The organism is Streptomyces sp. NPDC043878, from assembly GCF_056435735.1.
The window spans coordinates 56365-169995 of the sequence record NZ_JBWKDW010000006.1 but is presented as its reverse complement, the minus strand read 5'-3'; the positions used below and the strand labels follow the sequence as shown (position 1 = coordinate 169995).

Genomic DNA, 113631 nt, shown 5'->3' with positions numbered 1-113631 from the left:
AGTGCACTGACCGGTTCAAGTCCGGTCAAGGGGGCTCGCATCTAGCCCACTCAATTTGAGTGGGCTGAATCTGTTGAGGTAGGGGGGGTGACATGCGCACCCGGTGCATTGACTGTAGGGGGTGGGCTACCCACTCCGGCCGGTGCCGCGTGCACCACAAGGCTTACGAGAGCGCACGCTCAGTACAGTCGCACAGCAAGCGCCGTGAGGCCATTGCACGTGGGGACAATGCTGCGGCTCGTCTCCGTAAGGCCGTGCGTGCCGCGATCAGGACCGTCGGCTTCGTCGAGTGCGCCACCTGTCGGGGTCACTTCCTCGGCTCTCAGGTTGACGTCGACCACATCACGCCCCTTGCGAAGGGTGGCGAAGACGTTGACGGCAACGTTCAGGTCTTGTGCAAGCGATGCCACAAGACGAAGACGCGTGCGGACTTCCCTTCGAAGACTCCGCCGTTCTGAGTCGGATGGGTGGGGAGAGCGGTTCGAAAGTTCGGACCGTAAGCCCTCAGCGATCCCGGCCCCAGCTCGGAAAACGCGCGCTGGGTGTGACGCCGGACCCCGGCCCCCCAGGACCAATACCCCTTGCAGTTACTGGGCAAGGCCGCTGCCGACCCCCGGAGAAAGGCACCCGTTAAGGGGTGGTTAAGACCCCCGAAGGTGGTGTGACGTGACCCGTAGCAAGTCCCCGGACGTGCGGACCGGTAACGCGTCCTACGCCGACGAGCCGGTTGCCCCGGTCGTGTACGAGGGTCGCGCCCCACGGGTGCCTGTTCACCTCAAGGCCACGGGCCGTGACGTGTGGCGGAACGTGTGGGCTGCCGGTTCGGGTGCCTACTCCCCCGACACCGACCGGAACATCATCCTGAGGTACGCGGAGCTTCACGACCGGCGAGCCGAGTTGCTCGACCGCGTTGAAGCCGACGGCTACCTGTCTGAGGGCTACTCCGGGCAGCCGGTTGCGCACCCGCTCTTGCGCTATGTCGAGAGCACCGAAAAGGAACTCCGCAGCATCGAGACCGTCATTGGCTTCACGCCCGAAGCGCGCATGCGCCTAGGGATCGTCGCCGCTGAGGCTCGGAAGGTTGCTGCCGGTCCCGAAGATTTCTAGTGCCCCCAGGTTTCCCCAGGGGCACTAGAGGGCTACTGCGCTGCGCGACTGTTGACCATGGTGGCGAACGTCCGCGCCTTGCCTTCCTTGCCCGCTCCGACTTCGCGGAGCATGGCGGACCCGTCGGCGCCTTCAATTGTGATGAAGAGTTTCGTCGAATCCTTCTTCAAGGCAAGCGCGAAGATGCCGGTAAGTGCGACGCGCGTTGCCGTGATGCGTCTCGCCGTTTCCCCCCTGTCAACGGTCACGGTCGCTCCCTGTACGGGCACGTCATCTTGACCCATGAACCGGAACGTAGCTCCGTCGTTGACGACTCGGATTCCGAGAAGCCCCGCCGCAACGGATAAGTCGCGTGCGCGCTTCGCGGCTTCCTTCTCTTCCTGCGTCTTCTTTCCACCAAACATTTGGTGATCCCTCCCCTTTATCGGGCGGGATTTTAGCACGCACCATTTGGGGGTGACCGGTGAGCAAAATCGACCCGGTCATTGCCCGGCACATTCCGGCGAACGCGCCCTTTCCTTCTGAGGGCTACCGCGTCGCGAAATGGATCGAAGAGTTCTGCTACTTGACCGGCTCGTTCGCCGGGCAGCGATTCAAGCTCTTGCCGTGGCAGCGGGATCTACTCGTTGACGCGTACCGGCTCGAACAGGATGCGTTCGGCCGGTGGAAGCGCAAACACCGAATGGTGGTTGTGTGCATCGCGCGCAAGAACGGCAAGAGCACGATTGCCGCTGCGGTCATGCTGTACCACCTGATCGCCGACAGGGCTGACGCTCAGCGACAGGTGATCGCTGCGGCCAATGACCGCAATCAAGCGCGCATGGTGTTCGACGCTGCGAAACAGATGGTCAAGGCTTCTCCGAAGCTGTCGGCCGTGTGCGACGTGCAGCGTGACGTGATCCGTTACAAGGACTGCACGTACCGCGTCGTGTCTGCGGACGCCGGACGGCAACAGGGACTCAACCCGTCGGCCGTGTCGCTCGACGAATACGCGTTCAGCAAGAACGCCGACCTGTTCGACGCGCTCACCCTGGGTTCTGCCGCGCGCAACCAACCCATGACGCTCGTCGTGTCGACGGCCGGACCGGACCCCGACGGGCCCTTTGCCGCGCTGTGCGAGACGGGCGAGCGAGTCAACTCCGGTGAGCTGAACGACCCGACGTTGTTCTACCGGTCATGGGGTCCGCGTCTCGGTGACACGGTCGACCACACCGACCCGGAAGTCTGGAAGCGCTGCAATCCGTCGTACGAGATCCTGAACGAAGAAGACTTCCGCGCTGCCTGTCAGCGTTCGACGGAAGCTAGCTTCCGGATCTACCGGTTGTCTCAGTTCGTGCGCGGAGCCTCTACGTGGCTGCCTCACGGCCTTTGGGACTCCCTTGCGAGGGAAGACGCCCTTGAGCCCCGGGAAGCCGTCGTACTGGGCTTCGACGGCTCTTGGAAGGGCGACAGTACGGCGCTCGTCGCGTGCCGCGTGAGCGACCTTCGCGTGTTCGTGCTCGGCCACTGGGAAGCTCCGCAGGATGACGCGCATTGGCGCGTGCCCATGGCCGACGTCCGCGAAGCCCTTCACGAAGCTCTCGCTACGTACAAGGTCGTCAATCTCGTCGCTGACCCGTACCGGTGGGAAGAGACGCTAGACAACCTTGAGGCTGAGGGTTACCCGGTCGAAGCGTTCCCGACCAACTCTCTTAAGCGCATGGTCCCGGCGACTCAGGCCGTGTACGACGCGGCTCGCGATGGCCGCATGTCCCATGACGGCAATCCGGCTCTTGCCCGGCACATCGGTAACGCGGTGCTCCGTGAGGACAAGAACGGCGCGCGCATCACGAAGGAACACGCTTCCTCCCGCCGGAAGATCGACCTTGCCATAGCCATGATTCTCGCCGTTCACGGTGCGGTCATGTGGCGTGAGGACAACGGCGCATGGACTGAGACGGCAATTCTCGCGACCTGGGAGGACAACGACGGCACGCACGTGATCGGCGGTGAAGCCGGGATGTTCGACGACTAGACAGCTCACTCAATTTGAGTGGGCTAGAAGGGGGCCCCGGTGGGTTTCTGGTCTGACCTACTCCGCCGGGGCACGAGCCCCGCCCTTGCGTCCGCCAATGAAGCGCGGGCATGGGAGCCGTACGACCCGACGCTGTACGGCAACACCGCCGCTTCGGGCGAGCGCGTGACGAGCACTCAGGCACTACAGGTGTCGGCCGTGTTCGGGTGTGTCCGGCTTCTGAGCGAGACGATTGCCACGCTGCCTATCTCGACGTACTCACGTCGTGGTGGCGCACGCCGGGAGGTCGTCTCTCCTGAGTGGCTTGAGTATCCGAACGCCGAACCCGGGGGCATGGGTCGGATCGACGTTCTGTCTCAGACGGTCCTGTCCCTCTTGCTTGAGGGCAACGCGTATCTCGCTGTCCGGTGGAACGGTCCGAACATCGTCGGTCTCGACGTGCTCGACCCGTCTCGGATCGTGCCGCACATGGTGACGATCGACGGGGTTCGCCGGAAGGTCTTCGAAGCGTTCGATATCGACGACGACGGCAATGAAGTCTTGCTTGGGTGGTTCACGCCCCGGGACGTGCTTCATATTCCCGGGATGATGCTGCCCGGCGACTTCTCCGGGGTGTCTCCGGTGGCGTACGCGCGTGAGTCCATCGGGCTCGCTCTTGCCGCTCAGAAGTACGGGGCGCACTTCTTCCGCAATGGGGCTATGCCGTCGGCAGTCGTTGAGGTTCCCGGGTCCATGTCGGAAGACGGGCTCAGGCGTGCGCGGGACGCGTGGCGCGTCGCCAACTCCGGTGTCGAGAACTCAGGCAGGGTCGCCCTTCTCACGGAAGGTGCGAAGTTCTCGAAGGTGGCCATGAGCCCCGACGAAGCACAGTTCTTGGAGACCCGGCAATTTCAGGTTCCCGAGATTGCGCGGATTTTCGGTGTGCCGCCTCACCTGATATCCGACGCGACGAACTCGACTTCGTGGGGCTCCGGTCTTGCCGAACAGAACATTGCGTTTTCCATGTTCTCTCTGCGCCCGTGGCTTGAGCGGATTGAGGCGGGCTTCACCCGGCTTCTGTTTGCGGAGACGGCCGACCGCATGAAGTTCGTCAAGTTCAACCTTGACGAGATCAAGCGCGGTGCTCCCAAAGAGCGTATGGAGCTGTACTCACTCGGCTTGCAGAACGGCATTTACAGCATTGACGAAGTGCGCCATGCCGAAGACATGGCTCCGCTGCCCGACGGTCTCGGCTCGACCTACCGCGTGCCGCTCAACCTGGGGGCTGTCGACGACGAGCCGGAGCCTGAGCCGAAGCCGGAACCCGCACCCCCGACCGACGAGCCGGTGAATCCACCGGTCGAGAACGAGCCGGACGACGAAGGGGGCACGGATGCCTGATCTTGAGCTTCGGTTCGCGGTGAGCCCGCCGGAAGAGCGGTCGGCCGACAACGGTCTGATCGTGATGCGTGGGTACGCCTACCGGTTCAACGACCTGTCTCACGACCTGGGGGGCTTCCGGGAGCGGATCATTCCCGGGGCCGGTGCTCCGTCGCTGCGGCAGAACGACGTGCTTGCCACGTTCAACCACAACGCGAACGCGTTGCTCGGCCGGACGGGTGCGGAGACGCTCCGTGTCGGCGAAGACCGTGAGGGCGGTTGGTACGAAGTCGACTTGCCCGACACCACGACCGGCCGTGACGTTGCCGTACTCCTCAAGCGCCGTGACCTTCGCGGTAGCTCGTTCACGTTCGGTGTGCTCGACGGCGGGCAGCGACGTGCCGACGAAGACGACCCCGAGACAGGGCTTCCAGTCCGGGAGATCACGGCAATGAACGTCGTCGAGCTGGGGCCGGTCGTGAATCCCGCCTACCCCACAACTCAGGCTTCGCTTCGTTCGATCGAACGGGCTTTGTCTATCGGGGAGTTCGCGCCCCCGGCTGAAGTGCGCGATTCCCAGCCTGCGGATTTCATCCCGGCTTCTCACCATGCCGCGCGTGCTTTGTTCCGCGCGCTTTCTAAGTAAGGAGCGTCATGGACGCAACGACCCTGAGCGCCAACTTCGAAGCGCGCGAGAAGGCTACGCACGAGCTTCGCACGCTGACCGACGAGTACGCGGGCAAGGACATGCCCGCTGAGGCTCGCGAGAAGGAGACGAACCTTCTCACTTCGATCGCAGACTTCGACGGCCGGATCAAGCGCGGTGTCGAGTTCCTCAAGGCCAACGACGGTGTCTCTGCTCTCATGCAGGGGCTCAAGGGGACCGGAGAGAAGCGCGACACTGACAAGCTCGCTGAGGCTGCGGCACAGCTCCGCTCTCTGGGCGGTGAGTCCGGCATGGGCAAGCGGCTGGAGTTCGCCCCGGAGCGGATCGAGCGCCGGACCGTCGACCGGCCGACGAACCCGAACCTCCTCGCCCGGACTCTGTTCGGTCAGCTTCTCGCTCAGGCTGTCGAGCGCTCGACCGTCATGCGCAACGGTGCGACGGTGCTGACGACGTCCGGGGGCGAGCCGATCGACTTCACGGTTGTCGTCGGCCGTGCGTCCGCGTCCATCGTGGGCGAGAACGGCGCGATTCCCGAGAGCGAGCCGACCACCGTTCAGCGTCCGGTGGGTGCCTACAAGTACGCGTACGCGTCCATCGTCTCTTCGGAGTTCATCGACGACCAGGCACTTGACCTTGTCGGCTTCCTGGTCGGCGACGCGGGACCGGCCATCGGTGACGGCATGGGCCGTCACTTCCTCACCGGTACTGGCACGGGGCAGCCGAAGGGCGTCATCCCGGCTTCCCAGGGTGCGACCGCGACGTACAAGGCCAACGCGAGCGACGCGACCGTGTCTGACGCACTGATCGATCTCTTCTACGAGCTTCCTTCTTCGTACCGGCAGAACGCGGCCTTCGTGGTCGCGGATCTCACGGCCGCGAAGATGCGCAAGCTCAAGGCCACGGACGGCACGTACCTGTGGCAGTCGGCCATGACCGCCGGTGCCCCGGACACCTTCAACGGCAAGGTCGTCGCGACCGACGACGGCATGCCTGCGAACAAGGTTCTCTTCGGCGACCTGAGCAAGTACCGAATCCGTCTCGCCGGTCCGCTCCGCGTCGAGCGGTCGGCCGACTACAAGTTCATGAACGATCAGATCGTGTACCGCTTCATTCAGCGCGCTGACGGTCTGCTCGTCGACGAGCGCGCGACCCGCGTTCTGACCGTCACTCCGGCCGCGTAAGTCCGGCAGGCACGGGGGCTCAGTCCACTCAAATTGAGTGGTCTGGGTCCCCTGCCCCGGGAAGGGGGTTGCATGCCTTACGCGACGATTGAGGAAGTCCGCGCGCTCGACGGGCTCGACGACTCCGCGCTTTTCTCTGACGGCACGCTCAGCGAGGCAATCGACTTCTCGGTTGAGACAGTCGAAACGTACTGCGGTCAGAAGTGGGACACGACGGAGAGCCCGACGCCGGAAACGATCCGGTGGTGTGTGCGCACGCTCGCGCGGCAATACGTGCTCGACCAGGTGTCCCGGATTCCGGATAGGGCCCTACAGCTTCAGTCCGAATTCGGGTCGATTCAGCTTGCGCAAGCCGGTGGTAACTGGCGTCCGACTTCGCTGCCGGAAGTGAACGCGAAGCTGAATCTGTACCGGGTCCGACTCCCGTTCATTTTCCTGTGAGGGGTCCGGGGTGGCGCTGATATTCGACACGAAGGTTGCCCTGTTCGACCGGCTCAAGGGGACAGTTCCCGCCGGAACGCAATGCACCTTCGCGGAACAGGGCGACAGCAACCGTCGTCGGCAAGTCTTCCTTGGCTCGACGACCGACGACGACATGCAGTCGGCAGCGTTTCGGGACGGCCCGACGAAGCCGACGAACGTGACCGGCTACGTAGAGGTACACGCGATCAATATCACTCCCGGCGACCCGGTTGCCGCTGAGCGTGGCGTGTACGAGCTTCGCGACGCGATCACTGACGCGTGTTCCCAGGTCGACAGAACGACCGTGAAGGGGCTCGTCGACCTACGCCCAGAGTCGGCCACGGTCGACACGGCGGAGACGACTGACGGGGCGTACAGCGCTCTCACAATCCGCGTCCGCGTCCGTGGGCGCGTCATGCAGTAGAAGGGGGCGCGCGCATGGCGCTTGACGCAAGCATTGGCATTGGCCGCGAAGACGCGTACGGAACTCTCTCGCCGGTGGTCGAGGGGTACGAGGGGAAAGCCGACTCTTGGAAGACTTCGCGGGAGTTCATCGAGTCCGTCGGCTTCCGTGCGGGCATGCAGACGGCACGCGCCGACCGCCGGAACATAATCAACATGGGCGGCGAAGGTGAGCTTGAGGTTGACCTACTCGACGCCGGAGCTTCCTCGCTCTTCCTCGCCGCGTTCGACAAGGTCACTGTCTCGACGGCGAACGGGATCAAAACGACCGTTGCGGAGACGAGCACCGACAGCGCGTCGCCTTCCTTCTCGGCTCAGATGGTCCGGCCGACGGTCGACGGAACGAAGGTCGGTTACCGGCACGTCGGCTGTGTCGCCACCGAGTGGGAGCTGACGGCCGAAGTCGAGAACGCCGTTGCGCTCACGGTCACGTTCGACTTCCAGGACGTGACGCATACGCAGGTTGCGGCTCAGATCATCGCGCCGACGTACCCGGCGGAGTCGTACCCGTACGACTGGACGCGTACCGCGATCACCCTGACTCGCGCCGGTGCTTCCGTTCCGATGGACGTGAGCAAGTTCAGCGTCTCGGCCGACCGGGGCATGAAGACCGACCGGCGTTTTCTCCGCGCGAATCAGTTGAAGAAGAAGCCGACGCGTAACGCGATGCCGTCGTACGAAGGTGAGCTTGAGGGTGAGTTCTCGGCTGACTCCCTGGGGCTGTACGAAGCCTTCATTGCCGGTGAGGTGTGCGGGCTCGTGCTCGACCTTGACGGGGTGCTTCCGGGTTCGGCACTGAAGATCGAGTGCCCGGCGATTCAGTTCACGGGCGAGTCGCCTGAGTCCGCCGTTGACGAAGTCACCGTTCACACCCTTCCGTTCCGTGTGCTCGACCCGGGCACGGGCGTTGCCGCGATCAAGGCCACGTACACGGAGCCGGAGCCCGACGCGGCACCGTAAGGGGGCGGCTCATGGCATCGAACAATTCGGCGTACACGGTCCGCGTCGAAGGGCTCCGTGAGCTACAGCGGAACGTTCGGCAGCTCCGGGACCGGGAGCTAGGAAAGAAGATCCGTGAGGCCAACAAGGCAGCGGGAAACGTTCTCTTGCCGCAGGCCGTACACGAGAGCCCGGACGGAAAGCGCGACGCGAAGTCGAGCAAGAAATACCGTCCGGGCAAGCTCGACAAAAGCGTCAAGGTCGTTGCTTCTCAGAAGAACGTCGTGATCAAAGCGGGCTCCGCGTCCCGTGTTCCTTACGCGGCTGCAATTCATTTCGGTTACCGGAAGCGCAACATTCACCCGAACCGATTCCTTTACCGCGCCATGGCTCGCAAGAGCCCCCAGGTTGCGGCTACTTACGAACGGCTTGTTGCCGGTGTCGTGCGCGATTACTTGGAGAGTGAATAGATGCCCGCGAAGAAGACCGCTGCCGTTGCTCCCGACGTTCTGTCCCTGAACATCGACAGCCTGACTCTCGACGAAATCGAGATCATCGAAGACCTGATTGACGCTCCGCTCGATTCCCTGAGCAAGCCAGGTCAGAAGAAGGCCCGACTCCTCAAGGCCATGGCCTACGTGATCAAGCGTCGGGACAACCCTGACTTCACCCTTGAGGACGCGGGCAAGCTCCGGATCGAGTTGAAGGGCGGCAAGGCAAACCCTCCCGTAGCCAACGCGTCGTAACGGCTGCCCGGCTCGTCGGCCACTTCCGGGGGCTGTCGTGGGGTGACGTGAAGTCTCTTGAGCTGAGGGACTTCAACGCGTTGGTCGATCAGATGGTTGCCGACTTGGAAGCGGAGAAGGCGGCGACGAAACGCGCTCAGCGCGGGGGCCGCGCCGGTCGTCCGGCCACGGGGAACGGGGAGCGTCGTACTCCCGTCATGACGTAACGCTCAGTAAATGATCATGCTTATGCCGGCACGGGGTGAACTCGTACAGAAACGGACATAGGCGGCCCCGCGGTCGCCACTGAGCGTAACAACTGCATAGGGGGTGCATCGTGGCCGACCCGATTCGGATCACGCTTCTCGGGGACGCTGACCAACTCGCGGACACCCTTGCCGACGCGGGCGACGACATAGCCGCGTTCGGTGACCAGGCGAAGACGCTTGCTCTCGCGGCCGGTGGTGCAATCGCTGTCGGCATCGGTGCGGGGCTCATGGAAGCACTGAGCCAGGAAGCCGACACAGACCTTCTCGCGGCACAGTTGGGTGCGTCCCCGGCGGAAGCTCAGAAGCTGGGCAAGGCTGCCGGTGAGGTCTACGCGGACGGTTACGGCGAGTCCGTCGCCGACGCGAACGAAGCGCTCAAGAACCTTTGGCAACAGGGGCTTGTTCCGGCCGGTGCCACTGCCGACGAAATGGCGAACATTTCGAAACAGGCAATGGACGTGTCCACGGTCCTGGGTGACGAAGTCGGCCCAACCGCTAATGCCGTCGGTCAGATGTTGAAAACCGGCATGGCGAAGAATGCCACTGAGGCATTCGACATTCTCGTTGCCGGTACTCAGAACGGCGCGAATAAAGCCGAAGACCTGTTGGACACGTTCAACGAGTACGGCACTTCATTTCGAACCCTGGGGCTCGACGGCAAGACCGCAATGGGCCTGATTTCTCAGGGCTTGCAGGGTGGCGCGCGTGATGCCGATCAGGTCGCCGACGCACTCAAGGAATTCAGTCTGGTCGCCGGGCAGGGTGGTACCGCGATCAATCAGGCCTTCGCTTCGATTGGCCTGAACGGCAGTCAGGTCACGAAGGACGTGAACGCCGGGGGCAAGGCCGCTTCGGATGCTCTCGGGTCGGTGCTCGCGAAGCTCCGCGAGATGCCTGCCGGAGCCGCGAAGGCGAACGCGGTCAAGACGCTCTTCGGTGGTCCGGGTGAAGACCTGGGGGCCGCGCTCTTCTCGCTGAACGTGGACAAGGCCACGGATGCTCTCGGCAAGGTCGACGGTGCCGCCAAGAAGGCAGGCGACACCATGCACGACAACGCGGCGAACAAGGTCAAGGTCTTCACTCGCTCGCTGCAACAGGGTGTCGTCGACTTCCTCGGAACGGCCGTCGTTCCTGCGGTCGAAGCCCTTGCCGACAAGCTCTCGGGTGTCGGCGACGCGATCACAGTGACCGCCGGTTTCATTGCTCAGCACAGCACGACGTTCGGGATCATCGCGGGCGTGATCACGGCCCTGATCCTCCCGGCCTTGATCGCATGGGGTGTGCAGCAAGTCATTACCGGCGCTCAGGTGGTTACCGGGTGGGTCACTACGGCAGCCGCTTCGGTCACGTCGGCAGCGACTCAGGTTGCCGCGTCGTGGTCGACCGTCGGGGGTTGGATCGCTGCCGCTGCCCGTGCCGTCGTCTCCGCTGCCGTGATCGTGGGTTCATGGGTCCTCATGGGTGCTCAGGCACTCATTCAGGCGGGTGTCATGGCCGCTGCCTGGCTTGTCGCTATCTGGCCGATCGCCCTTGTGATTGCCGCTGTCGTGGCTCTCGCGCTGGTCATCTGGCAGAACTGGGACACGGTTAAGAAGTACACGCTCGAAGCCTTTCAATGGGTTTGGGATTGGGTCAAGAAAATCTTCGGATGGCTCAAGGATCTCTTCCTGAACTTCACGGGTCCGGGACTCCTGATCAAGCATTGGGACACGATCGTCACGGCCACGACGAACGCTTTCAAGTGGGTTCGGGATAAGGCGAAGGCGGGAATCGACGCGGTTGTTGGGTTCGTGACGGGGCTCCCCTCACGGCTCCGATCTGCCCTGTCGTCGCTCGTGAACGCGGGCAAGTCGATCGGCGGAAGCGTGATCGACGGAATCAAGAACGGTCTCGGCAAGCTGGGGGGCTTCGCTTCCTCGCTCGCGTCGACCGTGACCCGTGCCGCGAAGGGTGCAATCAATGGCGTGATCGACCTTCTCAACTGGGCAATTCCCGACAGGTTGGGTTGGGGCAAGCTATCGATCTCCCTGCCATCGAATCCGATTCCGAAGATTCGCGCCATGGGCGGTCCGGCCCGTGGTCTCACTCGCGTCGGTGAGCGTGGGCCGGAGTGGGTGAACCTCCCGGACGGCTCGACCGTCATTCCCAATCACGCGGGCACGTCGGGAACTGGGGTCGTCGTCAACGTGCAGACGAACGCCGACCCGTTCACGATCGGGCGCGAGGTGGCGTGGGCCCTTCGTACGTCACCCGCATAACTCAGCCCCCTCAATTTGAGTGGGCTGGACGCTCAGGGAGGGGCCGGTATGGCGGAGTTGGAAGACTGGACGTGTTCGTACAACGGGCTCGTCATGGGGGAACCCGACTCCGCCATATCAATCGTTCAGGTCGACGGGCTGTTGTCGCTGCCGGAAGTCCGCTCTTCGGATCTCACCCTTGTGCAGCGTCACGGCCTGTTTGCCGGGGACGACTACATGAACGGCCGCACCGTGACTCTCACGCTTGAGGTTTACGGTTCCACGCGGTCAGAGTTCACTGAGGCTCTCAATGCGGTACAGGCTGCCTTTATCCCCGGGAACCCGGAAGCGGCTTTCACGTTCCGGTTCCCCGGGGTTGCGGCCGACCAAACGGCGTACCTCATGGCACGGCCTAGGAAGCGGTCGGCTCCGCTCGACCTGAACTTTGCCTACGGCGTGTGCAACGTCGTGGTCGAGCTGTACGCGACGAGCCCGTACATGTACGGCGACGCTGCCCGTGAGGCTGTCGTGAGGTACCTCAAGCGCGATCAGGTGCCGTCGGGCATGGTCGTGCCGACGACCGTTCCGTTCACGGTCACGGATGCCGGGACTCCCCCGGCGGACCCGGTCACATGGGTCACTGAGTGGGGCTCCATTCCGGCACGTCCGACCGTCGCCGTGACCGGCGGAGCTAGCCCGGTTCTCTGGGACGACACGACGGGGCAGCGCTTCGCGGTCGACTTCAACGGCAACTTCGTGGTCGACAGCGCCAACGAGATCGTCACCGCATGGAACGGCAACGACATTACGGGGCTCGTCCATGACGGCTCCGTGTGGCCGGAGTACGGACCCGGCACGCACCGACTGAGGCTCACGAGCCGAGACGAGTACACGGCAGCGCGGGCAGTGCTGTCCTGGGTAGATAGGTGGGTCTGAGATATGGCGGGCTTCGTTTGGTTTCAGGACGGTGTGTCGTACGGGGGAAGCGACCTTGCCAACTTCAACAGCCTGAACATGCCCCGAATGGGCTTCACTCATTTGTTCGCGGGAGCGTCTGAGTTCCTGATGAGCAGTGACCAGACGGCTCGTACGGTGACGGTCGGTTCCGGCAACGCGCTCGTCGGTCTCGCGTCCGGCAGCGCCGTTTGGGCATGGTCCCCGGGCGCGACCGTGGCCGTGCCGACGGCAAGCAACGACAACCCCCGGCGTGACCTGATCGTTGCCCGTGTCACCACGTCGGCAGTCGACGGCACGAACGGTGTCGCGGTCGAGATCATCGCGGGCACTCCGGCGGCGACCCCGGTTGCTCCGGCACGCCCCAGCAACGCCGTTGCCCTGGGATGGGTGGACGTTCCGAAGGCGACGACTACCTTCACGCTGGCTGTCACGCGCTACACGGGCCAGTACCGCGATCAGGGCATCATGTCGGCCCCGGGCACGGTGGGGATCGATTGGGCCGGACAGCTTCCGTCGGCGTCGGCCGTCCGTGTCGGCGCGACAGTGGTCGACCTGGGAACAAATCAGCGTTGGATGCGTACTGCGGGCTCGACGTGGTTCACGTCGGACCCGGGTCCGTGGCGAGCCGTGACCTTGCAGAACTACCAGACTTCGGACGCGACCAACGTGACCGTTTCCGGCACGCTGTACGTCCGCGAGTCGTCGACCATGTGGGAACTGTCCGGCCGCGTCGATTTCTCTCCGGCGAAGGCTCCGGGACAGCTCGTCGTCATCGGCACGACCCCGACGACCATCACTCGCCCGTCGGTGACAACCTACGCATCGAGCGCTCAGACCTTCTTCTCAGCGACCGGCGCAGACGCGCGCATTGCCCTCATGTCCACGGGTGCGCTCGAAATGGCGGCAGTCGGCGCGCTATCGGCCCTGTACTGCAATGTCCAGATGAGCAAGGGCCCCTTCAATACAGCGTCTTAGACCACTCAATTTGAGGGGACTGGGAGGCAAGCCACTCGCTAGAAAAAGAGGGGGTGACATGCCGAACGCTCGATATGAAGTCGCTCAGATAGTGGCCGAATCCGGCGAGGTGCTCAACGTCTTGCCGGTGACGGGAATCAGTTACGGCGAGACATTGAACGGGGCGGGTACGGCGACGGTCGGTATCCCGTTGAAGGCTGCCGACCCGGACACGCTCAGCCCCGGCGCAAGCGCACTTGCGGTACTGCGGAACGGGTTGCCCGAATGGGGCGGGATGCTGTGGACGGTCGACGCGGACCTTGACGCCGGGACGCTGACACTGAATGCGTCCGGGTGGCACTCGTACTACTCGGCGTGCTACCTGGGCGGCTTCTTCCGGCTGTCCGACGGGGGTGACGGTCGGCTTCTCGGCAGATGGCTGGGTTACGCGGGGAAGAAGGATCAGGCCCTTCTGTTGCGCGACTGGCTTGAGCGCGCGAACGACGACGGGGGCATTGGCACCGACACGTCACGGCTCAACACGACCGGCCGTATCCGCTCGCGCACGTGGGGCTTCTCCGAATTCAAGAACACGGCTGAGGCAATCAACGAGCTTGCCGACGAAGACGGGGGTTTCGACTTCCGCTATGAGACCTACTGGCGCGACGCGTCCCACATCGGAAACCGGTTCATCATGGCTCCCCGGTTGTCGTCCGCCTTTCCGGCGCTGACGCACCGTGTCTCGTGCAACGTCACCCGGGTCACGTACGACGGCAGCAGACTCGCAAGTAAGTCGTTCGCCTTCGGTGCCGACATGGGCACGGGCGTGAAGCCGTACGCCTGGAAGTCGAATGTGCTCGGCACGCCGACGCTCGTTCAGGTCGCGACCTACGCCGACTTGAAAGCGACAGGGGATCTCATCCCGAAGGCCAACGCGATTGCCGCTGTCGGCCGGTCGCCTATCGCCATTCCCACGCTGACCCTGTACCCGGGTGTTTTCGATCCGTCGGTGTTTCTGCCCGGCTCGTACGGCAGCGTCCAAATCGACTCGGGCTATGTGCGCTTGCTCGACGACTTCGTGTTGACGGAACGCCGCGTGGACGTAGACGCGAACGGAACCGAGACCGTCGCCCTTTCCCTTGCCAGTAAGGACGTGTTCGAAAATGGCGATTCAAGCTAACGCACTCCCCCCGTCGCTCATTGCGGAGCTGACCGAAGTGAAGCGTCGGCTCAATGCCCTTGAGCGGAAGCCGAAACTCGGCAGCGTGAACGAGCGGCTTCCGTTCGGAAACTTCCAGAGTCCTTCGCTTGAGGGCACCGAGGGGGCCGAATACACACACGCTCTCGGCGCGATCAATTCGACCGGGCTGAATCAGCCGGTGCTTCTCGTCTCCGTTCCGTTCAGCATTCCGTGGGGTGCGAGTGCGGCTCTCGACGTATCCGTGACGCTGTGGATTCGCGACATGGTCACGAACGGCAAGACGGCGGAACTCACGATCACGAAGGCCAACGACAACAACGGCCTCACACGGTCGATCACTTACGCGTGGCGGCACCCTCAGCCGATCGGCTTCGACGACGGACAGAACTGGAAGGGCTTCGCGATCGAGTATCACGTGAACAAGCGCGTGACCTACAACGGCGAGTCACTCACGGTCGGGATGGGGAGCCCGACGTTCATCGTCGGTGTGCCGGACGGTACGTACCTTGAGGAAGCCGACGACGGCAACCCGCGTATTGCCGGTGTGCTCACGCCGACGGACGGGGGGCCGGTGGAATGGGGCTGAGCGACCTTGCCGGGGGTGCCGAGATCGTCGGCGGAGCCGCGCTCTTTCTCATGCTCGTCTTCCGGCAGATCAAGACCGGCGCTAAGGCCGCGTGGCGCGAGGAAGCCGAAGCACAGACAGCGAAGGCCGCACGGCTTGCCGACGACGTTTCCCGGCTCATTGATGAAGTCCGGCTCTTGCGTGAAGAGAACAGTGCACTCCGTGAGGAAGTGAGGGAACTCCGCGCTGAGAACCGGGACCTTCGCGAACACATTGACCTGATGCTCGGCAATTAGGGGGCCCAATGAGCACGCCGACGGAGAGTTACCCGCTGCCGTCGAGCATTCGCACGGTGAAGGTGAAGGGGCAGTACCGGGGGCCGGACGGACGCGGCTTGCAGGGAACCGTGACCTTCACGGGTCCGGGGCTTCTCACCTTCCCGGAAGCGGATCTCTTCGTTGCCGGACCGGTGGTCGCGCGGCTCGACGAGTACGGCGCCTTCGAAGTCGTCCTTCCGGCGACGGACAACCCCGACATGAACCCGTCGGACTGGTCGTACACGGTGAAGGAGAATCTGACCGGCGTGACCGGCGCGCGGACGTACGCGCTTCTCCTTCCGGCCGACACTCCCGGCGGAGAGATCGACCTTGCTGACGTTGCTCCGGCCGACCCGACTACGCCGACGTACGTTCCCGTTCCCGGACCCCAGGGCGAGAAGGGCGACACCGGAGCGAAGGGCGACACGGGCGCGGCAGGCGCGAAGGGCGACACGGGCGCAACGGGGGCAACAGGTGCCGCCGGGGTTCCGGGCGTGGTGCAGTCGGTCAACGGTCAGTCGGCTGCCGCTGTCACGCTGACAGCCGCGAACGTGGGGGCTGTCCCCGCTGGCGACAAGGGCGTTGCGAGCGGCGTTGCGTCTCTGGGGTCCGACGGCAAGGTTCCGTCGGCACAGCTCCCGGCGACGAGCAACGCGGTTACGAGCGTCAACGCGAAGACCGGCGCGGTAGTACTCACGGCTGCCGACGTAAGCGCGCTCGCAGCGAGTGTGAGAGGTGCAGCGAACGGCGTTGCGTCGCTGGACGCTTCGTCGCTCGTTCCGGTCGCCCAACTCCCTTCGCTGTCATCGACCTACGTTGCCGTCTCAACGCGCGGAGCCGCGAGCGGAGTTGCCACGCTCGACAGCACAACCCGGCTTCCGATCGCTCAGGTTCCGACGGTGCTGCCTAAGAACTCTTGGACTCCGCAGGCTCTCGGCTTTCAGGCGTGGTCGTTTGATCCGGGCGGGGTCGCCAACCCGGCGGCGAAGTACCTGACTCCGCAGCGTCTCTATCTGACCGGCTTCAATATCACTGAGTCCACAACGGTCAGCTCCGTCGTCATGTTCGCGCGCGGCTATGGCGGCGTGACGACCAACCGGTACATGGCCGGTATCTACCGGGAAGACGGAACCCGGGTCGTCGTGTCAAGCAATGTCGCCCTCACCATGGCCGGACAGGAGACCGGCGCACTGACCGGCATGGCAACGAATCATATCGGCGCGGTACCGATCACGATCGCGTTGACCACGCTGACCCCGGGTCGCTACTGGGTTGCGTGGCTCATGACGACCGGCGGCACGGCAGATTTCGCGTTCTATCACGTGCAGAACGAAGCCCCGATTGCGACCGTCAACTTCTTCATGACGACGAGCCCGTTCGCCCGTGCGTGGTATCTCGCCACTCAGACGACGTTGCCGACGACCGTGAGCCAGACGAATACGGCCGCTCTTGCCGACCATGACATTCCGATTATGGCTCTCGCCTAGACCACTCAATTTGAGTGGTCTGAGTAGGCAGGCAAGCGACTCGCTAGACACCGAATAGAACGAGCCCCGTCCGGCATATCGGGCGGGGCTTTCCCATGCCCAAAAAGGGGAGTGCATGACTGAGATCGTGGACAAGGTCGCATCGATAGCCACGGCGGAAGTCGGGTATCACGAGGGGTATTCCAACGGCCACTGGAACAACAAGACGAAGTACGCTCCGGCCGTGCCGGGGCTTGAGTGGGCCGACTGGCAAGCGTGGTGCGCGACGTTCGTTTCTTGGGTCGCGCTCAAGGCCGGTGTCACGGAACTGTTCCCGCGTACCGCTTCATGTGCTGCGGGTGTCACATGGTTCCGGACGGCCGGTCGCTTCTCGGAGTATCCGGCGGTCGGCGCTCAGGTCTTCTTCGGCTCCGGAGGGGGCTCTCACACGGGGCTCGTCGTCGCTTTCGACGCCGACACGATCACGACCGTCGAAGGCAACACGAACGTGAACGGTTCGGCCGAAGGTGACGGGGTCTATCGCAAGACGCGGCAGCGTCGAGACGCGTACACGTACGGGTATGGCTACCCGGCTTACGTCGGGGGCTCCGTGAGCGCTGACCCGGACGCGGAGAAGTTCGGTTACAAGCACGTGTCGACCGGCAAGGCCGGAGCCGTGCCGACCGGCCCGACGACCGTGAAGACGTACGAACCCTTTCCGGGTGTCGCGTTCTTCAAGCGGGAGCCGAAGAGCCCGATCGTTACGGCCATGGGCAAGCGGCTTGTCGCGGTCGGTTGCTCCGCGTACAAGACGGGCCCCGGTCCTCAGTGGACGGACGCCGACAAGGCTTCGTATGCGAAGTGGCAGCGCAAGCGGGGCTTCACTGGCACGGACGCGGACGGCATCCCCGGTAAGGCCACGTGGGACGCGCTCAAGGTCCCGAACGTCTGAGCCGTCCGGCAGTCACTCAATCCAACGAAAGGACGGACCGCATGAAGGTCGTCGACTTCCTCAAGAAGCACCGTGTGCGCGTGGTCGCCGTAGCGGCTGCCGTCGTCGCGCTCGTCGCTCAGTACGTGGCAGACCTCCCGACCACACTCGTCATGGACGTCGTACAGGCACTGTTCGGCGCGTAACAATCTGAACAGGGTTACCGACTCGCTCGCGACCCCCGAAACACTGAAACAGCACAGCTCAAAGCCCCTCACTGGCACGTCGCCGGTGGGGGGCTTTCATGCGTTCGAGTGAAGTCAGCCCACTCAATTTGAGGGATCTGATGGACACGCACTTTCGCGTAACGCTAGTGTCGGCGACGCAACAACGACAACGACGAAGGGGCGGCCGAAGATGAGCTTCACGGTCAAGTACAACCGGACCACGAACCACATTGACGGCCTTGAGATCCGCACGACCGGCGGCGGCAACGACATGGGCGGCCACGTCTCTTACTACGCCGAGAACGCGTGCGGCTCGCTGACCCGGTACCGCTTCGCGGACGGCCCTTCGTTCGAGTCCCTTGCCGACGCGCTTGAGGCCGCTCGTACAGCCGGTGGACGCAAGCTGTGCAAGACGTGCGAGAAGGCCGCGCTCGCTGCACTTGAGGCCATGGCCGCTCAGGCTGAGGTGGAGAAGGCCGACGAGCCGGTTGAGACTGAGACGATGACGACTGATGGGGGCCGGACCATGACCGGGAAGCTCAAGCTCAAGGATGTTCGCGGAGACATTCGCGTTGGCAGCGCGACCGGTAGCAACGGAACGATCCACGCACTCAAGCCGGAGCTTGACGAAGACGGCCGGAACGTGACCTACTGCCCGACGCGCTTCAAGACCCCGGTTCGTTCCTGGGGTCCGGCCATGGATCAGAAGCCGGAACTTGAGCTGTGCGCCGCTTGCTCGAAGGTCGTGCCGACCGGCCACGTCACCGTGACCGAAGAGCCGGTTGCCGTGCCGGGGCTCGACGTCATCGTTACCCGTAAAGTGATCACGCCCGTTGAGGGCACCGACGGAGAGAAGGAAGCCATGCCCCCGAAGAAGAAGACCGCTGCCGCGAAGCCTGCCGACGTCGACGTTGACGCGCTGACGAGCGCCGTTCACGAGAAGGTCGACCAGATCAAGGCCATTGACCCGACGGAGGAAGGGGCGGCCACAAAGGCGGGAGACCTTTCCGCCGAAGCTGACGAGAAGATTCGTCAGCTCCCCAGGGGCAGGCAGGCGGCGCTACGCAAGTCCGTGAAGGAGGCACGCACAGCCATCGAGACGGCCGCCGCTGCCCCGAAGCCGAGCAATGAAGTAGCCATTCCCCGGCGTGCCGAGATCGCTGAGGACTTCAACGCCATCGAAGGTGTTCCGGCGCTCATCAAGGCCGCTGCGGCGAAGGCTCGCGAAGGTGTTGAGTTCGGTCTCAAGATGGGGTCGACGAGCGAGGCTGTCGCTCGGACGATTTTCGAGATCCGTACGAAGATCACGAACCCCGACACGGGCCTGAAAGACCTTCAGTCGGACCGGAAGACCACGAAGAACGCTTCCGGTGAGGTCTACCGGGTCGCACGTGAGGACGTGGCCGACGACGACGTGACCACGCTCGCCGCTCACGAGTCACTCGTGAAGTCGGTCGGCAACCGCATGAATGACATTCTCGTCGAGTGGGTCGCGAAGTTCGACGAGAAGGACGTCAGCGCACTCGGCATGTTCTTCCCGGACGCGGAGAAGGCCGTTCGCGAGAACCGTGCCGCTATCGCGAAGGCGGAGGAAGAAGGCACTGAGGCCCCGGCGGAGCTGACCCCCTCTCAGGCCATTCGCGCGCTGTACGACGCGGCTGGCATCCCCCTGCCGGAGAAGGGGCGCACACAGCTTGCCCGTGAAGCCGCTCAGGCGAAATCGCTCGTCGGGAAGCGCAAGGAACTTGAGACCCTCACCGAGATCACTGAGGACGAGTCGGCCGACAAGGCGGCGAAGGCGGAAGCCAAGGCGAAGGCCGACAAGCTCAAGGAAGCCGTCAAGGAACTCGAAGAAAGGTTGCCTAGCGACGTGCTCGCACAGGCCGACAAGGAGTCCCCGAAGAAGACCCGGCAAGAGCGCACCTTCGAGAAGCTGACGAAGGGCCGTGAAGTCCTCAAGGGCGCACTCACGGGTGGTTCCAAGCTGACCGACGACGAGAAGACGGATCTCGTCTCGGAGCTTGAGAAGCTGTCCGGGTGGCTCTCGACGGAGATTGCCGCTCTCAAGCCGAAGGGCTGAGTCTCAGCCCACTCAAATTGAGTGGGCTGAGTAGGCAAGCGACTCGCTAGAACAGACAGCCCCGACACTCCCCCACATGGGAAGGGTCGGGGCTTCGTCATGCTCGACCCCGCACACGTCCCTGAGCGGCCTTCTCCGGCCCTTGCAGCCCCGTCGGGTCTCCTCGTACCGGCGGGGCTTCGCCATGCCCTCACGGGGCCGTACGGCGGGGCTGAGTGTCACCGGCAATCCACTCGCTAGATCCGGACTGACAAGACCCATATCGAAGGGGGCCCTACGTGGGCACAGTCCGTACGATCTACAAGGGCGGGAGCCGGTTCTACGTCCACCCGGACCGGCGCGAGATCATCCACCCGGGCGTGACGTCCGTGATCGGGATGCTTCCGAAGCCGTTCCTACAGCGCTGGTCGGCGAACATGGCCGCTGAGTTGGCCGTTGACTCGATCGACTTCCTTGCCGACATGGCAAGCCGTGACCGGGACGGCGCGATCAAGTACGTAGCCGGTGCCGCTCACCGGTACACGAAGCACCGTGCCGACGTCGGCAGCAAGGCACACGATCTGTTCGAGCGCATGATTCGCACGGGGGCTTTCACGGCTCGCGACAGCAAGGGCGATTTCCTTGCCCACGTGCACCCGGACATGGGGCCGTACCGCGCGCACTTCGCTGAGTTCCTGGAAGCGGTCAACCCCGAACTCGTCCGCGCGGAAGACGTGGCGTGGAGCGACACGCACGGGTACGCCGGGAGCTTCGACGCGATCCTTCGCGTGTGGCTCGACGACAAGGGCAAGCCGACTCCGGACCGTTCGGGCGTGCCCGCTCTCCTCATGGTCGACTGGAAGACGAGCAAGGGCACGTATCCCGATGTTGCCTTGCAGATGGCCGCGTACGCGCGCGCTGACTTCCTGATCGACCCCGACGGCAACCCGGAGCCGACGCCGGAATTCGACGGGGCCGCTGTCCTGCACATCACGCCGGACGGGTGGGAGTTCAAGCCGGTTCGGATCGACGACGAAGTGTTTGCCGTCTTCCTGAGCCTTCGGCACATCTTCGACTGGGACCGGACCGTATCGAAGTCCGTTCTCGGCCGTGCCATCGCGAAGGCTGTCCGGCTCGTCACCGGTACGCAGCGAAGGGCGAAGTGATGCGCGCGCTCGCCGGGCAATCGACTCGCTAGCCCCGGAGTGAGACCGGGGAGGAAGCCGGAACAGTCCACGCACGGCGACATAGCCGGTAAGACGCGGTGACCCTTCCTCCCCGGTCGTTCCAATTCGCTCACAGGGGAGACGTATGGCGCTCGACATTTGGAAGACCGACCCGGACAACAAGCCCGCTCCGCGTGAGGACTACTCGGATGACACGGTCGGCCGGTTCCACTCCGGCTACATGGAGCACGACGAGAAGACCGGCAAGAGCTACCCGGCTCCGCTCGACGAGTGGCGCGTGTCGACCGGCGACATGACGGTTGCGAAGGCCGTTGCGGAACTGTTCGGGGGCTCCCCCGTCGAGAACGAGGAGAGCGCGAACGAGAACTTCATCGACGTCTACACGTCGGCGACGAAGGTTCCGGTCATCATCGAAGCCGACGGCATCGAGTCGGACATGAAGCAGTGGGTCAACGGCAAGCTCGTGCATCACTGCACCGGGACGAAGTTCCTGAGCCACCCGAGCAATGACAAGCTCGTCGGCCAGTCGTGCGGGTGCCCGGAACTGTTCGCGGAGCGGAAGCAGGCTGCCCGCGACTACATGGGGCCGAATCCTTCGATCTCTGTGACCTTCCGGCTTGCCGACGACGAGCCCCTTGGCAACTTCAAGTTCGTCACGGGTTCGTGGACGCTCGCGGCCGTTCTGCACGAAGCCGAGAACGCCCTTGAGTCGGTCGGCGAGGGTGGTCCGGTGCTCGCGTACATCGAGCTTGAGCCCGTCTCGTACGTGGCAAAGAAGGGCAAGATGAAGGGTCAGACGGTCGAGTACACGAAGCCCGTCATCAGGATCGTCAAGCCCTTCGCTGCGGCCGTTACCGACGCGGACGGCGACGAGTGAGCAAGCTCGACGCTGCGGAGTCGTACGACTGGACGTCGGCGCTTTCCGGGGCTGAGGACGGGACCGTACGGGCTCCGCTGTGGACGTTCCCGCCAGAGGCCGCGAAGGCCGTCATTCACGAGCGCCGCGTTCGGTTCGGCTTCGACGACGGCGACGACAGCAACTAGGGCGACTCAGGGCCGGACGGTTCCCAACGCGGGCACTGTCCGGCCCTTCGTTGCGTTCAGCCCCCTCAATTTGAGTGGGCTAGGAGGGGTGACCGTGGCCAACCCGAACAAGAGCAAGGGCACGAAGTGGGAGAGCGACGTTCGTGACTACCTGAATGTAGCTCTCAGGCTCGCCGTGAAGGACGCGACCGGCAAGCTCCGGCTCGTCGATATCTTCTCGCCGTTCAATGTCCGCCGTGCGGCCCAGGAAGGGGCGAAGGACGTCGGCGACGTTCACGCCGTGCCGTTCGTCCTTGAGTGCAAGGACGTGGCGCAACCGGCTGTGCCGAAGTGGCTCCGGCAGGCACGCACCGAAGCGGGACACGCGGGCTTCCCGTACGGGGTCGTCGTGCACAAGATGCGACGCGCGGGGACGCGACAGGGACGCGTTCACTTCCCGGTCGGCACGTGGACTCAGGTACGCCGGGTCCTGGGGCTGTCGACGGCCGACATGCGGAAGCGGTACGGCTTCACGCCGGTCGTGCGCGGGCTCGACACGGACCGGTGGTATCTCACGACGGACGTCGAGAACTTCGCCGACGTGCTCTTTACCGTCCGCGCAACTCGTGACGCTGAGTAAAAATTTGAGGCCTCGCCGGCGGCCGTGAACAGGGTCATAAACGGACATTGAGACTACCGCGGTAGTTACTTTCTGTGTTCACGGCCTTTGCCGGGCAATCGACGCGCTCTCGCCAGAACGACGGAGAGAGAGGAGAAGCCGACCATGGACTTCGCGCTGTTGCTTGACCGTTTTACCGACGTGCGCGAGCACGCCGACGGGGGCTATCTCGCGACGTGCCCGGCACACACGGACTCACGTCCGTCGCTGCGTATCTGGCGCGGCGAGAACGGCAAAGTTCGCTTCACGTGCCGTGCCGGGTGCGAGACGAACGACGTACGGAAATCCGCACGGCTCAACTGGGAGGACTTGTTCAACGCGACCGGCGAAGGCCGGACCGTAACGGCTGAGAAGCCCGTACTCGTCGGCACGGCTCAGACGGCCGCGCTCGCGTCGTACGTGGACGCTACGTCGGTAGCCCTGGGGACCTGGGGCGAGACATGGGCCGACGCTGCCCGCAAGTACGTCGCTCACCGCTTCGGGCTCGACGCTGACACGGCCGCTGAGTTGCTGTTGGGTGTCGACGACGGCCGTGTTCCGGGGCTTGAGTACACGGACGCTCAGGGGAAGTCGCGTAACTACCGTTCACGCCCCTTCCGTCAGTTCCCCCGGCTCACGGTCCCGCTGAACGACTTCCGGGGAATCCCCCGGGGCTTGCAGGGCCGTGACCTTACCGGCCGGTGCCCCGGACGGTGGCTGTCCCTGAGCAACCCCGACGGCATGCGTTGGGCACCGTACGGCGTTTTCAGGGGCTCCGGCGGGTACGGCGTCACTCTGGTCACGGAAGGACCCGGAGACGCTCTCACGGCCGTGTCTGTCGGCTACGACACGGTTGCCGTCCGGGGCGCGTCGCTCGTCAACAATCCTGAGCTTGTGCGGGAGCTTGCCGAAGGGCTCCGGGGCACTCAGGTGATCGTGGCCGGTGACAACGACACGGCCGGAAACGGGTTCACCGCGCGGCTTGTTGAGGGGCTGTCCGCACACGGCATTGAGGTGTACGCCCTGAGCATCCCCGAAGCCGGTTGGGATCTCACCGACTGGCGTGTGTCCGACCCGGGGTCGTTCGCCGACGTGCTTCACCGCGCCGTGAAGAACGCTCAGCCTGCCCGGTCGGCCGTCGACAGCGAGAACCACGCTGTGAGTACTGCGGTCGCCGACAGGACCGGGGCCGACTTCGTGTCCCGGGATCAGGGCATGGAAGCCGCACGCATGCTCGGGGAGCTGACGAAGCGCTACGGCGAAACGCATGCGATCAATGCCTATGCGCTCGTCGCGTGGACTGACGGCCGGATCAGGTACGCAATCGGTCTCGGATTCTTCGTATGGAACGGCCGCACCTGGGACAAGAGCGCAACGAAGGTCCGGCAGGAAGTACACAGGATGGGTGCCGCACTTGCCCTTGCCGGAGAGACGGCAGCCGCGAAGGGCTTCCTGAACACGACCGGTATCGACTCACTCATGACTGAGCTTCGCTCCGTCCCGAGCGTGCACGTCGAAGCGGACGCGTTCGACGCGAAGCCGCACCTGTTGAGCTTCCGCAACGGGGTCGTCGACCTTCGGTCCGGCAGACTCCGGAAGCACGACAAGAAGGACATGCTCACGGTCTCGCTGCCGGTCGACTACGACCCGACAGCGAAGGCTCCCCGATGGGAACAGTTCCTCAGCGAGATCTTCCCAGGCATGCCGGATCTCGTCGACTACATGCGTCGACTGACCGGCTACGGGATCACGGGTGACACATCGGAACAGTGCTTCGCGGTTCTTCACGGGAAGGGGGCGAACGGCAAGTCAGTTTTCACGGATGTTCTGACGACGGTCTTCGGGTCGATCACCACGACGACCCCGTTCGCCACGTTCGAAGACAAGGGCAGCGGCGGCATTCCGAACGACCTTGCCGCTCTCCGTGGCGCACGGCTCGTCATGGCGTCCGAAGGCGAGTCCGGCAAAGCCATGTCGGAAGCCGTCCTCAAGCGCGTCACGGGCAAGGACAAGGTCACGGCAAGGTTCCTGAGACAGGAGTTCTTCACCTTCGCGCCGACATTCCTGATCATGCTTGCCACGAATCACCGACCGAAGTTCCGGGGGCAGGATGAGGGCTTGTGGCGACGCGTGAAGCTGATTCCGTACACACGGTATTTCGCTCCGCACGAGCGTGACTACGACCTTGACCGGAAGCTACTCGCGGAGACTCCCGGGATCGTGGCGTGGGCCGTGCGTGGGGCTGTCGAGTGGTACCGGGACGGACTGAGGGACCCGGACACGATCACGTCGGCGACACGGGAGTACCGGGAGACGAGCGATGCTCTCGCCGGATTCTTCCCGGGCGTACTCATTCACGTTGAGGGCAATGTCATGCCCGGCGGAGACGCCTTCAACAGTTATCTCGACTGGTGTGAGGCGGAGAACCTTCCTCAGAAAGAGCGTTGGACGCGGCGCACATTCTTCGCGGCCATGGAAGAACGCGGGATCGCGAAGAAGAAGACAAACAAGGGTGTCGCCCTGATCGGCATTCGTCACGTGGACGAGCCGGAACAGTCGACGGACGGACCCGGGATCTTCGCTCAGTAGCTCAACAACTCGACAACCACCCGACGGGCTCAGCCCACTCAATTTGAGTGAGCTGGGCCCTTTTTCGTGAGGGGGCACATTGCAGACCTACCGTCACCGCGTTGCCGACGACGTTGTTGAGATCCGGGTTCCCCGGGACGACCGCGACCTTCGTGAGTTCATGGCGTGGGTACAGCGCGCGACGCTCCGGGGTCCGATCGCTGTGGACACGGAGACGACCGGGCTCGACATTTTCTCTACTGGCTACCGGCTCCGAACGATTCAGTTCGGAGACCGGGACACGGCGTACGTCATTCACTGGGAACGCGGGGGCCGCTTCGTCGAAGCCGCGCTCTTCGCGCTCCGCACGGTCCGCCGGGTACTGATTCACAACGCGTCGTTCGACTGGCTCGTGATCGACCGGCACGCCGGTTACCCGCTGGAAGAGCTTGCGCCGAAGACGACCGATACGAAGATCAAGCTCACGCTCGTCGACCCCCGGCAGCCCCAGGAAGGGGGCATAGGTACCGCCCTCAAGCCCGCAACGGCGTGGTACGTCGACCGCACGGCCGTCGACACTCAGGAAGACCTCACGGCGGTGTTCCGGTCCCTGGGACTGACGAAGGCGACCGGGTGGGCCTGTATCCCGCTCGATCATCCGACGTACAACCTTTACGCCGGTCTCGACGTGATCTATACGGCTCGCCTTGACCCGTTCCTCACGGACGAGCTGAGCCGGTACGGCGTGCGGGAAGCGCTCATTCAGTACGAGCACGAGATTGCCCGCATGTGCGCAATCATGCAGCGCGCCGGAATCGTGCTGGACGCTGAGTACATAGACCTTCTCCGGGTCCGGCTCCGCGAGGAAGAAGAGAAGTACGCGGCTCAGGCAGCGCGGTACGGGGTTGAGTCGGTCAACTCCGGCAAGCAAGTGTCGGAAGCACTCATTGCCATGGGTGAAGCGCTGACGGAGAAGACGGCTTCCGGCGCCCTCAAGGTCGACAAGGCCGTTCTTCTCGCACTGTCAGACCTTGACCGTGACTGGCAGCACATCGGGGCACGCACACCCAACCCACTCGCGGAAGCGGTACTCAGGGCGAAACGTGCGGGCAAGTGGTGCACGACCTACGCCGACACGTTCCTTGAGACGGTCGACGCGAACGGCCGCATTCACCCGTTCATCAATACCCTTCAAGCCCGCACCGGCCGTATGTCGATCACGCGTCCGGCTCTTCAGACGCTCCCGGCATCCGACTTCATGATTCGCCGCGCCATGCTGGCCGACGAAGGCCACGTGATGCTGTCGACGGACTTCACGGCCGTTGAGATGCGCGTTCTCGCGGGGCTCGCCGACGTGAAGCGCATGAAGGAAGCGATCCGCAACGGCGACGACCTTCACGACTTCACGGCACAGCTCGTGTACGGGCCGGAGTTCACGAAGCGGCACCGGAAGATCTGCAAAGTGATCGGTCTCGGAAAGATCTTCGGGGGCGGGCTCGACACGATCCAGAGACAGACCGGCGCGCCGACGGCGGAGGTGCGGTCAGCTCTCGCCACGTATGACCGGGTGTACCCGGAGATCAAGCGCGCGTCGGCACGGTGGCAGCGTGAGGCACGGGGCAACAACATGGTCGCGATATCGGCGACCGGCCGTCGGCTTCCGCTCGACCGGGACCGTGCGTACGCCGTGACAAATTACCGCGTCCAGTCAACGGCTCGTGACGTGCTGGGGCAAGCCATGATGAACATGGAAGCGGCCGGTCTTCTCGACGTGCTCAAGCTCCCGATCCATGACGAAGTCGTTGCGTCGGTCCCGAAGGCTGAGGCTGCCGACTATGCGCGCGAATTCGAGCGCTGCATGACCATGGATCTCTTCGGGGTCCGGATCGACGCGAAGGCGGAAATCGGGGGCCGGTCCTGGGGCTCTCTGTACGGGGCCGACTTCTAGCCCCTCAGCCCCCTCAATTTGAGTGGGCTACCGCCGCACTGTTCGGCATTCCGCACGGGAGATCACGGCAAGGTCACGGCCGTAGGTTCCCGGTCCTTCCCAGGTATGAGCGCGTGTTGCGCAATTGGCGCAGCGTGCATCCATGTCCGCTTTCACCAGTCGAATTCAGTGAACATGCAACGAAGTGCAGCCCCCAGCTAGGGCGGCACCTGGATTCGACGACGGCCTTGATCAAGCCCCGTCCGCATATCCCCGGACGGGGCTAGGTCAGTCGTTTCTCAACTTCGCCATGCCGTGGCGGAGCCATGCCCAAAACCGGGTGTGACCCCGCCATTTCGTGAGTCACGGCTCTCGGCCCCTTCCGGGCAATCGACTCGCTCCCTCCCGAGCGAGACCGACCCGGAGGGACCAAAACCTTGTCTGTCACGCTCACGATTGACACTGTCCGCGAAGCTCAGGACAGCGGCCTTACCGCTACGACGGCCGTCATCAAAGCCACTGAGAGCCGAATAACCGCCCTTGCCGACAAGGCCGCTCGTCGACTCGCTCCGGCCGGAGGCGACCGCTACCGCGACCACCGTGACGAGTTCGAACAGGTCGGCCGCGTGGCCGTATGGGAGTCGCTGAGCCGATTCAAGGGCGAGACCGTCGACAGCTTCTTTGCCTTCATGTACGCGACCGTCGAGCGGACGCTACTCGACGCCGTTCGGGACGCGCGGTACGGCAACGCCGGAGTCGACAAGGATGCGGTCAAGGTCTTCATGACCATGCTTGAGAGAGCCGACGGCGACCACGCCCTTGCCGAGAAGTTCGCGCAGTCCGTACCCCCGAAGGGACAGCGGCTCAGCGCGGACCGTGCCAACGCCGCCCGGCTCGCCTTCGAAGGCTCCCACTCGCTCGACGCTCCGCTTCCGACGGAAGACCCGACGGCTTCCGACTTCGGCACCTACGCCGACGCGCTGTCGTACGAGTTCAGCTATCGCGGTCAGTACGACGTGCCCGACGACCTGATTGAGCCCGACGACCTGAACCGTGAAGACCGGCGCGTGAAGCACGCGATCATTCACGGGATTCTCGACGTCATGGGCGACGGTCAGCGCGCCGTGATCAAGCACAGCTTCGGTATCGACGGAGCCCTGACCTTCGGGCACGGCGACAGCGGTGACGACGAAGCCCTTGCCGCCTTCCTGGGCATGGAAGTCAGGAACCTTCGTCCGGCTCGCTCCAAGGGGCTCAGGGGCTTCGCGAAGCGCTATGTGAAGGCTGTCGCACCAAACGACGAAAAGGCTGCCGACGAGCTGACCGAAGCCGCTGAGCGCAACTTGAGCGCCGGTGGCCGGAAGTGACACAGCCGCGCGGAACCGTGTGGAACCGTGCCGGACGGTACGGGCTCGCCTATTCGGTCGCCCTTGAGCTTCGGTCACGGCCATGCGATATCTGCGGCACGGAGCCGACTCCCGAGATCCCTCACGGGGTCGACCACTGCCACGACACGGGGCATGTCCGGGGCGTTCTGTGCCGCTCATGCAACTTGGCTCTCGGGCACTTCAAGGACGACCCGGAACGAGCACTCAAGGCCGCGCGATACCTCAGCAAGACGGGCACCGATTACCGGCGCGTCGACCGGCAGGCAATCGACTCGCTACCCCCGAACTGAGACCCGAACGAACAGGAGAGCGCGAGTGCCGACCTACCGACTGCCCCAGGGCGGAAACGTCCAGACGAACACGACCGACACCGGTACGGAGTTCGTGACGCGGAACGCCGACGGCGACGTGATCGCGTCCGTGACTCTTCCCTTCATCGAAGCGAAGCCGGTCGTCGACACCCTTCGCGGGCTCGACGCGCTCTCGGGCTGCCTGAATCTGGGCGCGAACGTGAAGGCAGTGATCGCACCCTGATGAGCCACCCTTCCGGACTCCCTGAGTGGCAAGTCCGCTTCGCCCTGAACATGCTTCACGCAGGACAGAGGAGAGAGACGAATATGATGCGAGTCACCAGCGAAACGAAGGCCGTTCTGACCGGGCAGAACGGACGCATCGTCGGCTTCACGAAGAGCGACGAGCCGGGGCTTGCCTCGCTCGCCGTACCGAACGACCGGGCACAGCTCAACCCGACACAGCTCCGGGAGCTTGCCGCGTGGGCGAACGAGACGGCAGCCGAGATCGAGCGGCAGCGCAGGACTCCGCTCCGGCCGGACTCGCGGACTGAGTGGCTCGCCGCTGAGAAGCTGATTCGCCGGGGCATGACGTCGTAACCGGAAGCGGGAAGCATTTTCCAGCCCACTCAATTTGAGTGGGCTGCAAGCCCCCTCAGACTTGGAGAGATCTTGCAGTATGTGGAGCCTGTCACCCTCGCCGCCGCTGCCGTGATCGCCGGAGCGCTCACGATCGCCGGATGTTCATCCGGGGATGATGGACGCGAGTGCGTCGACTACGACACCATCACGACGACCGTCGGCTTCTCCGTTCCGCGCCCCGCTCCGGCTCCGCGTCCGGCTCCCGCTCCGGCTCCGCGTCCGAACCTGAGCAAGCCCGCGACCCCGAAGAGCCCGACCGCTCCGAAAAGGCCGAGCACGCCGACCGTCCCGACACCCGGAAGCCGTCAGCACGTCGTATGCGACGAGTGGTCCGACAGCTAGTCCGCGAAGCGCGAAGAGAACCCCTCACCGAAACCGGTGGGGGGCTTTCCTGTTTCCAGACCACTCAAATTGAGTGGGCTAGCGATTCACAAGCTCACAAAGTACACAGCTCCCACATAGGAAATCGCAGGAGGCAAAGGTTCCGTGCATATTCACTCGAACAGGTGTACGGTCGATTGCGCCTGGTGAGCAAGGGGTGACCGGGTGTGACATATGGGTCATTCGTGCACTAGCCCTTGGCCTGATCATGGCCAGTCATTGACCGAATAGCGAGGGGGATTTTGTGAGCGGGGAAGGATCGCCGACCGTCGAGCTTCGCGTTGAAGTGCCATTGCCGCAGGAAGGGGGCGGGTGGGGGTGGCACACCGACGGACGCATATCGCCTGCCGGACGGGAGCCCGCGTTCAGCCGACGCGACCTCTTACGCGTGATGCTCACGTACGGCGCGATCGTCGCAACGCTCTTCACCAGCGGCGGACCGTCCGCCTACCGCGTCACGGCCTGGGAGATCCACACCCGCCGGACCGTCGGCGCATACAGCTTCCGATGGGACGCCGACCGGGGCCGGTACATGCCCGAAGGCGACCCGTTCGTGATCTGGGACAAGTTCAGCGAACGCATTGCCGCAGGACTCCAGGGCGGACACATCAAACCTGACAACGTTGCCGACTCGCCTTCACATACCCGCCCCGGCGACGAGCCCCAGGAAGCCCGCCAACGGCCCCAGGTCGAGCCCGGACCACTCCCGCAACCGAAACCCCGACGGGCCATTCAGGAACGCGCTCAGGACCGTGTCAGGGAGCGCTACAGCGAGCCGTCGGCCGACGAGCCGCGAACCCACTCCCGGTAGGCAATCGACCCGCTCACTCCCGAACGAGAGATCTCAACTCGTTCTAGGAGTAGGCAACTTGGGAACACGGAAGAGCATTCGCAACGCCCGGTGGACACTGACCGGCGGACGCTGGTTCTTGATCATCGGACTCGTCTTCTACTCGGCCATGACGACCACTCCCTTCGTCTCCCGGCACAGCGAATGGGAGTGGTCGGGGTGGGTCCTGGGGCTCATCGTCGACGTGGCTTTCATCATGGCTCTGTCGGCGGAGTCGACCCTTGCCCGGCACGGCGTGACCAGTCTCGGCCGGTGGCCGGTGGCGTTCCGCTGGACGGCCGGGCTCGCGTCGACCTTCCTGAACGTGTGGCTCAGCATCGAGCGCCGCGATTGGGTCGGCGTGGTCGTGCACGTGATCGCTCCGGCTCTCGTGATGCTGCTCGCCGAAGTCGGGCCGGTCTACATGGCTGCCCTTGCCGACGCGGAACGACGAGCCGACAAGACCGACGCGTTCGCCGACCGGTTCCGTGCGGCCATGGCCGGACCCAACGCGGTCACGGTGCTGCCCCCGCCGGAGCCCCTCACGGCCCATATGGCGTACGTGGGGCCGGAGTTGACCCGCGAGGCCCCTGAGGCGACGGACGAGCCGGAGACGGACGCTCAGCCGGTCGACGAGCCCGTTGCCGTCGAGCTGGCCGACGACGAGCCGACGGCCGACGAGCCCGTTCAGCTCCCGTTGCCGAAGGCACGGCTGACCAACGCTGAGGCTGACGCGATCATCGAGAAGGCATGGCGGCACAAGGTCACGCCGACCGAAGCCGCTGCCGCAGCAACCCGGCACCCGGCGACCGTCCGTCGGAAGTTCGCTCAGCTCGACGCGGAGTTGACCGTGTGACCCCAAAGCCCCCTGCACTGATCCATCCCGGGTCGGTGCAGGGGGCTTCCCCATGCCCACCGCGCGTTACCTAAAGTGAAACCGCGGAAGCCGCAATGTCCGTTTCACCCCTAGGATTCGGCGCCGGCTCGGCCTTATTGGTCACTCAAAGTGAAATTCGGTGAGCCGGGCAGCAAGAAGCCCCGGCTTTCCTAGCGGTCAGGAAAGTCGGGGCTTCCGAGTGTCTGGGCTACGCGTCGGCGTTGCGAGCGAAGGCCACCAGGGCGGCGAAGCCTGCATGAGTCAAGCTCAGGTGAGGACCGGTCGGGTTCTTGCTGTCACGGACCATGAACTCCCCCGTCGCCCGTGCATGATCCGGGGCCCATTCAAGGCACTGACCACCGTCACCGCTGCTGTAAGTGGACTTGACCCAACGGGGCTGGTCCTCGTTCTTCCTCATCGTGCGTGCTCCTTGATCGCTTCGCGCAGTGCGCGGAGTGACTTCTCCGGGGACAGTGCGTCAGCGCGTAGCCGCTCGTACCGGTCCGTGCCAGTCGCGACCACGGATGCTGAGTCGATCACGCGTCCCACCCCCATGGCCTCTGAGTAGAGGACCGGTGCCGAGTCGTCGTCACCGAACGTCAGAAGCGTAAAGGCTTCGGCCGCCGGGGGAGCACCCGAGTCATATGGAAGTACTTGGACTGTGATGTGAGGGCTTTCAGCTTCGGACAACAGATGTTCCAACTGTCCCCGCATGACTGCCGGACCGCCGACTTCCCGGCGAAGACACGACTCGTCCAGCACGACCCAGAGTAGGGGTGGGTCCGGCCGCTCCCATACGGTCCGGCGTTGGAGCCGGAACGCAACCTTCTCTTTGATCACCGACGCCGGGTCCCTTGGCTGAGCCGCCCGGTACAGAGCTTCCGCATACTCCGGGGTTTGGAGTAGGCCCATGACCAGGAACGACGAGAAGTCGAGAATCTGAGCGGCCTTCTCCTCAAGACGCAGATACGGCACGAACCACTCAGGGTGTCCGTGCTGCGAGATCCTGACCAGCAACCGCGCGAAGTAGCCAGAGGTGTTGAAGAACTTGTCACAGCCCTCCGCGAAGTGAAGCGACGGCAGCATCCTGCCGTTCTTCACCTTGGATACGTACGGCTCCCCGTAGCCCGTGGAGTCCGATAGCTCACGCTGGGAAGCGCCCTTGTGGGCTAGGGCTGCTTCCACCTCCCGCCCGAACCACTCAAGGCCGTTCGCGGGCTCTTCCCGCTCTTCGCTCACCTGTTCAACTCACCCGACTTTCCACATGTGTTGGCAACCCTTTCCCCCTGTTGAGCGTACGCGTCGGCGCGCCATGGTGTGAGGGCGAAGTCACACAGAGCAGCGAGAAGCGGAAGGCACGGCAACCGACCATGACCAGCACCACCACCAGGACCACCCGCACGCCGGACGACGTGGCGGAGCTGGCCGCGCTACAGCGGGACTTGGGCCCCTGGGGCTTACTCGGTTGGCGTCCGCGCGGCGGGTGGACCGACCCGCACACTGTGGACCTTCGCCGTGTGCAAGACGGACTTCGGCGGTTGATCGCATGACACCTGCCGTCGGCACAGCAGCGCGGGACACGCGGACCGACAAAGTCGGGCGCGTCATGGGGCACGTCGGCGGACGCGTCCAACTCCGGCCCGTTAAGGGTGGGCGGGAATGGGACGCCCTTCCTGCCGACGTCGAGCCTGTTGAGCTTTCCGAAGCCCTACGCCCCGCCCTTGCTGAAATCAACGCACACAGCGCGGGGGCAATCTGATGACCGCTGGAAAACTATTCCGCTTCATTCACTTCACAACCCGACAAGACCCCACGGTTACACCCGAATACTCCGCCGCGTGCGTAGCGGGTGCCGAGGAGCCTTGCGGAGCAAAGTCTGAGGGGTTCGACAACCCCACGGAAGTCGATGACTGGATGCGAAACCACATGCGGGCAACCGGGCACATGCACTTCCGGCGGACCTTTGAGGACTTCGCGGAGCTGACCGTCAGTGGAATGCCCACGGACCTTCAACCGGCTCAGGTAATGCGAGTTACGACGTGAAGGTGTGGCCAATGGTGACGGAATGCAGCGCCGCGTTAGACGTGCCGGAAGGTATGCGCGAAGCGGCTCTTGCGTTCCCTCACGCCGAAAACAGCCCTGTCATTGTTCCAGACAGGGTGACATGCGAGATCGATAAGCACCTGTACGGCGATCACGCCGCACTACTGCTCGACCTGGGACCGGATAACGGCGGTGCCGCGTGGGTTACATGGTGCACAGACGGCAGTGACGTCAAGGTACAGCGCAAAGCGTATTGCTCTTCGAAAAGTCCATCCGAAGATGACGCTTGTTGGCTGCACACCCAACACCGGGGCGGCCATTCCTGGGAGCGATACGAATAACCAAACGGGCCCTTGTAGTTGAGTCAGGCACAATACCGGCTAAGTGTCGCTTTTAGTCGAACGGTCACGTACTAGCCGGAGACTCCGGTTCGAGTCCGGGCAAGGGTACTGAACAGCCAAAGAATCACCGAGAAGAACGGCAGGCAAGCCATGCATACCGATATGGACTTTATAAAGCCACCTCGTCGCCGCATTGGGGCACTCGCCATAATCCGGAATGAGTCCGGGGCAGTACTCATGGTGCAGAAGAGCTACAAGGGCGGGTCGTTCGGTCTGCCCGGCGGTTGCGCGAACGAAAACGAGCCGCCGCACCGGGCATTCACTCGTGAAGTGCGGGAAGAAACGGGCCTGACCTTAGCTCCCGGGCGGCTTCTCGTTGTGCACTACATGGCGCGGAACGAGGAAACCGGGTCGACGGAAGGCTTGAACCTTGTTTGGGACGGCGGCACGGTTTCATCCGAATCTCAAATCACCCTGCCTGCCCCGGCACCCGGGGAGGAACCGGAGCTGACGAGCTATCGGTTTGTTCCGCTCGATGAAGTCGGCGAGTTGGCCGCTTCACATACGACGCTCCGCATTAACGCTGCCATCGCGGTATTGAGCGCTTCACACCTGCCTACCGCATATCTGGTGGACGGCTGACGGAATGGCCTGCCAAATACCGTCCGGCGGCTCGTGTAGCGGGTGCGGGGAATGCAACCCGGAGATCTTCCTTCCCGCGCAAGAGCCGTACTTCGGTCCGGGTGCCCCCGGCGGGGACCAGGACGGGCACGAGCAACCCAAGCCACACCCCCAATAGACCCCCGTTCGGCTACTTGAAGACGGCGGTAGCCGAACGGGTCAGAAAGGGTACGACGGCGCGGAGAACGCTTCTCCGTAGAACCGATGCACACGGAGGCACTGTGAAACCGAACCTCTACGAACTCCCGATCGCGGGCGCGGAGTTCACCACCTATTGCGGTGGGAACGGCGGCGACAGCGACGACGAGAGCTGTGTGAAGGGCGCGAAGATCCCCGGCACCGAAGACGGCTACGTTCTGCGCAGCACCGTCCCCGGCGGCGAGGGAAGCGACCTGAGGGCCGACCGGGGCGAACTCCGGGAACTCTTCTTCGGCATGGCTTCGGAACTCGGCCTGACCGTCACCGACGCCAAGGCGTGAGTCGACGCTGATACGACGGGCCGTCTCCGAATGCCGGGGGCGGCCCGCCCAACTCTGATCGCAGTGAGGAGATATCCCATGTCCGTGGAATTCCTATTTCCCGACGGTGCCGACGAAGTGTTGTCGAACTGGCCCACCAAGCCGAAGTTGTACGCACGAGGAAGCACCGAGTTGGACAGGGCCGTATCTCTTCAGATGTTTTATGAACTGATCGACGAGAACTGTCTAGCGCCGAAGAACATAGCTGTCGTCAAGGGCGGTCAAGCCGTCCACCCTGGCCGCTATACGACCATCAACGGCGAAGAGATTATTCCTGGGCGGCTCCGGAAACTTCTCAATGACGGCCACACGATCAGTTTCCGGAACCTACAGCAGCGCATTCCGTTCCTTGCCCGGCTCTCGCGAGATCTCCAAGAGGAGATCGGATACCCGAATCACATAAGCGGCTATCTGACTCCACCCGGGGCGCAAGGTCTTAAGCACCACTGGGACACGTTCACGGTCTTCATCGCGCAGCTCTCAGGCTCCAAGGTATGGGACCTGTTCGACCCCGTAGTTGATTCTCCCTTATTCGGCTACCCCCAATTCTCGACACCCGTCGTGGGCTTCACCGAGGAACAACGAGCCCGTTTTGCCGCTGGCCCACCAGATCATCAATTCACCTTGGTACCGGGCGATACCTTGATTGTCCCCCGGGGCACAATTCACAGCCCTCGTGCGGCCGGAGCTGAAGACAGTTTCCATCTCACCTTCGCTCTCAAAGAACGCTCGCGGCTTTGGCTCGCCGAACAACTCGTTGGACTGGTCGTCGACAGCCCCGCCTTCCGTACGGAAGTAGCCCCGCACCTTCTGACGGGGGATCTTGAGACCCAACTGAGTTCGACCAGGAACGAGCTAGTCGCCTTCCTCGACGACCTAGACCTTCGGAGTGCTGCCGACCGCATCCGGGCAGCCGTTCTACCTGAGAAGCCCTGATTCATGGACAGTTCCGGTAGCCTGCGTGGTCTGGCAGACGGCGCAGGGAGAGCGATGACGGAAACCGACGACAGTAGGCCGAAGTTTTGGCAGGACAGCACGACGCATTGGCACGCTTGCTCATGGATGGGGCACGAGAACCCCAGGGACAGTGAGCGAAACACGAACACCGGAAAGATTCCTCCCCTGGTAATCGCTCAGTGGTTGGAAAAGCGGCCCGATGCTTTCGACGGGGTTTTTGATCGTGATCCCGAAGGGCGCAAGGCCGCACTTGAATGGATGAGGGAAGGCGGAGAAGAACAAGTGCACCTCGGTGAGCACGCGTTCCCTCTCGCCGATCGACTCACGTACGTCGAAGACACGTTGCAACGCGGGTCAGACGTGGTCTGGGGCTACTACTCCCAGAAACAGCGGTACGTCTCCCGGGTACTGATTGCCTGCCCGAGACCGGGCGCGCCGTGCCCAACTCGAAGGTCCTGAGGGCCCGTTGATCGCCCCGTCCGTCCGTCGTTCCCCCGTGGCGGATGGGCGGGGTTCCGCTCCCCGAAGCGGATTGCAGTGCTAGCGTGCACATCACAACAAAACAAAGTGGCCCCATCAGGACTCAGAGTGTTGGTCGCACTCTGCTGACGGGGCCGTGACGACACCACTTAGGAGAGCTGTCGCCGTGCGCCACTCTATCGCGCGCGCCATCTTGGCGTGCCTTCGCATGTTCCTGGTCGCTGTGCTGCCCCCGAAGGGCAAGCGCCGGAAGAGCCCCACGGAGCCCGTAGCGGCTGCCGACGCGGACACGCTGACCCTTCGCGTAGTCCCGCCGCCCCTGCCTCCCCGGAGCCCGTACGCGGCCTACAACGCCGACCCGGAGCCGTTGAGGGGTGAAGACCTCCCCCTTGTGCCGCGCTACTTCCGCACCTTCGAAGCCGACCCGTACAAGCACGTCACGACGCTGCGTCGTCGAGCCGCTGAGCTTGCCGTTCTCGGTGTCGACGTGGGGCCCGACGTGATCCACGGGGTCCGACTCCCTGCCTGATCAGCGCGCTTGACCTAGCCCCGTCCGACCAGCAACCGGACGGGGCACTCTCAGACCTCCCGCTTGCATGGTTACCGCAGACACCCGCCCTCGTGGCCGGTGTTCAACGCGGCCAGCAGATGCACCACTTCGGGCCCCCGCACCTCACCCACCACCAGCCGGTCCGGCCGCATCCGCAGCGCCTGCCGCACCAGGTCCTGGAGCGTGACGAGCCCGGCGCCCTCCTGGTTGGCGGGTCTGGTCTCCAGCCGTACGACGTGGGGATGGTCGGGCCGCAGCTCCGCCGAGTCCTCGGCGAGCACGATCCGGTCGCCCGGTCCGACGAGCCCCAGCAGGGCGCTCAGCAGCGTTGTCTTGCCGCTGCCGGTGCCGCCGCTGACGAGGAAGGACAGCCGCGCCTCGACCAGCGCCCGCAGGACGCGGTCCCCGTCCGGCGGTACCGTGCCCGCGGCCACCAGTTCGCCGAGCGTGAACGCGCGGGGCCGTACGACCCGCAGCGACAGGCAGGTACAGCCGACGGCGACCGGCGGCAGCACCGCGTGCAGCCGGGTCCCGTCGGGCAGCCGGGCGTCGACCCAGGGCCGTGCGTCGTCCAGCCGGCGTCCCGCCACGGCGGCCAGACGCTGCGCGAGGCGTCGTACCGCTGCCGCGTCCGGGAAGGACACGGCCGACAGCTCCAGGCCGCCTCCCCGGTCCACCCAGACCCGCTCGGGGGCGGACACCAGCACATCCGTCACCGACGGATCGGCGAGCAGAGGTTCCAGGGGGCCGCTCCCAACCAGCTCGGACCGTAACTGGGCGGCTGCGCCGAGGACTTCGGCGTCTCCCAGCACGCGCCCCTGTTCCCGCAGCGCCTGGGCCACCCGCGCCGGCGTCGGTTCGGCCCCGCTCTCGGCCAGCCACTGCCGCACTCCGTCCAGCAGCCCGGAGGGAGCGGGGGTGGGCATGTCCCGGCCGGCCGGCGAGCGGGGCCCGGCGCCCCCCTGCCGTCCCGGCCATGCGAGCCCGGAGGCCGTACTCACGCCGCACCCGCTTCCAGCAAGGCCCGCTCCCAGAACTCCCGGCAGAACCGCGCCAGCGGGCCTCGGGCGGCCGCGCCCGGCGGCGCCTTGCCGCCGTCCGGCCGCAGCAGCGCGGACTCCACGGGCACTGCTCCGGCCAGGGGCAGTCCGAGCAGCCGGGCCACCTCCCGGTCGTCGAGCCCTGGCCCGTACGGTCCGCGCACCGCCAGCCGCAGGTCGCGCAGCACCATGCCGACGGCGGCGGCGACACGGCCGGCCGCCGCCACGGAGCGCAGTTCGGCGGGGACCACCAGGAGCCCGAGGTCGAGCTGGGCGAGGATCTCGGCGACCCCGTCGTCGACGCGGCGCGGCAGGTCGACGACGACCGTGCCACCTCGCCTGCGGGCGGCCGCGAGCACCGCTCGGACGGCCTGGGGCGGGACGGCCATGCAGTCACCGCGGTCCCAGCTGAGTACGCGAAGCGAGTGCAGCCGCGGCAGCGACTCCTCCAGAGCGCCCCCGCCTACCCTCCCGCGGGAGGCGGCGAACGCCGGCCACCGCAGTCCCTCGGCTGTTTCACCGCCGAGGAGCACGTCGAGTCCGCCGCCCAGCGGATCGGCGTCCACGAGGAGGGTGCGCAGACCCTCGCGCGCCGAGGTCACGGCGAGCGCGCAGGCCAGTGTGGAGGCTCCGGCCCCGCCCCGGCCGCCGATGACGCCGACGGTGAGCGCGGGCCGGCCCACCCCCTCGGCCACGTCGGCGATGCGGTCGACCAGCCACTGCTCCCCGTCGGGCAGCATCAGGACGTGGTCGGCGCCGATCTCGACGGCCCGCTGCCAGACCCCCGAGTCGTCCTGGTCGCGACCGACCAGCACCACCCCGCGTCTGCGCGCGGCTCCCCGCACCCGCCGTGCCGCGTCGTCGCCGACCAGGACGAGCGGCGCGGCCTCCCAGCGGCCCCTGCGCTCCGGCATTCCGTGGTGGACCTCGGGTGTGGCACCCGCCGCCGCACACAGGCGCAACAGGTCGTCGAGCAGTTCGGCGTCCTCGGTGACGATCAGCGGTGCGCCCTGCCGCCCTCCGGCGGCGGGCGGTGGATCCTTGGTGATGGTTCCGGCCACGGCCTGTGTCCCCCTTCGCTGCATCTCTCGCGCAGCCACTGCGGCCCCGCGATTACCAAGACATGTGAAGAACCGGCAAGCGGCCTCCATATGAACGGCCGATACGAACCGGCCAAACGCCTCCGACTAACCGGACCGGCCATGAAGTCGGCATCGGCGGGAAGCGCTGGAATCACGGTGCAGCGATCCGGGAAAACGTGTGGATCTTGGTCGATAACTGTGGACAACTCGGTGGCTGTGAATATCGGCTTCACCCATACCGGTGACCCCTGTGCACAACGCCGTACGACTTCCACAGCGCAGCCCGATGACTACACAGCGTGATGGATCGTGGCCGTGCGGGCGAGGCGGCCACGGCCGCCCGGCAGCGGCAGGACGGCCGCGCACAGAAAGGGAGAAACCCACCCGGACATGCGACGACCCCCGCCGGGGGGGAGAGCGGGGGTCGCCTTCACGGCCGACTCGGGGGGGGAGGAGTCGGGCCGCGTTAGCACGGTCGCGAACGATCCGTGACTTCCATGGTGTACCCGAGAGGCCTCTCAGGCAAACCAACGCGCCTACCTTACGCCGAATGGGCTGCGCCTATGCTCGGGGCGTGGAAAACCACTCCTTGCCCCGCACAGCGGCCTTCTTTGACCTGGACAAGACGGTCATTGCGAAGTCGAGCACGCTCACCTTCAGCAAGTCCTTCTACCAAGGCGGCCTGATCAACCGCAGGGCCGCCCTGCGCAGCGCGTACGCCCAGTTCGTGTTCCTCGCGGGCGGCGCCGACCACGACCAGATCGAGCGCATGCGCAAGTACCTGTCCGCGCTGTGCCGCGGCTGGAACGTCCAGCAGGTCAAGGAGATCGTCGCCGAGACACTGCACGACATCATCGACCCGATCATCTACGACGAGGCGGCCTCACTCATCGAGGAGCACCACACCGCCGGCCGCGACGTCGTGATCGTGTCCACCTCGGGCGCGGAGGTGGTCGAGCCGATCGGTGAACTGCTCGGCGCGGACCGCGTGGTGGCCACCCGCATGGTCGTGGGAGAAGACGGCTGCTTCACCGGAGAGGTGGAGTACTACGCGTACGGCCCGACGAAGGCGGAGGCGATCCGGGAACTGGCCCTGTCCGAGGGGTACGACCTGGAGCGTTGCTACGCCTACAGCGACTCGGCGACCGACCTGCCCATGCTGGGGGCGGTCGGGCACCCGCACGCCGTGAACCCCGATCGCACACTGCGCCGCGAGGCCCTCGCGCGCGGGTGGCCGATCCTCGACTTCCACCGCCCGGTGCGGCTCAAGCAGCGGTTCCCCACCTTCTCCGTACCGCCCCGCCCGGCGCTCGTCGCGGCAGCGGCGATAGGCGCCGCGGCCGCCACGGCGGGCCTCGTCTGGTATGCCAGCCGACGCCGGGCGGTGGTGGCCTGAGCGCGCCCCGGCGACACCCCCGCGACACCTGTTGAGCCTCGCCGACGTCCGGCGGCCACCTGGCGGCAGTCATACGGCAGTTGGCCTCCCCTTCATTCGGTCTGCTTTTGAACCGTTTAGTCACAAAAGCAAAGAACCGCAGCCAGGGGTTCCGCTTGCCCGGGACCAGGAGTACAAAGGGGTTAACGGCCCGCGAGACCAAGGACATCCGCGAGGATGACCTCCTTCGCATACCGGCCCCACGGACCGCGCATGAACACCGAGCACCCACGCGACGTCGACCCGTCGATTACGGGCCAGCCGCACCAGGTGACGGGCAAAGTCCCGACCTGATGGGCGACACCACGAGGACGCCTGGTAACCCGGTGAACATGCCAGCGGCGGTACGACATCTCGTACCGCCGCAACCCTTTTCGGCCCTCTGCGCGAGGGCCGATTCTTCGTCGTTACGCCGCCCCGCGCTGGAGCGCCTCGCACACCGCGGTGGACTCGCGTGCCCCCAGCTCCACCGCCCGGCCGCAGTGCCCGATCCAGGCGGCCATGCCATCGGGGGTGCCGGAGACGTATCCCTCGAGCGCCGCCAGATAGGCCGCGCGGCCCAGTTCGGCGTGTCCGACCTCGGCCGGGCAGACCGACTTGGGATCGAGACCGCTGCCGACCAGAACGATCCGCTCGGCCGCACGCGCGACCAGGCCGTTGTGGGAGGTGAAGGGGCGCAGCGCGAGAAGTTCCCCGTGCACGACCGCGGCCGTCACCAGCGCCGGCGCCGAACCGCCCGCGAGGATCAGCTCGGAGAGCCCTTCGAGGCGGCCCGACACCTCGGCCGCGCTCGGCAGCGGCAGCTCGATCAGCGGCTCGTCGACCGGCTCACCCTCCTGGCGCGGGCGACCGACCTCGTCGCCCTTGCCCGCGGCCGCGACCAGGTGAAGGCGGGCCAGCACGCGCAGCGGTGACTGGCGCCAGATGGACAGCAGTTGTCCGGCCTCGGCGCTCAGCCGGAGGGACGCGCCCACCACGCGCGCCTCGTCGTCACCGCTGAAGTCGGTACGCCGGCGCACCTCTTCCAGGGCCCAGTCCGCACCGGACAGCGCCGCTGACCCGCGGGAGCCGCGCAGGGCCGCCTCGGCGGTGATCTCGTTGCTGCGGCGCCGCATGACCCGGTGCCCGTAGACCCGGTCCACTGCCTTGCGCATGGACTCCACGGACTCGGCCACCCCGGGCAGCGAACCCAGGGCCGCGAGCGGATCGGCGGTCGCGCCTGTCGTACTCATGAGTACGACCCTACGCACCCGGGCGGCACACCCCACGATGGAGTGGTCTTCTTCACGCCCGTCCGACACATACAGCTACTGATCGACTACGCTTCGTGAACATGAAAATTGCTTTCGTCGGAAAGGGCGGCAGCGGCAAGACCACGCTGTCGTCCCTGTTCATCCGCCATCTCGCGGCCACCGGCGCCCCGGTCGTCGCGGTCGACGCCGACATCAACCAGCACCTGGGCCCCGCGCTCGGCCTGGACGAGGCCGAGGCCGCCGCCCTGCCCGCGATGGGTGAGCGGCTGCCCCTGATCAAGGACCATCTGCGCGGCTCGAACCCACGGATCTCCTCGACCGAGGAGATGATCAAGACGACTCCGCCCGGTGAGGGCTCGCGGCTGCTGCGGGTGTGCGAGGACAACCCGGTCTACGACGCCTGCGCCCGGACGGTGGAACTCGATGGCGGCGCCGTCCGTTTGATGGTCACCGGGCCGTTCACCGAGGCCGATCTGGGAGTGGCCTGCTACCACTCGAAGACCGGCGCGGTGGAGCTCTGCCTGAACCATCTCATCGACGGCCCCGGCGAGTACGTCGTCGTCGACATGACGGCAGGCTCGGATTCCTTCGCGTCCGGCATGTTCACCCGCTTCGACATGACGTTCCTCGTCGCCGAACCGACTCGTAAGGGGGTCTCCGTCTATCGCCAGTACAAGGAGTACGCCCGCGACTTCGGCGTCGTCCTGAAGGTCGTCGGCAACAAGGTGCAGGGCACGGACGACCTCGACTTCCTCCGCGCCGAAGTCGGGGACGACCTGCTCGTGACGGTGGGTCACTCGGACTGGGTGCGTGCCCTGGAGAAGGGCCGGCCGCCCCGGTTCGACCTCCTGGAGGACGCCAACCGCCGAGCCCTGCACCTGCTGCGGACGGCCGTCGACGCGACGTACGGACTGCGTGACTGGGAGCGCTACACACGGCAGATGGTGCACTTCCACCTGAGGAACGCCCGGTCCTGGGGCAACGCGCGCACCGGGGTCGACCTGGCGGCGCAGGTCGACCCGGATTTCGTGCTCGGCGAGGAAGTGTCGGCGGACGCCTGACGCGGGACAGGGCCGGACCGGGTGCGGGCGTCCAGCGGCCGGGCGCCTGACACCGGCCCGGTCCGCGACAGACGCAGGGGGCCGGGCACCGGACCGGGCCGCGACGACGCCGGGCAGGCACGCCAGGCAGCCGCACCGGGCAGGCCGGGCAGCCGCACCGGACAGGCACGCCGGGCAGGACACGCCGGGTGCCCGCCCGGTCGGGCCCGCGCCGGACGGCCCTACCGCTTGACCGCCGGCGCCCCAGGTACGCCCTTAGGGGCCGGGGCGGGGTGGTCCGCCAGGAAGGACGCCCAGCCCTGCTTCGGGGTCTCACCGACGTTGAGGGTGCCCAACTTCCGGACGACCTGCGGGTCCTGGGCGTCCAGCCAGTCGGCGAGCTGCCGGAAGGAGACGCACCGCACCTCCGCCTTGGTGCAGACCTGCTCGACGACCTCCTGGACGGCACGCATGTAGGTGCCGCCGTTCCAGGACTCGAAGTGGTTGCCGATGATCAGGGGCGCCCGGTTGCCGTCGTAGGCCCGCTCGAAGCCCTTGAGCAGGCCGTCACGCATCTGGTCGCCCCAGAACTGGTACTTGGCGGGGTCGCCCTGGGTCGTGGTGCCGGACTGGTTGACCATGAAGTTGTAGTCCATGGTGAGCTGCTCGTAGGAATGCCCGGGGAAGGGCACGAGCTGCATCGACAGGTCCCACAGGCCCTTCTTCTTCGCCGGCCAGACCTGCTGGTCGACGCCGCTGGTGTCGTAGCGGAAGCCGAGTTCGCGGGCGGCGGTCATGAAGTTCCTCTGGCCTTCGAGGCAGGGCGTCCGGCCGCCGACGAGTTCCTGGTCGTAGTCGAAGGGCAGCGGGGCCGCCTTCTTCATGCCGGTGTTGGTCTTCCAGGACTTCACGAACTGCTTCGCCTGGGAGATCTCGTCCTTCCAGTCGTCCACCGACCACTCGCCCACGCCGCCGCTCTTACCGCAGAAGTGGCCGTTGAAGTGGGTGCCGATCTCGTTGCCCTCCAGCCACGCCAGGCGCAGCTGCTTCACGGTGTCGGAGATGCCCTGCTCGTCGTTGAAGCCGATGTCCGAGCGGCCCGGGGAGTGCTGCGGCGGCCGGTACAGATCGCGCCTGGCTTCCGGCAGCATGTAGACGCCGCTGAGGAAGTAGGTCATGGTCGCGTTGTTCGCCTGGGCGACCTCGCGGAAGTGGGAGAAGAGCCGCTGGCTGTCCTCGCCGGCGCCGTCCCACGAGAAGACCACGAACTGCGGGGGCCGCTGACCGGGCTTGAGGCGCTCGGCCCTGGGCAGGTGCGGTTGCGCTCCGGTGTACGCGGTGGAGCCGTCGCCGATCAGACGCAGCACGCTCTTCGGCGCGTGGGCCGGCTTCGCTTTCTGCGGGCCGGAAGCCCCCGTCCTGGAAGCGTCGGTGCCGGTCGCGCAGCCGGCGAGCGACGCCGCACAGACCGCGGCGACCACGGCGCCCGCGGCGAACCTCTGGGTGGCGGCCATGTTCCGCCCACCTTCTTCCTTCTCTCTGGCCAACGCCGGTGAGGGCGTTCTCTGGTGCTGCCTGCCGCGGTGGGCCGACAGCGCCGCCAAGGTCGCACGGGACCGAGAAGGAATTAGTACGACAAGCCGATGAAATAACCACCTCACTCCATTGAGTGAATTACTACCCCATTTGCCCATTAAGTCTATGCCATTGCTTTACTCTGCATTACGATCCATTTACTGAGCGTCAATTCATCCCGCCGCTGCACGCCGTGACCCCACGGCCGCGACCCGACCCCCGTCACGGACGGGGGACGACCTGATCCGCGACCGCGCCGCCCCGGAGGAGACGGGAACCATGTCTGCCTGCGTCCCCACCAGCGCCACCGACCCGAGTCGGACCGAGCGCGTCCACTCACCCCACAGCCCGCCGCCGGCTCCGCCCCGGCGTTTCCGCGTCGAGGGCGCCGACCTGTCGGCGTCGATCGCCGTCTTCCTGATCGCACTCCCGCTGTCCCTCGGCATCGCCCTCGCCACCGGCGCGCCCCTCCAGGCCGGCCTCGTGGCGGCCGCCGTCGGAGGGCTCGTCGCCGGGCGGCTCGGCGGCGCCCCGCTCCAGGTCAGCGGCCCCGCCGCCGGCCTCACGGTCGTCACCGCCGACCTCATCCACCGCTACGGATGGCGTACGACGTGCGCCATCACCGTCCTCGCGGGGCTCGCCCAGATCGGCCTCGGGTGTCTGCGGGTGGCCCGTACGGCCCTCGCGGTCAGTCCCGCGATCGTGCACGGGATGCTCGCCGGCATCGGCGTCACCATCGCCGTCGCCCAGCTGCACATCGTCCTCGGCGGGACTCCGCAGAGTTCCGTCCTCGACAACCTGCGCTCGCTGCCCCGCCAGTTGGCCGACCTACAGCCCGCCGCCGTCTCGGCGAGCGTGCTGACTCTGGCCCTGCTGCTGCTCTGGCCCCGGATTCCCGGGCGAATCGGGCAGCTCCTGCGCAAGGTTCCGGCCGCGCTCGTCGCCGTCGCCGGCGCGACCCTGGCCGTCTCGCTCGCCGGGCTGACCCTGCCCAAGGTCGATCTGCCCTCCTGGAGCAGCCACGCCCTGGCCGGGCTGCCCGAGGGTCCGGCGCTCGGAGTCGCCGCCGCCGTGCTCACCACCACCCTGGTGTGCAGTGTGCAGTCACTGCTCGGCGCGGTCGCCGTGGACAAGCTGGTGACCGCGCGGCCGGGCCTGTCCGCCCGGGTCGGCCGGTCCGACCTGAACCGCGAGCTGTTCGGCCAGGGCGCCGCCAACATCGTCTCCGGCGCACTCGGCGGCCTCCCGGTGGCCGGGGTCGCCGTACGGAGTTCCGCGAACGTGAACGCGGGTGCGGTGAGCCGGAACTCCACGATGCTCCACGGCGTTCTCGTAGTAGTCGCCGCACTGCTGATGGTCCCGATCCTCGAGTTCATCCCGCTCGCATCGCTCGCCGCCCTGGTGATGGCCGTCGGCATCCAGATGGTGTCCCTGCACCACATCCGTACGGTGACCCGCCACCGAGAAGTGCTCGTCTACGTCGCCACCACACTCGGCGTGGTGCTCCTCGGCGTCCTGGAAGGCGTGACGCTGGGAATCGCCGTCGCGGTCTCCGTCGCCCTGAACCGCCTCGCCCACACCCGGATCACGCATGAGGAGAAGGAAGGAGTCCATTACGTCCACGTACGCGGTCAGTTGACGTTCCTCGCCGTGCCGCGACTCAGCCGTGCCCTGCATCTCGTGCCCCAGGGAACCCACGCTGTCGTGGAGCTGGACGGATCGTTCATGGACCACGCGGCGTACGAGGCACTGCACGACTGGCAGAACACCCACATCGCGCAGAGCGGTTCGGTCGAGCTGACCGGCCGCCGTCCCGGGACGCGGGACACCGAGCCGGCGTCCTCCCACGCTCGCGACCTCTCCCACGTCCTCGGCCTCGTTCCAGCAGAGGTGATTCCCTTGGGGGACTGCCGTTGCAGCCCCTGGACGCCCTGGCGCAACCACCGGTGCGACCTCCCGCAGCTCGCACCACCACCCGGCGACGAACGGGACACCACCGGCGCAGGCGCCGCGGACACCGAGACCGACGCAACCGTCAAGGCCGGCCGGACCAGCAACTTCGGCAGAACCGGCGACTCCGGCGGAAGCGGCCAGACCAGCGAGCCCGGCGGAGTCAGCGGGATCGGCGGTACCAGCGGCAGCGGCGGGTCCGGGACCGGCCGCGGGTCCGGCGGGGACGAACTGGCCCGAGGCATCAGCGCGTTCCACCGCAACACCGCACCCCTGGTCCGGGGCGAGCTGGCGCGGCTGGCGCGCGAGGGGCAGCAGCCGACTCAGCTGTTCCTCACCTGTGCAGACTCACGGCTGGTCACTTCGATGATCACCTCCAGCGGCCCCGGTGACCTCTTCGTCGTGCGCAACGTGGGCAACCTCGTTCCGCCGCCCGGCCAGGAGGGTGGGGACGACTCGGTGGGCGCGGCCCTCGAATACGCGGTGGACGTGCTCAAGGTGCGCTCCATCACGGTGTGCGGGCACTCCGGATGCGGGGCCATGCAGGCACTGCTGTCCTCCGAGCCGGGCGGTGCGCGGACCCCGCTGAAGCGGTGGCTGCGACACGGGCTGCCCAGCCTGGAGCGCATGGCAGACGACAGCCGGCCGTGCGCCGGACTCGCCGGGCGGGCGCCCGCCGACGCCGTCGAGCAGCTCTGTCTGACCAACGTGGTCCAGCAGTTGGAACACCTGCGCGCCCACGAATCGGTGGCCAGAGGGCTGCGGGAGGGCGAGCTGGAGCTCCACGGGATGTACTTCCACGTGGGTGAGGCACAGGCGTACCTGCTCGCCGAGGCGGACGAGGGTGAGCTGTTCGACCACGTCCGGGCGGCCGACGCGCCCGCGTGAGCGACACCTCGTCCGGTCCCGGCCCGGTCCCGGGGCCGGGGCCGGGGCCGGGTTCGGGTTCGGGTTCGGGTTCGGGCACCGTTCCCGTGGCCTCGACCCGGCCCTGGCCGGCCCTGGCCGGCCCTGGGGGCCGCCCCGGTGTGCCCCGTGGCCCGCGCCGCCGTCGGCGGCTGGAACGCGAAGGGCAGGGCGGGGCGGGGCGGAAAGGGGTGTCCGGGGCTGAACTCCGGCTGATCGGGGTCCGTGGGAACCAATGACTCCGGCCACGGGGACCACTCACCGGGGTCCGATGAGCAGAGGTCTAAACCAATCGTCGGTCGACCCTTGTCACCGGACCCCCCGGTCTGATGAGCTGTGGCCTGGGACACAACGGACACCCCGGGAAAGGCAGATGCCGTGAGCAACGAAAGCCTGGCCAACCTGCTCAACGTAGAGAGGGACGGACGCTCGTTGCTTGCATGCCTCTGACGTGCGGTTACGCGTTGGCGCGCGGTCCGAGTAGCTTCGGCTCGTCTTCCCAGACGGTTACCGGCACCGCGTATGCGGGGGTTTCCGTCCCGTCCGGCGCGGTCGACTTCGGGTATGCCCACACGCCGCGCAATACGGTCCGCAGCATGGACCGGCGCGTTTCAACGGGAGTGATGTCCCACCGGTCGACCAGGCCGCGCACAACTGGCAGGTAGTCGGCCGGCTTGGCCTCGTCCTGCTCGGTGCGCTGGTCAAGCTCCGCGAGTTCGGCTGTTACTCCCTCCTGCTCCTTCCCGAGTCGATCTCGCTCGCGGATGTACGAGTCCTCCGGGATGATGTTGCGGCTGACCAAGCTGGTCTGTCGGTCAATCTCTCGCTGGATCTCTCCGAGTCGGTCATTCAGCCGTTGGCGGGCGGTGCTCAGCCGCTCACGGGGGCTGGCGACCTGCTCGCCTCGTTGCTGCGGGATCTTTGCCGCCTCGGCCTCGATCGCGTCGGCCCAGTTGCGCAAATTGGTCCGCACGGCTTTTTCGACGACGGTGCGGAGGATGTACACCCCGTCGCATGTGCCGTTGTCTTTCATGGCCGAGCACCGGAACAGGTAACCCGGTTTCTTGATCAGTACCTTTCCGGCGCCGTAGGTGGCGCCGCCGGCGGCTGATGCAGTGCCGCCGCAGCGTCCGCAGCGCGTAATGCCAGACGTGACGTAGGCCGGCTTCCGGTTCCCGCTGGGGGCGTTGCGTGCTTTCTCGCGCTTCTCCTTGTACGCCTCCCACACGTCTTCCGGGACGATCAACTCATGGGCCCCTGGCACCCAGATGCGGTTCGGACAGTCCATGCCGCGTGAGCGGTTGCTGTCCGGGTCTTTGGGCGGACAGTCGCAGCCGTCAGGGTGGTACCGAATCCATCCGGCCGCAAAGCCACTGTCCATGTAGCGGGTGAGGCCGGATTGCAGCCACGGCTTACCGCGGGTGCCCTGGTAGCCGTTGCGGCCGAGCCATTGCGTAACCGACCCCATCGACTCGCCCTCGGCAACACGCTCGTACAACTTGGTGACAATCAGGCCGATATCGTCGGGCTCGTACCACTCTCGGTGAATCACGCCGGCGTCTTCGTCGAGTTGGCGCCGATGCCAGACGTACCCCCACCGCTTCCCGCCCGTGGCGGGCAGGCCGGCGGCGCGACGGTGCTCGCGGGTCTCTGCCCACTGCTCGCCGATCCGATCCGATTCGTACTCGGCGAACTTGAAGGCCATGCCCATTTGCAGTCGGCCGAACGCAGTTCGGGTATCGGCTGCCTCGGTGGCCGAGACGAGCCGGCCGCCGACGGCTTCGAGTTTGGCCAGATACACCGCATTGGCGTGGCGTGAACGGCCGAACCGTGAGTACCGCCAGACGGCGATGCCGCGGGCGACTCGGTCCTCGACGTCCTTGATCGCGGTACTGATTTTGCGCTTCATCTTCCGGCCGGACACGTCGAGGTCTTCAACCCAGTCGATGATTTCGGCGTTGTTGCGCTCGGCCCATGCGCTGATGGATGAGCGCTGAATCTCGGGGCTGATCTTCTCCTCGTAGTAGGTGGATACGCGTATGTAACCCACGAAGGGCTCACGCTTTGTGCCGATGCGTAAGCCCTTCGCGTGGTCGAGCGTCTGCGTCACGTATTGGACTCCCGGTTCAGGCGCCGCGCTTGCGCTCCGTCGAGCGGGACAACTTTCGCGGCCGGCGGTTCGGTCGCGAGTCGAACATCGTGGGCAACGATGTCGCGTACGAGGGCGGCGGCGGCGCGGTTGGTGTGTTCGGTGATGTAGTGCCGTACGGCGCGGTAGCCAGTGACCAGGGTCGCCAGTGCGCCCGTTGTGGTGGTGATAGTTCCGGTGATGATGGCGGGCCCTACCTCGGCCGTCGTGAGCACTTCCGTGATCAGGATGGTGAGTCCGATCACGAGAACTAACACAGCGGCGGCGGCGGTGAGGTAGGCATCGGTGCGGCTGGTCACTTGCAACCCTTTCCTAGCTGGTGCCCTCCTGCCTGTGTTTGGCAGTGAGTGCGTTAATCACGCTTTTGACTGCGGCGCGGTCGGTTTCGTCGATCACGCCGAGCGCGGTAAGCGCTTCCTCTTCGGTTTTTGGGGTGCGGGGCCGCTCAGTGGGTTGAGGCTCTTTCTCAAGTGCCTCGGGGGGGAGGTGGCCGGCCCGGACAAGGAGCGGCATCACGGGGATGCCGAGGGTGACGCCGAGCGCGTAGCACGTGCCGACGTCGGGTTGCCCCTTGTCGCGTAGGAGTCGCGAGACGGTGGCGACAGGGATACCTGATGCGTCAGCGAAGCGTCGCTGTACGCCGCGTTCTTCGGGGTCGTAGCCGTTGCGGACAAGGGCCCACCTGAGCCAGTCGCCGAAGGACGTGTCGAGTGGTGGTTCCGGTTGCGAGCCGTGATTCATAGGCGCAATGTATCGCGCACGCGAGATTCATGGTGCGCCGTGCACAACTTTTCGGCATGTGATGAGTCGCCCCCCGTAGGCCGCTTCGAACACCCGAATCCGCACACTATCGAACGTGTGAGCGGTTCTCCACCGCTCATTCACAAACGGTAGCACCCATAGCACGCGTTTCCCCTGGTCTCCCATGCCTCCCTGGCGCCTCACGCGCACTCCCCTCCCTCGCTTGTTTCACGCGTGAGTGAAACATGCTACGTTCCACTCGTGAGCGAAAAGCGCTCACGAGTGATCGAACGAGGTACATCCCCGATGCGTTTTGACCCCAAGCCCCTGCGCTCCGCCGCCGCATCCGTGGGCGACAACAGCACCGCCGCGATCGCCCGGAAGCTCAACACCCCGTACGCGACGGTGATCCGTTGGACGAGCGGGCGCAGCGTCCCGGCCGGCCCCTCTCTCGCCAGCATCGAGCGCACCTACGGCGTGACCGCAGCCGCCCTCTTTCCGGCCGACGCATGAGCGCGCCGACCCTCGACGCCGCCCGCGCCCGTGCCGCTGCCTTCACGGCCGCCGCCCGCGTCTGGCGACACGGCCTCGACGCCATGGACCGCATGAGCCCAGCCGCCGCCGCGCGTGCCTGCTACCAGCCCGGGGGCCCGTCCCTCGCCGAGCTGGAACGGCGCATCTGCGCCGACCGCGCCGCCCGTACCCGCAGTCACCGCGCCGCCGCCTGACAACGGAAAAGGCCGCCCGGATGCGACCCGGACGGCCCTCCCCGACCGAACCCGAGAGGTCCGAATCGTGAACACTCCCCAGCGTACCCAGCGCCGCCGGCCCCGCGCCGTCCTCGCCATCAAGGGCGCCCGCGCCGCCCACGCCCGCACGACATTCGTCCGCGTCGTCGCGCGCCAGCTCAACCAGATCGCCCCCGGCACCGTCCGCGTGCACACCGTGCCGACGACGCACCACGGCCGCGAAACCCGGGCCGTCGTCCTGTACGCCGAGGCCGGCGCCCTCGACGCAACGGCCGAGCAGCGCCGCGCCGCCTACGGCCTGCTCAGCCGAGCGTTCCCGGAAGCCGACTGGACCCGGGCCCGCACGTACGACGCCCGGACCGGCGTCCTGGTCGCCGACGAACCGACGGCGCCGGCCGCCCTCGGCCTCGACACCGCGCCGGAGGCCCGCCAGTGAGGCCCCAACTCAGCGCCGACGGCCTCGCCGTCCGCCTCCCGCTCGCCGAGCACGTCGACCCCCTGCTCGACGAACTCGCCCTCGCGTACGCCCAGGACCCCGACGTCGTCGGTCGCCTGCTCGCCGCCCACGCCGCGAGCGTCGTCCGCCTCGACTACGCGATGTGCAGCGACGACGCCACCGACTACGGCCGCGCCATACGCGCCGCCGAGGCCGACGCCACCCGCGAGGCCCTGCTCGACGACTGCCCGGCCGCCGTCGCCCTCGACCCCCTGCTCGCCCCCGACGACGCGATCAGCCTCGCCGGACGCATCACCCGGGCCGCCGCCCACATCCGCCACCGCACCACACCGAAGGGAACCGCGCACCAGTGACCGTCACCGCCCTGCACCCGGCCCAGTCCGCCACCGTGGCCGAGGACGACGCCCCGTTCGTCAAAACGGCGTACGAGCCCGCCCCCGCGGGCGCCCCGGCCGAACTCCCGCGCGTCTTCCAGGTGATCCACGGCGTCATGCGCGACGTGATGCCCGTCGCCAAAGGGCAGCAGAACACGCAGCAGAACTACAAGTTCCGGGGCGTCGACGACGCGATGTCGGCCATGGCCGGCCCCATGCGCAACCACGGCTGTTTCATTGCACCCGAGCTCGCCGAACACCACCAGCGCCCCCGCGGCGACAAGGGCACGCACACCGTGATCAAGATGCGTTACCGCATCTACGGGCCCGCGGGCGACTGCCTACTCGTCACCGTCCCGGGTGAGGCCATGGACACGGCCGACAAGAGCACCAACAAGGCCATGAGCGCCGCGCTCAAGTACATGTTGTTTCAGGTGTTCATGATCCCCGTGGATGCCCGGTCGATCGACGACAGCGACCGCGACGCCCCGGAGCCGCCGGCCGAGCACCGCGCCGAGCACCAGCGCAACCAGCAGCGCCGCCAACAGCGTCAGCAGCGCGGGCAGCAGCAGCCGCGCCGCAGCAACCGCGCCGAGCCCGGACCGTGGGAGCAGCCGCAGCAGCAGGCCCGCCAGCAGCGCCCCGACTACGTCGCCGCCGCCCGTAAGGCGGACAGCCGCGAGCAGTTCGCCAAGATCCGGGCCGCCGCCATCGACGCCGGCGCCCCCGCCGACTACCTCGCCCAGCTCGACGCGATCGCCGCGAACAAGGCCAACGGTTCCCCGTGCGGATGTGGGCCCCGCGAGGTGTGCGACCAGTGCCGCCAGACGACGACGCGTCAGGAGCGCCGCGACCGGCCCGGCCCGCAGCAGCAGGGCAGCACCGCGCAGACCGGGCCCGCCCCGCACTCCGTTTCTGACGCGGTCGCCGCCGAGGGCGCCATACCCGCCGGCGTGGCCACCGCCGAGCAGGCCGCCGCGGAGGCCGAGAACCTGCTCAGGCTCGCCGCGAGCCGCGCCCACCTCACCACCCTCGACGCCGATTTCGAGCGCGTCTACGGCCTGCCCATCGAGCAGGCGACCGCCGCCCAGCTCGACCAGTTCCGCGCCAAGATCGAGGCCGCCGGGGGTGCCCAGTGACCGACGTCGAGAAGAAGACCAAGGCGCCCGACCCGGCGTACCTCGCCGCCGTTCTGCGCCGCCGTCAGGCGATGCGGGCCCGCCTCGACCAGGCCGAAGAACTGTACGAGGACGTGAACCGCGAGGCCGCGAAGTTACTCGACCAGCAGTACAAGGCGACCCGCAGCGTCAAGGCCGACGTGACCCTCGACGACGACACGAAGTTCGCCAGTGTGACCCGCGTCGGGGGCGAGGCCGAGGCGCAGGTGACCGACCGCGAAGCGTTCGCCGCATGGGTGCGCGACCACTACCCCGAACACTGGGATTTCCGGATCATCCCGGCCCGGACCGAAACCGTCGTCAACGAGACGTTCGCCGCGACCGTCCTCGCCGCCGTCGACGCCGCCGGCGTGCCCCAGTTCGCCGACCCCGAGTCGGGCGAGCTGTACGAAGTGCCGGGCGTGATGATCAAGCCGACCCGCAGCCGCTACTACCGATGGACGTTCACCCGCGAGTCGAAGCGTCAGCCGCTCGACGGCCGCGCCCTGGTCGCCGACGCCGTCAAGGCCGGCGCCCTCGACCTCGACGCGCCCCTCGCCATCGAGGCCGCGCCCACCGCGGAGGCCGAGCAGTGACCCGCGCGACCGCGGCGACCCTCGCCGCGATGCGCCGCCGCCTCGACGAGCCGCCGCCCGAGAACGTGCCCGGACAACTCGCCGTCAACGTCCCGGCCGGCGAGGACAAGCCGCCGAAGGTGTGCGACTACGGCAACCCCCGATGCGGAGCCGTACCCGTCCGCTTCTACGCGAACGGCTGGTTCTGCGACGACCACCCCGCCGGCCGCGCCGCGCGCGCCCGCACGACCCCGTGATCAGCCCCGGGGCGAGGAGACGACCGCGCCCTCGCCCCGGGCGCCCCACCCCCGACAGGAGCGACACCCCGTGACCCTCGACGCCATGGATTGGGTGTGGACCCGCGCGAAGTCGCGCGGGAACGCCCGCCTAGTCCTGCTCGCCGTCGCCGACGCCACCACCGGGCCGGAGGCCACCGCCCGCATGGGTACGGCCGAGTTCATGCGCCGGCTCGCCGCGTCCCGCTCGACGACGCGGGCCGCCGTCGACGCCGCCCTCGCCAGTGGCGAACTGATCGAGGACGAGCCCGCCCAGGGCAGCCGCGCGACCCGCTACACGATCCCCGGGGCCGTCGGGTACGTCCGCACCACCCGCGCTACCGGGCCGGAATCCGGCCCCAAAGCCCAGACAACCACCGGGCCGAATTCCGGCCCCCTCCCCGCTACCGGGCCGAATCTCGGCCCCTCTACCGGGCCGGAGTCCGGTCCCCCCGCCGATACCCCGGAATCCCCTTACCGGGCCGAATCTCGGCCCCTTTGGGGACCGGAATCCGGCCCCCATCACCCACCCATAGAGGGATTGAGTGAAGGAGGGAGCGAGCGTGGGCGCGACGCGGTCGCAGTGATCCCGGAGTTCGCCCGCCCCCTGGTCGACCAGATCACCGCCGCCGGCGTCCTGGTCGCGTGGAACCTCGCCCCGGCCGAGTGGTTCCTCGTCGACGCCCTCGCGAAGCGATCCGGCCTCGACATGCTCGCCGCCGCCGCCGTGCAGGCCGCCGCCCGCAACCGCAAGGGCGTGTCGCACGCCCGGTACTTCCTGCGGGCGTGGCAGTCGCTACCGCCCGCCCCCGCGCCCGGCACCGTCCCGGCCGGCGCCCCCGCCTCGCACGCCTCGAACGTGATCCCCCTCGACCGTGCCGCGCCCCGCGGACGCGTCGCCCAGTCCGCCGACCACCTCGCCGCCGCCCTCGCCGCCATGGAGGCCCAGCAGTGATCCCCCGCGAAGTTGCCGCCCTGATCGCCTACGTCGTCAAGCTCGACCCCCGTCTCGCCCTCGACGACCAGGCCGCCGCCGCCGAACGGCTCGCCCAGTGGTGCGACCTGCTTTCCGACGTCCCCGCCACCGCGCACGGGTGGGACGCCGCCCGCACCGCCCGCGACTACATCGCCCGCAACCCCTACCGCATCCAACCGTCGGACATATCCCGGCCGTGGCACACCCACAAGGCCGACGTCATGAGCCGGCATGTGGGCACGTTCGAGCCCACCGCGCATCCGGAGATCAACCCGGACGACGAGACGGGCGACGCGTATGTCGCGGCACTGCGCGCCGAGCGTTCCGCGGTCGCCGCCGGCCGGCAGGCGCCCGTAACGCACCGCGCCCTCACCGCGGGCCCGGCCGCCGCCCAAGTCGAGCGCCGCCTCGCCGAGTTGGGCACGTACATGCCCCGCACCGTCGCCCAGGCCCTCGCCGCCCACCGGCCGCACCGCGCCGCCCGCGAGCGTCTGGCCGCCGCCAACCTCCCCGACGCCCTCGACGTCGCGTGCACGTGGTGCGCCGCGCCCGAGGGCAAGCCGTGCCGCGGCCGGCGAGTCGACCCCAAGACCAACGCCGTCGGGCACCGCCCGAAGAAGGACCCGCACCCGTGCCGCGTCGAGGACGCCCAGGCACACCACGCCCGCCGCCAGGAGCAGGAGACCGCAGCATGAGCCCGACCCCGAAGCAGGCCCGCCAGCACCGCCGTAAGGCCGTGCCCACCGACCGAACGAAGAACGTCACGTCGTGGCGCGTGGAGGCCAGTTGGGACTACCGCCCCGACGCCCCGGTCGTGATCCGCACATCGGACCGCAAGCGGGCCCGCCGCAAGGTGACCGCGCTCGCCGACAAGGGCGCATACGTGATCTTCCAGGAACACGAAGGGTGGGACCGGTGGCGCACCGTCCGCGAGGTCGACGGCGCCGCCCTGCTCGCCGAGCGCGCCGCCGAGCAGCAGCTCGCCGCCGCCGGCCACCCGCCGACCCCGCCCGCTTACCGGCCGGACGCCGAGGACCGTCACCGGACGTGGCTCGCATGGATGGACGCCCGCGCCGAATCCGACCGCCGCGCCGCCGAGCAGGCCGCCCGCGAGCAGGCCGAGCAGGGCGCCCGCCGCCGGCGCCTCGCCGCCGAGGCCGCCCGCGACGCCCGCGCCCTGATGAGCCCGCCCGCAATCGTCCGGCCCGAGAACCGGCAGCGCGCACGGCACATCACCGGGGCACAGCGATGATCCCGGGCGCCGCACTCGCCGTCGTCCGGGCCGCCGTCGAGGACGCCCAGCGCGAGCACGACGACCCCGAGGCCGCCGTCGTCCGCATCGTGGCCGACCTACGCGCCGAAGGGTGGACGCTCGCCCCGCTCAACCAGGTCGAGCAACCGGCCGCCTAACCCAGGCAGGGGGCGCCACATGAAAAAAACCCAGCCCCCTCCCTGCTATATTTCACGCGCGAGTGATTCTTACTCGCTCACGCGCGAACCTTTTTACATCCCGTCCGGAGGTACGTCCCCATGGCTCGCACCACCTCGACACCGGCTGAACGGTTCGCCGCCAAGACGACCCCCGGACCCATCCCCACCGGCCCCGACACACCCAACACCCCATGTCGCCTGTGGCCCGAGAACGCCCTCGACCGCGACGGCTACGGCCGTTTCTGGCTCGACGGCCGGTACGTCCCCGCCCATCGCTACGGCTACGAGCAGGCCCGCGGGCCCATACCCGCCGGCCTCGAACTCGACCACCTGTGCACCGTCCGTCGATGCGTCGCCGACGACCACCTCGAACCCGTCGACCACCGAACCAACGTCCTGCGCTCGACCGGCCCGTCGGCCGTCAACGCCCGCCGCAAACGGTGCGTGAACGGCCACGACCTCACCGACCCCGCGGTCGTCCACATCAGCTACCCCCCGTCGCACCCCAACGGCATGCGCAAGTGCCGGGCATGCGCCCGCGACCGCGCCCGCCGCCCCCGCGAGCAGCAGCTCGCCTCCGTCGCCCAACTCCCCACCGTCACCCAGCCCGAGAGGACCGCCGCGTAATGGCAGGCGAAACCGTCATCACCTTCACCGGCAACGTGGTTGCCGACCCCGAACTCAGGTTCACCCCGTCCGGGGCGCCCGTCGCGAACTTCCGCGTGGCCAACACCCCCCGCACCTTCCAGCGCGACACCAACGAATGGAAGGACGGCGACCCCGTATTTCTCAGCGTGTCCGTGTGGCGCCAACAGGCCGAGAACGTCGCCGAATCCATCAAGCGCGGCGACCGCGTGATCATCGTGGGCCGCCTCACACAGCGCCAGTACGAAAAGGACGGCGAGCGCCGTTCGTCGTACGAGATCCAGGCCGACGAGGTCGCCCCCTCGCTGCGCAGCGCCACCGCCGCCGTGACCAAGAACAGCCAGAACGGCGCCCAGAACGGCCAGCAGTACCGCCAGCAGGGACAGAGCCAGGGATACGGCCAGCAGGCCGGACAGCAGGCGTACGGAGCGCAGCAGGGCGCCCCGTGGGCCAACGGCCAGTCAGCCGCAGGCCAATGGGGCAGTGCAGTGCAAGAGCCCCCGTTCTGACGTCCTCGCCGCGACCGGTCGCGGGCCCGCCCACGCGCGCGAAGCGGCCCAGTCGTGTGCATCACGCCCGCGTTCACCGACACCCCGCACACCACACGTGCAGTGGTTCTCCGCCAACGCCATGAAGCCCGCATTCGTCCGTGCACTTCCGCGCCACCGCGAACACCGACAACCGACTCATGAGACGGAGCTACGCCCCATGACCCGCATTCCCGACGCCGTTTCCGTCGCCTCGCTCGACACGCACCGCCTGATCGTCGCCGTTCCGAACCAAGGCCCGGCCGAAGTGTCCTGCAACCTCCCCCGCCCCGTCGCCGCGTCCGTACTGCGACAGCTCGCCGACGGCCTCGACAGCCCGGCCGGCCAGTGCGAGACCGCGCTCATAACCGGCCGTCCGTGCCCCGTGCACGACGCCCCCGCCTCGCCGTCCGAGGCCCTGCTCGCCGCGGGAACCGGCGCCGCCGAGGCCGCCGCCCGCGGCATGCGCAAGGCGCAGCGCCCCGCCGGCCTCGACGCCCTGCTCGGCTATGTGGCCGCGAGCATGGCCGACGAGGAGCAGGCCGCCGAGGAGCCGCCCGCGCTTACCGCCGACGACGTGCGCGACGCCCTCGCGTTCAACGCCGCCGAACGCGACCAGGTGCTCGCCACGCTCCGCGACGTCCTGCTCGACACCACCGCGACGCGCACGCCCGAGCAGGCCCTCGCCGCCGCCCGCGTCCTGCTCATTGCGCACGCCCGCCAGCTCGCCGCCCTGGTCGAGGTCGAGCACGCCGAGACCCGGACCCAATGGGGACTCAACCGCAGTACCCGCGGCCTGCTCACCGGCTATAGCAACGCCCGCCGCACCATCCGGACGTACGCCGACCGCCTCGCCGACGAGCAGGCCCTCGCCGAGCGCGCAGCGAACGAGCAGGACCCCGAGTGACCCCGGCCCGGACGTGCAGGGCGTGCCGGCGCCCCCTCGCTGCGCCCTCGCCCGACGGATACGGGCCGAAGTGCCGGCGCAAGCACCAGCCGCCCGCCGTCCGGGCCCGCCGACCACGGCGACCGCGCCGCGCCCCGATCGAACAGCCCACCCTCGACGACGCACAGGAGCAGCAGCACCCATGAGCCCCCGCCCCCAGCAGCGCGCCCCCAAGGGTCGCAACCGCGACCGTGCCGACCGGCGGGCCGTCGTCGACGTCCTGCTCGCCCGCGCGCAGCGAGGCGTACTCTCCGCCGCCGAGGGCGCCCTACTCGCCGAGCACGTACGCGAGGAACAGCGCCTCGCCGACGAGAACCGCCGCGCCATGGCCGGCACCACACAGGCCCTCGAACGCCACCGCGAGGCCGCCGACGCCGCGATCGTCGAGGCCGAGGAACGCGCCGCCACCGCCGAGCAGCAGCTCGCCCCCGTCGAGGCCGCCCTCGCCGAGGCCCGACGCCGGCACCGCGGGGCGTTCGAGCGCGCCGACCAGTTGCTCGCCACCGTTGCCCGCGTCCGCAACGCCCAGACTCTCGGCGACGCCCTCGCCGCCGTCGCCGAACACGACGGCCTGTCCCCGACCGCCGCCCGCATACACGCCCGCATCCTCGACCGCGCCGACTCGACCGACGCCCGCCTCGCCGAGCAGCAGCGCGAGCACGACATAGCCCTCGCCACCGAGCGCCGCCGCGGCGACGGATGGCAGCGGCACGCCCTCGCCGCCGACCACAAGGCCGGCCGGTACCGGACCGCATGGTTCGCCGCCCGCCGCGACCGCCGCGCCGACCGCGCCGCCATGGCCGCCGAACTCCCCGCCGTACAGGCCGGACAGCGCGCCCTCGCAGTCGCCGACGAGCTGTTCGTCGCCGGCCGCGCCCCGGCCGAGCGCGACGCCGGCCGCCGCATCCTCGCCGTCGTCAAGGAGAACACCCGCCCGTGAATGTCACCGCCCAGCCCACGACCGACCGGGGCCAGCAGGCCGCCGACGACCTCGCCGCCATCCGCGAGCAGTGGGGCGACCTGCTCGCCGCGATATCCGAGCCCCCGCGGCCGGCCGCATGGATGCCGTACGAGCGCCGCGGATTCCTCGACCAGGTCGCCGCCGAGGACCGCGCCGGCGACGAGCCGACCGTCGGCCGTCTGCCCCTGGTCGTGCGCGAACATCCGGCGCCGGCGAACTTGCGCGCCCTCGACGCCGCCCTCGACGTCGAGCGCGACGTGTTCGACATGTGCGACGCCGTCGCCGAGCGCGTACAGCGCACCGTCGACCGCGACGACGCCCGCCTGTGGACCCTGCCCACCGTGCGGGCCGCGGAGTGGAGGCACGACGCCGACCGGATCGTCGACCGCATCGGTTCCCGCGCGCACGGGCTGCATTGGGCATGCGTCTACCTCGCCGGCCGCGCCCTGTCCGAGTCCGACGGCGAGCTGTTCCGGATCACGCCCGCGCCCCTGCTCGACCAGATCGTCGCCACGGCCCGCGGCGCGCGCCGCAGCGTCGAGGCCGCGCTCGGCCGCGAGGGGCGGACGCTCACGCTCGACGACCCGTGCCCGTTCTGCAAGGGCGGACGGATCGTCGTACACAACGGCGGAGGAGACCCGCGGGCCGCCGTGGCGACCTGCTCGACGGGCCCCGCGTGCCCGGCACCCGTGGACACCGAACGGGGCCGTAGGGCGTGGCGAGGCGCCGACCTGGTCGCGTTGTGGGTTGCCGTCAACTCCGGGCGCACCGTGGCCGTTTGAGGGCGACACACGGCCGTGCACGCCCCCGGGGGCCACTCGACCCCGGGGGCGTCACCATGCCCGGTCACGGTTCCGTAACGCCTGCTGCAACTATTGCTGCAATGATTGCTGCAACGCCTACTGTTGGGATTCCTGACGGGTCCTCACCCCGACAGGACCGCCGGCCCTCACCCGGCACCCACCCACCGACACAGGAGCGACACTGTGGCAACCGTGATTCCTGGCGCCCTCGCCGACCACCTCACCACCGAGCCCCCGCTCGATCTCGACACCCGCGCCGCCCTCGACGCCGCCCGCCGCGGTCGTGGCCGGACCCTGGTTATCGAGCTGAAGAACATCACTCCCCTGCACGTCATCAGCCGCCGCGCCGAGTACCTGCTCGGCGACGCGTACACCACCGAGCCGCAGAAGCGCGCCGCCCGTAAGTGGCTCGCCACGGCCGGCCGCGCCCCGCAGGTCGTCACCACCCGCTACGCCTCGACCCGCGAGGCGTACGACGCCGCCATGAGCAGCGACACGGTTCGGAACGGCGACGTCCTGGTCGTCGAGGCCGAGGCCGCCGTCGCGTTCCTGTGGAAGTCGCACCCCGTCGCCGTCACCACCGCGCACGGCGAGTTCCACCGCGCCGAGGGCGACCCCCGCGAGGTCGACGCCAACACCGGCCCGTCCGTGCGCATGGCGATGGACGTCGCCCACCTGATCGGCGTCCCCCTCGCCCGCGCCGAGGACCAGGCCGAGGCCGAGCAGGCCCTCGCCGAGGCCGCCGCCGACGCGCCCGAAGCCGAGCCGACCGCCGAGGAGCAGGCCGCCGGCCTGTCCGTCCGCCGCTACATTGCCCGCGAGTTCCCGGCCGTCGCCGACCTGCTCGGCATCGACAGCGCCGCCGACGACGCAGACGTCGAGCAGTTCGCCCGCGCCGCGCGTGCCGTCGACGCCGTCGAGCACGCCGAGCAGGTCGAGGCCGCCGTCGAGACCGTCACCGACGCCGAAGCCCTGTACGCCGTCCAGATGGTCACCGAGGCCGAGGCCACCGAGGGCACGTGGCAGGGCGCATGGATCGGCGAGCAGCCGGCCGGCGAGGCCCTGTTCGACCTCGACCAGGACGTCGAGCAGGGCGCATTGTTCCGCCCGTAGCCACCCGACCGGCCCGCCCTCGACCGAGGGCGGGCCCCGTACCGCACCGACAGGAGCGCCACAGATGAGCAACGAGCAGACCCCCAGCGAGCAGCCGCCGCCCGACACGGCCAGTGGTCGCCTGGTCGCCGACATGCTCGGCCTGTTCAACCGCTACGAGCGCGAGCGGGCCGCGCACCGCGCCGCCCAGGGCGACACCAACCCGTACGACCTCGCCCCCTACGAGCAGGTACACGGCCTCACCAACGAGTACGACGCGGCCCGCGCCAGCGATGACCCCGGCGCCCTCGACCAGTTCCTCGACAACCTCGCCGAAGACTTCCACCTCGACGACGTTCGAGCCGTACGCATGGCCGCCGCCGCCGTGCAGGCCGCCATGGGTCGGATTGCTCTCGCCGCCCGCGTGAAGGGCATGAGCCCCGACCAGATCGCCGCCGAAACCGGATACACCGCGAGCCGGATCACTCAGTTCATCCGCGAGGAGAAAGTACGCCTCTCCACCCCGTAGGCCCGCACACACAAGCGGGCCCGCCCGGTTCCTCACAAACCGTATGGGCGGGCCCTCACCACCAGACAGGAGCGACCCCAACCAATGGCTACTCCGCAGCGTACCCAGCGCCGAGCCCAGCCGATCGCCGGCACCCGACCGACCGTCCGCCTCGACGAGCAGTTCGCCCGAGACCTCGCCGTTCTCATGCAGACCGGCGAGGATCTGACGACCGCCATGCGGAAGGCCGTCAGCATCGTTGCCGACATGTACCGGACCGCGTGGCACCACCGGTCGGTGCCCGTCGGCACCGCGCCGACGTTGAAGGCGTACAAGTTCGTCGAGGCGCCGCCCGTGCCGGGCCCGCCGTCCCTTCCGTGGGTCAAGCACGACGGCCCCATGTGGACGCCCAGCAGCAGGCAGACCAGCAGTGATGACGCCCGTCGGCAGCAGCAGCCGCCCCGGCCGCCGCAGCGTCAGCAGGCCGGCCGACGGCCCGTCCGCCCATAGCCGACGAGCGAGCAGCAGCAGCGCGCCCCGCCCGCCCGATCGTCGGTAGGCGGGGCGCCGCCGTCAGCAGCCGCGCCGACCGGTCGCGGGCCCGCCCACGCGCGCGAGTTGCGTCGTGACCTTTCCGTGACCTATTGTTGGCCGCGTCTTCGGCGTGCCCGCACACGGACGCCCTACCTCGAACGCCCTGCCGCTCCCCCCCCCAGCGGCGGGGCGTTCGCATGCGCCCTGCAACCATCCCCACGGGTCACACGTCCCCCTTACGTAACGCTTACCAACCCGTGGGGGGACAACCCGTGAAGCACCGCGCCATTGCCTTAACACTCTCCGCCGTCGCCACCCTTGCAGCGCTCACCGCATGCAGCAGCAGCGATGACGACGCCACGGCGAAGAAGTCGACGCCGCCGGCCGCGCCCGAATCCGTGAGCGCCAGCGACGCCGCCGCCGCTCTGCACAACGCCGGCATTCCGGCGAAGCCGACCGGACAGGCGCGCACCGACCTACTCGCCGCACTGCGCAAGATCAGCCCCGCCCTGGTCACGGACGAAGACGACGCAATCGACAACAGCCGTAACCAGTGCTCTGCCATCAACGGCAAAGCCGCCAAGCTCGATTGGTCCGCACAGCAGCGATTCGGCACCAGCTCGCACGAGGTGAGCGACGCCGAAGCGAAGCAGATCAACGCCGCGTTGACGACGTTCTGTAAGACCGCCTGAACGAACCCTCGACGGCCCGGCACACCCCCATGTGTCGGGCCGTTGGCATGCCCGCGGGAGGTGGCCGCCCGTGGGACGCCCCATCGACGACAACGACCGCCGCCGCGTGCGCGAGCTGCACGCCGCAGGCAAGTCCCGCAACGACATCGCCCGCGAGATCCGGCGCAGCCCGTCGACCGTTTCGAAGATCGCCGCCGCGTGTGAGCCGCCGTTGTCGTTCGACCGCGCCGCCGAGGTGGCCGCCGCGACAGCCGTCCGTACCGCCGACCTCGCCGCGCGCCGCGCCGCCCTCGCCCTCGCCCTCCAGGACGACGCCGAGCGCCTACGCGTGCAGCTCTGGCAGCCGGCCGTACACGGCGAGTTCGCCGGCAAAGAGGGGCACTGGCAACACGTCAACCTCGACCAGCCGCGATTCGTCGACCAACGCCAGATCATCGGGTCGGTACAGACCGCCGTCGGCACCTCGCTACGCCTCGCCCCAGCCGAGGGTGGAGAGAACGCCGAGCAGGTGCGTTCGATGCTCGGAGTGCTCGGCGAGGCACTGACGCAGGCCGCCAACGACGACCAGGCCCACGACGACGGGGGCGCCGCCGGGGGGTGAGCCTGTGCTCGACCTCGACCGGTTGCCCCTGTCCCGTAAGCAGCTCCGCAGCATCGGGCAGGCGACCGCCCGTATCAACCTGTGGCACGGGTCCGTCCGGTCCGGGAAGACCATCGCGTCGCTACTGGCGTTCGTGATCGCCGTCGCCACGGCCGGACCGTCCGGCCTGATCATCGTGGTCGGTCGGTCGTTGCAGACGATCGAGCGCAACGTGTTGGAGCCCCTACAGGACCGCGCGTTGTTCGGCCCCCTCGCCCGGCACGTCGTGCACACCCGCGGGGCGACCACGGCAACGATCCTGGGGCGCACCGTCCACCTGATCGGCGCCGCGGACGCCCGCGCCGAGGGCCGGCTACGTGGCCTTACCGCCCAGCTCGCCTACGTCGACGAGGCAACCCTGTTGCCCGAGGCGTTTTGGACCCAGCTACTCGCCAGGCTCAGCGTCCCGGGCGCCCGCCTGTACGCCACGACCAACCCCGACAGCCCGCGGCACTGGCTCAAGGTCGGATACCTCGACCGCATCGCCGAGTTGGACATGCGGGCGTGGCATTTCAAGCTCGCCGACAATCCGTCCCTGTCCGCCCAGTACGTTGCATCGCTCGCCGCCGAGTACACCGGCCTATGGCGTAAGCGCATGATCGAGGGCGCATGGGTCGTCGCCGAGGGCGCCATCTACAGCGAGTGGGACGAAGACCGGCACGTCGTCGACACCCTGCCCACGATGCGCCGCCACTGGTTGGGCATCGACTACGGCACGACGAACCCGTTCTCGGCCGTCCTGCTCGGCATGGGCGACGACGACCGCCTGTACGCCGTGGCCGAGTGGCGATTCGACTCCCGCAGCGCGCACCGGTCCATGACCGACGCCCAGTACAGCGCCGCCGTCCGCAAGTGGCTCGCCGACTACCGGCCGCCCGACGCGCCGCCCGGCACCGGCAAGGGCGTCACGCCCGAGTGGACGTTCGTTGACCCGAGCGCAAAGTCGTTCTCAACTCAGCTTTGGCACGACGACCACCAGGGCGTAGCGCGCGCCGACAACACCGTCGCCGACGGCATCCGGTCCGTGGCCGCCCTGTTCGCCGCCGATCTGCTGTTCGTGCACCGGTCGTGCGACGGCCTGCTCGGCGAGTTGCCCGGTTACTCATGGGACCCCAAGGCGAGCGAGCGCGGCGAGGACGCCCCGTTGAAGGTCGACGACCATTCCGTCGACGCGTTGCGTTACGTCGTGCACTCCACGGCGCACGAGTGGCGTCCCCTACTCACCGCCCAACAGACGGGTGGAGGGGCGACCCCGTAAGGTCGCCCCTCCCTGGTGCTAACTGTCCTACCTATTGACGTAGGCGACAGCGCTCATGCAGAGGCCGAAGCAACTGGCGAACACTGCGCCTCCCGCCGTCAAGGCAGCCAGCTGTTCACCACCGAGCAGCGCCCAACCAATCCCGGCAACAAGGCCGAAAACGACGCTGACCAGCGCCAGGATGGCCACGGTGCAAACACGGTGGTTCGGAGAATTCAACACAATTATTCCTAACTAATTGTGTTTCTTCTCCTTTCCGAACGCTCATCGTAGCGCGGCAGCCAACTCCCCGACTCAACAACGGAGTTGAAGTCATGTTTGTCACAGCCGAGGAGGTGAACCCCATGGCACTGCCCGAGAACGGCGCAGCGTGGCCGCCGCCGCAGTGGGCCCCGTACTACGCCGAGATGCGCACCGATGACGCCTGGTACTCCGGAGACCGCCGCCGCATCGCCCGCGAGTGCGGCGAGGAGGAGCACACCGCGCCGAACCGCCGGGGCCCGTGGAACAGGCGCCGCGAACAGCCGCGCCGGCCGCGGCACCGGCTGCACGTGCCGTTGCCGTCCGATATCGCCGCGACGTCCGCCGACCTGCTGTTCGGCGACATGCCGACGATCAAGGTCGCGGACCGCACCACACAGGAACGCCTCGACGCCCTGGTCGACGAAGGCCAGTTGCAGCAGATCTTGCACGGGGGCGCCGAGCAGGGTTCGGCCCTGTCCGGCGTCTACCTGCGTTCCACGTGGGACCGCGACCTAGTCGACCGTCCGATCCTGTCCGTCGTGCAGCCCGACAACGTCGCCCCCGAGTTCCGATGGGGCATGCTGCGCGCCGCAACCCTGTGGCGGGATCTCCCCGGCTCGACCGCGTCGACGATCCTGCGCCACGTCGAGCGGCACGAGGTCGGGCGCATCCTGCACGGCCTGTACGTGGGCACCCCCGACAACATCGGGCGGGCCGTCCCCCTGTCCGAGCACCCCGAAACGGCCGACCTGGTCGCCAGTCTCGGCGAGGACGGGGTCAGCGTCGCAACGGGCATCCGCGATCTGACGATCAGCTACGTGCCGAACATCGGACCCAACCGACTGCACCGTTCGAGCCCCATCGGGCGTAGCGACTTCCAAGGCATCCGCGACCTGTTCGTCTCGCTTGACGACGTGTGGACGTCATGGATGCGCGACATCCGCCTCGCCCGCGCGCGGCTGATCGTCCCTGACGGTTACCTCCGGGACTACGGCCCCGGCATGGGCGCAGGGTTCGACGACGACCGCGAGGTCTGGCACTCGCTGCGCATGCCGCCCACCGAGGGCAACGGCATCACCCTGAACCAGTTCGAAATCAGGGTCGAGGAGCACCAGCGCAGCGCCGAAGCACTCATGCGGCAGGCCGCCCAGTCCGCCGGGTACAGCGCGCAGTCGTTCGGCCTCGACGGCGGAGGCGAGCCGATCACCGCGACCGAGGTCGACAGCCGCGACGCCCGATCCATGGTGACCCGGAAGAAGAAGACCGGGTATTGGCGCAACCCCCTCGCGCACAGCCTGCACGTTCAGTTGCAGCTCGACGCCGTGCACTTCGGGCAGCGCATCACGCCCGAACGCCCGCGCGTCGTGTTCGGCGACGGCGTCGCCGAGTCCGAGCAGAACACCGCGACCACGCTCGAACTACTCCAGCGCGCCGGGGCCGTCTCGACCGCGACCAAGGTCCGATGGCTACACCCCGAGTGGGAAGACGACCAGGTCGACGCCGAGGTCGCCGCGATCCTGCGCGAGACCGGCGCCGCGGACATGGCCGACCCCGGCGGAACGTACCCCCTCGCCGCGTAGCACCACCGGGGGGTGAGCCGTGCCGATTCACCCGGGCATGGTCGAGGATCTGGCCTCGACGACGCGCGACCTGTACGCCGGCGCCGAGGAGCGGCTGTTGGGCATCATCGCCCGCCAGCTCGCCGCCGGCCTGGAAGCGCCCGGGTGGGTCGAGGCCAAGCTCGCCGCCGTGCAGCAGGTGCGCCGCAGCGCACAGGCCGTCGTCGACGAGTTGGCCAAGGCGACCGCCCTCGACGTGTTCGACGCGGTCGCCGAGGCGTACAACATCGGGCACCGCGCCGCGGTCGCCGAACTCGGCGCCCTGTCCGACGACGCCCGCCGCCTGGTCGACGACCGCTTGCCCCAGGCGCAGGCCGTCGACCGCCTCGCACAGGAAGCCGTCGACGTCGTCACCGCGACGCACCGCGGCATCCTTCGGGCCGTCGTCGACACCTTCCGGGCCGTCGTCTCCCGCGTCGCCGCAACGCCCCTGCTCGGCACCGGCACCCGCCGACAGGCCGTGCAAGACGCACTGCGGCAGTTCGCCGACGCCGGTATCCGGGCGTTCGTCGACAAGGCCGGCCGCCGCTGGTCGCTCCCGTCGTACGCCGAGATGGCCGTACGGACGGCGACCGCGCGGGCCGCGACGGAAGCCCACATGCGCACACTCGCCGAGCACGGCGTCGACCTGGTCGTCGTCTCCAACTCCCCGCGCGAGTGCCCCCTGTGCCGTCCGTGGGAGCGCCAGGTACTCACCATCGGAGGCCCGTCGGGGGCGCGCACGGTCGAGGTCGAGCACGCCACCGACGACGGCCGCATGATCCCCGTGCGCGTCGCCGGAAGCCTCGACGAAGCCCGAGCGCAGGGGTTGCAGCACCCCAATTGCCGACACAGCGTGTCCGCGTACACCCCGGGACTGACCACGGTGGAGGACGCCGAGCCGGACCCGGACGGGTACGAGGCCGGACAGCGACAGCGCGCCATCGAGCGGAACATACGCAAGTGGAAGCGCCGCGAGGCCGTCGCCACCACCCCAGCCGAGAAGCGCGCCGCCGCCGCCAAGGTGCGGGCGTGGCAGGGCAACATGCGCCAACACCTCGCCGACCACCCCGACTTGCGCCGACTCAGGCACCGCGAGCAGGAGGGAGCGGGCAACCTTCCCGCCTCGCCCCGCCCGCCCGCGCCCGACCAGGTCGAGCGCGCCCGCGTGTGGTCCGGCGACGATCGCACGTTGCGCGAGATGGACGACGACCAGCTCGCCGCCGCACTGCGCACGCCGCTCGACGACCGCGCCCGCCGCCGGATCGAGGCCGAGGCCGACCGCCGCGACACCGAGGCCCTGCTCGGCCGCGCCGCCCCCCGCGGACGCTTGCTCGACGACCTGCTCGGCCTGTCCGACGACGACCTCGCCCGCGTGTGGTCCCACGTCGACGACCGCGACCGCGTGCGGATCATGGCGGAGACCGACCGACGCGACCGCGCCGGCCGCCTCCCCGACGTCCGGCCCGACCTGGTCGGCCTGTCCGACGAACAGCTCGCCGCACGCTACCGCGCCGCCGGCGACGGACCGGAGGGCGCAGCAATCGCCGCGGAGGCCGCGCGCCGCGACCTGCTCGGCCGCCTGTTCCCCAGCGGTCGCCTGCTCGACGACCTCGCCGCCGCCGGCGACGACGACCTCGCATGGGCCATGCAGTACGCCGACGAGCGCGAACTGTTGCGCATCGCCGGCGAGATGGACCGCCGCGACCGCATCGAGCTACCGCCGCCGGCCGCGACCGGGAGCGCCGTCGACGACCTGCTCGCCGACCGCGACGCCCTCGCCGAGACCATGGGCGAGCGCACCCCGGACCCGGACGCATGGGGCGCCCTCGACGACACCCCGCCGCCGGCCGCCGACGCAGGATTCTGGGACGACTTGAAACGGGCCGCCGCCCGCCTGTACCGGGACGACGGCGAGGACCAGGACGAGCGGCACAAGATCACCCGCCGCGAGGCCCGCGCCCTGTACGACGAGTACGTGTATCGGCAGTACCTCGCCGCCGAGGACGCCTGTAACGGCTACCTGCTCAACAAGAAGGCGCAGGCCGCCGGCCACAACCCGGCAACGCTGTTCAGCGGGCCGGCCCGTATCGCGTACGCCCGCGCGTCGGACGAGCTGAAAGAGTGGTGGCAGACGCACGGGCGCCTCACACAGGCCGAGTTCATCGAGCAAGTGACCGGCAAATCCCAGCGATGGGCCGAGGGCGCCCGACACAACGAGTCCGACCAGCAGAACAAGAGGTGACCATGGGCGCGCGCGAGGACGTCGTCAAAGCCACGCGGGAAGGCCGTACGGCCGGCGAGCAGGGCGACCCACCGACCGCGTGCCCATACCCCGGAACGTCGATCCTGCGGACCTCGTGGATACGCGGATACGCCCGCGCTCGGCCCGTCGCCGACGCGGTCGACCAGGACGTCGCCGACTAACCGAACACCGAGCATCACCCCGGAGGGGGCCCGCCAGGAGCGGGCCCCCTTTTCGTTTGCCCCCATCCGGCCGGACGCCAGGCGCGACGGCCCCGGACACCGTCCCAGGAGGACCCCGTGTCGACCCCGACCCAGACCACCACGACCACCGGCCAGGCCCCGCAGAACGCCCCACAGGGCGCACCGCAGACGCCCCAGCAGCCGCAGGCCCCGCAGCAGCCCCAGGCGCCCCAGACAGGCCCGCAGGCACCGCAGCAAGTCGCCCCGCAGACCCCGGCCGCGCCGGGGGGCGAGCCGCAGGACGTCGCCTCTCTGCCCGATTGGGCGCAGAAGCTCATCCGGGACACCCGCGCCGAAGCCGCGGACTACCGCACGCGCGCCCAGGCCGCCCAGCCCCAGCAGCCAGCCGCGCCGCAGACCCCGCCCGCGCCCGTCCCGCAGCAGCCGGCGCCGCCGGTCGAGGGCGACGTCGCCCGACTTCCGCAGTGGGCACAGCGGGTCGTGACCGACGGACAGGGCGCAGCGCAGCAGCTCGCTTTGCAGACGGCCGTGATCGCCGCCGCCCCGTCCGCGGGCGCCGACGTCTCCCGCCTGCTCGACTCGCAGGCCGCCATGCGCGCGCTCGCCGTCATCAACCCGGCCGACGGCGCCGCGGTGAAGCAGGCAATCGAGGGTGTGCTCGCCACTCACCAGCACCTCGCCGCGGTCCCGCAGACCGCGCCGAAGGGTGGCGCCGACTTCGGCACCTCGGGCCCCGGAGCCGTCACCGCCGAGCAGTTCGCCGCCATGTCCTACGCCGAGCGCGTCGACCTCCACCAGTCCGACCCCGAGACGTACCGGCGCCTCGCCGGTTCCTAACCCGCCCGGCGACCGCGCCGGGCCCCCCAACGCCCGGCGACCGCGCCGGAGAAAGCGAGCAACAACCCCATGGCCAAGACCACCAGCGCAGCGATGATCGTCCCCGAGGTCTGGGGCGACATGGCGCAGGCCGCATTCGTCGGGAAGGTCCGCGTCGGCGGATCGGCCGCCGTCGTCGAGGACAACACCCTTGAAGGCGCCCCCGGCGAGGAGATCGAGTTTCCCAAGTGGGGCGCACTCGGCGACCTCGACGAACTCACCGAGTCCACCCCCATGACCCCCGTGGCCATGTCGACCAGCTCGGCCAAGGCCGTGATCAAGGAGGTCGGTAAGGCCGTCGAGATCACCGACAAGGCCAAGCTTGTCAGTCTCGGCGACCCGGAGGCCGAGGCCCGCCGGCAGTTCGGCGTACTGGCCGCGCGCAAGGTCGACGCCGACCTGATCACCCAGGCGCAGGCCGACGAGACCGCGCTCGGCGGAGCCAACCCGCTCAAGTTCACCGCCGCGGCCGGCGTCACCAAGTTCTCTTGGCTCGGCGCCATGGTCCCCACGATCGCCGCATTCGGCGACGAGTGGGAGCCGGACGACTTCGCCGGCCTGTACCTCAACAGCGCGCAGTACGCCGACGCCCTCGCCGATCAGCAGTTCGTCGACGCCGCCAAGCTCGGCAACGGCCCGTCCGCCGCCGTGTCCGGCAGCATCGGCCGCATCGGTGGCGTGTCCGTTTTCCTGACGAACCGCGTCACCGCCGGAAAGTTCCTGCTCATGAAGCGGGGCGCGCTCGGCCTGCTCTACAAGCGCCGGCCGCTGGTCGAGTCCGACCGCGACATCCTCGCGCGCTCCACCGTCGTGACCACGACCCTGCACTACGCCGTCAAGCGCCTCGACGACAAGGGCGTATGCGTCGGCACCCTCGCCAACACGTAAGGAAGGAGGGCGCCGCCGTGATGCTGCGCCGCTACCACAAGCCGCCGGACGACGAGCCGGACGGCACCCAGACCGAGCCCGACGCCCCGCAGGCAGACAAGCCCGCGGGGCGTTCGCGTTCCCAGACCAAGAAGAAGGAGGAGTAACACCGTGCCCCGGATCTACGCGACGCCCGAGCAATTGAGCGCGTGGACCGGGCAGCCAGCACCGGACGGCGCCGAGCGCCTGCTCGCCCGCGCCTCCGAGGACGTCGAGGACGCCCTGTTGTGCGCCGCGTACGCCACGGACGCGGCCGGGATGCCGACCGACCCGGCCGTCGTCCTGGCCCTCGCCGACGCCACGTGCGCACAGGTCGAGTACCAGCTCGCCACCGGCGACGACGGCACCGGAGCGGCCGGCCGATGGGGCAGCGTCTCTATCGGCCCCGTGTCGCTCGGCGACCGCCGCGACGCCCCGGCCGCCGTCGGCGACCTCGACCTCGCCCCCCGCGCGCAGCGCGCGCTACGCCGCGCCGGCCTGCTCCCGGGGGTGATCTGGTGAGGGTCCCCGCCTACCTGCTCCGCCACCGGGTCACCGTCGAGCCGTATCTCGGCGACGGCGCGTACGGCCCGCAGTACGGCCCGCCCGTCACCGACGTGCCCGCCCTGGTCGCCGCCGCCAACCGCATGCAGCGCGCCGCCGACGGCCGCGACGTGCTCAGCACGACCACCGTGATCACCGCGCCGGACCTGATCTGCCCGCCCGGGTCACGGCTCACCCTGCCCGGCGGACGCACCACCACGGCGATCACCACGGCCGGCCACAGCGCACCGGGCCTACCGGTACCGGCCTGTACGGAGGTGAGTTGCGAGTGACCGCCCGCGCCCGCCTCACATGGAACAGCGCCGCCGCCGTACGCGGCACCCGACAGGGAGCGATCCGCGGCCTACGGCTCGCCGCCGAGCACGTGCTCGAACGCGCCCGCGCCCGCGTCCCGATCGAAGAGGGCACCCTCGAACGATCCGGCGTCGCGTCCGTCGACGAGACGTCCCTGACGGCCGGCGTCAGCTTTGACCAGCCGTACGCCGTCCGCCAGCACGAGGACATGACCCTTCGGCACGACAACGGCCGCAGCGCGAAGTACCTCGAAGGCCCCTTGCAGGAAGAGGCCAGCACGGTTGAGGAGATCATCGCCGCGCAGGTGCGGAGGTCGCTCCGTGGCTGACCTGCTCGACGGCCTCGCCCGGTATCTGCACGGGCGCGACCTGCTCACCTACGACCCGAGCGGCCTCGCCGGCGACACGTTCGTCGAGACGATGCCGCCCGCCCCCGACCAGGCCGTCGCCCTCGCCCTGTACGACGGCGCCCCGCCGCAGGCCCGCGACGACGCCGACACCCCCCGCCTACAAGTGCGCGTCCGCGGCACCGCCGACCCCCGCGTCTCCCGCGCCCGCTGTACGGCCCTGTACCGCGCGCTGCACGGCCTCGCCGGCGTCGAGCTACCCGACGGCACTCACCTGATCCTCGCCGCAGCCCGCGGCACCCCGGCCCCGATGGGGACCGACAGCACCGGCCGACACGAGCACGTCGTGAATTTCGACCTCGACGTGTCCGGCCCCACCGACACCCCGTAAGGAGGCCCGCCCCATGGCAGGCAGCAGCAGGCCGATTGACGCTCGCGGCTGGATTTTCCAGGTCGAGGACGCCAACGCCACCGAGGAAACGTGGCTTCCGATCGCCGGACTGACCACGTTCACGCACAACCCCGGCGAGAACGAGGAGACGGCCGACACCACGGCGTTCGACTCGGAAGGCCATTACGAACAGGACGTGATGCAGAGGGGCGCCACCCTCGAACTGGAAGGTCAGTTCCGCATCGACAAGACGACCAAGGCCCAGGACGCCGGACAGGCGTACGTCGACGCCGAATGGTCCCAGCGTCTCGGCATCGAGTCGCGGAACATGGTCCGGTGGCGGCACGAGACACAGACCAAGTGGGTCGTATGGGAGGCCACCGTCACGCCCGGCGAGCAGGGCGGAGGCACCAACGAGAAGACCAGTTGGTCGGCGACGATCACCCGCTGTGGCGCCCCGACGAGTGCGGCGGTGGCCGGCTGATGACGACCGACACCACGGCGTACGACGACGACCTCGACGAGCAGGCGCCCGCCGCCGGCGACCCCGCCGACTTCGACGCGTTTTTCGCCGAGCAGGACACCAGCCGGCCCCGCGAGTCGTTCACCCTGTACGGCACCCGCTACGTACTGCCCGACTCCCTGCCCCTGATGTTCACGCTTCAGGCCGAGCGCGTGCAGGACAGCAACGACCCCAACGACGTGCGCAAGATGCTGGGGACGCTGTTCGGGGGCGACACCCTCGACACGTGGGCCGAGCACGGCATGACCGACCGACAGTTCGGAATCGTGCTGATCTACTCGGCCGCCAACGTGCGCACCCCCGGCAGCGTGACCATGCAGCGCGCCGCCGAGCTGCACGACGAGCAGGAGCGCACCCGCGCCGCGGGAAAAGCCCCGGCGCCGAACCGAGCGGCGGGCAGGGCGAAGCCGAAGAACGGGAAGCGGCGGAGTTCTGGCAAGCGGTAATCCGCCATTGGCTCGCCATCGAGGGCGACCTGTCCCGCGAACACCAGGTGCGGCCGGCGGAGTTGGCCGCCATGTCCACCCGCCGGTTCGTCGCCCTGGTCGGCGCCCTGTCCCCTGACTCGCGTTTCGCGCGCGCATGGCGCCGCACACCGCGCCGCGTCGACTCCCCCGAGGACATAGCCCGAATCACGGGCCTACCGGCCCAGTAGCACCCGCACGCCCGGCACCACGGCCGGCACCACCCAAGGAGGTGAGGCCGTGGCGTTGACCGTGGGCGAACTGCTCGCCACGATCACGATTGACGAGTCGGGGGTCGGCGCCGGACTCTCCCGCGCCGAGCAGGAGGTACGCGCGTCTGGGGCGACCATCGCGTCGGACGCCGACCGCGCCGGCCGCGAGGCCGGGACCGCGCTCGGCGACAGCCTCGCCACCACCGCCGCAACCGCCGTCCGCGGAGCCGGCCGAGACGTGGCCGCCGCCGGCGGAGACGTGGGCGAGGCGACCGGCGGAAGTCTCCGCGAACGCATGTCGGAGAGCCTGAAAATCGGCCTCGCCGGTATCGGCGTAGCCGCGGGCGCCCTGCTCATGACTGGCTTTGGCCAGGCCCTCGAACAGGGACAGATCACCGGCAAACTCGGCGCCCAGCTCGGCGCGACGCCGGCGGAGGCAAAGAAGTACGGCGAGATAGCCGGCGCCATGTACGCCGACGCCGTCACCGAGGATTTCCAGGGTGCGGCCGACGCGATATCGGCGACCATGCGCGCGGGTATCGCACCGCCGGACGCGACCAATGCGCAAATCCAGAGCATCGCAACGAAGGTCAGCGACCTTGCGTCAACCTTCGAGCTGGATCTCGGCCAGACCGCAAATGCGGTCGGGCAGATGCTCAAAACGGGACTTGCGAAGAACGGCACGGAGGCCCTTGACGTACTGACCAAGGGTCTGCAAAACATGGGCCCGCGGGCCGACGATATCGCGGATACGTTCAACGAGTATTCGACGATTTTCCGGAACATCGGACTAGACGCGACTACGGCCACGGGCCTTATGTCGCAGGGTCTCAAGGCCGGCGCGAGGGATACCGACGTCGTCGCGGATTCCTTGAAAGAGTTCCTGCTCACCGTGCAGGGTGGCGGGCCGGAAGTCGACAAGGCTTTCGCGTCCATCGGCCTGAACGGCAAGGAAATGCAGGCCGCCTTTACAGAGGGTGGCCCGAAGGCATCGGCCGCACTGGACAAGATCTTTGACTCTATGCGGCAGATCAAGGACCCTGCCGAGCGCAACGCCCTCGCCGTCTCGCTTTTCAAGACCAAGTCCGAAGACATGCAAGCAGCGCTGTACGCGCTGGACCCGTCCAAGGCCGTAGACACGTTGGGCCAGGTCGGGGGCGCCGCAGGCAAGATGGGCGACAGCCTGCGCGACAACGCCGGCGTCAAGATCGAGGCGTTCAAACGGGGCGCCATGCAGACGCTTACCGAGTTCATCGGTAACACCGTTCTGCCTGTCCTTACCTCGCTGTTCTCATTCGTGAGCGAGCACTCAGGGGTTTTTACCGCCCTCGCCGCGGTCATCGCCGCCGTAGTCATTCCAGTGATTACCGCGCTCGGCATTCAGTCGCTCATTGCGGGCGCGCAGATGGCGCAAGCGTGGATCGTCGCCATGGGCCCGATCGGATGGGTCGGCCTCGCGATAGCCGCCCTGGTCGTCCTGATCATCGCCTATTGGGATGACGTCAAGAAATGGACACTAGCCCTTTGGGACTGGTTCGTCGATAAAATCGTGTGGGCCAAGGATGCCGCGGTTAACGCGTTTCTGAACTTCACACTCATTGGCCTACTGATCAAGCATTGGTCGACCATCAAGTCGGGCGCCATAGCAGGATGGAACGCCGTTGTAAATTGGGTCAAGGGCATTCCCGGAATGCTGTACAACGCATTCCTCAAGTGGACTCTACTCGGCCTGATCATCAGCCATTGGCAGAACATCAAAACCGCAACGGTCAACAAGGCCGGCGAAATGGTGGCATGGGTCCGCGGACTACCGAAGCGGATCTCTGACGGCATCGGGTCCCTGAAACAGTTGTTGTACGACAAGGGAACCGACGTCGTGCGCGGCCTGTGGAACGGCATCAGGTCCATGGGTTCCTGGCTCAAATCCACGCTGATCAGTTGGGCAAAGGATCTGATTCCGGGCCCGATTGCAAAGGCACTCGGCATTCACAGCCCGAGTCGCGTCATGGCTCGCAGCGTGGGCCGCTGGATTCCCGCGGGCGTCGTCAAGGGCATCCGGGCCGGACAGGGCGCCCTCGACCGCGTCATGTCCAACCTGGTCACCCCGCCCGCCGTCCCCCAGTTCGCTGGCGCCACCGTCGGCGCCTACGGCTCGCCGTACGGGTCGTCGGGCGCGACGGTCCATGTCGAGCACTGGCACGCCGCCGAGAACGGCACCCCCGACGACAACGCGAAGGCCCTCGCATGGCTCGCGAAGGCAAGGGGGTGACCGTGGCGGCAGGAGACCAGGTCACCCGGCCGGGGCACGTGCAGTACGGCGACCTACTGCTCGGCCACGGCACCCCCTACCGGTGGCGATCCATCACCGGATGGGAAGACCTTCCCGCCCTCGACTCCGGGACCGTGGCGCGCGCGGACGCGCACGGCGCGTTCCCGGGCCGGCTGCTCGCGCAGGCCCGCACGATCACTCTCGACGACATGGTCGTCCGGGCCCCGCGGGCGACGATCGGCGCCACCGTCGCCGCCCTCAACGCCGGCACGGTGCCAGTCGAGGACGAGCGCCCGTTCGTCGCGTGGCTCGACGAGCGCGGGCCCCTTCTCGCGTACGCCCGCGCCACCCGCCGCGCCGTCCCCGCCGGCCCCGGATACCGGCTCGGCACCATCACGGGCGCAGCGCTGGAGTTCCAAGCCACCGACCCGCGCCGCTACGAACTGACCGAGCGCAGCGTGTCGGCAACCCTGCCCATGTCCGAACCGGGCCTGTCGTGGCCGCTCGCGTGGCCCCTGGTGTTCGGTACCCCGGGCAGTACGGGCGCCCTGTCGACGTTGAATGCCGGCGACGCCGAGACACACCCGGTCGTCGAGTTCCGGGGCCCGATGATCCTGCCCGCCTTGACGAACCTCACCACGGGCGACGTGATCGAGTACGACCTTCCCCTCGCGGCCGGCGACGTGCTCACCGTCGACACCCTCGCCGGGACGGTCGTCCTCAACGGCACCGCCTCGCGGATCTACACCGCGACCTCGCGCTCAGTGCCCGAGCAGACGTTCACGCTCGCCCCCGGCACCGCATCCCTCATCTTCCGCGCCGCGCCCGGCAGCTCGCCGACCGCGACGGCGACCGTGCGCTATCGCTCGGCCTACTGGTAAGGAGAACCCGCCTGTGTCCGTGCGTTCCGCATGGCTGCTGCCCCTCACGCAGACCCGAGAAGACACCCGCCTCTCGCCCACGGGAACGTTCGCGCCCGAGTCGGAGATACGCACCCGCGACGGCGTGATCGCCGGCGGGAACCCGTTCGCCGCCGCGGGCGCGGGCGCGATGTCCCTACAGATCGGCGTCGGCCGCGCCCTGGTCCAGGGCACCGACGCCCAGGGCGCCTATCCGATCGCCCTCGACGCGCCCGAGGTCGTCACCTTCACCGACGGAAACGCCCAGTTCGGCCGCGTCGACACGGTTGCGCTGCGCGTGTACGACCAACTGTTCGATACCAGCGGGCAGAACCTCGCCCGTATCGAGGTGTTCATCGGTTCACCGGCCTCGCCCCCGATCGCCCCGACCCTGCCCGCGGCCTGTCTGCGCCTTTGGGACGTGACCATTCCCGCGGGCGCCTCCGCGGGCGTGGGCGGTGTCAACTGGTCGAGCGCGCTCGCCGACCGGCGCCGCTTCACCACCAGTTACGGCGGCATCATCCCCCAGGGGTACGGGACCAACTTCGCCGGCGCCTACAACGGCCAGTACCGCGACGTAAACGGCGTGTTGGAGCGCTGGAACGCCACCGCGGGCGCCTGGCAGACCTACCGGCCGCCCCTCGCCGTCGAGTCGGCCACAACAGGGTTCACCGTCGCATCCGGCTACACCCTCAACCAGTACACCGCGCGGCGCGGTAACGGCATGGCGTTCTTCGCACTGGAGATCACCCGCAAGGGGGCCCAACTCGACGTGCCGGCCGCGGGCAACATCACCGACGAGTCGATCGGCACCGTTCCGGCCGGATGGCGCCCGCCTGCCGATATCGAGCTACCGGTGTCCGACGGTATCGGCGAGGGTTCCGCCCGTCTCAACACCGCCGGCGTGCTTGCGCTGCGCACCTGGTCGGGCGGGGGCGCCCTGCGCAACGACCGCAACATCCGCACGTCCGCGACCTACTTCCTTGCGTGACGGGGGGTGCCTGTGTCTCTCGCGCCCCCGTACCGGCTTCTGTTCTGTGACTTGCGCTCCGACCAACTGCTCGACGCGCTGCCCGTATCCGGCGTGTCCCTCGACGACTACATAGGCAAAACCGGCAGGTTGACCGGCACGGTGCCGATCCCGAACCGCGCCGTTGCCGAGCGGGCCCGCCGGGCAATCCAGCCCGGCCGCACGGGCGTATGGGTCGAGCGCGGGCGTGAGATCTGGTGGGGCGGCATCCTGTGGACGCTCGCCCTCGCCTCCGATTCCCGCGGGTTCCTCGGCGCCCAGATACAGGCCGGCGGATGGGAGTCCTACCTGTACCGCCGGCTGTTGTACGACACGCAGCTCGCCGAGCAGGTCGACCAATTCGACATCGCGCGCGGCCTGGTCGACTACGCCCAGGCCAGCCCCGGCGGCGATCTCGGCATCACCTATGACACCGATGTGTCCGGCGTACTGCGCGACCGCGAGTATCTGCGCTACGACCTGCACAGCATCGGCGACCTGCTCGACGACCTCGCCGCCGCCGAGAACGGGTTCGAGTGGCGCATCGCGTCGTTCCGGGACACCGACGGCCGCAGGGTCAAGCGGCTGCAACTCGGACACCCCATCATCCGCGCGGGCGCGGCCGAGATCGTGCTCGACCACCCCGGACCGGTCCTCACCTACACGTGGCCTGTCGACGCCACGGCCAAGGCCAACGCGTGGCAGTCCCGCGGCGCGTCCGTGAACAGGAACCAGGCCGTCGAGTCCTACCCGCTCACCTCGCCCGTGCTGGTCGACGACGCCGATATCGCCGCCGGTTGGCCTCGCCTCGACGGAACGAGCGATTACACCACCGTCGAGGTACAGGCCACCCTCGACGGCCACGCCCGAGCCGACTGGACGGCCGCCCGCAATCCCGTGCAGATACCCGAGGTCGAGGTGTTGCTCGGCGGGAACATCACGCCCGCCCTGCTCGGCGCAACGATCCGCCTCCGCATCCGCGATCTGTGGCACCCGACCGCGCTCGACGCCCTGTACCGCGTCGTCGGCCTGTCCATCAACCCACCCGAGCGAGGCCGCCCCGAGACGGCCAAGCTGTACTTGGAGGTCCCCCAGTGACCTACGTCCCCCAGGACGTACTAGACCGGCTGTCGGCCCTCGAACGCGAGGTGCGCCAGCTCCGCGGCCGGGCACAGATGCGCCCCGCCCTTAACCAGATCCTCAACGGCGACGTACGGATCGGCGAGGGTGGCCGGCTGATCGCAGAGGCTCCGAACGGCAACACGATCTTCATGACCGGCGAGACCGTTCAAGGAGATTGGGCCGTCGGCATCGCCCGCCCCACCGATGGCACGGCCGCCCTCACCGTCGGCGACGAGAACAACGATTCCGGCGCCGGCCAGATGATCCGGATATGGAACCGGGACACCGGCGACCGGAACGTGATCGTCATGGATGACGCGTTCAGCGAGCGGTTCCTCGGCCGACCATGGATGCCCATTGGCCTGTACCCGACCGCGCGCCAGTCCTATACCGGCACCGCCTACGACACCGCATGGTGGGGCGCCAGCCCGGCACACAACGCCGTCGCCGTCATCGTCGTGTTCACCTACGCCGGGACCGGTGGCGGACAGGTCAAGATCACGGCCACCCCGTCCGGCGACACCGCGCGGACGCTCGCCGAGTACGACGTCGCCGCGAACACATGGACACAGCGCACGATCGAGGTTCCCCTCGACCGCGTCGAGCTGCTGCAAACCGTCGTGTGGGACGTCAGCCACCGCGCCAAGACCAGCGGGCAGAACGTCGAGACCCGCCTGTATCGCGCCTACACCCGGAACACGTTCACCGCCGACGAGGCGCCCGCCGTGCCCGTACGCACCGCGGCCCGCGCCGCCGCCGCCGGCATCAGCACCCCGCCCGACGAGGAGGTGTGACGTGCTGCCCGAGGGAATCCCCACAGTCCTGGTGACCGGCCGTTTCCTGTTCCCCGACGGCCGCCCCCTGTCCGGGCAGATCAGTTTCCGCGCACCGTCCCTGATCACGTTTGGCGCGTACGACGTGATCCTCGGCGGACCGGTCGTCGTCCCGCTCGACGCCACGGGCGCGTTCGAGGTCGAGCTACCGGCCACCGACGCCCCCGGCATGAACCCGAGCGACTGGTCGTACCAGGTCGCCGAACAGCTCGCCGGCGTCACCGTCAACCGCGTGTATCAGATCCTCTTGCCCAGCGCGACGCCCGCCGTCGACCTCGCCGACATCGCGCCGACCGACCCGACGACCCCGACCTACGTTGCCGTACGCGGCGACTCTGCGTACGAGGTCGCCGTGAAACAGGGGTTCGTCGGCACGGTCGCGCAGTGGCTCGCGTCCCTGGTCGGTCCGCGCGGGCCGCAGGGGACCACGGGAGCGACCGGCCCGCAGGGGCCGCAGGGCACCCAGGGACCGGCCGGCGCACCGGGCGTTGTCCAGTCCGTCAACGGCAAGTCTCAGGCCGCCGTCGTCCTCGCCGCCGCCGACGTCGGAGCCGTCGCCAACAACGGCGGATACAGCCGCATGGACGGCACGTTGCACGTTGTCTACGCCGGCACCCAAGCCGACGTATTCAAGGCGTCGGACGCGACACAGTCGAAGTACACCGCCGTCAACAAGAACGCCGAACTCATCAGCAACACGTCGGCCACGTTCGCCGACGTGCGCATCGGGGGCACAGGCGCCACGTTCGGCGGAGGCAGCGACGGCATCCTCGCTTTCGCCAACGCTGCCACGCCGCCCACGGCCAACCCCGCCGGCGCCCTCATGTGGGCCCAGGGTGGCGCCCTGAAAGTGCGGCAGTCCGACGGAACCGTGTTCACCGTCGGCACCGGGGGAGGCACCGCGCCGGTTACCTCCGTCAACACCAAAACCGGCGACGTGGTGCTCGCCGCGGCCGACGTCGGAGCAGAGGCCGCCGGTACGGCCGTCACCCTCAGCACCGCGCAGACGATCAGCGGAGCAAAGACGTTCAGCGCCGTACCGTCGAGCAGCGCGGCACCGACCACCGCGAACCACCTCGCCCGGAAAAGCTACGTGGACGCCGCAGTGTTCGCCGGCGAGTGGTCGCCCGCCGACCATGGCCTCGCCGCGTGGGCATTCGACCCCGCCCTCGCCGTATCGACCGGCCTCTTTCCGGGGTCGGGACCGATGCGGGTAACGGCCGTCATCCTGCGCCAGACGACGACGATCAACCGAATCGTGTGGTTCGCCACCGGATACGCCGGCGGCCTGCAAACGGGATCGTGGGCCGCCCTCTACAACAGCGGCGGAACCCGCGTCGCCGCGACCGGCGACATGTCCACCGCGACCTACGAGCCGCCCGAGGAGCACGACGCCGGGGGCGGCACCATATCGAGCCCGCTCACGGCCGCCTACTCCGCCGCGGCCGGCATCTATTACGTGGTGTGGCGCATGGTCTACAACACGACCACGCAGGACGGGCCCATGTTGCTCGCCGCCGAGAGTGGCGCCGGCGCCCCGCCCAACCAGTTCGGTTACACCATGGTTCGCCGCTTCGGCGTCTACTCGACCGGGGTCGCCGCCGCCCCCGCCACCATCACCGTGACCTCGATGGAGAACGGCGCAAACCGCTTTTGGGTCGGTCTCGCGTAGACCGCCGCACCCCTTCCACCGCACGCCCGCGCACACCGCGCCGGGCGTTTTTTCATGTCTGGAGACTTCCCATGGCACGTATGCCCGGCGCCGAGTGGCGCCCCATCCCGATCAACCACACCGAGGGCGGACAGGCCGAAGTGCGGGGCGTTGTCGTCCACATCATGGCCGGCACGTTCGAGGGCACCGACTCGTGGTTCCGCAACAGCAAGGCCAAGGCGTCGAGCCACTTCGGGACCAGCAAGACCGGCCGACTCCGCCAGTGGGTCGACACCGCCGACCGCGCATGGGCGCAGGCCGGCGGTAACCCGTCGTGGCTGTCCGTCGAGAACGAAGGCCAGGGGGGCGACACGCTCACCGACGCCCAGCTCGACGCGAACGCGCGCGTCCTCGCGTGGGCGCACGAGAAGTACGGCGTACCGCTTCAGGTGACGCACTCGACGACCGGCAAGGGTCTCGGATACCACGCGATGGGTGGTAGCGCGTGGGGCGGTCACACGTCCTGCCCCGGCTCGCGGATCGTCGCCCAGCTCGCCGAGATCGTCGCCCGCGCGAAGAAGCTCACCGGCAAGCCGGCCGAGCCGACCGCGTACACGCCGCCCGCGTTCCCGGCCGGCCTCGCCCCGAACAAGGCCAAGCCGAGCGCGAAGCCGCTTCAGCGCGCGCTGAAGGCCGCCGGATTCCTTGCAAAGTCGGTCGCCGAGTCCGACAACTACGGGCCGCAGACTCAGGCCGCCGTCGCCAAGTTCCACAACGCGCACCCGACGTACCGCGCCGCGGGCAAGAGCTACGACCCCGCCATCGGCCCGAAGGGTTGGGCCGCCCTGCACCGCATCGCCTACGGCAAGTAGGCCCCGCCAGCACCCCGCCCGGCCCCGTCGGCACCGCGCCGCGGGGCGGGCCCACACGAACAGGAGCACCCCATGCAGCCGAAGAACACGCGCGCCATCCGTACCGCGCTCCAGACGTTCGCCGCCGTCGTCGCGGTCGTGCCCGCGCTCGCCGCGGTCGTCGCCGATTCCGGCGACCTCGCCGTCGCCGCCCCATGGCTGGTCGGCGCCGCCGCCACGGCCGCCGCGGTCGCCGGCGTCATCGCTCGCGCCATGGCCTCGCCCATCGTCGAGGCCCTGCTCGACCGGTTCGGTCTCGGCCTGGTCGACGACGCCAAGGAGCCCACCGCGCCGTGACGACCCAGCCCTCGCCGTCCGATCCGGCCGCGGTCGCGCTGGAACTCGAACGCATCCGGCGGACGATCGAGGTCGGGTTCACCCGCACCGACGGCGCCCTCGCCCTGCTCGTTCAGCGCCACGACCAGACCGACGAAGCAATCAAGGAACACGCCCGCCGCCTCGACAACCACGACGGCCGCCTCGACACCGTCGAGCGCGGCGAGACCGAGCGCCAGAAGCGCAACGACGCACGACTCGACGCCCTCGAACGGGCCCGCTGGCCGCTCCCATCCGTGGCCGCCCTGGTCGCCCTGCTCGGCCTCGCCCTGTCCCTCTGGACGTTCGCCACCCGCTCATGAACAACGCCCCCCGCACGGCCATTCACGGCCGCGCGGGGGGCGTTCTGTGCGTTCGTGGGCGCCCTTACACCTCGAAGTCACCAGCCCGGATACCAGCCACCAGGCCGGCCAGACTCTCGCGCGAGAACAACAGCGCCGGCCCGGTCGGATTCTTGCTGTCCCGCACCGCGACGCGCATGTCGACGACGGCGCACTCGACACAGTCAGACTGTGCGCCGGACGCCGACGACTTCCACCAGCTCACGGGGAGGGTCGACGCGTCTTCTACGTGGTTCATTCCGTCTGGTCCCTTATCTCTGCGATGCGTTTTGCGGACAGCTCGGGCGACAGCGCAGCAGCGCGCAGCCGCTCGAACGCGTCCCGGTAGACGCCCACCTGTTCCGGTTCCTCGACGTACAGAGCCGAAGTCAACGACTCGACGTGCACGACGTCGAGGTCGACGCCTTCCTCGAACGACAGGAGCGAGTAACTGCCCATCTGACCGACGTGCGGCGGGGCGTCCGCCGGGAGAATCTGAATCGTGACGTTCGGCCGTCGGCCGCGGTCGAGCAGCCGCGAGAGCTGGTCACGCATGACGCCGTCACCCGTGCACGTCGTGCGTAGCGCGCCCTCAGCGATGATCGCCCACAGTTCGACCGGATGCTCGCGGGTGAGCACCGACTGACGTGCGAGGCGTACCTCGACCAGTGGATCGATTCGTTCCTCGACGGCCGCCGACATCGCGGTCGCCGTGATGATCTCCCGTGCGTAGTCGCCGGTTTGGAGCAGGCCGGGAATCACGCCCATCGCCCAAGTGCGCACCGACGACGCCTCATGTTCGAGGCTGATCAAGTCCTCATACACAGGCGTCAGTACGCCGCGGTAGCTGTGCCACCATCCGCGCTGTGCGCCCTCGCGCGCGAGGGACAGCATTGCGCCCCGCAACTCGGCGTCTTCGACGCCGTACAGGTCGAGCAACGCCTCGACGTCGGCAGGCTTGGCCGCGCTCTTTGCCAGTTCCAGACGAGACAGCTTGGCCACCGTGAACGCAGCGTCACTCTTTTCGGCGACGTCTTCGAGGGTGAGGTGTCGGGAGTCGCGCAGGGCGCGCAGCTTCTTACCGAGCCTGCGCCGACGCACCGTTGGTCCGCTCAACTTCACCTCACCTCCGTCATGTCCGACAGTCTGCCGGTTCGCCTCCAACCATGTCACCTGCGTTGGCCTCTCGTGAGCTGGCCCTCTCGCGGGCATATGCGAATTCTCATCTTTGCTTGAGAGGGTTGCACAACACGTGTGACAGGGAGCACTCTGGTTCGACGAAATGTGACTGTGCCGACGTATGGCGTTACGAAACGCTGCGCCAACTGGCACCACAGGCGTAGGGAGTTTGCATGGCTCACATGCCGCCGAGCGCGTTACCGGACTGCTGCGCTCCCTCTCTTGGCCCGCCGTCGCAAGCCGTGTTCGACTCCAGCGACAAAGCCTCGACACAGGCCCGCCGCTACGTACGCGAGGTACTGGGGCACGAGGAAAAGCCGCTCGACCCCGACCGGCTCGCCGACGTCCTGCTCGTCGTCTCCGAACTAGTGACGAACGCGTACAGGTATGGCACCGAGCCCGGCGACTCCCTACTCGTCAAAGTCCTCACGACCGACGAACGCGTACGCATCGAAGTCCATGACCCCCGACGCAAACGCCCGCATCTGCGCAACGAGTCGGGGGAGCGTGCCCGCGGGCGCGGCCTGCACATCGTCGACGCCCTCGCGGCGCGCTGGGACGTCGACGACAGACCGTTCGGCAAGGCCGTATGGGCGGAGGTGCAGCGATGACCCCGAACGATGTGACGTTCCGCGCCGTGCCCGGTCCTGGTTTCGTGGCCGGCTGCACCGTGTCAACGTGGCTGCACGCGGGCGCGCTTGCCCTGCCCGTCGCGTACGTCCTGATCGGCCACGCACCCCCGCGACGCGCGGACGAGACGGCCGAGTCGGTCGAGGCCGGCCTGTTGGGCATGGCCGACGCAATGCGCTTACGGCCAGCCGCCGAGCGCCTGCCCAACGTCGGCGCCCGCCTCATACTGCGCGGGCCGTACGTCGCCCTCGACTACGGTCACCCGGCCTACTTCATGCGGTTACCGACCCCCGGCCTCGAATGGCGCGCGCACGTCGCCGCTGGTGGGCAAGCGTGCCTGACGATCGGCCTCGACCCGGTACCGCCCGGAGCGGGCCCCGACGCCGTCGAGGCATACCTCGCGCGCATCGTCGCGACCGGCCGCGCCTACATGGGCGCAACGGCCATACGGAACCGGTGAACCGGGCGCGCGACCTTCCATGCCACCGCCGCGCCGCACTCCAGCGCGGCGGCACCCCAAGCGACCGCCGAGTCGCATCCACCACCACCAGAGAGGTACCCATGGCAACGGCCATACAGACAGGCATTAAGTCGGTCGAACTGGAGATCACCGGCACATGCCAACTGAGCTGTAACCACTGCTGCACCAGCTCAGGCCCCAAGGTTCCCCACGGCGCCATGACCCGCGCCGACTGGGAGCAGGTCATTACAGACATCGCCGAAGTCAGCATCCCCGCCGTCCAGTTCATCGGTGGCGAGCCGACCCTCGCCCCCTACCTCCCCGACTACATCGATCACGCCCTCGCCGCCGGCCTCAACGTCGAGGTGTACTCCAACCTCACCCACGTCCGCCCCGGCCTGTGGAACGCGTTACAGCGCCCCGGCGTCTGCCTCGCCACCAGCTACTACAGCGACCGCGCCGAAGAACACGAGAAGATCACCAACGGCCCCGGCAGCTTCAAGCGCACGCGCGCCAACATCACCGAGGCCCTGCGCCGTGGCATCCCCCTACGCGTCGGCATCGTCGACATCCTCGAAGGGCAGCGCGTCGACCAGGCCCAAGAGGAACTGCGCGGCCTCGGAGTGGCGACCATCCACGTCGACCGCGTGCGTAAGGTCGGCCGCGCCGCCAGCGACACCGCCACTCTCCCGAGCACTGCGGAACTGTGCGGCCGATGCTTCCGCCAACGCGTATCCGTCAGCCCCGACGGACAGGTGTCCGGCTGCATCCTGTCCCGCTTCATGGTCGCCGGGAACGTCCGCGAACAGCGCCTCCCCGACATCCTGCACAGTGACCGTTGGCAACAGCTCACCGACGCCGTACCGCAACCCCGAGCCGCCTGCACGCCGGACGACTCCGGAGACTGCGACCCGGCCAACACCCCGGCATGCGAACCTTCCTACTTCGCCCCCACCACCCCCCGTCTCGGAGCCATCGCGTGATCTGGGAAACCGCAGCGGTACAACTCGCCGACAAAGTCACTCACCGTTCGTCACCGTGGCGCAGCATCGTCGCCCGCACACCGCGACACACCTTCGTGCCGCAGTGGTGGGAAATCGTCGAGGGGCAATGGACCCTGCGCCAACCGGACAACGAGAACGAGTGGTACCGCGCGGCCTACGCCGACCGCTCACTGATCACTCGCGTGGGACGGATGCATGCGGACAGCGCCTCATCCGACGTGCACCCCACGGGCCGGCCGACATCCTCGGCCACGCTCCCCAGCCTCACGGTGCAGATGTTCGAACACGCCCGCATGACAGAGAGCGACGAACTGCTCGACATCGGCACCGGCAGCGGATACGGAACGGCCCTCGCCGCGCGTCTCCTCGGCGCCGACGCGGTGAAGAGTGTCGACGTAGACAGCTACCTCGTGGAGGCCGCACGCGACCGCCTCGCCGCGGTCGGCCTGAAACCCACGCTCCAGACTGTCGACGCAACCGGCCCTCTGCCGTTCCAGGGCGGCCAGTTCGACCGGATCGTCGCCACGGTATCCGTCCGCAGCGTCCCGCCAAGCTGGCTCCACACCCTGTGTCCCGGCGGCCGGCTGGTAACCACCATCGCCGGAACCTCCCTGCTGATCACCGCGGAGAAGCAAGACGACGGGAGCGCGAAAGGGCGCGTCGAGTGGGACCGCGCGGGATTCATGCACGCTCGCCACGGCGCCGACTACCCCCCTGGTCTGTCCGTCCTGCTCGCCGCCGCGCATGACCAGGAAGGCGAAGAGGTCACCACGGGCCCGTATCCGGTGGTCGACGTGGCGAACGCATGGGATCTCGATTCCATGCTCAGCCTCACCGCCCCCGACATCGAGCACGCCTACCGCGAGGAAGGTGACCGGCGCATCGCTGTCATGGCGCACGCCGACGGATCATGGGCGCGGGCATTCGCGGTCGGAACCGAGCGGCCCACCGTCCACCAGGGCGGGCCCCGGCGCCTGTGGGATCTGCTCGACGAGGTTCGTACGTACTGGCTCAGTCACGGCGAACTGCCCGTGCGTGGGGCCCGTGTGAGCATCAAGCCGGACGGGACAACGGTCCTCGACCGTGCCGGATGGCATGTGAAGCTCACCGACTGAGCAGCGCAGTGCAGTTCGGCCCCGGTACCTCCCGTGAGGTACCGGGGCCGTTCCTTCACCAACCCTTCATTCGCACATGCGTTCGATGAGCGAGGCGGAGGGTAAGGGATATGACAGAGGCAACTCTCTGGGCGCAGTGATAGTTATGTGACCCACTGGACTCCCGGCGCCCGGTTGCGAGCCGTAGACGTCGGGAAGTGCGCAGCCCCTAGGGTGAACCCCTGGGGGCTGTCGCGCGTGATCGGTGGTGGAGCGACGCCCGGCTCGTGCAGGGGTTGACCCACCTCTGCACCCCTCCGAAGATTGGAGGGGTTGACTGGTCTAAACCAATGGGACGGTGTACCAACATGGCAGACAACGAGCGTTCGTCACTCTCCAACTTGCTCAAGGAAGAGCGCAGGTTCGCACCCCCCGCCGACCTGGCGGCGAACGCCAACGTCACAGCGGAGGCGTATGAGCAGGCCAAGGCTGACAGGCTCGGTTTCTGGGCCGCGCAGGCCCGTCGGCTGACCTGGGCCAAGGAGCCGGCCGAGACGCTGGACTGGTCGAACCCGCCGTTCGCCAAGTGGTTCAAGGACGGCGAGCTCAACGTCGCGTACAACTGCGTCGACCGGCACGTGGAGGCGGGGCACGGGGACCGGGTCGCCATCCACTTCGAGGGGGAGCCCGGCGACAGCCGCGCCATCACCTACGCCGAACTCAAGGACGAGGTCTCCCGGGCCGCCAACGCCCTGCTGGAACTCGGGGTGCGCAAAGGCGACCGGGTCGCCGTCTACATGCCGATGATCCCCGAGACGGCGGTCGCGATGCTGGCCTGTGCCCGCATCGGCGCGGCGCACTCCGTCGTCTTCGGCGGCTTCTCGGCGGACGCGCTCGCGACCCGGATCAAGGACGCCGACGCGCGGGTCGTCATCACCTCCGACGGCGGCTGGCGGCGCGGCAAGCCGTCCGCGCTCAAGCCGGCCGTCGACGACGCGGTCGCCCGCGCGGAGAACGTCGAGCACGTGCTCGTGGTCCGCCGTACGGGCCAGGACGTCGCCTGGAACGACGAGCGGGACGTGTGGTGGCACGAGATCGTCGACCGGCAGTCCGCCGAGCACACGCCGGAGGCGTTCGAGGCGGAGCACCCGCTGTTCATCCTCTACACCTCGGGCACCACGGGGAAGCCGAAGGGCATCCTGCACACCTCCGGCGGCTACCTCACCCAGACGGCGTACACGCACCACGCGGTCTTCGACCTCAAGCCGGAGACCGACGTGTACTGGTGCACGGCCGACGTCGGCTGGGTGACCGGGCACTCCTACATCGTGTACGGGCCGCTGGCGAACGGCGCGACGCAGGTCATGTACGAGGGCACCCCGGACACCCCGCACCAGGGCCGCTTCTGGGAGATCGTGCAGAAGTACGGGGTGACCATCCTCTACACGGCGCCCACGGCCATCCGTACGTTCATGAAGTGGGGCGACGACATCCCCGCGAAGTTCGACCTCTCCTCCCTCCGCATCCTCGGGTCCGTCGGCGAACCGATCAACCCCGAGGCGTGGATCTGGTACCGCAAGCACATCGGGGCGGACCGCACCCCCGTCGTGGACACCTGGTGGCAGACCGAGACGGGCGCGATGATGATCTCGCCGCTGCCCGGCGTGACCGAGACCAAGCCCGGCTCGGCGCAGACACCGCTTCCCGGCATCTCCGCCACCGTGGTGGACGACGAGGCGAACGAGGTACCCGACGGCGGGGGCGGCTACCTGGTCCTCACCGAGCCGTGGCCGTCGATGCTGCGCACGATCTGGGGCGACGACCAGCGGTTCCTCGACACGTACTGGTCGCGTTTCGAGGGCAGGTACTTCGCCGGCGACGGCGCGAAGAAGGACGACGACGGCGACATCTGGCTCCTCGGGCGCGTCGACGACGTGATGCTCGTGTCGGGGCACAACATCTCCACCACCGAGGTCGAGTCGGCGCTCGTCTCGCACCCGTCGGTCGCCGAGGCGGCCGTGGTCGGCGCGGCGGACGAGACGACCGGGCAGGCCATCGTGGCCTTCGTCATCCTGCGCGGCACGGCGAACGCCGAGGACGAGGGGCTCGTCGCCGACCTGCGCAACCACGTCGGCACCGCCCTCGGCCCGATCGCCAAGCCCAAGCGGATCCTGCCGGTGGCGGAGCTGCCGAAGACCCGTTCCGGCAAGATCATGCGGCGGCTGCTGCGCGACGTGGCGGAGAACCGTGAGCTCGGCGACGTCACCACCCTGACCGACTCCACGGTCATGGACCTCATCCAGACGAACCTGCCGGCGGCGTCCAGCGAGGACTGAGTACGAGAGCCACGCACGGGGGCCGCGCACGAGGACTGCGCGCGGCCCCCGGGGCACCCGGCGATCAGCGCGCCGGGTGCCCTTCGTGCGCCCGTGGCCTGCCTGATGAGAGAATTGCCGGGTTCCTCCCCGCGCCTTTCCGCGCACGTTAGGTAAACTAAACAAAGCAACAGCGGTAAAAGGTGCGCCGGGAAGTCTGGTCGGCATGTGATGCGTGCCGCCCACCGACTGGAGGTCTCCCCCGTGACGGCCCCCCGCTCCTCCCCTCCCCGCAGTGTTCTCGGACGTCTGTCCCTGCCCGAGCGGAACTTCGTGGCGGACGCGCTGCGCACCGAGACCGTCGGCGGTGTGCTTCTGCTCATCGCCACGATCGCCGCGTTGACCTGGGCGAACATGCCCGCCTTCGGCGACAGTTACTCGACCGTCAGCCACCTCCACTTCGGCCCCGAGGCACTCGGCCTGCATCTGTCGGTGGCGCACTGGGCCGCCGACGGGCTGCTCGCGGTGTTCTTCTTCGTCGCCGGTATCGAGCTCAAGCGCGAACTCGTCGCCGGTGACCTGCGCGACCCGAGGGCCGCCGCCCTGCCCGTGGTGGCCGCGCTGTGCGGCATGGCCGTACCGGCACTCGTCTACACCGTCGTCAACCTTGCCGGCAGCGGCTCGCTCGCGGGCTGGGCGGTGCCCACCGCGACGGACATCGCGTTCGCGCTGGCCGTGCTCGCCGTGATCGGCACGTCGCTGCCGAGCGCGCTGCGCGCCTTCCTGCTGACGCTCGCCGTGGTGGACGACCTCTTCGCGATCCTGATCATCGCGGTCTTCTTCACCGACACCATCGACTTCGCCGCGCTGGGCGGCGCCGTCGCCGGTCTCGTCGTCTTCTGGCTGCTGCTGCGCAAGGGCGTGCGCGGCTGGTACGTGTACGTGCCGCTCGCGCTGGTCATCTGGGGGCTGATGTACAACAGCGGCATCCACGCCACCGTCGCCGGCGTCGCCATGGGCCTGATGCTGCGCTGCACCACCCGCGAGGTCACGGGTCCCAGCGGGCCCCAGATGGAGGAACACTCCCCCGGCGAACGCGTCGAACACCTCGTGCGGCCCCTGTCGGCGGGCCTGGCTGTGCCGATGTTCGCGCTGTTCAGCGCTGGTGTGTCGATCTCCGGCGGCGCGTTGGGCGATGTGTTCGGCAGGCCGGAGACGCTCGGCGTGGTCCTCGGGCTCGTCGTCGGCAAGTCGGTCGGCATCTTCGGCGGGACCTGGCTGACGGCCCGTTTCACCCGGGCCTCGCTCAGCGACGACCTCGAATGGGCGGACGTCTTCGCGGTGGCGACCCTGGCCGGCATCGGCTTCACGGTCTCCCTGCTGATCGGCGAACTCGCCTTCGACGGCGACGCCGTACTGACAGGCGAGGTCAAGGCCGCCGTGCTGACCGGGTCGGTCATCGCGGCCGTCCTGGCGAGTGTCGTACTGAAGATCCGGAACGCCAAGTACCGCGCGATGTGCGAGGCCGAGGAACGCGACGAGGACCTCGACGGGATCCCGGACATCTACGAGGAACACGACCCCGCGTACCACCTGCGGATGGCCGACATCCACGAGCGCAAGGCCGCCGAGCACCGCCGGATCGCCGGGCTCATGACCGCGGATCGGGAGGCCGCCGCGCGCCAACGGCTTGCCGAAGTGACGGGCGGGGCAGGCGAGGACGGCGACCGTCCGGCATGATCTGACGGGACGGTACAAAAGAACACGTCCGCGGGCACGCGGAAGTCACGCAGAACTCAGGCAGATGAGGGAGACCGCGATGAGCGCACCCGACGGCAGCCCGGTCGGCGCAGAACGCAGCATCGGCCAGCTGTTCGCCTCGGCGACGACGGAGATGTCGGCGCTGGTGCACGACGAGATCGCGCTGGCCAAGGCGCAGCTGAAGCAGGACGTCAAGCGGGGCGCGACGAGCGGCGGCGCGTTCTCGCTGGCCGGCGCGGTCCTGGTGTTCTCCCTGCCGATGCTGAACTTCGCGCTGGCGTACGGCATCCGGACCTGGAGCGACTGGAATCTCGCGGTCTGCTTCCTGCTGTCCTTCGCGGCGAACGTGCTCGTCGCCGGTCTCCTCGCGCTGGTCGGTGTCGTCTTCGCGAAGAAGGCCAAGAAGGGCCAGGGCCCGCAGAAGGTCGCCGCCTCGGTGAAGGAGACGGCGGGCGTGCTCCAGAAGGCCAAGCCGCACCCGCGGCCGGAGCTGCCGCAGGACCGGGCGCCCGAGGCCATCGAGGCTGTGGCACGCTCATCGTCATGACGGATCCCGCCGCCCCCTGGGCGCAGCCTGCCTCGGTCGTACGCATCGACCTCCCCGGTGGGCAGGAGGTCACCCACCGGGACGTCGCCGCCAACGGCGCCCGTTTCCACATCGCCGAGCTCGGAGACGGGCCGCTGGTGCTGCTGCTGCACGGCTTCCCGCAGTTCTGGTGGGCCTGGCGGCACCAGATGGTGGCGCTGGCCGACGCGGGCTTCCGGGCCGTCGCCATGGACCTGCGGGGCGTCGGCGGCAGCGACCGCACCCCGCGCGGTTACGACCCGGCCAACCTCGCCCTCGACGTCACCGGCGTGATCCGCTCGCTGGGCGAGCCGGACGCCGCGCTGGTCGGCCACGACCTGGGCGGATACCTGGCGTGGACGGCGGCCGCGATGCGCCCCAAGCTGGTACGGCGGCTCGCGGTCTCCTCCATGCCGCATCCCCGGCGCTGGCGCTCGGCGATGCTCTCCGACGTCAAGCAGACCTCCGCGGGTTCCTACATCTGGGGGTTCCAGCGGCCCTGGCTGCCGGAGCGCCGGCTCCTCGCCGACGACGGCGCGCTGGTGGCCCGGCTGATGCGGGACTGGTCGGGGCCGGGTCTGCCGGACGAGGAGGCGGTCGAGACGTACCGCCGCGCGATGCTCATCCCCTCCACGGCACACTGCTCGATCGAGCCGTACCGCTGGATGGTGCGGTCGATGGCGCGTCCCGACGGCATCCAGTTCAACCGCCGGATGAAGCGCCCGGTGCGGGTGCCGACCCTCCACCTGCACGGATCGCTCGATCCCGTGATGCGCACCAGGAGCGCGGCCGGCTCCGGGGAGTACGTCGAAGCGCCGTACCGCTGGCGGCTGTTCGACGGGCTCGGACACTTCCCGCACGAGGAGGACCCGGTGGCGTTCTCCGCCGAACTCGTCAACTGGCTGAAGGACCCCGAGCCCGATCGGTGACCGGCTGGACGCGCCCGGCGCCCTCGGACGGGAACACCTGTCCTACGAACGGCCACTTGCCCGGCGCATAGGCCAATTGGCCGCCCGCGGGGCGGTTATCGACCTTGGGGCAGGGGCAGAGGTCGGGGTATGGGCTGGACGCACGACTACAGTGACGCGGCACGCAATCGGCGCTCGGGCGGTGGCCTGAGTTCCCACCAGCGGGGCGGTGTCCCGCAACTCACGGGCACGGATCTCCGCGTCGGAATTCCGCGCATCCTGCGTCGCCGGGCCCGCTGGGTCTCGGTACGCCTGCGTCACCCGCGAGGCTGACCCGGCCGGACTCACAACGCGCAGCTGTCGCTGTCCACCTGCTGGTTCGCGGTGTGCCCCTTGACGATGTCCTCCCGGATCTCGTCGGCGGTCAGCGCGTAACCGGTGTCGGCGTCGTCGCGCGACTTCGCGAACACCACGCCGTACACCCTGCCCTGCGGGGTGAGCAGCGGACCGCCGGAGTTGCCCTGGCGCACGGTCGCGTACAGCGAGTAGACGTCACGGCGCACGGTGCTACGGCGGTAGATGTCCGGCCCGCTGGCCGTGATGCGTCCGCGGACGCGCGCTGCGCGGACGTCGTACGACCCGTTCTCCGGGAAGCCCGCCACGATGGCGCTGTCGTTGCCGGCCGCGTCCGCGGACGCGAACTGCAGGGCGGGCGCGCTGAGATCCGGTACGTCGAGTACGGCGATGTCGCGCCGCCAGTCGTAGAGGACGACCGTCGCGTCGTACTTCCGGCCCTCTCCCCCGATCTGGACGGTGGGCTCGTCGACGCCGCCGACGACGTGCGCGTTGGTCATGACGCGGCGGGAGCCGAAGACGAAACCGGTGCCTTCCAGGACCTTGCCGCAGCTCTGCGCGGTGCCCATGACCTTGACGATGGAGCGCTGCGCGCGGGAGGCCACCGCGCTGTCGGCGAGGGCCGGATCGGGCGGCTGGACGTCGGTGATCGGCTCGTTCGCGAACGGGCTGAAGACCTGCGGGAAGCCGTTCTGCGCGAGGACGGAGGAGAAGTCCGCGAACCAGGTGTCGGCCTGGTCGGGCAGCGCCCGGGCGACCCCGGTCAGCACCTTGGAGTTGCGGACCTCCTTGCCGAGCGTCGGCAGGGTGGTGCCTGCGAGCGCGGAGCCGATCAGCCAGGCCACCAGGAGCATCGCGACGACGTTGACCAGGGAGCCGCCGGTCGCGTCGAGGGCGCGGGCCGGGGACCAGCTGATGTGCCGGCGCAGCTTGTTGCCGAGATGCGTGGTCAGGGCCTGGCCGACGGAGGCGCAGACGATGACGACGACCACAGCTATGACGGCGGCGGTCGTGTTGACCTCGGCGTTGTCGGTCAGGGCGTCCCAGGCCACGGGCAGGAGGTAGACGGCGACGAGACCGCCGCCCAGGAAACCGACCACCGACAGGATGCCGACGACGAAGCCCTGGCGATAACCGACGACCGCGAACCACACGGCGGCGACCAGCAAAAGGATGTCGAGCACGTTCACCGGTTCGAGCCTCGCCTCATCACTTCGCGGTCACCTCTGGTCGGCCGAGGGGGGGCCCACCGCGAAACGGCACGCGGACGCAGCATCCCCCGGGAAGACACACACGGCAGACAGCCTGTCATGACCGCCAGTCGAGCGGGACCTGCTTCTCACGGTCCCAGGGGCGCTCCCAGCCCGCGAAGTGCAGCAGGCGGTCGATCACTCCCGCCGTGAACCCCCACACGAGGGCCGATTCGACCAGGAATGCCGGGCCCCGGTGGCCGCTGGGGTGGACGGTGGTCGCCCGGTTGGCGGGATCCGTGAGATCGGCCACGGGGACCGTGAAGACGCGGGCGGTCTCGTTGGGATCGACGGCTCCGACCGGGCTGGGTTCGCGCCACCAGCCCAGGACGGGCGTCACGACGAAGTGGCTGACCGGGATGTACAGCGCGGGCAGCACGCCGAACAGCTGGACCCCGCTCGGATCGAGCCCGGTCTCCTCCTCGGCCTCGCGCAGGGCCGCCCGCAGCGTGCCGTCGGCCTTCGGGTCGCCGTCCTCCGGGTCGAGGGCTCCGCCGGGGAAGGACGGCTGGCCGGCATGGGAGCGCAGGGAGGTGGCCCGCTCCATGAGCAGCAGCTCGGGGCCGCGCTCGCCCTCACCGAACAGGATGAGGACGGCCGACTGGCGCCCCGCGCCGTCCGCGGGGGGCAGGAAACGGCTCAGCTGCGACGGCTCCACCGTCTCGGCGGCTTGCGCCACCGAGGCCAGCCAGGCGGGCAGGCCCTCCTTGCTGAGTGTCACCGAGCCGCCCTGGGTATGGCTCGCTCGCGTCATCTCCACCCCCGTTCTCTCTCGCTCAACGCCCGGCGCCCCGGAGATCGTTCCGTCATCCCGCCCCCAGCGGCGGGGCGGGCCTGCCGCCGGCGTCGAGGTACGACTGCGGAGGCTTGAGGCGCTGGCCGGGGAAGCCGCCCTTCTCGTACTTGAGCAGCTTCCTCGCCTTCTCCGGGTCCGTCTCGCCCTCGCCGAACGCGGGGCAGAGCGGGGCGATGGGGCAGGCGCCGCAGGCGGGTCTGCGGGCGTGGCAGATGCGGCGGCCGTGGAAGATGACGTGGTGGGAGAGCATCGTCCAGTCGCTCTTGGGGAAGAGCGAGCCGACGGCGGCCTCGATCTTGTCGGGCTCGGTCTCCTCGGTCCACCGCCAGCGCCGCACCAGCCGCTGGAAGTGGGTGTCCACGGTGATGCCGGGGCGGCCGAAGGCGTTGCCGAGCACGACGAAGGCGGTCTTGCGGCCGACGCCGGGCAGCTTGACGAGGTCCTCCAGCCGGCTGGGCACCTCGCCGCCGAACTCCTCCACCAGCGCCTTGGACAGCCCTATGACGGACCGGGTCTTGGCCCGGAAGAACCCGGTGGGCCGGAGGATCTCCTCGACCTTCTCCGGGTCGGCCGCGGCCAGGTCCTCCGGGGTGGGGTACCGGGCGAAGAGACCGGGCGTCGTCTGGTTGACCCGCAGGTCGGTGGTCTGCGCGGACAGCACCGTGGCGACGATCAGCTGGAAGGGGTTCTCGAAGTCCAACTCCGGGTGGGCGTACGGATACACCTCGGCGAGCTCGCGGTTGATGCGGCGGGCCCGACGGACCAGGGCGGTACGGGACTCGTCCTTGAGAGGGCTGCTCGCCTTCGCCGGGGTTTCCGTCCTGGCCGGCGTTCCCGTCTTCGTGGAAGCCGCTTTCCTCGCCGGGGGCGCGCTCTTCCCCGGGACCGCCTCAACCGCCTTCTTCACCGGGTTCGCCGTCTCCGGGTTTGCCTTCACCGGGGTCGCCTTCTCCGCCGTAACGGCCTTCTTGTCCCGGGCCACCGGCGCCTTCTTTGCTGCTTTTGCCGTTTTCCCACCACCACCGGGGGCCTGTTCGCCCACAGCGGAATCGCGACGTACAACCACCCGCTCAGCCCCCTCGGTCTGTGCTCTCACCGGCGATTTGGACACCCGGCCAGCCTAGAGCCCGGCACCGACATCCGCCCCGGGCCCCGAAGATCGGCCCCCAATTGGACCCCTGCCGCTTACCCCGGGACACCTGTGCGGCATCCTTGTGACAGATCACACTGTTTGGACCGTCCGGCAAAATGGGGAACACGGTCCCCTGGTAGCGGGGGAGCAAGATCCCCTGAGCAGGTCGACAAGGAGAGAACTCGTGGACGACGTTCTGCGGCGCAACCCGCTCTTCGCTGCTCTCGACGACGAGCAGGCCGCGGAGCTCCGCGCCTCCATGAGTGAGGTGACCCTCGCCCGCGGAGACTCGCTGTTCCACGAAGGCGACCCCGGTGACCGGCTCTACGTCGTCACCGAGGGCAAGGTGAAGCTTCACCGCACCTCGCCCGACGGCCGCGAGAACATGCTGGCCGTGGTCGGCCCGGGCGAACTCATCGGCGAGCTGTCGCTGTTCGACCCCGGCCCCCGTACGGCGACCGCCACCGCGCTGACCGAGGTCAAGCTCCTCGCCCTCGGCCACGGCGACCTCCAGCCCTGGCTGAACGCCCGGCCCGAGGTGGCCACCGCCCTGCTGCGCGCCGTCGCCCGCCGGCTGCGCAAGACCAACGACGCCATGTCGGACCTGGTCTTCTCGGACGTCCCGGGCCGCGTCGCCCGCGCCCTCCTCGACCTCTCCCGCCGCTTCGGGGTGCAGTCGGAGGAAGGCATCCACGTCGTCCACGACCTCACGCAGGAGGAGCTGGCCCAGCTGGTCGGCGCGTCCCGCGAGACCGTGAACAAGGCACTGGCCGACTTCGCGCAGCGCGGCTGGCTCCGCCTGGAGGCCCGCGCGGTCATCCTGCTGGACGTGGAGCGACTGGCGAAGCGCTCGCGCTGACCCGGGTCCGGCGCGTGAGGCCGCCCTCTCGGGGCCGCCGCGCGCCGTCGCGCCCGCGCGCGTAGCGGGCCGCCGTCACCGTTCGGGGCGGTCCGGCACCCGCGGCCGTACGGAATCGCGCCAGATCGCACGAGTCCGTCCGGAACCGTGCCGCGGACCCGACCGCGCCGCACCGGCCCCGAGGCGTGCGCACGGGCCACACCGCGGCCGAGGACAACGCGGCGGCCCACTCCCCCGCTGCCACACGCCTCCGCCCCGCGCACGGCCGTGCCTGAGCTGCCCGAGAACCGTCGGCCGGGCCGGGGCGAGGTCAGATGAGGCCGTGGTCCTCCAGGTACTCCAGCTGGGCGCGTACCGACAGCTCCGCCGCCGGCCACAGGGAGCGGTCCACGTCCGCGTACACATGGGCGACGACCTGGGACGGGGTGCGGTGGCCGTTCTCCACGGCCGTCTCGACCTGTGCGAGGCGGTGGGCGCGGTGGGCGAGGTAGAACTCGACGGCGCCCTGCGCGTCCTCCAGGACGGGCCCGTGGCCGGGCAGCACGGTGTGGACGCCGTCGTCGACGGTCAGGGAGCGCAGGCGCCGCAGCGTGTCCAGGTAGTCGCCGAGGCGGCCGTCGGGGTGCGCCACGAGCGTCGTACCGCGGCCGAGGACGGTGTCGCCGGTCAGGACCGCCCGGTCGGCCGGGATGTGGAAGGACAGGGAGTCCGCCGTGTGCCCGGGCGTCGGTACGACCCTGAGCTCCAGGCCGCCCACGCCGACCGCGTCCCCGGCTGCCAGCCCCTCGTCGCCGAGCCGCAGCGCCGGGTCGAGCGCCCGCACCTTCGTGCCGGTCAGCGCGGCGAAGCGGACGGCGCCCTCCGCGTGGTCCGGATGGCCGTGCGTCAGCAGGGTCAGGGCGACGCGTTTGCCGGCCTTCTCGGCCGTGTCGAGGACGCTGGCCAGGTGTCCCTCGTCCAGCGGGCCCGGGTCCACCACGACCGCGAGCTCGGAGCCCGGCTCGGAGAGGATCCAGGTGTTCGTCCCGTCCAGGGTCATCGGGGAGGCGTTGGGCGCCAGGACGTTCACCGCGCGCGCGGTGGCGGGCCCCGACAGGACCCCCTCCCGCGGCCGGCCGGGAAGGGCTGCTGCGTCCGTCATGCGGGGGCTCCACCGGTCGGGATGTGCTTGGTGAACTCATCGTGCCCTGGCCAGGACAGCACGATCGCGTCGCCCTCCAGCCGGGCGCGCGCCAGGACGGGGGTCAGGTCGCGCGCGGGGGCCGCGGTGAGCGCCTCCGCGGCCGTGCCGTACGGGGTCAGCAGGCGCAGGGTCGCGATGGTGGGCGGCAGCATCAGCAGCTCGCCCCTGTCGTACCCGGCGGCCGCGTCCTCGGGCCGGATCCACACGGTGCGGTCGGCCTCCGTGGAGGCGTTGCGGGTGCGCTGCCCCTCGGGAAGCGCGGCCACGAAGAACCAGGTGTCGTAGCGGCGGGCCTCGAACTCGGGGGTGATCCAGCGGGTCCAGGCGCCGAGGAGGTCCGAGCGCAGGACCAGTCCGCGCCGGTCGAGGAACTCGGCGAAGGACAGGTCGCGGGCGACCAGCGCGGCGCGGTCCGCCTCCCAGTCAAGGCCCGTCGTGTCGCCGACCACGGAGTCGGCGGTCGGGCCGGCGAGCAGGACGCCCGCCTCCTCGTACGTCTCCCGGACGGCCGCGCAGACGATCGCCTGGGCGTCCGCCTCGCCGACGCCGAGCCGGTCCGCCCACCACGCGCGCGTGGGACCCGCCCAGCGGACGTGGTAGTCGTCGTCGCGCGGGTCGACGCCACCGCCGGGATACGCGTACGCGCCTCCGGCGAAGGCCATGGAGGCGCGTCTGCGCAGCATGTGGACGACCGGGCCGCCGTCGGTGTCCTTGAGGAGCATGACGGTGGCCGCGCGCCTGGGGGTGACCGGGGTGAGGGTGCCGTCCGTCAGCGCGCGGATGCGATCCGGCCACTCCTGGGGATACCACTGCCCGTTCGCCATGGTCGGAGGCTATCCCGTGGCGCGCTGATGTTCGAGAGGCGGCGGTGATCCTCCCTCAGCGCGGCGGCGCCCCGGTCAGGCACCCGTGATACCCCGGTCAAGGCCCGTTCAGAGCCCTGTCAGGCCCCGGTCAGCTCCACCTGGATCTCGACCTCCACCGGCGCGTCCAGCGGCAGTACGGCCACTCCGACCGCGCTGCGGGCGTGCACGCCCTTGTCGCCGAGGACCTCGCCGAGCAGTTCGCTGGCGCCGTTCACCACCGCGGGCTGGCCGGTGAAGTCCGAGGCCGAGGCGACGAAGCCGACGACCTTCACCACGCGCGCGATGCGGTCCAGGTCGCCTGCCACCGACTTGACCGCGGCCAGGGCGTTCAGCGCGCAGGTACGCGCCAGCTCCTTGGCCTCCTCCGGGGTGACCTCGGCGCCCACCTTGCCGGTGACCGGAAGCTTGCCCTCCACCATGGGCAGCTGGCCCGAGGTGTACACGTACACGCCCGACCGGACGGCCGGCTGGTACGCGGCGAGCGGCGGCACGACCGGCGGCAGGGTCAGGCCGAGCTCGGCCAGCTTCGCCTCGACCGCGCTCACGCCTGCTTCTCCCGCTTCAGGTAGGCCACGAGCTGCTCGGGGTTGTTCGGCCCGGGCACGACCTGGACGAGCTCCCAGCCGTCCTCGCCCCAGGTGTCCAGAATCTGCTTCGTGGCATGGACGAGCAGCGGCACGGTTGCGTATTCCCACTTGGTCATACGGCCGACTTTAGCCGCTGGCCGGGACCGTCCCGACGGCCGACCGCGGGCACGTTGTCCACAGCCTCCCGCGTAGCACGGACGCGGACTGGTTAGGCTCGAAGACGTGAGCAGGCTCCAGGTCGTCAGCGGCAAGGGCGGGACCGGCAAGACGACGGTCGCCGCAGCCCTCGCGCTGGCCCTCGCCACCGAGGGGAAGCGGACGCTTCTCGTCGAGGTGGAGGGTCGGCAGGGCATCGCGCAGCTCTTCGAAGCGGAGGCGCTGCCTTATGAGGAGCGGAAGATCGCCGTCGCTCCCGGGGGCGGGGAGGTGTACGCCCTCGCCATAGACGCGGAACAGGCCCTTCTGGACTACCTCCAGATGTTCTACAAGCTGGGAAGCGCCGGACGGGCCCTGAAGAAACTCGGCGCGATCGACTTCGCCACCACCGTCGCGCCCGGGATCAGAGACGTACTCCTCACGGGCAAGGCGTGCGAGGCGGTGCGCAGAAAGGATAAGTCGGGGCGTTTTGCCTACGACTATGTCGTCATGGACGCGCCGCCCACCGGGCGCATCACCCGCTTCCTGAACGTCAACGACGAGGTGGCCGGGCTGGCCAAGATCGGGCCGATACACAATCAGGCGCAGGCCGTGATGCGGGTGCTGAAGTCGCCGCAGACGGCCGTGCACCTGGTGACGCTGCTCGAGGAGATGCCCGTCCAGGAGACCGCGGACGGGATCGCCGAGCTGCGCTCCGCACGGCTGCCGGTCGGGCGGATCATCGTCAACATGGTGCGGCCGCAGGTGTTGGACGCCACCGATCTGGAACTCCTGCGGAGTGTGCCGCGCACCGCCGTCGCCAAGTCGCTGTCCGCGGCCGGGCTGGGCGGGGCCCGGCGGGGTGGGAACGCCGAGAAGCTGGTGGACCCGCTGCTCCAGCAGGCGGAGGAGTACGCCGAGCGGCACGAGTTGGAGCACGAGCAGCGGGCCGTCCTCGGCGAGCTGGGACTGCCGCTGGACGAACTGCCGCTGCTGACGGAGGGCATGGACCTGGCCGGTCTGTACGAACTGGCCGGCGAGCTGCGGAACCAGGGCATGGCATGAGGCCGTTCACCCTTCGGAAGCGGCACCACGAGCAGCACGGCGGACGGCACCGCGAGCAGCACCACGGACAGCACCACGGACAGCACCGCGAGCAGCACCACGAGCAGCACCACGGACGGCACCGCGGACAGACGCGGAGCACGGTCCGCAGTACGAGTCGGGCGCATCGGGAGCAGGGGAAGCAGGGGATGTCATGAGCCGTCCGGAACCGGCCCGCGCGCAGGACTCCGCGGCCCGCGGCCTCTCTCCAGCGCGCGTGCTCGACGTGGATCCGCTGATCGACGACCCGAGGACCCGCATCGTGGTGTGCTGCGGCTCGGGCGGGGTCGGCAAGACGACCACGGCCGCGGCGCTGGGGCTGCGCGCCGCCGAGCGGGGACGCAAGGTGGTGGTTCTCACCATCGACCCGGCCCGCCGGCTCGCCCAGTCGATGGGCATCGACTCGCTGGACAACGTGCCGCGCCGGGTGAAGGGCATCGACGACTCCGCGACCGGCGAACTGCACGCCATGATGCTCGACATGAAGCGGACCTTCGACGAGATCGTCGAGGCGCACGCCGATCGCGAGCGGGCCGCCGCGATCCTGAACAACCCCTTCTACCAGTCGCTGTCCGCCGGTTTCGCCGGCACGCAGGAGTACATGGCGATGGAGAAGCTGGGGCAGCTGCGCGCGCGGGACGAGTGGGACCTGATCGTCGTGGACACCCCGCCGTCCCGTTCGGCGCTGGACTTCCTGGACGCGCCGAAGCGCCTCGGGTCCTTCCTCGACGGGCGGCTGATCCGGTTGCTGACCGCCCCGGCGAAGCTGGGCGGGCGGGCCGGCATGAAGTTCCTGAACGTCGGGATGTCGATGATGACCGGCACCCTCGGCAAGCTGCTCGGCGGGCAGCTCCTGAAGGACGTGCAGACGTTCGTGTCCGCGATGGACACCACCTTCGGCGGGTTCCGTACGCGTGCGGACGCCACGTTCAAGCTGCTCCAGGCGCCCGGCACGGCGTTCCTGGTGGTCGCGGCGCCGGAGCGGGACGCGCTGCGTGAGGCGGCGTACTTCGTGCAGCGGCTGGCCGCCGAGGACATGCCGCTGGCCGGCCTGGTACTCAACCGGGTCCACGGCAGCGGCGCCGCCCAGCTGTCGGCCGAGCGGGCACTGGCCGCCGCGGAGACACTCGACCTGGACGAATCCGCCTACGCGGAAAATCTTGAAGAGCCCCGCATTGTGGATCAGGACGGCGGGAAAGCTGGACTTCGTAACTCTCCCGAAACGTACGGCAGTTCAGAACAGCCCGCACCCGAGCCGGCATCCGGTCCGTCACCGGGCCGGGCGCCCGCGTCAGCAGCCGGCCCCGAAGAAGCACCCGGCCCCGATCCAGCGCACGACACGGCGTCCGAGTCAGGCTCCCCCGCCCAGCTCACCGCAGCCCTGTTGAGGCTGCATGCCGAGCGCATGCGGCTGCTCTCGCGTGAGCAGCGCACGCGTGACCGCTTCGGCGCGCTCCACCCCGAGGTGGCCGTGGCCGAAGTGGCCGCGCTGCCGGGCGACGTGCACGACCTCGCGGGACTGCGGGACATCGGCGACCGGCTCGCGGCCGGGCGGCCGGAGCTGCCCGAGCCTGCCGGAAGCTGAGCCGGGAGGGTGCCCTCTCAGCCCACCGCCGCGTAGTTCTCGTACACCTCGTCGTCGTCGAGGGGCAGGATGCCGGCCCCCCGCTCGTACTCCGTGCGCGCGGTCTCGAGCAGCCGGCGCCAGGACGTCACAGTGGGCCGCCTGCGCAGCAGTGCGCGGCGCTCCCGCTCCGTCATGCCTCCCCACACGCCGAACTCGACGCGGTTGTCGAGCGCATCGGCCAGGCACTCGGTGCGTACCGGACATCCGGTGCACACTGCCTTGGCCCTGTTCTGCGCTGCTCCCTGAACGAACAGTTCATCCGGATCGGTAGTGCGGCAGGCCGCCTGCGCACTCCAGTCGGTTACCCAGCCCATACCGGCGCCGTCCTCTCCCGAATCGAGGCTCCCCCACGGCGGCAGCGGCATATTCACCGCCGCCAGTTGAGGACGTTACGGAAGGCGGGGGCAGCGCAACACCCCCTTCGGGCCCAATCTTGAATGGCCCGAACGGACTATGGGTAAGCGGCAGATCACCCGGGGGAGTGAGCTGGCGACATACATGACCTTCCCGGCAAAACGGGACAGTTATGTTGCGTCACAACGGGCGCCAGGTGACACACAAGGCGGATTCGGACACGCCCTCCCCAAAAAAGTTGGGGTACTTCCGGAACGATTCGGGGTCGCCGGACGTATTGATACGTGGACCTGCTGCTGTGACAGTTGAGAGCAGCTTAGGCCAAGGCATATACGCGTGTCCGGCGAATGAGAACGTAGGCTGCCCCCATGCCAAAGAAGCGTTCGGGCGGTGGTCTGTCGTCAACGCAGCAGGCCGCCAAGTTCCTCGGGGTCAGTGTGCTCGCTGGAGCCGTGATGGCCGGCATCGCGTTGCCCGCGGCCGGTGCGCTGGGCCTCGCGGCCAAGGGATCGGTCGAGGGCTTCGACGAGATCCCGGCCACCCTGAAGAGCCCGCCACTGAGCCAGCGGACCACGATCCTCGACAGCAAGGGCCACCAGATCGCCACGGTCTACTCACGTGACCGCACGGTGGTCGGCCTCAAGGACATGTCGCCGTTCATACAGAAGGCGATCGTGGCGATCGAGGACGCACGCTTCTACCAGCACGGCGCGATCGACCTGAAGGGCGTCCTGCGCGCCCTCAACAAGAACGCGCAGAGCGGCGGGGTGTCCGAGGGTGCCTCCACGCTCACCCAGCAGCTGGTGAAGAACGTCTTCGTCGAGGAGGCCGGCGACGACCCGACGAAGGTCGCCCAGGCCACGCAGCAGACCCTCGGCCGCAAGGTCAAGGAACTGAAGTACGCGATCCAGGTCGAAGAGGAACTCGGCAAGAAGAAGATCCTCGAGAACTACCTGAACATCACCTTCTTCGGCGAGCAGGCGTACGGCGTAGAGGCCGCCGCCGAGCGCTACTTCTCCAAGCACGCCAAGGACCTGAACCTCCAGGAGTCGGCGCTGCTCGCCGGCATCGTGCAGTCGCCGAGCCGCTACGACCCGGTCAACGACGAGGCCGAGGCCACCAAGCGGCGCAACACCGTGCTGCAGCGCATGGCCGAGGTCGGTGACATCTCGCGGGCGGACGCCGCCAAGGCGAAGCAGGCCCCGCTCGGCCTGAAGGTCAGCGAGCCGAAGAACGGCTGCATCACGGCGGTCAACGGCGCCAGTTTCTTCTGCAAGTACGTCGAGAAGGTCTTCCTCAGCGACCCGGTCTTCGGCAAGACCAAGGAGGCCCGCGCCAAGGTGTGGAACCGGGGCGGTCTGACGATCCGTACGACGCTGGACCCGCAGGCGCAGGCGTCGGTGCAGGCCTCACTGAAGGACCACGTCTACAAGTCCGACTCGGTCGCCGCCGCCGCCACGCTGGTGGAGCCCGGCACCGGCAAGATCGTCGGCATGGGCCAGTCGAAGCCGTACGGCTACAGCAAGAACGAGACGGAGTACAACTACTCGGTCGACGCGGCGATGGGCGGCTCCAACTTCGGCTTCCCGACGGGTTCGACGTTCAAGCCGTTCGTGGCCGCGGCCGCGCTGGAACAGGGCCGGCCGGCGACCCAGGAGTTCTCGTCGCCGTACGAGATGGAGTACCCGAGCCCCGTACAGACCTGCGAGAGCAAGCCGTGGACCAACCAGGGCGCGCAGAAGGTCTCGAACGAGAGCGAGTCCGAGGTCGGGCCGTACCGGCTGAAGGAGGCGATGGCCAAGTCGGTCAACACCTACTTCGTCCAGATGATCTCCGACATCGGCCTGTGCCCCGTCGTCAACATGACGGACAAGCTCCAGGTCAGGCAGGGCAACGGCACCAAGCTGCCGGAGCGGCCCGCCATCGCGCTCGGCTCGGTGGGCCTGTCCCCGCTGACGATGGCGAGCGCGTACGCCGCCTTCGCCTCCCGCGGCATGTACTGCACGCCGATCGCCATCGAGTCGATCACGCAGAAGGTCGGCGACGCGCAGAAGTCGATGCAGGTGCCGAAGTCGACGTGCTCGCGGGCGATGAGCGAGAAGACCGCGGACACGGTCAACACCCTGCTGCGCGGAGTGATCGACTCCGGTACGGGTCGGCAGGCCGGTCTCACCGACCGCGAGAGCGCCGGTAAGACGGGTACGACGGACGAGCGCAAGAACGCCTGGTTCGTCGGCTACACCCCGAACATGTCGGGCGCCGTCTGGGTCGGCAGCGCCACCCAGAAGGTCCAGATGCGGCAGATCAGCATCGGCGGCGTCTACCACGACCTCGTCTACGGCGGTCAGGTCCCGGGCCCGATCTGGAAGGACGCCATGGCCGGCGCCCTCGCCGGCAAGAACGTCGAGTCCTTCAACCTCGTCAGCATCCCCGATCCCCCGAAGAACAAGGACAACGGCGACGACAACGGGGACGGCAACGGCGACGGCAACAACGGCGACAACAACGGCGGCACGAACGACGGCGGCACGAACGACGGCGGCAACACCTTCCCCGACCCCACCTTCTCCATCCCGGACAACTTCTTCCAGGGACAGGGCAACGGAGGCAACGGTGGCAACGGAAACGGGGGGCGGGGCTGAGGCGGTGGACAGCCTCCAGCCGCCGGCCAGGTGACGGTGTGAGCGAGGGCGCCCTTCCTGTCGTACGACGGGAGGGGCGCCCTTGTGTCTTCTCAGCCGAGGCGGCCTGTCGCCGGGGCGGCTCGGGTCGCTTGTCGCCGGGGTGGCTCGGGTCGCTTGTCGCTGAGGTGGCCTGGTTTCTGCGGTGGCCTGGTTTCTGCGGCGGCCTGGTTCTCTGCGGTGGTGGTCAGCCGGCCAGGAGCTGCTTGACGACAGCGGCGACGCGGCCGCCCTCGGCCTGACCGGCGACCTTCGGGTTCACGATCTTCATGACCGCGCCCATGGCACGCGGTCCCTCGGCACCGGCCGCCTTCGCCTCCTCGACGGCCTGGCCGACGATCCGGCGCAGCTCCTCGTCGCTGAGCTGCTGCGGCAGGTAGGCGGCGAGCACCTCGCCCTCCGCCTTCTCCCGCGCGGCCGACTCGGGACGACCACCCTGCTCGAAGGCGTCCGCGGCCTCGCGGCGCTTCTTCGCCTCCCTGGTGATCACCTTGAGGACCTCGTCGTCGGAGAGCTCGCGCTTCTCCTGGCCCGCGACCTCCTCCTTCGTGATCGCGGAGAGGGTCAGCCGGAGCGTCGAGGAGCGGAGCTCGTCGCGCCCCTTGATCGCGGCGTTGAGGTCTGCCTGCAGCTTCGACTTGAGCGTGGTCATGGGGTGATTGTCGCAGGTGTCGCACACCCTACGCCCGTTCATTTAAGGGACGGTGGGGCACGGGACACCGGCGGGGTCTGACACGATGGACGTATGCGCGCGCGATACGGAGTACCTCTGGGAGTCGCGGCGGCCAGCGCCGCCGGACTGGTCTACGCGGCGGGCTTCGAGGTCCGCTCCTTCCGCCTGCGGCGAGTGACGGTCCCCGTCCTCCCCGCCGGCATGCGCCCGCTGCGCGTGCTCCAGGTCTCCGACATCCACATGGTGGGCGGCCAGCGCAAGAAACAGCGCTGGCTGCGCTCACTGGCCGGCCTGCGCCCCGACTTCGTGATCAACACGGGCGACAACCTCTCCGACCCGGAGGGCGTCCCGGAGGTCCTGGACGCGCTGGGGCCGCTGACGGAGTTCCCGGGGGCGTACGTCTTCGGCTCCAACGACTACTACGGCCCCCGACTGCGCAACCCCGCCCGCTACCTGCTGGAACGGATGAGCGGAAGCCACGGCCTCAACGGCAACCCGCCCGCGGTCAACGTGCTCCACAACCCGTGGGAGGACCTGCGCGACGGCTTCGACGGCGCGGGCTGGCTGAACCTCACCAACACGCGGGGCACCCTCAAGATCGAGGGCATGTCGGTGGAACTGACCGGCCTCGACGACCCGCACATCAAGCGGGACCGCTACCAGCGGGTGGCCGGCGGCCCGTCCGACTCGGCCGACTTCTCCATGGGCGTGGTGCACGCCCCGTACCTGCGCGTACTCGACGCGTTCACGGCGGACGCCTACCCCCTGGTCCTGGCCGGCCACACCCACGGCGGCCAGCTGTGCATCCCCTTCTACGGCGCCCTGGTCACCAACTGCGACCTGGACGCGGACCGCGTCAAGGGCCTCTCGACACACACGGCGGAGGACCGCACGTCGTACCTCCACGTCTCGGCGGGCTGCGGCACGAACCGCTACACCCCCGTCCGCTTCGCCTGCCCCCCGGAGGCGACACTGCTGACGCTGGTGAGCCGGGAGGGGTGAGGGGCGGGGCTCCAAGGGGGGCGGGGTCGGTCGGTGCGGCTGGAGGGGCTGCGCCCGCAGACGAGGCGACCGGCAGTCGCGGCGGGGCGGAAGGCGAGGGGCCGGTCGGTGACCGGCGGCCGGCGGCTGGTGACTCGCGGCCTGTGACCAGCGACCGGTGGCCGGTGACTCGCGGCCTGTGACCGGCGATCGGTGACTCGCGGCCTGTGACCGGCGATCGACCGATCAGGGTTTCTGGCGTCCGATCCGGGTGGCCGGCGACCGATCCGGGTGGTCGGCGACCGATCGGGTGGCCGGCGACCGATCCGGGTGGCCGGCGACGGTGGAGGGGGCTCGGTCTGGTCGGATCGGACCGGTCCTGGAGGTCAGCCGGGTAACCCACCTGGCTCGCCCGTATCGCCCCATTTGTCGATTCTGCTTAGCGTGAGGGGCATGACCGCCCCGATACCCAGGGACATCCCGGATCTCCCCGCGCTCCCGGGCATTCCCGCGCTGCTGCCCTCGTACGTCCCCGCCTCGGCCGTGGTGGCGCCCGTGCGTCGTCCGCTGGTCGGCGTCTACCGCCTGCTCGTCGCCCTGACGGCGGCCGCCGCCGTGACCATCGACCTGATCCTGGGCAGCCCGGTCCGGGTCCTGAGCCACTTCGCGATCCAGACCACCGTCCTGCTGGCCGTGGTCTTCGCGCTCTCGGCCCGCCGGGCGTGGACGGCCCGCCGCCCCCTGCCGTCACTCGTGACGGGCGCCGTGCTGCTCTACGCCGGCATCACCGGCCTGGTGTACCACCTGCTGTTGGCGGACGCGGCGAGCCCGTTCTCCCTGACGGGCGGCACCACGCAGCCCACGGGCTGGCAGGCGGTCGCCCACCACATCGTCCATACGGTGATCCCGATCGCGGCGGTACTGGACTGGCTGCTCCTGACCGCGCCCGGCCGCCTGCACCTGCGCCAGGCGTCGACGTGGCTCCTGTACCCCATCGCCTACCTGGCGTTCACCTTCGCCCGCGGCGAGCTGATCCTGCCCGGCACCAGGGGGCGCTACCTCTATCCCTTCCTGGACGTCGACCACCACGGCTACAAGAGCGTCCTGGCCAACGCGCTCCTCCTCGGCCTCTCCTTCTACGCCCTCGCCGTCCTCATCGTGGCCCTCGACCACGCCCGCCCGAACCCCACCCGCCACCGCGGCAAAACCGGATTTCGCCTCCAGCCACCGGTGGGCTAAAGTAAACGACGTCGCCGCGACAAGCGGCGACAATCGGGGTGTAGCGCAGCTTGGCAGCGCGCTTCGTTCGGGACGAAGAGGTCGTGGGTTCAAATCCCGCCACCCCGACAGCTGAAACACCAGGTCAGGGCCGGTGCTGGGAGATCAGCACCGGCCCTGATTTGCTTTGCGGGCCCATTTTGGGAGCCATTTGGGAGCCCACTTCGGGGAGCGGCTCCCCGGCGGCTCCCAGCGAGAGGTCTTCCGCCTCGAGTACACCTTGCGCTCCGCAAGAGTCACCCCACGGCTTGTGCCGAGGAGAGAACAGACGGTACGACGATCGACATGCACCGATGGTCTCCGTTAAATGACCGGCAGCTCGCTCTCCTCACCCGCATCGGAGGCGGATCCGACCCCGTCACGTCGGACAGCCCCGAGTTCGCTCTCACCGCCCGCGCGCTCAAGGAGCGGCGCCTGATCACCATGCCCAAGCAGGATGGGAAGTGGCAGGCGGAGATCACTGACGCGGGGCGCTTCTACCTGGAACACGGCCATCACCCGGACCGGCCGGAACCAGCTCAGCGCAGGCAGCGGTCAACGGACTCCGGCCAACGGACACGACCGGCCCCTCCCCCGCAGAAGCAAGTCACAGCCCCGTCCCCGACGAGGCCGGCGCCGCAGCGCGCCGCCAAGCCCCCACAGCCGTCGTCGGCGGAAATCGGAGCCGCCTTGATCGCGGAGGTACAGCAGGCTGGGCGGTTCCTCCGGATCCCCAACCCCAGCGACCAGGAGCGAGCCCGATACCGCAGGGCGTTCGACGCGGCCCGGCAGTGTGCCCCCGAGGGATACAGCCTGAAGTACAGCGGGCGGGCGAAGGGGGACTTCTCCCTCGGCCTGCTCCGGGTGACCGGCGAAGACGAGACCGAGTGGAACCGTATCCGGCTGGCGCGCAGCCGTGTGATCACCGATGTCGAGGACGTGATCGCCGCAGTCAGCGCGGACCACAGCGCCTTCGAGATCTCGGAGGAGGTCCTCCCCCGGGTGCTCTCGCTGCTCCGGCTCCTCGCCGAGGAAGCCCTCGCACGCCACGGCGAGATCGCGGTGTCGAAGAAGCGCAGGCAGCCGAGGCCGCTGCTCACCGTCCACGGCAGGACGTACGAGGTCGGCTTCCGCGAACGGCAGAAGCCGGTCCGGTACGTCCCCAAGCAGCCGGGCCGTCGTACGTACGACTGGCAGCGTGTCGCCCCAGCCCAGAAGTTCGAGCCGTCCGGCGAACTGGAGCTACTGGTCAGCCAGCAATCGGGCTACAGCTACGGCTGGAAGAAGGAATGGGCTGACACAGCCAAGAAGCCGTTGGAGGAGCAGATCGGTTCTGTCTTCCGGGCGTTGAAGGCTCGCGCCGAGGAGCAGGAGCGGGCTCGGCTGGAACGTGAGGCGGAGCAGCAGCGCCTGAGAGAGGAGCGGGAGCGGCAGGAGGCAGAGCGTCGGCGCCTAGAAGCTGAGCGGGAGGAACGCGAGCGGCGCGAGTGGGAGGCCGCCGTCAGCGTGGCTTCGATCAAGGCGGTTCACGCAGTACGGGCGGAGCACTTCGGTACGGCCCTTGAGCGGTGGCAGGCGGCAGGGGAGATCCGGACGTTCTGTGCGGCTCTGGATGAAGCCGCCGCGGCGTCGGAAGACAGCCTCGAAGCCGAGAGGCTGCGAGAGTGGTCGGCCTGGGGGAAGACGGAGGCCGACCGGCTCGACCCCACCCTCAGCGGCAAGGGCTTGGCTTCTCTCAACTTCTATGCGGAGCCGACGGGAGATCAACTGCGGCCGTTCCTCGACGGCTGGCACCCACACCGGCCGGAGAAGGAGAAGAAGCCCGCTACACAGCCGGCACCGGCCAAGGTGGATCCAGATCCGTGGCGCGGTCTCATCGACGCACGTCAGGATCAAGGCTGGCGATATGGACGCCAAGGTCGCGCTCAATGGTGGAGGCGATGACGCCGTGACCGCGGTCGCGTAGGGCCTTGACCGCCTTCTCGACCAGCTCTCCGAGCCGGATGACCTCGGCGCGTAGGGCAACCAACTCGTCGTAGCGGTCGGCCTTGTCCTGGCCGCACCACGCCCGGACGGTTCGCAGGACGGCCGCCTCCGCGTCCAACTTGCGCTCGTCCCGCCGGCTGTAGGAGTACCAGGAGGGCTGCGCACGCTCCTGCTCGATGTCCTGCTGCTTGCGGTCCACCTCCGGAAGGATCTCGTCGGCGAGGCGTCCGGCCACGTGGCGGGCGATGCGCTCGGTGACCGGCCACCCGGCCAGGCACATGCCGTGGCGGTTCTCGAACACCATGGTGTCGCCGCGGAGTTCGGCGACGTCCATGCCGATGAGCGGTGCAGTCTCGTCGAGGCGGCTCAGCTCCAGAACGCCTGCGTCCGCCACCGTTCGACGCAGGCGCAGCCTGTTCTTTGGGCGAACGAATCCGAGGATCATGCGGGCGGCGTCAAAATCCGTGCTGCCCCGGACGTGGCGAGAGGACTCCACCAGCGCCAACTCCGCCGCGTCGTCCGCGCGGAACGTATCGACATCCGCCCACGGTGCTACCAGAGAGCCGGAACTCACCCACTCCTGCAGGCCGGCGGCATCGCCTTCGAGAAACCGCACGTGGATCCAGCCAGACCTGCCGGGGCCGCCCACTCGAACGACCTCCACCTGGCGAACCGCGCTACCCAGATCCTTCGGCCTCGCGCGGTAGGCCCAGTGTTCGCCAATCTCCATGTGCCTATTGAGCCAGGTCTGTTGGACCCAGCACTGGGCGTTTGCCATAACTACAGGCGCAAGCTCCTCATCACCAAGTTGACGCCGCTCTGCCGAGCATCGCGCGAAATAGCTTCCCGGCAGGGGCACAAGGAGGCACAGCAGCACGTCCGGTCATCCGCGCTGCCCCTCGCAGTGTTTCTCACCGGACGACGCTCCCTCCACGTACGAGACTCAGTGGCTCGTCGATGAGTTCGCCGGTCGGGGACTTGGTCGCGTTCCACCTGGAACCCGTGGCCCTCCTCCAGAGAGACCCTCACACATAGTCACAGGATGGTCACGAGATGGAATATGCGGGTGATCAAGTGGCTGATCACCAAGAAAATGTCACTCTACGTTTGCCGGGAATATCCGGCGCCCTGTGTGCTGGGGAGCCGCAGTGGCGAAGGGGGTGGGGAATGACTACTTACCGTTTCAATCCCCCGCCGGGTTGGCCTGTGCCACCCGCGGGATGGATGCCGCCGCCGGACTGGCGGCCCGACCCCTCGTGGCCCACGATGCCGGCGGGATGGCAGCTGTGGGTTCCTGAGGCTGACTCCGCCAGCGACGCCCTCGCTGTCAGCCCTGCCACGGGAGCCTCTGCGGTGCCGACCACGGCCGCTGCCGGGAGCACGACCGCGGTGCCGGCGCCTCGAAAGGGAGGGCTGTTCGGGCGTCGGCGTTCGGATGCCGTGTCCGAGGCCGAAGAACTGCGGGCGTGGATCGCAAGGACACAGGGGCTGGATGCCGCGCAGGTCGCTGGCCTCGTACGGCAGGTCGAAGCGGAGGCCGCTGCACTGCGTGAGCGGACGTCCGCCGAAGCCGCCGAGGAGGCCGAGGAGATCCTCAAGGACGCCCGTGAGACGGCGAAGGAGATTCTCGGCGATGCGCGCCGGACGGCGAAGGAGACCGAGCGGGTCCGCAAGGAGGCCGACCGGCACCGTAAGGACGTATTCGACGCCGAGCGGCGGCTTGCCGAACTGCAGGGCCGGATCGTCAACGCCGACGAGACCGCCATGCTGCAGGAGGCCGGGATCTATGCATACCGGCATGCGCTGCACGACGCGATCGCCTACCGCAGCCGGCTCGACACACTGCAGAACGAGATCAAGGCGCTCGCCCGTGCGGGCCGCGCCGTACAGGCGGCCACGGACTGGACGGTCAACGGCTCCAAGCGCGAGGGCCAGAAGATGGTCCGCGACTTCTCCAAGCTCATGCTGCGCGCCTACAACGCCGAAGCCGACTACGCCGTGCGGTCCATGCGGCCGCACCGGCTGAGCTCCCTCGTCGACCGGCTCTACAAGAGCCGCGAGACGATCGCAAGGCTCGGCGCCACCATGCACATCCGGATCACCGACGAGTACCACAACGCGCGCGTACAGGAGTTGGAACTCACCGCCGACTTCCTGCAGAAGAAGGAAGAGGAGAAGGAGGCCCAGCGCGAGGTACGCGCCCGGGAGCGTGAGGAGGCGGCGGTCCAGCGAGAGCTCGACCGGCAGCGCGAGAAGCTGAACAAGGAACTCGGCCACTACCAGTCAGCACTTGAGCGCCTGCGCGAGCGCGGTGACGAGGCGGGTGTGGCGGAGATGGAGGCCAAACTGGCCGAGATCGAGAACGCTCTGCAGGACGTCGAGTCCCGCGCGGCGAACGTCCGCGCCGGCTATGTGTACGTCATCTCGAACATCGGCGCCTTCGGCGATCGTATCGTGAAGATCGG

Annotated in this window: 123 protein-coding genes, 2 tRNA genes and 1 pseudogene (1 of these 126 only partly in view); 103 read left to right on the top strand and 23 right to left on the bottom strand. The window is 68.5% G+C overall.

Features of this window, described 5'->3' with window-relative positions; translation table 11 throughout:
* Positions 1 to 92: 92 nt before the first annotated feature.
* Both AC07AZ_RS11215 and AC07AZ_RS11210 read left to right on the top strand, forming a co-directional pair.
* Positions 93 to 458, top strand: coding sequence for an HNH endonuclease (locus AC07AZ_RS11215; RefSeq protein ID WP_478846181.1), 366 nt, complete (start codon positions 93 to 95; stop codon positions 456 to 458).
* Positions 459 to 666: 208 nt separating this feature from the next.
* Complete coding sequence (locus tag AC07AZ_RS11210; protein WP_365403889.1) at positions 667 to 1107, top strand: phage terminase small subunit P27 family; 441 nt, start codon at positions 667 to 669, stop codon at positions 1105 to 1107.
* A 32-nt stretch (positions 1108 to 1139) separates the two neighbouring features.
* On the opposite strand, the gene AC07AZ_RS11205 is transcribed toward AC07AZ_RS11210, so the two are convergent.
* On the bottom strand, positions 1140 to 1511 hold the full coding sequence (locus AC07AZ_RS11205) for a hypothetical protein (protein WP_478846179.1): 372 nt from the start codon (positions 1509 to 1511) through the stop codon (positions 1140 to 1142).
* Positions 1512 to 1570: 59 nt separating this feature from the next.
* Between AC07AZ_RS11205 and AC07AZ_RS11200 the strand changes: the two genes are divergently transcribed.
* The 31 genes from AC07AZ_RS11200 (at position 1571) to AC07AZ_RS11050 (ending at position 31848) form a co-directional block, all read left to right on the top strand.
* The gene (locus AC07AZ_RS11200) at positions 1571 to 3121 is read left to right on the top strand and encodes a terminase large subunit domain-containing protein (protein ID WP_478846177.1); all 1551 of its coding nucleotides are present in this window, start codon (positions 1571 to 1573) and stop codon (positions 3119 to 3121) included.
* Between the two features lie 39 nt (positions 3122 to 3160).
* On the top strand, positions 3161 to 4501 hold the full coding sequence (locus AC07AZ_RS11195; RefSeq protein WP_478846175.1) for a phage portal protein: 1341 nt from the start codon (positions 3161 to 3163) through the stop codon (positions 4499 to 4501).
* On the top strand, positions 4494 to 5126 hold the full coding sequence (locus tag AC07AZ_RS11190; protein ID WP_478846173.1) for an HK97 family phage prohead protease: 633 nt from the start codon (positions 4494 to 4496) through the stop codon (positions 5124 to 5126). Before AC07AZ_RS11195 ends, AC07AZ_RS11190 begins: the two co-directional genes overlap by 8 nt.
* 8 nt (positions 5127 to 5134) lie before the next feature.
* Positions 5135 to 6328, top strand: coding sequence for a phage major capsid protein (locus AC07AZ_RS11185; RefSeq protein ID WP_478846171.1), 1194 nt, complete (start codon positions 5135 to 5137; stop codon positions 6326 to 6328).
* Between the two features lie 72 nt (positions 6329 to 6400).
* Positions 6401 to 6769, top strand: a complete 369-nt coding sequence (locus AC07AZ_RS11180; protein ID WP_478846169.1) for a hypothetical protein — start codon at positions 6401 to 6403, stop codon at positions 6767 to 6769.
* A gap of 10 nt (positions 6770 to 6779) precedes the next feature.
* Positions 6780 to 7214 (top strand): hypothetical protein, encoded by a 435-nt coding sequence (locus AC07AZ_RS11175; protein ID WP_478846167.1) that lies wholly within the window; start codon positions 6780 to 6782, stop codon positions 7212 to 7214.
* A gap of 14 nt (positions 7215 to 7228) precedes the next feature.
* Positions 7229 to 8212 carry a phage tail tube protein gene (locus AC07AZ_RS11170; protein WP_478846165.1) on the top strand — a complete coding sequence of 328 codons (984 nt, stop codon included), beginning with the start codon at positions 7229 to 7231 and terminating at the stop codon, positions 8210 to 8212.
* A gap of 11 nt (positions 8213 to 8223) precedes the next feature.
* Positions 8224 to 8661 (top strand): phage virion morphogenesis protein, encoded by a 438-nt coding sequence (locus tag AC07AZ_RS11165; protein ID WP_478846163.1) that lies wholly within the window; start codon positions 8224 to 8226, stop codon positions 8659 to 8661.
* The gene (locus tag AC07AZ_RS11160; protein WP_478846161.1) at positions 8662 to 8937 is read left to right on the top strand and encodes a hypothetical protein; all 276 of its coding nucleotides are present in this window, start codon (positions 8662 to 8664) and stop codon (positions 8935 to 8937) included. It begins immediately after the preceding gene.
* Positions 8938 to 9253: 316 nt separating this feature from the next.
* Entirely contained in the window at positions 9254 to 11443 is a 2190-nt protein-coding gene (locus tag AC07AZ_RS11155) for a phage tail tape measure protein (protein ID WP_478846159.1), read from the top strand.
* Positions 11444 to 11491: 48 nt separating this feature from the next.
* Complete coding sequence (locus AC07AZ_RS11150) at positions 11492 to 12358, top strand: hypothetical protein (protein ID WP_478846157.1); 867 nt, start codon at positions 11492 to 11494, stop codon at positions 12356 to 12358.
* Between the two features lie 3 nt (positions 12359 to 12361).
* The gene (locus AC07AZ_RS11145; protein WP_478846155.1) at positions 12362 to 13354 is read left to right on the top strand and encodes a hypothetical protein; all 993 of its coding nucleotides are present in this window, start codon (positions 12362 to 12364) and stop codon (positions 13352 to 13354) included.
* Between the two features lie 58 nt (positions 13355 to 13412).
* Complete coding sequence (locus AC07AZ_RS11140; protein ID WP_478846153.1) at positions 13413 to 14513, top strand: hypothetical protein; 1101 nt, start codon at positions 13413 to 13415, stop codon at positions 14511 to 14513.
* Positions 14497 to 15120, top strand: a complete 624-nt coding sequence (locus tag AC07AZ_RS11135) for a hypothetical protein (protein WP_478846151.1) — start codon at positions 14497 to 14499, stop codon at positions 15118 to 15120. Before AC07AZ_RS11140 ends, AC07AZ_RS11135 begins: the two co-directional genes overlap by 17 nt.
* Positions 15111 to 15395: a hypothetical protein gene (locus tag AC07AZ_RS11130; protein ID WP_478846149.1), complete on the top strand. Its 285-nt coding sequence runs from the start codon at positions 15111 to 15113 to the stop codon at positions 15393 to 15395. The genes AC07AZ_RS11135 and AC07AZ_RS11130 overlap by 10 nt, the downstream gene beginning before the upstream one ends.
* 8 nt (positions 15396 to 15403) lie before the next feature.
* Entirely contained in the window at positions 15404 to 16903 is a 1500-nt protein-coding gene (locus tag AC07AZ_RS11125; RefSeq protein ID WP_478846147.1) for a hypothetical protein, read from the top strand.
* Between the two features lie 115 nt (positions 16904 to 17018).
* Positions 17019 to 17834 carry a peptidoglycan-binding protein gene (locus AC07AZ_RS11120; protein WP_478846145.1) on the top strand — a complete coding sequence of 272 codons (816 nt, stop codon included), beginning with the start codon at positions 17019 to 17021 and terminating at the stop codon, positions 17832 to 17834.
* Positions 17835 to 17875: 41 nt separating this feature from the next.
* On the top strand, positions 17876 to 18019 hold the full coding sequence (locus tag AC07AZ_RS11115) for a hypothetical protein (protein ID WP_478846143.1): 144 nt from the start codon (positions 17876 to 17878) through the stop codon (positions 18017 to 18019).
* A 211-nt stretch (positions 18020 to 18230) separates the two neighbouring features.
* The gene (locus tag AC07AZ_RS11110; protein WP_478846141.1) at positions 18231 to 20120 is read left to right on the top strand and encodes a hypothetical protein; all 1890 of its coding nucleotides are present in this window, start codon (positions 18231 to 18233) and stop codon (positions 20118 to 20120) included.
* A gap of 278 nt (positions 20121 to 20398) precedes the next feature.
* Positions 20399 to 21265: a hypothetical protein gene (locus AC07AZ_RS11105; protein WP_478846139.1), complete on the top strand. Its 867-nt coding sequence runs from the start codon at positions 20399 to 20401 to the stop codon at positions 21263 to 21265.
* Between the two features lie 145 nt (positions 21266 to 21410).
* Complete coding sequence (locus tag AC07AZ_RS11100) at positions 21411 to 22163, top strand: recombination directionality factor (protein ID WP_478846137.1); 753 nt, start codon at positions 21411 to 21413, stop codon at positions 22161 to 22163.
* Positions 22160 to 22330 carry a hypothetical protein gene (locus AC07AZ_RS11095; protein ID WP_478846135.1) on the top strand — a complete coding sequence of 57 codons (171 nt, stop codon included), beginning with the start codon at positions 22160 to 22162 and terminating at the stop codon, positions 22328 to 22330. The genes AC07AZ_RS11100 and AC07AZ_RS11095 overlap by 4 nt, the downstream gene beginning before the upstream one ends.
* Positions 22331 to 22424: 94 nt before the next feature.
* Positions 22425 to 22949: a hypothetical protein gene (locus AC07AZ_RS11090; protein ID WP_478846133.1), complete on the top strand. Its 525-nt coding sequence runs from the start codon at positions 22425 to 22427 to the stop codon at positions 22947 to 22949.
* 144 nt (positions 22950 to 23093) lie between these two features.
* Positions 23094 to 25556, top strand: a complete 2463-nt coding sequence (locus tag AC07AZ_RS11085) for a phage/plasmid primase, P4 family (RefSeq protein WP_478846131.1) — start codon at positions 23094 to 23096, stop codon at positions 25554 to 25556.
* A 79-nt stretch (positions 25557 to 25635) separates the two neighbouring features.
* Positions 25636 to 27483, top strand: coding sequence for a DNA polymerase (locus AC07AZ_RS11080; RefSeq protein WP_478846129.1), 1848 nt, complete (start codon positions 25636 to 25638; stop codon positions 27481 to 27483).
* 416 nt (positions 27484 to 27899) lie between these two features.
* Positions 27900 to 28829, top strand: a complete 930-nt coding sequence (locus AC07AZ_RS11075; protein WP_478846127.1) for a hypothetical protein — start codon at positions 27900 to 27902, stop codon at positions 28827 to 28829.
* Positions 28826 to 29140, top strand: a complete 315-nt coding sequence (locus AC07AZ_RS11070; protein ID WP_478846125.1) for an endonuclease domain-containing protein — start codon at positions 28826 to 28828, stop codon at positions 29138 to 29140. The genes AC07AZ_RS11075 and AC07AZ_RS11070 overlap by 4 nt, the downstream gene beginning before the upstream one ends.
* A 25-nt stretch (positions 29141 to 29165) precedes the next feature.
* Positions 29166 to 29384: a hypothetical protein gene (locus AC07AZ_RS11065; RefSeq protein WP_478846123.1), complete on the top strand. Its 219-nt coding sequence runs from the start codon at positions 29166 to 29168 to the stop codon at positions 29382 to 29384.
* Between the two features lie 83 nt (positions 29385 to 29467).
* Positions 29468 to 29740, top strand: a complete 273-nt coding sequence (locus AC07AZ_RS11060; RefSeq protein WP_478846121.1) for a hypothetical protein — start codon at positions 29468 to 29470, stop codon at positions 29738 to 29740.
* Between the two features lie 811 nt (positions 29741 to 30551).
* On the top strand, positions 30552 to 30974 hold the full coding sequence (locus tag AC07AZ_RS11055; RefSeq protein WP_478846117.1) for a hypothetical protein: 423 nt from the start codon (positions 30552 to 30554) through the stop codon (positions 30972 to 30974).
* A 58-nt stretch (positions 30975 to 31032) separates the two neighbouring features.
* Positions 31033 to 31848 (top strand): DUF2637 domain-containing protein, encoded by an 816-nt coding sequence (locus AC07AZ_RS11050; RefSeq protein ID WP_478846115.1) that lies wholly within the window; start codon positions 31033 to 31035, stop codon positions 31846 to 31848.
* A gap of 229 nt (positions 31849 to 32077) precedes the next feature.
* Here the strand turns inward: AC07AZ_RS11050 and AC07AZ_RS11045 are convergent, their stop codons facing one another.
* On the bottom strand, positions 32078 to 32287 hold the full coding sequence (locus AC07AZ_RS11045; RefSeq protein WP_478846113.1) for a DUF397 domain-containing protein: 210 nt from the start codon (positions 32285 to 32287) through the stop codon (positions 32078 to 32080).
* Complete coding sequence (locus AC07AZ_RS11040; RefSeq protein WP_478846111.1) at positions 32284 to 33108, bottom strand: helix-turn-helix domain-containing protein; 825 nt, start codon at positions 33106 to 33108, stop codon at positions 32284 to 32286. Before AC07AZ_RS11040 ends, AC07AZ_RS11045 begins: the two co-directional genes overlap by 4 nt.
* A gap of 519 nt (positions 33109 to 33627) precedes the next feature.
* On the opposite strand from AC07AZ_RS11040, the gene AC07AZ_RS11035 reads away from it, so the two are divergent.
* The 6 genes from AC07AZ_RS11035 to AC07AZ_RS11010 all read left to right on the top strand — a co-directional run bounded on the left by AC07AZ_RS11035 (position 33628) and on the right by AC07AZ_RS11010 (position 37418).
* Complete coding sequence (locus AC07AZ_RS11035) at positions 33628 to 33912, top strand: DUF7848 domain-containing protein (RefSeq protein WP_478846109.1); 285 nt, start codon at positions 33628 to 33630, stop codon at positions 33910 to 33912.
* 349 nt (positions 33913 to 34261) lie between these two features.
* Positions 34262 to 34361 (top strand) — tRNA-OTHER (locus AC07AZ_RS11030).
* Between the two features lie 42 nt (positions 34362 to 34403).
* Positions 34404 to 34895 (top strand): NUDIX domain-containing protein, encoded by a 492-nt coding sequence (locus AC07AZ_RS11025; protein ID WP_478846107.1) that lies wholly within the window; start codon positions 34404 to 34406, stop codon positions 34893 to 34895.
* Positions 34896 to 35155: 260 nt separating this feature from the next.
* Entirely contained in the window at positions 35156 to 35413 is a 258-nt protein-coding gene (locus AC07AZ_RS11020; protein ID WP_478846105.1) for a DUF397 domain-containing protein, read from the top strand.
* 78 nt (positions 35414 to 35491) lie between these two features.
* Positions 35492 to 36388 (top strand): JmjC domain-containing protein, encoded by an 897-nt coding sequence (locus tag AC07AZ_RS11015; protein ID WP_478846103.1) that lies wholly within the window; start codon positions 35492 to 35494, stop codon positions 36386 to 36388.
* A gap of 709 nt (positions 36389 to 37097) precedes the next feature.
* Positions 37098 to 37418 (top strand): hypothetical protein, encoded by a 321-nt coding sequence (locus AC07AZ_RS11010; protein WP_478846102.1) that lies wholly within the window; start codon positions 37098 to 37100, stop codon positions 37416 to 37418.
* A gap of 80 nt (positions 37419 to 37498) precedes the next feature.
* Here AC07AZ_RS11010 and AC07AZ_RS11005 read toward each other — a convergent pair.
* Positions 37499 to 38365: pseudogene (locus AC07AZ_RS11005) on the bottom strand (TadA family conjugal transfer-associated ATPase); the annotation flags it as partial.
* 71 nt (positions 38366 to 38436) lie between these two features.
* The gene (ssd, locus tag AC07AZ_RS11000) at positions 38437 to 39564 is read right to left on the bottom strand and encodes a septum site-determining protein Ssd (RefSeq protein ID WP_478846375.1); all 1128 of its coding nucleotides are present in this window, start codon (positions 39562 to 39564) and stop codon (positions 38437 to 38439) included.
* A gap of 547 nt (positions 39565 to 40111) precedes the next feature.
* Here ssd and AC07AZ_RS10995 point away from each other — a divergent pair.
* Positions 40112 to 40957: an HAD family hydrolase gene (locus AC07AZ_RS10995; RefSeq protein WP_478846101.1), complete on the top strand. Its 846-nt coding sequence runs from the start codon at positions 40112 to 40114 to the stop codon at positions 40955 to 40957.
* Positions 40958 to 41403: 446 nt separating this feature from the next.
* Here AC07AZ_RS10995 and AC07AZ_RS10990 read toward each other — a convergent pair whose 3' ends face one another.
* Positions 41404 to 42228 (bottom strand): Fic family protein, encoded by an 825-nt coding sequence (locus tag AC07AZ_RS10990; protein ID WP_478846099.1) that lies wholly within the window; start codon positions 42226 to 42228, stop codon positions 41404 to 41406.
* A gap of 101 nt (positions 42229 to 42329) precedes the next feature.
* On the opposite strand from AC07AZ_RS10990, the gene AC07AZ_RS10985 reads away from it, so the two are divergent.
* A complete protein-coding gene (locus tag AC07AZ_RS10985; protein ID WP_478846097.1) occupies positions 42330 to 43310 on the top strand; it encodes an ATP-binding protein in 981 nt (326 codons plus the stop codon).
* A gap of 221 nt (positions 43311 to 43531) precedes the next feature.
* Here AC07AZ_RS10985 and AC07AZ_RS10980 read toward each other — a convergent pair whose 3' ends face one another.
* Positions 43532 to 44803, bottom strand: a complete 1272-nt coding sequence (locus tag AC07AZ_RS10980) for a polysaccharide deacetylase family protein (protein ID WP_478846095.1) — start codon at positions 44801 to 44803, stop codon at positions 43532 to 43534.
* Between the two features lie 340 nt (positions 44804 to 45143).
* Here AC07AZ_RS10980 and AC07AZ_RS10975 point away from each other — a divergent pair, with 340 nt between their 5' ends.
* On the top strand, positions 45144 to 47702 hold the full coding sequence (locus tag AC07AZ_RS10975) for a bifunctional SulP family inorganic anion transporter/carbonic anhydrase (protein WP_478846093.1): 2559 nt from the start codon (positions 45144 to 45146) through the stop codon (positions 47700 to 47702).
* A 475-nt stretch (positions 47703 to 48177) separates the two neighbouring features.
* Here AC07AZ_RS10975 and AC07AZ_RS10970 read toward each other — a convergent pair whose 3' ends face one another.
* Genes AC07AZ_RS10970 through AC07AZ_RS10960 form a run of 3 tightly spaced genes read right to left on the bottom strand, consistent with a single transcriptional unit; the run spans position 48178 to position 50610 of the window.
* The gene (locus AC07AZ_RS10970; RefSeq protein ID WP_478846091.1) at positions 48178 to 49830 is read right to left on the bottom strand and encodes a recombinase family protein; all 1653 of its coding nucleotides are present in this window, start codon (positions 49828 to 49830) and stop codon (positions 48178 to 48180) included.
* Complete coding sequence (locus AC07AZ_RS10965; RefSeq protein ID WP_478846089.1) at positions 49827 to 50168, bottom strand: hypothetical protein; 342 nt, start codon at positions 50166 to 50168, stop codon at positions 49827 to 49829. Before AC07AZ_RS10965 ends, AC07AZ_RS10970 begins: the two co-directional genes overlap by 4 nt.
* 13 nt (positions 50169 to 50181) lie before the next feature.
* A complete protein-coding gene (locus tag AC07AZ_RS10960) occupies positions 50182 to 50610 on the bottom strand; it encodes a helix-turn-helix domain-containing protein (RefSeq protein ID WP_478846087.1) in 429 nt (142 codons plus the stop codon).
* Positions 50611 to 50916: 306 nt separating this feature from the next.
* On the opposite strand from AC07AZ_RS10960, the gene AC07AZ_RS10955 reads away from it, so the two are divergent.
* From AC07AZ_RS10955 to AC07AZ_RS10850, 22 genes are all read left to right on the top strand, one after another.
* Positions 50917 to 51123: a helix-turn-helix domain-containing protein gene (locus tag AC07AZ_RS10955; protein WP_406124938.1), complete on the top strand. Its 207-nt coding sequence runs from the start codon at positions 50917 to 50919 to the stop codon at positions 51121 to 51123.
* Positions 51120 to 51338 (top strand): hypothetical protein, encoded by a 219-nt coding sequence (locus AC07AZ_RS10950; RefSeq protein ID WP_318319378.1) that lies wholly within the window; start codon positions 51120 to 51122, stop codon positions 51336 to 51338. The genes AC07AZ_RS10955 and AC07AZ_RS10950 overlap by 4 nt, the downstream gene beginning before the upstream one ends.
* Positions 51339 to 51405: 67 nt before the next feature.
* Positions 51406 to 51795, top strand: coding sequence for a hypothetical protein (locus AC07AZ_RS10945; RefSeq protein ID WP_478846085.1), 390 nt, complete (start codon positions 51406 to 51408; stop codon positions 51793 to 51795).
* Positions 51792 to 52169 (top strand): hypothetical protein, encoded by a 378-nt coding sequence (locus tag AC07AZ_RS10940; protein WP_478846083.1) that lies wholly within the window; start codon positions 51792 to 51794, stop codon positions 52167 to 52169. The genes AC07AZ_RS10945 and AC07AZ_RS10940 overlap by 4 nt, the downstream gene beginning before the upstream one ends.
* Positions 52166 to 53329 carry an ERF family protein gene (locus AC07AZ_RS10935; RefSeq protein WP_478846081.1) on the top strand — a complete coding sequence of 388 codons (1164 nt, stop codon included), beginning with the start codon at positions 52166 to 52168 and terminating at the stop codon, positions 53327 to 53329. The genes AC07AZ_RS10940 and AC07AZ_RS10935 overlap by 4 nt, the downstream gene beginning before the upstream one ends.
* The gene (locus AC07AZ_RS10930; protein WP_478846079.1) at positions 53326 to 53943 is read left to right on the top strand and encodes a hypothetical protein; all 618 of its coding nucleotides are present in this window, start codon (positions 53326 to 53328) and stop codon (positions 53941 to 53943) included. The genes AC07AZ_RS10935 and AC07AZ_RS10930 overlap by 4 nt, the downstream gene beginning before the upstream one ends.
* Complete coding sequence (locus tag AC07AZ_RS10925; protein WP_478846077.1) at positions 53940 to 54179, top strand: aromatic ring-opening dioxygenase LigA; 240 nt, start codon at positions 53940 to 53942, stop codon at positions 54177 to 54179. Before AC07AZ_RS10930 ends, AC07AZ_RS10925 begins: the two co-directional genes overlap by 4 nt.
* A gap of 70 nt (positions 54180 to 54249) precedes the next feature.
* Positions 54250 to 55152 carry a hypothetical protein gene (locus tag AC07AZ_RS10920; RefSeq protein WP_478846075.1) on the top strand — a complete coding sequence of 301 codons (903 nt, stop codon included), beginning with the start codon at positions 54250 to 54252 and terminating at the stop codon, positions 55150 to 55152.
* A complete protein-coding gene (locus AC07AZ_RS10915; protein ID WP_478846073.1) occupies positions 55149 to 55868 on the top strand; it encodes a zinc finger domain-containing protein in 720 nt (239 codons plus the stop codon). Before AC07AZ_RS10920 ends, AC07AZ_RS10915 begins: the two co-directional genes overlap by 4 nt.
* A complete protein-coding gene (locus AC07AZ_RS10910; RefSeq protein ID WP_478846071.1) occupies positions 55865 to 56425 on the top strand; it encodes a hypothetical protein in 561 nt (186 codons plus the stop codon). The genes AC07AZ_RS10915 and AC07AZ_RS10910 overlap by 4 nt, the downstream gene beginning before the upstream one ends.
* A complete protein-coding gene (locus tag AC07AZ_RS10905; RefSeq protein ID WP_318319388.1) occupies positions 56422 to 56583 on the top strand; it encodes a hypothetical protein in 162 nt (53 codons plus the stop codon). Before AC07AZ_RS10910 ends, AC07AZ_RS10905 begins: the two co-directional genes overlap by 4 nt.
* 120 nt (positions 56584 to 56703) lie before the next feature.
* Positions 56704 to 57231, top strand: coding sequence for an HNH endonuclease signature motif containing protein (locus AC07AZ_RS10900; protein WP_478846069.1), 528 nt, complete (start codon positions 56704 to 56706; stop codon positions 57229 to 57231).
* The gene (locus AC07AZ_RS10895; protein WP_478846067.1) at positions 57231 to 57758 is read left to right on the top strand and encodes a single-stranded DNA-binding protein; all 528 of its coding nucleotides are present in this window, start codon (positions 57231 to 57233) and stop codon (positions 57756 to 57758) included. Before AC07AZ_RS10900 ends, AC07AZ_RS10895 begins: the two co-directional genes overlap by 1 nt.
* 199 nt (positions 57759 to 57957) lie before the next feature.
* The gene (locus AC07AZ_RS10890) at positions 57958 to 58683 is read left to right on the top strand and encodes a hypothetical protein (protein WP_478846065.1); all 726 of its coding nucleotides are present in this window, start codon (positions 57958 to 57960) and stop codon (positions 58681 to 58683) included.
* Between the two features lie 181 nt (positions 58684 to 58864).
* Complete coding sequence (locus AC07AZ_RS10885) at positions 58865 to 59662, top strand: hypothetical protein (protein WP_478846063.1); 798 nt, start codon at positions 58865 to 58867, stop codon at positions 59660 to 59662.
* Complete coding sequence (locus AC07AZ_RS10880; protein WP_478846061.1) at positions 59659 to 60465, top strand: hypothetical protein; 807 nt, start codon at positions 59659 to 59661, stop codon at positions 60463 to 60465. The genes AC07AZ_RS10885 and AC07AZ_RS10880 overlap by 4 nt, the downstream gene beginning before the upstream one ends.
* A gap of 204 nt (positions 60466 to 60669) precedes the next feature.
* Positions 60670 to 61599, top strand: coding sequence for a hypothetical protein (locus tag AC07AZ_RS10875; RefSeq protein WP_478846059.1), 930 nt, complete (start codon positions 60670 to 60672; stop codon positions 61597 to 61599).
* 64 nt (positions 61600 to 61663) lie between these two features.
* Positions 61664 to 62107 (top strand): hypothetical protein, encoded by a 444-nt coding sequence (locus tag AC07AZ_RS10870; protein WP_478846057.1) that lies wholly within the window; start codon positions 61664 to 61666, stop codon positions 62105 to 62107.
* A gap of 84 nt (positions 62108 to 62191) precedes the next feature.
* Positions 62192 to 62596, top strand: coding sequence for a hypothetical protein (locus tag AC07AZ_RS10865; RefSeq protein ID WP_478846055.1), 405 nt, complete (start codon positions 62192 to 62194; stop codon positions 62594 to 62596).
* 296 nt (positions 62597 to 62892) lie between these two features.
* Positions 62893 to 63312, top strand: coding sequence for a hypothetical protein (locus AC07AZ_RS10860; RefSeq protein ID WP_478846053.1), 420 nt, complete (start codon positions 62893 to 62895; stop codon positions 63310 to 63312).
* Between the two features lie 70 nt (positions 63313 to 63382).
* Entirely contained in the window at positions 63383 to 63913 is a 531-nt protein-coding gene (locus AC07AZ_RS10855; RefSeq protein WP_478846051.1) for a helix-turn-helix domain-containing protein, read from the top strand.
* A 4-nt stretch (positions 63914 to 63917) separates the two neighbouring features.
* Positions 63918 to 65210 carry a PBSX family phage terminase large subunit gene (locus AC07AZ_RS10850; protein ID WP_478846049.1) on the top strand — a complete coding sequence of 431 codons (1293 nt, stop codon included), beginning with the start codon at positions 63918 to 63920 and terminating at the stop codon, positions 65208 to 65210.
* 27 nt (positions 65211 to 65237) lie between these two features.
* On the opposite strand, the gene AC07AZ_RS10845 is transcribed toward AC07AZ_RS10850, so the two are convergent.
* Entirely contained in the window at positions 65238 to 65399 is a 162-nt protein-coding gene (locus tag AC07AZ_RS10845; RefSeq protein ID WP_478846047.1) for a hypothetical protein, read from the bottom strand.
* Between the two features lie 125 nt (positions 65400 to 65524).
* On the opposite strand from AC07AZ_RS10845, the gene AC07AZ_RS10840 reads away from it, so the two are divergent.
* The 21 genes from AC07AZ_RS10840 (at position 65525) to AC07AZ_RS10740 (ending at position 83407) form a co-directional block, all read left to right on the top strand.
* On the top strand, positions 65525 to 67033 hold the full coding sequence (locus AC07AZ_RS10840) for a phage portal protein (RefSeq protein WP_478846045.1): 1509 nt from the start codon (positions 65525 to 65527) through the stop codon (positions 67031 to 67033).
* 37 nt (positions 67034 to 67070) lie between these two features.
* Complete coding sequence (locus AC07AZ_RS10835) at positions 67071 to 69296, top strand: phage minor capsid protein (protein ID WP_478846043.1); 2226 nt, start codon at positions 67071 to 67073, stop codon at positions 69294 to 69296.
* Positions 69297 to 69298: 2 nt separating this feature from the next.
* Positions 69299 to 69478: an Rmf/CrpP fold protein gene (locus tag AC07AZ_RS10830; RefSeq protein ID WP_478846041.1), complete on the top strand. Its 180-nt coding sequence runs from the start codon at positions 69299 to 69301 to the stop codon at positions 69476 to 69478.
* Positions 69479 to 69595: 117 nt separating this feature from the next.
* Positions 69596 to 70336 (top strand): hypothetical protein, encoded by a 741-nt coding sequence (locus AC07AZ_RS10825; RefSeq protein WP_478846039.1) that lies wholly within the window; start codon positions 69596 to 69598, stop codon positions 70334 to 70336.
* Positions 70337 to 70405: 69 nt separating this feature from the next.
* Positions 70406 to 71263, top strand: coding sequence for a phage major capsid protein (locus AC07AZ_RS10820; RefSeq protein ID WP_478846037.1), 858 nt, complete (start codon positions 70406 to 70408; stop codon positions 71261 to 71263).
* 17 nt (positions 71264 to 71280) lie between these two features.
* On the top strand, positions 71281 to 71409 hold the full coding sequence (locus AC07AZ_RS10815) for a hypothetical protein (protein WP_478846035.1): 129 nt from the start codon (positions 71281 to 71283) through the stop codon (positions 71407 to 71409).
* 4 nt (positions 71410 to 71413) lie between these two features.
* On the top strand, positions 71414 to 71803 hold the full coding sequence (locus AC07AZ_RS10810) for a hypothetical protein (RefSeq protein WP_388388248.1): 390 nt from the start codon (positions 71414 to 71416) through the stop codon (positions 71801 to 71803).
* Positions 71800 to 72117, top strand: coding sequence for a hypothetical protein (locus tag AC07AZ_RS10805; RefSeq protein WP_478846033.1), 318 nt, complete (start codon positions 71800 to 71802; stop codon positions 72115 to 72117). Before AC07AZ_RS10810 ends, AC07AZ_RS10805 begins: the two co-directional genes overlap by 4 nt.
* Complete coding sequence (locus AC07AZ_RS10800; RefSeq protein WP_478846031.1) at positions 72114 to 72467, top strand: hypothetical protein; 354 nt, start codon at positions 72114 to 72116, stop codon at positions 72465 to 72467. The genes AC07AZ_RS10805 and AC07AZ_RS10800 overlap by 4 nt, the downstream gene beginning before the upstream one ends.
* Complete coding sequence (locus AC07AZ_RS10795; RefSeq protein ID WP_478846029.1) at positions 72460 to 72876, top strand: minor capsid protein; 417 nt, start codon at positions 72460 to 72462, stop codon at positions 72874 to 72876. The genes AC07AZ_RS10800 and AC07AZ_RS10795 overlap by 8 nt, the downstream gene beginning before the upstream one ends.
* 13 nt (positions 72877 to 72889) lie before the next feature.
* Entirely contained in the window at positions 72890 to 73360 is a 471-nt protein-coding gene (locus AC07AZ_RS10790) for a phage tail tube protein (RefSeq protein WP_385992306.1), read from the top strand.
* Positions 73360 to 73845 carry a hypothetical protein gene (locus tag AC07AZ_RS10785; protein ID WP_478846027.1) on the top strand — a complete coding sequence of 162 codons (486 nt, stop codon included), beginning with the start codon at positions 73360 to 73362 and terminating at the stop codon, positions 73843 to 73845. The genes AC07AZ_RS10790 and AC07AZ_RS10785 overlap by 1 nt, the downstream gene beginning before the upstream one ends.
* A gap of 258 nt (positions 73846 to 74103) precedes the next feature.
* The gene (locus AC07AZ_RS10780) at positions 74104 to 76344 is read left to right on the top strand and encodes a phage tail tape measure protein (RefSeq protein ID WP_478846025.1); all 2241 of its coding nucleotides are present in this window, start codon (positions 74104 to 74106) and stop codon (positions 76342 to 76344) included.
* A 2-nt stretch (positions 76345 to 76346) separates the two neighbouring features.
* Entirely contained in the window at positions 76347 to 77225 is an 879-nt protein-coding gene (locus AC07AZ_RS10775; protein ID WP_478846023.1) for a phage distal tail protein, read from the top strand.
* Between the two features lie 13 nt (positions 77226 to 77238).
* Entirely contained in the window at positions 77239 to 78234 is a 996-nt protein-coding gene (locus AC07AZ_RS10770) for a hypothetical protein (protein WP_478846021.1), read from the top strand.
* Between the two features lie 51 nt (positions 78235 to 78285).
* Positions 78286 to 79350: a hypothetical protein gene (locus tag AC07AZ_RS10765; RefSeq protein WP_478846019.1), complete on the top strand. Its 1065-nt coding sequence runs from the start codon at positions 78286 to 78288 to the stop codon at positions 79348 to 79350.
* The gene (locus AC07AZ_RS10760; protein WP_478846017.1) at positions 79347 to 80168 is read left to right on the top strand and encodes a hypothetical protein; all 822 of its coding nucleotides are present in this window, start codon (positions 79347 to 79349) and stop codon (positions 80166 to 80168) included. The genes AC07AZ_RS10765 and AC07AZ_RS10760 overlap by 4 nt, the downstream gene beginning before the upstream one ends.
* 1 nt (position 80169) lies before the next feature.
* Complete coding sequence (locus AC07AZ_RS10755) at positions 80170 to 81879, top strand: collagen-like triple helix repeat-containing protein (RefSeq protein WP_478846015.1); 1710 nt, start codon at positions 80170 to 80172, stop codon at positions 81877 to 81879.
* 71 nt (positions 81880 to 81950) lie between these two features.
* Positions 81951 to 82730 (top strand): peptidoglycan recognition protein family protein, encoded by a 780-nt coding sequence (locus AC07AZ_RS10750; protein ID WP_478846013.1) that lies wholly within the window; start codon positions 81951 to 81953, stop codon positions 82728 to 82730.
* A 72-nt stretch (positions 82731 to 82802) separates the two neighbouring features.
* Positions 82803 to 83066: a hypothetical protein gene (locus tag AC07AZ_RS10745; protein ID WP_478846011.1), complete on the top strand. Its 264-nt coding sequence runs from the start codon at positions 82803 to 82805 to the stop codon at positions 83064 to 83066.
* Positions 83063 to 83407: a hypothetical protein gene (locus AC07AZ_RS10740; protein ID WP_478846009.1), complete on the top strand. Its 345-nt coding sequence runs from the start codon at positions 83063 to 83065 to the stop codon at positions 83405 to 83407. Before AC07AZ_RS10745 ends, AC07AZ_RS10740 begins: the two co-directional genes overlap by 4 nt.
* 64 nt (positions 83408 to 83471) lie before the next feature.
* Here AC07AZ_RS10740 and AC07AZ_RS10735 read toward each other — a convergent pair whose 3' ends face one another.
* Both AC07AZ_RS10735 and AC07AZ_RS10730 read right to left on the bottom strand, forming a co-directional pair.
* Positions 83472 to 83684, bottom strand: coding sequence for a DUF397 domain-containing protein (locus tag AC07AZ_RS10735; RefSeq protein WP_478846007.1), 213 nt, complete (start codon positions 83682 to 83684; stop codon positions 83472 to 83474).
* Entirely contained in the window at positions 83681 to 84541 is an 861-nt protein-coding gene (locus AC07AZ_RS10730; RefSeq protein WP_478846373.1) for a helix-turn-helix domain-containing protein, read from the bottom strand. The genes AC07AZ_RS10735 and AC07AZ_RS10730 overlap by 4 nt, the downstream gene beginning before the upstream one ends.
* Before the next feature lie 305 nt (positions 84542 to 84846).
* On the opposite strand from AC07AZ_RS10730, the gene AC07AZ_RS10725 reads away from it, so the two are divergent.
* From AC07AZ_RS10725 to AC07AZ_RS10685, 9 genes are all read left to right on the top strand, one after another.
* Entirely contained in the window at positions 84847 to 85215 is a 369-nt protein-coding gene (locus tag AC07AZ_RS10725) for an ATP-binding protein (protein ID WP_478846005.1), read from the top strand.
* Positions 85212 to 85694 carry a hypothetical protein gene (locus AC07AZ_RS10720; protein WP_478846003.1) on the top strand — a complete coding sequence of 161 codons (483 nt, stop codon included), beginning with the start codon at positions 85212 to 85214 and terminating at the stop codon, positions 85692 to 85694. Before AC07AZ_RS10725 ends, AC07AZ_RS10720 begins: the two co-directional genes overlap by 4 nt.
* Positions 85695 to 85795: 101 nt before the next feature.
* Positions 85796 to 86677 carry a radical SAM/SPASM domain-containing protein gene (locus tag AC07AZ_RS10715; protein ID WP_478846001.1) on the top strand — a complete coding sequence of 294 codons (882 nt, stop codon included), beginning with the start codon at positions 85796 to 85798 and terminating at the stop codon, positions 86675 to 86677.
* Positions 86674 to 87813, top strand: coding sequence for a methyltransferase domain-containing protein (locus AC07AZ_RS10710; RefSeq protein WP_478845999.1), 1140 nt, complete (start codon positions 86674 to 86676; stop codon positions 87811 to 87813). Before AC07AZ_RS10715 ends, AC07AZ_RS10710 begins: the two co-directional genes overlap by 4 nt.
* Positions 87814 to 88160: 347 nt before the next feature.
* The gene (gene acs / locus AC07AZ_RS10705) at positions 88161 to 90128 is read left to right on the top strand and encodes an acetate--CoA ligase (protein WP_478845997.1); all 1968 of its coding nucleotides are present in this window, start codon (positions 88161 to 88163) and stop codon (positions 90126 to 90128) included.
* A gap of 210 nt (positions 90129 to 90338) precedes the next feature.
* Entirely contained in the window at positions 90339 to 91847 is a 1509-nt protein-coding gene (gene nhaA, locus AC07AZ_RS10700; protein ID WP_478845995.1) for a Na+/H+ antiporter NhaA, read from the top strand.
* A gap of 79 nt (positions 91848 to 91926) precedes the next feature.
* Entirely contained in the window at positions 91927 to 92415 is a 489-nt protein-coding gene (locus AC07AZ_RS10695) for a phage holin family protein (protein WP_478845993.1), read from the top strand.
* Positions 92412 to 93362: an alpha/beta fold hydrolase gene (locus tag AC07AZ_RS10690; protein ID WP_478845991.1), complete on the top strand. Its 951-nt coding sequence runs from the start codon at positions 92412 to 92414 to the stop codon at positions 93360 to 93362. The genes AC07AZ_RS10695 and AC07AZ_RS10690 overlap by 4 nt, the downstream gene beginning before the upstream one ends.
* A 129-nt stretch (positions 93363 to 93491) precedes the next feature.
* Entirely contained in the window at positions 93492 to 93674 is a 183-nt protein-coding gene (locus AC07AZ_RS10685; protein WP_478845989.1) for a hypothetical protein, read from the top strand.
* 11 nt (positions 93675 to 93685) lie between these two features.
* Here the strand turns inward: AC07AZ_RS10685 and AC07AZ_RS10680 are convergent, their stop codons facing one another.
* The 3 genes from AC07AZ_RS10680 to nth all read right to left on the bottom strand — a co-directional run bounded on the left by AC07AZ_RS10680 (position 93686) and on the right by nth (position 96807).
* On the bottom strand, positions 93686 to 94885 hold the full coding sequence (locus tag AC07AZ_RS10680) for a MarP family serine protease (RefSeq protein ID WP_478845987.1): 1200 nt from the start codon (positions 94883 to 94885) through the stop codon (positions 93686 to 93688).
* Between the two features lie 118 nt (positions 94886 to 95003).
* The gene (locus AC07AZ_RS10675) at positions 95004 to 95699 is read right to left on the bottom strand and encodes an NUDIX hydrolase (RefSeq protein ID WP_478845985.1); all 696 of its coding nucleotides are present in this window, start codon (positions 95697 to 95699) and stop codon (positions 95004 to 95006) included.
* A 52-nt stretch (positions 95700 to 95751) separates the two neighbouring features.
* On the bottom strand, positions 95752 to 96807 hold the full coding sequence (gene nth / locus AC07AZ_RS10670) for an endonuclease III (RefSeq protein ID WP_478845983.1): 1056 nt from the start codon (positions 96805 to 96807) through the stop codon (positions 95752 to 95754).
* Positions 96808 to 97057: 250 nt separating this feature from the next.
* Between nth and AC07AZ_RS10665 the strand changes: the two genes are divergently transcribed.
* Positions 97058 to 97732 (top strand): Crp/Fnr family transcriptional regulator, encoded by a 675-nt coding sequence (locus tag AC07AZ_RS10665; RefSeq protein ID WP_356037411.1) that lies wholly within the window; start codon positions 97058 to 97060, stop codon positions 97730 to 97732.
* A gap of 310 nt (positions 97733 to 98042) precedes the next feature.
* On the opposite strand, the gene AC07AZ_RS10660 is transcribed toward AC07AZ_RS10665, so the two are convergent.
* The 4 genes from AC07AZ_RS10660 to AC07AZ_RS10645 all read right to left on the bottom strand — a co-directional run bounded on the left by AC07AZ_RS10660 (position 98043) and on the right by AC07AZ_RS10645 (position 100484).
* A complete protein-coding gene (locus AC07AZ_RS10660) occupies positions 98043 to 98873 on the bottom strand; it encodes an MBL fold metallo-hydrolase (protein WP_478845980.1) in 831 nt (276 codons plus the stop codon).
* The gene (locus AC07AZ_RS10655) at positions 98870 to 99739 is read right to left on the bottom strand and encodes an NUDIX hydrolase (RefSeq protein ID WP_478845978.1); all 870 of its coding nucleotides are present in this window, start codon (positions 99737 to 99739) and stop codon (positions 98870 to 98872) included. The genes AC07AZ_RS10660 and AC07AZ_RS10655 overlap by 4 nt, the downstream gene beginning before the upstream one ends.
* Before the next feature lie 119 nt (positions 99740 to 99858).
* Positions 99859 to 100326, bottom strand: coding sequence for a RidA family protein (locus AC07AZ_RS10650; protein WP_478845976.1), 468 nt, complete (start codon positions 100324 to 100326; stop codon positions 99859 to 99861).
* Positions 100323 to 100484, bottom strand: a complete 162-nt coding sequence (locus AC07AZ_RS10645; RefSeq protein WP_003975360.1) for a Sp36 family protein — start codon at positions 100482 to 100484, stop codon at positions 100323 to 100325. Before AC07AZ_RS10645 ends, AC07AZ_RS10650 begins: the two co-directional genes overlap by 4 nt.
* Before the next feature lie 106 nt (positions 100485 to 100590).
* On the opposite strand from AC07AZ_RS10645, the gene bagA reads away from it, so the two are divergent.
* Positions 100591 to 101568: an ATPase BagA gene (gene bagA / locus AC07AZ_RS10640; RefSeq protein ID WP_478845974.1), complete on the top strand. Its 978-nt coding sequence runs from the start codon at positions 100591 to 100593 to the stop codon at positions 101566 to 101568.
* Positions 101569 to 101761: 193 nt separating this feature from the next.
* Complete coding sequence (bagB, locus tag AC07AZ_RS10635) at positions 101762 to 103192, top strand: ATPase BagB (RefSeq protein WP_478845972.1); 1431 nt, start codon at positions 101762 to 101764, stop codon at positions 103190 to 103192.
* A gap of 17 nt (positions 103193 to 103209) precedes the next feature.
* Here the strand turns inward: bagB and wblA are convergent, their stop codons facing one another.
* Entirely contained in the window at positions 103210 to 103548 is a 339-nt protein-coding gene (gene wblA / locus AC07AZ_RS10630) for a transcriptional regulator WblA (protein WP_362943536.1), read from the bottom strand.
* Between the two features lie 408 nt (positions 103549 to 103956).
* On the opposite strand from wblA, the gene AC07AZ_RS10625 reads away from it, so the two are divergent.
* A complete protein-coding gene (locus AC07AZ_RS10625; RefSeq protein ID WP_478845970.1) occupies positions 103957 to 106230 on the top strand; it encodes a transglycosylase domain-containing protein in 2274 nt (757 codons plus the stop codon).
* Between the two features lie 226 nt (positions 106231 to 106456).
* Here the strand turns inward: AC07AZ_RS10625 and AC07AZ_RS10620 are convergent, their stop codons facing one another.
* Positions 106457 to 106921 (bottom strand): GatB/YqeY domain-containing protein, encoded by a 465-nt coding sequence (locus tag AC07AZ_RS10620; protein WP_478845968.1) that lies wholly within the window; start codon positions 106919 to 106921, stop codon positions 106457 to 106459.
* Positions 106922 to 107014: 93 nt separating this feature from the next.
* Here AC07AZ_RS10620 and AC07AZ_RS10615 point away from each other — a divergent pair, with 93 nt between their 5' ends.
* From AC07AZ_RS10615 to AC07AZ_RS10600, 4 genes are all read left to right on the top strand, one after another.
* Positions 107015 to 107944, top strand: a complete 930-nt coding sequence (locus AC07AZ_RS10615; protein ID WP_478845966.1) for a metallophosphoesterase — start codon at positions 107015 to 107017, stop codon at positions 107942 to 107944.
* A 432-nt stretch (positions 107945 to 108376) separates the two neighbouring features.
* Positions 108377 to 109162, top strand: coding sequence for a Pr6Pr family membrane protein (locus AC07AZ_RS10610; RefSeq protein WP_478845964.1), 786 nt, complete (start codon positions 108377 to 108379; stop codon positions 109160 to 109162).
* Positions 109163 to 109196: 34 nt separating this feature from the next.
* Positions 109197 to 109270 (top strand) — tRNA-Pro (locus AC07AZ_RS10605).
* Positions 109271 to 109870: 600 nt separating this feature from the next.
* Positions 109871 to 111124 (top strand): hypothetical protein, encoded by a 1254-nt coding sequence (locus tag AC07AZ_RS10600; RefSeq protein WP_478845962.1) that lies wholly within the window; start codon positions 109871 to 109873, stop codon positions 111122 to 111124.
* On the opposite strand, the gene AC07AZ_RS10595 is transcribed toward AC07AZ_RS10600, so the two are convergent.
* Entirely contained in the window at positions 111054 to 111896 is an 843-nt protein-coding gene (locus tag AC07AZ_RS10595; protein WP_478845960.1) for a PE-PGRS family protein, read from the bottom strand. The genes AC07AZ_RS10600 and AC07AZ_RS10595 overlap by 71 nt on opposite strands.
* A 710-nt stretch (positions 111897 to 112606) precedes the next feature.
* Here AC07AZ_RS10595 and AC07AZ_RS10590 point away from each other — a divergent pair.
* Positions 112607 to 113631 carry the 5' portion of an SNIPE associated domain-containing protein gene (locus AC07AZ_RS10590; protein ID WP_478845958.1) on the top strand. Its footprint extends 349 nt past the window's final position, so only the first 1025 of its 1374 coding nucleotides appear in the window; its start codon is at positions 112607 to 112609; its stop codon lies beyond the right edge, outside the window.

Coding starts and splice junctions, on each gene's coding strand:
- AC07AZ_RS11215 (WP_478846181.1), top strand. CDS start 93: ATGCGCACCCGGTGCATTGACTGTAGGGGGTGGGCTACCCACTCCGGC.
- AC07AZ_RS11205 (WP_478846179.1), bottom strand. CDS start 1,511: ATGTTTGGTGGAAAGAAGACGCAGGAAGAGAAGGAAGCCGCGAAGCGC.
- AC07AZ_RS11190 (WP_478846173.1), top strand. CDS start 4,494: ATGCCTGATCTTGAGCTTCGGTTCGCGGTGAGCCCGCCGGAAGAGCGG.
- AC07AZ_RS11185 (WP_478846171.1), top strand. CDS start 5,135: ATGGACGCAACGACCCTGAGCGCCAACTTCGAAGCGCGCGAGAAGGCT.
- AC07AZ_RS11180 (WP_478846169.1), top strand. CDS start 6,401: ATGCCTTACGCGACGATTGAGGAAGTCCGCGCGCTCGACGGGCTCGAC.
- AC07AZ_RS11170 (WP_478846165.1), top strand. CDS start 7,229: ATGGCGCTTGACGCAAGCATTGGCATTGGCCGCGAAGACGCGTACGGA.
- AC07AZ_RS11165 (WP_478846163.1), top strand. CDS start 8,224: ATGGCATCGAACAATTCGGCGTACACGGTCCGCGTCGAAGGGCTCCGT.
- AC07AZ_RS11160 (WP_478846161.1), top strand. CDS start 8,662: ATGCCCGCGAAGAAGACCGCTGCCGTTGCTCCCGACGTTCTGTCCCTG.
- AC07AZ_RS11150 (WP_478846157.1), top strand. CDS start 11,492: ATGGCGGAGTTGGAAGACTGGACGTGTTCGTACAACGGGCTCGTCATG.
- AC07AZ_RS11145 (WP_478846155.1), top strand. CDS start 12,362: ATGGCGGGCTTCGTTTGGTTTCAGGACGGTGTGTCGTACGGGGGAAGC.
- AC07AZ_RS11140 (WP_478846153.1), top strand. CDS start 13,413: ATGCCGAACGCTCGATATGAAGTCGCTCAGATAGTGGCCGAATCCGGC.
- AC07AZ_RS11135 (WP_478846151.1), top strand. CDS start 14,497: ATGGCGATTCAAGCTAACGCACTCCCCCCGTCGCTCATTGCGGAGCTG.
- AC07AZ_RS11130 (WP_478846149.1), top strand. CDS start 15,111: ATGGGGCTGAGCGACCTTGCCGGGGGTGCCGAGATCGTCGGCGGAGCC.
- AC07AZ_RS11125 (WP_478846147.1), top strand. CDS start 15,404: ATGAGCACGCCGACGGAGAGTTACCCGCTGCCGTCGAGCATTCGCACG.
- AC07AZ_RS11120 (WP_478846145.1), top strand. CDS start 17,019: ATGACTGAGATCGTGGACAAGGTCGCATCGATAGCCACGGCGGAAGTC.
- AC07AZ_RS11115 (WP_478846143.1), top strand. CDS start 17,876: ATGAAGGTCGTCGACTTCCTCAAGAAGCACCGTGTGCGCGTGGTCGCC.
- AC07AZ_RS11110 (WP_478846141.1), top strand. CDS start 18,231: ATGAGCTTCACGGTCAAGTACAACCGGACCACGAACCACATTGACGGC.
- AC07AZ_RS11100 (WP_478846137.1), top strand. CDS start 21,411: ATGGCGCTCGACATTTGGAAGACCGACCCGGACAACAAGCCCGCTCCG.
- AC07AZ_RS11085 (WP_478846131.1), top strand. CDS start 23,094: ATGGACTTCGCGCTGTTGCTTGACCGTTTTACCGACGTGCGCGAGCAC.
- AC07AZ_RS11060 (WP_478846121.1), top strand. CDS start 29,468: ATGATGCGAGTCACCAGCGAAACGAAGGCCGTTCTGACCGGGCAGAAC.
- AC07AZ_RS11045 (WP_478846113.1), bottom strand. CDS start 32,287: ATGAGGAAGAACGAGGACCAGCCCCGTTGGGTCAAGTCCACTTACAGC.
- AC07AZ_RS11035 (WP_478846109.1), top strand. CDS start 33,628: ATGACCGCTGGAAAACTATTCCGCTTCATTCACTTCACAACCCGACAA.
- AC07AZ_RS11025 (WP_478846107.1), top strand. CDS start 34,404: ATGCATACCGATATGGACTTTATAAAGCCACCTCGTCGCCGCATTGGG.
- AC07AZ_RS11015 (WP_478846103.1), top strand. CDS start 35,492: ATGTCCGTGGAATTCCTATTTCCCGACGGTGCCGACGAAGTGTTGTCG.
- AC07AZ_RS11010 (WP_478846102.1), top strand. CDS start 37,098: ATGTTCCTGGTCGCTGTGCTGCCCCCGAAGGGCAAGCGCCGGAAGAGC.
- ssd (WP_478846375.1), bottom strand. CDS start 39,564: ATGCAGCGAAGGGGGACACAGGCCGTGGCCGGAACCATCACCAAGGAT.
- AC07AZ_RS10995 (WP_478846101.1), top strand. CDS start 40,112: ATGGGCTGCGCCTATGCTCGGGGCGTGGAAAACCACTCCTTGCCCCGC.
- AC07AZ_RS10990 (WP_478846099.1), bottom strand. CDS start 42,228: ATGAGTACGACAGGCGCGACCGCCGATCCGCTCGCGGCCCTGGGTTCG.
- AC07AZ_RS10985 (WP_478846097.1), top strand. CDS start 42,330: ATGAAAATTGCTTTCGTCGGAAAGGGCGGCAGCGGCAAGACCACGCTG.
- AC07AZ_RS10980 (WP_478846095.1), bottom strand. CDS start 44,803: ATGGCCGCCACCCAGAGGTTCGCCGCGGGCGCCGTGGTCGCCGCGGTC.
- AC07AZ_RS10975 (WP_478846093.1), top strand. CDS start 45,144: ATGTCTGCCTGCGTCCCCACCAGCGCCACCGACCCGAGTCGGACCGAG.
- AC07AZ_RS10960 (WP_478846087.1), bottom strand. CDS start 50,610: ATGAATCACGGCTCGCAACCGGAACCACCACTCGACACGTCCTTCGGC.
- AC07AZ_RS10955 (WP_406124938.1), top strand. CDS start 50,917: ATGCGTTTTGACCCCAAGCCCCTGCGCTCCGCCGCCGCATCCGTGGGC.
- AC07AZ_RS10950 (WP_318319378.1), top strand. CDS start 51,120: ATGAGCGCGCCGACCCTCGACGCCGCCCGCGCCCGTGCCGCTGCCTTC.
- AC07AZ_RS10910 (WP_478846071.1), top strand. CDS start 55,865: ATGAGCCCGACCCCGAAGCAGGCCCGCCAGCACCGCCGTAAGGCCGTG.
- AC07AZ_RS10905 (WP_318319388.1), top strand. CDS start 56,422: ATGATCCCGGGCGCCGCACTCGCCGTCGTCCGGGCCGCCGTCGAGGAC.
- AC07AZ_RS10900 (WP_478846069.1), top strand. CDS start 56,704: ATGGCTCGCACCACCTCGACACCGGCTGAACGGTTCGCCGCCAAGACG.
- AC07AZ_RS10895 (WP_478846067.1), top strand. CDS start 57,231: ATGGCAGGCGAAACCGTCATCACCTTCACCGGCAACGTGGTTGCCGAC.
- AC07AZ_RS10890 (WP_478846065.1), top strand. CDS start 57,958: ATGACCCGCATTCCCGACGCCGTTTCCGTCGCCTCGCTCGACACGCAC.
- AC07AZ_RS10885 (WP_478846063.1), top strand. CDS start 58,865: ATGAGCCCCCGCCCCCAGCAGCGCGCCCCCAAGGGTCGCAACCGCGAC.
- AC07AZ_RS10870 (WP_478846057.1), top strand. CDS start 61,664: ATGAGCAACGAGCAGACCCCCAGCGAGCAGCCGCCGCCCGACACGGCC.
- AC07AZ_RS10865 (WP_478846055.1), top strand. CDS start 62,192: ATGGCTACTCCGCAGCGTACCCAGCGCCGAGCCCAGCCGATCGCCGGC.
- AC07AZ_RS10840 (WP_478846045.1), top strand. CDS start 65,525: ATGTTTGTCACAGCCGAGGAGGTGAACCCCATGGCACTGCCCGAGAAC.
- AC07AZ_RS10835 (WP_478846043.1), top strand. CDS start 67,071: ATGGTCGAGGATCTGGCCTCGACGACGCGCGACCTGTACGCCGGCGCC.
- AC07AZ_RS10830 (WP_478846041.1), top strand. CDS start 69,299: ATGGGCGCGCGCGAGGACGTCGTCAAAGCCACGCGGGAAGGCCGTACG.
- AC07AZ_RS10820 (WP_478846037.1), top strand. CDS start 70,406: ATGGCCAAGACCACCAGCGCAGCGATGATCGTCCCCGAGGTCTGGGGC.
- AC07AZ_RS10790 (WP_385992306.1), top strand. CDS start 72,890: ATGGCAGGCAGCAGCAGGCCGATTGACGCTCGCGGCTGGATTTTCCAG.
- AC07AZ_RS10785 (WP_478846027.1), top strand. CDS start 73,360: ATGACGACCGACACCACGGCGTACGACGACGACCTCGACGAGCAGGCG.
- AC07AZ_RS10750 (WP_478846013.1), top strand. CDS start 81,951: ATGGCACGTATGCCCGGCGCCGAGTGGCGCCCCATCCCGATCAACCAC.
- AC07AZ_RS10745 (WP_478846011.1), top strand. CDS start 82,803: ATGCAGCCGAAGAACACGCGCGCCATCCGTACCGCGCTCCAGACGTTC.
- AC07AZ_RS10735 (WP_478846007.1), bottom strand. CDS start 83,684: ATGAACCACGTAGAAGACGCGTCGACCCTCCCCGTGAGCTGGTGGAAG.
- AC07AZ_RS10720 (WP_478846003.1), top strand. CDS start 85,212: ATGACCCCGAACGATGTGACGTTCCGCGCCGTGCCCGGTCCTGGTTTC.
- AC07AZ_RS10715 (WP_478846001.1), top strand. CDS start 85,796: ATGGCAACGGCCATACAGACAGGCATTAAGTCGGTCGAACTGGAGATC.
- acs (WP_478845997.1), top strand. CDS start 88,161: ATGGCAGACAACGAGCGTTCGTCACTCTCCAACTTGCTCAAGGAAGAG.
- nhaA (WP_478845995.1), top strand. CDS start 90,339: ATGCGTGCCGCCCACCGACTGGAGGTCTCCCCCGTGACGGCCCCCCGC.
- AC07AZ_RS10695 (WP_478845993.1), top strand. CDS start 91,927: ATGAGCGCACCCGACGGCAGCCCGGTCGGCGCAGAACGCAGCATCGGC.
- AC07AZ_RS10690 (WP_478845991.1), top strand. CDS start 92,412: ATGACGGATCCCGCCGCCCCCTGGGCGCAGCCTGCCTCGGTCGTACGC.
- AC07AZ_RS10685 (WP_478845989.1), top strand. CDS start 93,492: ATGGGCTGGACGCACGACTACAGTGACGCGGCACGCAATCGGCGCTCG.
- AC07AZ_RS10675 (WP_478845985.1), bottom strand. CDS start 95,699: ATGACGCGAGCGAGCCATACCCAGGGCGGCTCGGTGACACTCAGCAAG.
- AC07AZ_RS10660 (WP_478845980.1), bottom strand. CDS start 98,873: ATGACGGACGCAGCAGCCCTTCCCGGCCGGCCGCGGGAGGGGGTCCTG.
- AC07AZ_RS10655 (WP_478845978.1), bottom strand. CDS start 99,739: ATGGCGAACGGGCAGTGGTATCCCCAGGAGTGGCCGGATCGCATCCGC.
- AC07AZ_RS10645 (WP_003975360.1), bottom strand. CDS start 100,484: ATGACCAAGTGGGAATACGCAACCGTGCCGCTGCTCGTCCATGCCACG.
- bagB (WP_478845972.1), top strand. CDS start 101,762: ATGAGCCGTCCGGAACCGGCCCGCGCGCAGGACTCCGCGGCCCGCGGC.
- wblA (WP_362943536.1), bottom strand. CDS start 103,548: ATGGGCTGGGTAACCGACTGGAGTGCGCAGGCGGCCTGCCGCACTACC.
- AC07AZ_RS10625 (WP_478845970.1), top strand. CDS start 103,957: ATGCCAAAGAAGCGTTCGGGCGGTGGTCTGTCGTCAACGCAGCAGGCC.
- AC07AZ_RS10620 (WP_478845968.1), bottom strand. CDS start 106,921: ATGACCACGCTCAAGTCGAAGCTGCAGGCAGACCTCAACGCCGCGATC.
- AC07AZ_RS10615 (WP_478845966.1), top strand. CDS start 107,015: ATGCGCGCGCGATACGGAGTACCTCTGGGAGTCGCGGCGGCCAGCGCC.
- AC07AZ_RS10610 (WP_478845964.1), top strand. CDS start 108,377: ATGACCGCCCCGATACCCAGGGACATCCCGGATCTCCCCGCGCTCCCG.
- AC07AZ_RS10595 (WP_478845960.1), bottom strand. CDS start 111,896: ATGGAGATTGGCGAACACTGGGCCTACCGCGCGAGGCCGAAGGATCTG.